Origin of the sequence: Streptomyces sp. NPDC059787 (assembly GCF_042732315.1) — a bacterium.
Classification (GTDB): domain Bacteria; phylum Actinomycetota; class Actinomycetes; order Streptomycetales; family Streptomycetaceae; genus Streptomyces; species Streptomyces atrovirens.
On sequence record NZ_JBHWHX010000015.1, the window covers coordinates 38,350 to 153,692 of the forward strand.

Annotated in this window: 97 protein-coding genes, 1 pseudogene and 1 riboswitch (1 of these 99 running past the window's edge); of the genes and pseudogenes, 66 read left to right on the forward strand and 32 right to left on the reverse strand. The window is 72.7% G+C overall.

The features are described from left to right. Positions 1–404 precede the first annotated feature (404 nt). The gene (locus ACFV5H_RS16740; RefSeq protein ID WP_385195434.1) at positions 405–2,141 is read left to right on the forward strand and encodes an ATP-binding cassette domain-containing protein; all 1,737 of its coding nucleotides are present in this window, start codon (positions 405–407) and stop codon (positions 2,139–2,141) included. 42 nt (positions 2,142–2,183) lie between these two features. Here ACFV5H_RS16740 and ACFV5H_RS16745 read toward each other — a convergent pair whose 3' ends face one another. After that, positions 2,184–2,780 (reverse strand): LuxR C-terminal-related transcriptional regulator, encoded by a 597-nt coding sequence (locus ACFV5H_RS16745; protein WP_385055705.1) that lies wholly within the window; start codon positions 2,778–2,780, stop codon positions 2,184–2,186. Between the two features lie 586 nt (positions 2,781–3,366). Between ACFV5H_RS16745 and ACFV5H_RS16750 the strand changes: the two genes are divergently transcribed. The 5 genes from ACFV5H_RS16750 (at position 3,367) to ACFV5H_RS16770 (ending at position 17,360) form a co-directional block, all read left to right on the forward strand. Further along, positions 3,367–4,236 carry a DUF4132 domain-containing protein gene (locus ACFV5H_RS16750; RefSeq protein ID WP_385195437.1) on the forward strand — a complete coding sequence of 290 codons (870 nt, stop codon included), beginning with the start codon at positions 3,367–3,369 and terminating at the stop codon, positions 4,234–4,236. A 41-nt stretch (positions 4,237–4,277) separates the two neighbouring features. Continuing rightward, positions 4,278–9,290 carry a DNA-binding protein gene (locus ACFV5H_RS16755; protein WP_385195439.1) on the forward strand — a complete coding sequence of 1,671 codons (5,013 nt, stop codon included), beginning with the start codon at positions 4,278–4,280 and terminating at the stop codon, positions 9,288–9,290. Between the two features lie 65 nt (positions 9,291–9,355). Next, positions 9,356–13,000, forward strand: a complete 3,645-nt coding sequence (locus ACFV5H_RS16760; protein ID WP_385195441.1) for a DUF5682 family protein — start codon at positions 9,356–9,358, stop codon at positions 12,998–13,000. After that, on the forward strand, positions 12,997–15,153 hold the full coding sequence (locus ACFV5H_RS16765; RefSeq protein ID WP_385195444.1) for a hypothetical protein: 2,157 nt from the start codon (positions 12,997–12,999) through the stop codon (positions 15,151–15,153). Before ACFV5H_RS16760 ends, ACFV5H_RS16765 begins: the two co-directional genes overlap by 4 nt. A 152-nt stretch (positions 15,154–15,305) precedes the next feature. Next, on the forward strand, positions 15,306–17,360 hold the full coding sequence (locus ACFV5H_RS16770; protein WP_385195446.1) for a phosphocholine-specific phospholipase C: 2,055 nt from the start codon (positions 15,306–15,308) through the stop codon (positions 17,358–17,360). 25 nt (positions 17,361–17,385) lie between these two features. On the opposite strand, the gene ACFV5H_RS16775 is transcribed toward ACFV5H_RS16770, so the two are convergent. Both ACFV5H_RS16775 and ACFV5H_RS16780 read right to left on the reverse strand, forming a co-directional pair. Then, the gene (locus ACFV5H_RS16775; RefSeq protein ID WP_385055687.1) at positions 17,386–18,372 is read right to left on the reverse strand and encodes a hypothetical protein; all 987 of its coding nucleotides are present in this window, start codon (positions 18,370–18,372) and stop codon (positions 17,386–17,388) included. After that, complete coding sequence (locus ACFV5H_RS16780; protein WP_385195449.1) at positions 18,369–19,166, reverse strand: phosphatase PAP2 family protein; 798 nt, start codon at positions 19,164–19,166, stop codon at positions 18,369–18,371. The genes ACFV5H_RS16775 and ACFV5H_RS16780 overlap by 4 nt, the downstream gene beginning before the upstream one ends. Before the next feature lie 159 nt (positions 19,167–19,325). On the opposite strand from ACFV5H_RS16780, the gene ACFV5H_RS16785 reads away from it, so the two are divergent. Beyond that, a complete protein-coding gene (locus ACFV5H_RS16785) occupies positions 19,326–19,940 on the forward strand; it encodes a TetR/AcrR family transcriptional regulator C-terminal ligand-binding domain-containing protein (RefSeq protein WP_385055681.1) in 615 nt (204 codons plus the stop codon). A gap of 140 nt (positions 19,941–20,080) precedes the next feature. On the opposite strand, the gene ACFV5H_RS16790 is transcribed toward ACFV5H_RS16785, so the two are convergent. Then, entirely contained in the window at positions 20,081–21,091 is a 1,011-nt protein-coding gene (locus ACFV5H_RS16790; protein ID WP_385195452.1) for a DUF2510 domain-containing protein, read from the reverse strand. Positions 21,092–21,354: 263 nt separating this feature from the next. On the opposite strand from ACFV5H_RS16790, the gene ACFV5H_RS16795 reads away from it, so the two are divergent. Then, entirely contained in the window at positions 21,355–24,075 is a 2,721-nt protein-coding gene (locus ACFV5H_RS16795; RefSeq protein WP_385195455.1) for an ATP-binding protein, read from the forward strand. Positions 24,076–24,137: 62 nt separating this feature from the next. Here ACFV5H_RS16795 and pcaD read toward each other — a convergent pair whose 3' ends face one another. The 6 genes from pcaD to ACFV5H_RS16825 are packed head-to-tail and all read right to left on the reverse strand — an operon-like array spanning position 24,138 to position 29,365. Beyond that, positions 24,138–25,253, reverse strand: coding sequence for a 3-oxoadipate enol-lactonase (pcaD, locus tag ACFV5H_RS16800; RefSeq protein ID WP_385195457.1), 1,116 nt, complete (start codon positions 25,251–25,253; stop codon positions 24,138–24,140). Beyond that, complete coding sequence (gene pcaB, locus ACFV5H_RS16805) at positions 25,250–26,581, reverse strand: 3-carboxy-cis,cis-muconate cycloisomerase (protein ID WP_385195459.1); 1,332 nt, start codon at positions 26,579–26,581, stop codon at positions 25,250–25,252. Before pcaB ends, pcaD begins: the two co-directional genes overlap by 4 nt. Then, a complete protein-coding gene (gene pcaG, locus ACFV5H_RS16810) occupies positions 26,578–27,183 on the reverse strand; it encodes a protocatechuate 3,4-dioxygenase subunit alpha (protein ID WP_385055669.1) in 606 nt (201 codons plus the stop codon). The genes pcaB and pcaG overlap by 4 nt, the downstream gene beginning before the upstream one ends. Before the next feature lie 6 nt (positions 27,184–27,189). Continuing rightward, positions 27,190–27,969: a protocatechuate 3,4-dioxygenase subunit beta gene (pcaH, locus tag ACFV5H_RS16815; RefSeq protein ID WP_385195462.1), complete on the reverse strand. Its 780-nt coding sequence runs from the start codon at positions 27,967–27,969 to the stop codon at positions 27,190–27,192. Beyond that, positions 27,966–28,610: a CoA transferase subunit B gene (locus ACFV5H_RS16820; protein ID WP_385195464.1), complete on the reverse strand. Its 645-nt coding sequence runs from the start codon at positions 28,608–28,610 to the stop codon at positions 27,966–27,968. The genes pcaH and ACFV5H_RS16820 overlap by 4 nt, the downstream gene beginning before the upstream one ends. Beyond that, positions 28,610–29,365 carry a CoA transferase subunit A gene (locus tag ACFV5H_RS16825; RefSeq protein ID WP_385055660.1) on the reverse strand — a complete coding sequence of 252 codons (756 nt, stop codon included), beginning with the start codon at positions 29,363–29,365 and terminating at the stop codon, positions 28,610–28,612. Before ACFV5H_RS16825 ends, ACFV5H_RS16820 begins: the two co-directional genes overlap by 1 nt. 142 nt (positions 29,366–29,507) lie before the next feature. Here ACFV5H_RS16825 and ACFV5H_RS16830 point away from each other — a divergent pair, with 142 nt between their 5' ends. Continuing rightward, positions 29,508–29,972 (forward strand): MarR family winged helix-turn-helix transcriptional regulator, encoded by a 465-nt coding sequence (locus ACFV5H_RS16830; protein ID WP_385055657.1) that lies wholly within the window; start codon positions 29,508–29,510, stop codon positions 29,970–29,972. Positions 29,973–29,975: 3 nt separating this feature from the next. Here the strand turns inward: ACFV5H_RS16830 and ACFV5H_RS16835 are convergent. Next, positions 29,976–30,185: pseudogene (locus ACFV5H_RS16835) on the reverse strand (DUF3048 C-terminal domain-containing protein); the annotation flags it as partial. 370 nt (positions 30,186–30,555) lie between these two features. Between ACFV5H_RS16835 and ACFV5H_RS16840 the strand changes: the two are divergent. Next, positions 30,556–31,746 carry a zinc-dependent alcohol dehydrogenase gene (locus ACFV5H_RS16840; protein WP_385055654.1) on the forward strand — a complete coding sequence of 397 codons (1,191 nt, stop codon included), beginning with the start codon at positions 30,556–30,558 and terminating at the stop codon, positions 31,744–31,746. A gap of 64 nt (positions 31,747–31,810) precedes the next feature. Here ACFV5H_RS16840 and ACFV5H_RS16845 read toward each other — a convergent pair whose 3' ends face one another. Together ACFV5H_RS16845 and ACFV5H_RS16850 are read right to left on the reverse strand one after the other, a co-directional pair. Continuing rightward, a complete protein-coding gene (locus tag ACFV5H_RS16845) occupies positions 31,811–34,003 on the reverse strand; it encodes an OmpL47-type beta-barrel domain-containing protein (protein WP_385195561.1) in 2,193 nt (730 codons plus the stop codon). Between the two features lie 23 nt (positions 34,004–34,026). Beyond that, positions 34,027–36,372 (reverse strand): ThuA domain-containing protein, encoded by a 2,346-nt coding sequence (locus ACFV5H_RS16850; protein ID WP_385195467.1) that lies wholly within the window; start codon positions 36,370–36,372, stop codon positions 34,027–34,029. Here ACFV5H_RS16850 and ACFV5H_RS16855 point away from each other — a divergent pair. From ACFV5H_RS16855 to ACFV5H_RS16875, 5 genes are all read left to right on the forward strand, one after another. After that, entirely contained in the window at positions 36,365–36,547 is a 183-nt protein-coding gene (locus tag ACFV5H_RS16855) for a hypothetical protein (RefSeq protein WP_385055647.1), read from the forward strand. The genes ACFV5H_RS16850 and ACFV5H_RS16855 overlap by 8 nt on opposite strands. 191 nt (positions 36,548–36,738) lie before the next feature. Then, a complete protein-coding gene (locus ACFV5H_RS16860; protein ID WP_385055644.1) occupies positions 36,739–37,731 on the forward strand; it encodes a multicopper oxidase domain-containing protein in 993 nt (330 codons plus the stop codon). Positions 37,732–37,817: 86 nt separating this feature from the next. Beyond that, positions 37,818–38,831 carry a LacI family DNA-binding transcriptional regulator gene (locus tag ACFV5H_RS16865; protein WP_385055641.1) on the forward strand — a complete coding sequence of 338 codons (1,014 nt, stop codon included), beginning with the start codon at positions 37,818–37,820 and terminating at the stop codon, positions 38,829–38,831. Positions 38,832–39,138: 307 nt separating this feature from the next. Beyond that, positions 39,139–39,933 (forward strand): VOC family protein, encoded by a 795-nt coding sequence (locus ACFV5H_RS16870; protein WP_385195470.1) that lies wholly within the window; start codon positions 39,139–39,141, stop codon positions 39,931–39,933. A gap of 131 nt (positions 39,934–40,064) precedes the next feature. Beyond that, on the forward strand, positions 40,065–40,310 hold the full coding sequence (locus tag ACFV5H_RS16875) for a WhiB family transcriptional regulator (RefSeq protein WP_385055715.1): 246 nt from the start codon (positions 40,065–40,067) through the stop codon (positions 40,308–40,310). 22 nt (positions 40,311–40,332) lie between these two features. Here ACFV5H_RS16875 and ACFV5H_RS16880 read toward each other — a convergent pair whose 3' ends face one another. The 3 genes from ACFV5H_RS16880 to ACFV5H_RS16890 form a co-directional block, all read right to left on the reverse strand. After that, positions 40,333–41,310, reverse strand: coding sequence for an acyl-ACP desaturase (locus tag ACFV5H_RS16880; protein WP_385055718.1), 978 nt, complete (start codon positions 41,308–41,310; stop codon positions 40,333–40,335). Positions 41,311–41,512: 202 nt separating this feature from the next. Next, positions 41,513–42,289 (reverse strand): dimethylargininase, encoded by a 777-nt coding sequence (ddaH, locus tag ACFV5H_RS16885; RefSeq protein ID WP_385055721.1) that lies wholly within the window; start codon positions 42,287–42,289, stop codon positions 41,513–41,515. Between the two features lie 178 nt (positions 42,290–42,467). Continuing rightward, positions 42,468–44,147, reverse strand: a complete 1,680-nt coding sequence (locus tag ACFV5H_RS16890) for an ABC-F family ATP-binding cassette domain-containing protein (RefSeq protein WP_385195473.1) — start codon at positions 44,145–44,147, stop codon at positions 42,468–42,470. A gap of 305 nt (positions 44,148–44,452) precedes the next feature. On the opposite strand from ACFV5H_RS16890, the gene ACFV5H_RS16895 reads away from it, so the two are divergent. Next, entirely contained in the window at positions 44,453–45,100 is a 648-nt protein-coding gene (locus tag ACFV5H_RS16895; RefSeq protein WP_385055726.1) for a GPP34 family phosphoprotein, read from the forward strand. 143 nt (positions 45,101–45,243) lie between these two features. After that, complete coding sequence (locus tag ACFV5H_RS16900; protein ID WP_385195476.1) at positions 45,244–45,474, forward strand: isocitrate lyase/phosphoenolpyruvate mutase family protein; 231 nt, start codon at positions 45,244–45,246, stop codon at positions 45,472–45,474. 141 nt (positions 45,475–45,615) lie between these two features. Here ACFV5H_RS16900 and ACFV5H_RS16905 read toward each other — a convergent pair whose 3' ends face one another. Further along, on the reverse strand, positions 45,616–46,029 hold the full coding sequence (locus ACFV5H_RS16905; protein WP_385195479.1) for an SsgA family sporulation/cell division regulator: 414 nt from the start codon (positions 46,027–46,029) through the stop codon (positions 45,616–45,618). A gap of 132 nt (positions 46,030–46,161) precedes the next feature. Between ACFV5H_RS16905 and ACFV5H_RS16910 the strand changes: the two genes are divergently transcribed. From ACFV5H_RS16910 to mmpA, 4 genes are all read left to right on the forward strand, one after another. Beyond that, positions 46,162–46,566: a hypothetical protein gene (locus ACFV5H_RS16910; protein WP_385195482.1), complete on the forward strand. Its 405-nt coding sequence runs from the start codon at positions 46,162–46,164 to the stop codon at positions 46,564–46,566. Positions 46,567–46,572: 6 nt separating this feature from the next. Further along, positions 46,573–46,896 (forward strand): plasmid stabilization protein, encoded by a 324-nt coding sequence (locus tag ACFV5H_RS16915; RefSeq protein WP_385055736.1) that lies wholly within the window; start codon positions 46,573–46,575, stop codon positions 46,894–46,896. A gap of 68 nt (positions 46,897–46,964) precedes the next feature. Next, the gene (locus tag ACFV5H_RS16920; RefSeq protein WP_385055739.1) at positions 46,965–47,654 is read left to right on the forward strand and encodes an endonuclease V; all 690 of its coding nucleotides are present in this window, start codon (positions 46,965–46,967) and stop codon (positions 47,652–47,654) included. A gap of 89 nt (positions 47,655–47,743) precedes the next feature. After that, entirely contained in the window at positions 47,744–47,890 is a 147-nt protein-coding gene (gene mmpA / locus ACFV5H_RS16925; protein WP_385055740.1) for a morphogenic membrane protein MmpA, read from the forward strand. A gap of 172 nt (positions 47,891–48,062) precedes the next feature. Here mmpA and ACFV5H_RS16930 read toward each other — a convergent pair whose 3' ends face one another. Continuing rightward, on the reverse strand, positions 48,063–49,241 hold the full coding sequence (locus ACFV5H_RS16930; RefSeq protein ID WP_385195483.1) for a saccharopine dehydrogenase family protein: 1,179 nt from the start codon (positions 49,239–49,241) through the stop codon (positions 48,063–48,065). Between the two features lie 273 nt (positions 49,242–49,514). Between ACFV5H_RS16930 and ACFV5H_RS16935 the strand changes: the two genes are divergently transcribed. Genes ACFV5H_RS16935 through ACFV5H_RS16945 form a run of 3 tightly spaced genes read left to right on the forward strand, consistent with a single transcriptional unit; the run spans position 49,515 to position 54,112 of the window. Next, on the forward strand, positions 49,515–50,669 hold the full coding sequence (locus ACFV5H_RS16935) for a CaiB/BaiF CoA transferase family protein (RefSeq protein ID WP_385195486.1): 1,155 nt from the start codon (positions 49,515–49,517) through the stop codon (positions 50,667–50,669). An 11-nt stretch (positions 50,670–50,680) separates the two neighbouring features. Beyond that, positions 50,681–51,895 (forward strand): acetyl-CoA C-acetyltransferase, encoded by a 1,215-nt coding sequence (locus ACFV5H_RS16940; protein ID WP_385055748.1) that lies wholly within the window; start codon positions 50,681–50,683, stop codon positions 51,893–51,895. A gap of 39 nt (positions 51,896–51,934) precedes the next feature. After that, positions 51,935–54,112 (forward strand): 3-hydroxyacyl-CoA dehydrogenase NAD-binding domain-containing protein, encoded by a 2,178-nt coding sequence (locus tag ACFV5H_RS16945; RefSeq protein WP_385195489.1) that lies wholly within the window; start codon positions 51,935–51,937, stop codon positions 54,110–54,112. A gap of 30 nt (positions 54,113–54,142) precedes the next feature. Here the strand turns inward: ACFV5H_RS16945 and ACFV5H_RS16950 are convergent, their stop codons facing one another. After that, entirely contained in the window at positions 54,143–54,838 is a 696-nt protein-coding gene (locus ACFV5H_RS16950) for a MerR family transcriptional regulator (RefSeq protein ID WP_385055754.1), read from the reverse strand. Between the two features lie 220 nt (positions 54,839–55,058). Between ACFV5H_RS16950 and ACFV5H_RS16955 the strand changes: the two genes are divergently transcribed. From ACFV5H_RS16955 to ACFV5H_RS16970, 4 genes are all read left to right on the forward strand, one after another. Continuing rightward, entirely contained in the window at positions 55,059–56,513 is a 1,455-nt protein-coding gene (locus ACFV5H_RS16955; protein WP_385055757.1) for an amino acid permease, read from the forward strand. A gap of 42 nt (positions 56,514–56,555) precedes the next feature. After that, positions 56,556–57,035 carry a macro domain-containing protein gene (locus tag ACFV5H_RS16960; RefSeq protein ID WP_385055760.1) on the forward strand — a complete coding sequence of 160 codons (480 nt, stop codon included), beginning with the start codon at positions 56,556–56,558 and terminating at the stop codon, positions 57,033–57,035. A gap of 128 nt (positions 57,036–57,163) precedes the next feature. Then, complete coding sequence (locus ACFV5H_RS16965) at positions 57,164–59,116, forward strand: Xaa-Pro dipeptidyl-peptidase (RefSeq protein WP_385195492.1); 1,953 nt, start codon at positions 57,164–57,166, stop codon at positions 59,114–59,116. A gap of 140 nt (positions 59,117–59,256) precedes the next feature. Next, the gene (locus ACFV5H_RS16970) at positions 59,257–60,978 is read left to right on the forward strand and encodes a BCCT family transporter (protein WP_385195495.1); all 1,722 of its coding nucleotides are present in this window, start codon (positions 59,257–59,259) and stop codon (positions 60,976–60,978) included. A gap of 209 nt (positions 60,979–61,187) precedes the next feature. On the opposite strand, the gene ACFV5H_RS16975 is transcribed toward ACFV5H_RS16970, so the two are convergent. Next, positions 61,188–62,141, reverse strand: a complete 954-nt coding sequence (locus ACFV5H_RS16975) for an FAD-dependent oxidoreductase (protein ID WP_385195497.1) — start codon at positions 62,139–62,141, stop codon at positions 61,188–61,190. 66 nt (positions 62,142–62,207) lie between these two features. Between ACFV5H_RS16975 and ACFV5H_RS16980 the strand changes: the two genes are divergently transcribed. Beyond that, entirely contained in the window at positions 62,208–63,230 is a 1,023-nt protein-coding gene (locus ACFV5H_RS16980; RefSeq protein WP_385195499.1) for an oxidoreductase, read from the forward strand. 48 nt (positions 63,231–63,278) lie between these two features. Beyond that, a complete protein-coding gene (locus tag ACFV5H_RS16985) occupies positions 63,279–64,925 on the forward strand; it encodes an ABC-F family ATP-binding cassette domain-containing protein (protein ID WP_385195501.1) in 1,647 nt (548 codons plus the stop codon). Positions 64,926–65,093: 168 nt separating this feature from the next. Here ACFV5H_RS16985 and ACFV5H_RS16990 read toward each other — a convergent pair whose 3' ends face one another. The 3 genes from ACFV5H_RS16990 to ACFV5H_RS17000 all read right to left on the reverse strand — a co-directional run bounded on the left by ACFV5H_RS16990 (position 65,094) and on the right by ACFV5H_RS17000 (position 68,640). After that, positions 65,094–67,436, reverse strand: a complete 2,343-nt coding sequence (locus ACFV5H_RS16990; protein WP_385195504.1) for a Tex family protein — start codon at positions 67,434–67,436, stop codon at positions 65,094–65,096. A 105-nt stretch (positions 67,437–67,541) separates the two neighbouring features. Next, on the reverse strand, positions 67,542–67,673 hold the full coding sequence (locus ACFV5H_RS16995; protein ID WP_256923486.1) for an LPFR motif small protein: 132 nt from the start codon (positions 67,671–67,673) through the stop codon (positions 67,542–67,544). Positions 67,674–67,866: 193 nt separating this feature from the next. Further along, a complete protein-coding gene (locus ACFV5H_RS17000; RefSeq protein ID WP_385195507.1) occupies positions 67,867–68,640 on the reverse strand; it encodes an enoyl-CoA hydratase/isomerase family protein in 774 nt (257 codons plus the stop codon). Between the two features lie 113 nt (positions 68,641–68,753). Here ACFV5H_RS17000 and ACFV5H_RS17005 point away from each other — a divergent pair, with 113 nt between their 5' ends. Continuing rightward, positions 68,754–69,416, forward strand: coding sequence for an HdeD family acid-resistance protein (locus tag ACFV5H_RS17005; RefSeq protein WP_385195509.1), 663 nt, complete (start codon positions 68,754–68,756; stop codon positions 69,414–69,416). 137 nt (positions 69,417–69,553) lie between these two features. Then, positions 69,554–70,015, forward strand: a complete 462-nt coding sequence (locus ACFV5H_RS17010; protein ID WP_385055783.1) for an ATP-binding protein — start codon at positions 69,554–69,556, stop codon at positions 70,013–70,015. Position 70,016: 1 nt separating this feature from the next. Here the strand turns inward: ACFV5H_RS17010 and idi are convergent, their stop codons facing one another. From idi to galE, 3 genes are all read right to left on the reverse strand, one after another. Then, the gene (gene idi / locus ACFV5H_RS17015) at positions 70,017–70,610 is read right to left on the reverse strand and encodes an isopentenyl-diphosphate Delta-isomerase (protein ID WP_385055786.1); all 594 of its coding nucleotides are present in this window, start codon (positions 70,608–70,610) and stop codon (positions 70,017–70,019) included. A 158-nt stretch (positions 70,611–70,768) separates the two neighbouring features. Further along, positions 70,769–71,707: a cation diffusion facilitator family transporter gene (locus ACFV5H_RS17020; protein WP_385195511.1), complete on the reverse strand. Its 939-nt coding sequence runs from the start codon at positions 71,705–71,707 to the stop codon at positions 70,769–70,771. A 147-nt stretch (positions 71,708–71,854) separates the two neighbouring features. Beyond that, positions 71,855–72,826 (reverse strand): UDP-glucose 4-epimerase GalE, encoded by a 972-nt coding sequence (gene galE / locus ACFV5H_RS17025; RefSeq protein WP_385055791.1) that lies wholly within the window; start codon positions 72,824–72,826, stop codon positions 71,855–71,857. A gap of 285 nt (positions 72,827–73,111) precedes the next feature. Between galE and ACFV5H_RS17030 the strand changes: the two genes are divergently transcribed. The 20 genes from ACFV5H_RS17030 (at position 73,112) to ACFV5H_RS17125 (ending at position 94,484) form a co-directional block, all read left to right on the forward strand. After that, positions 73,112–74,932, forward strand: a complete 1,821-nt coding sequence (locus ACFV5H_RS17030) for a DUF5941 domain-containing protein (protein WP_385195514.1) — start codon at positions 73,112–73,114, stop codon at positions 74,930–74,932. Further along, positions 74,929–75,681 carry a sugar phosphate nucleotidyltransferase gene (locus ACFV5H_RS17035; protein ID WP_385055797.1) on the forward strand — a complete coding sequence of 251 codons (753 nt, stop codon included), beginning with the start codon at positions 74,929–74,931 and terminating at the stop codon, positions 75,679–75,681. Before ACFV5H_RS17030 ends, ACFV5H_RS17035 begins: the two co-directional genes overlap by 4 nt. Further along, complete coding sequence (locus tag ACFV5H_RS17040; protein ID WP_385055800.1) at positions 75,669–76,730, forward strand: iron-containing alcohol dehydrogenase family protein; 1,062 nt, start codon at positions 75,669–75,671, stop codon at positions 76,728–76,730. The genes ACFV5H_RS17035 and ACFV5H_RS17040 overlap by 13 nt, the downstream gene beginning before the upstream one ends. Further along, positions 76,708–77,487, forward strand: coding sequence for a CDP-alcohol phosphatidyltransferase family protein (locus tag ACFV5H_RS17045; RefSeq protein WP_385195516.1), 780 nt, complete (start codon positions 76,708–76,710; stop codon positions 77,485–77,487). The genes ACFV5H_RS17040 and ACFV5H_RS17045 overlap by 23 nt, the downstream gene beginning before the upstream one ends. Positions 77,488–77,495: 8 nt before the next feature. Beyond that, positions 77,496–78,368: a glycosyltransferase family 2 protein gene (locus ACFV5H_RS17050; RefSeq protein WP_385055806.1), complete on the forward strand. Its 873-nt coding sequence runs from the start codon at positions 77,496–77,498 to the stop codon at positions 78,366–78,368. A gap of 100 nt (positions 78,369–78,468) precedes the next feature. After that, a complete protein-coding gene (locus tag ACFV5H_RS17055) occupies positions 78,469–79,404 on the forward strand; it encodes an ABC transporter permease (protein WP_385195519.1) in 936 nt (311 codons plus the stop codon). Beyond that, positions 79,397–80,173 carry an ABC transporter ATP-binding protein gene (locus ACFV5H_RS17060; RefSeq protein WP_385058822.1) on the forward strand — a complete coding sequence of 259 codons (777 nt, stop codon included), beginning with the start codon at positions 79,397–79,399 and terminating at the stop codon, positions 80,171–80,173. Before ACFV5H_RS17055 ends, ACFV5H_RS17060 begins: the two co-directional genes overlap by 8 nt. A gap of 359 nt (positions 80,174–80,532) precedes the next feature. Then, positions 80,533–81,444, forward strand: coding sequence for a squalene synthase HpnC (gene hpnC / locus ACFV5H_RS17065; RefSeq protein ID WP_385058824.1), 912 nt, complete (start codon positions 80,533–80,535; stop codon positions 81,442–81,444). Then, positions 81,441–82,391: a presqualene diphosphate synthase HpnD gene (gene hpnD, locus ACFV5H_RS17070; RefSeq protein ID WP_385058826.1), complete on the forward strand. Its 951-nt coding sequence runs from the start codon at positions 81,441–81,443 to the stop codon at positions 82,389–82,391. The genes hpnC and hpnD overlap by 4 nt, the downstream gene beginning before the upstream one ends. Next, a complete protein-coding gene (locus tag ACFV5H_RS17075; RefSeq protein WP_385058828.1) occupies positions 82,391–82,516 on the forward strand; it encodes a DUF6380 family protein in 126 nt (41 codons plus the stop codon). The genes hpnD and ACFV5H_RS17075 overlap by 1 nt, the downstream gene beginning before the upstream one ends. Next, the gene (gene hpnE, locus ACFV5H_RS17080; protein WP_385058830.1) at positions 82,513–84,030 is read left to right on the forward strand and encodes a hydroxysqualene dehydroxylase HpnE; all 1,518 of its coding nucleotides are present in this window, start codon (positions 82,513–82,515) and stop codon (positions 84,028–84,030) included. The genes ACFV5H_RS17075 and hpnE overlap by 4 nt, the downstream gene beginning before the upstream one ends. A gap of 64 nt (positions 84,031–84,094) precedes the next feature. After that, positions 84,095–85,159 (forward strand): polyprenyl synthetase family protein, encoded by a 1,065-nt coding sequence (locus ACFV5H_RS17085; protein WP_385058840.1) that lies wholly within the window; start codon positions 84,095–84,097, stop codon positions 85,157–85,159. 117 nt (positions 85,160–85,276) lie between these two features. Continuing rightward, positions 85,277–87,322 (forward strand): squalene--hopene cyclase, encoded by a 2,046-nt coding sequence (gene shc, locus ACFV5H_RS17090; protein WP_385058832.1) that lies wholly within the window; start codon positions 85,277–85,279, stop codon positions 87,320–87,322. Then, the gene (locus ACFV5H_RS17095; RefSeq protein WP_385058834.1) at positions 87,322–88,128 is read left to right on the forward strand and encodes a 1-hydroxy-2-methyl-2-butenyl 4-diphosphate reductase; all 807 of its coding nucleotides are present in this window, start codon (positions 87,322–87,324) and stop codon (positions 88,126–88,128) included. Before shc ends, ACFV5H_RS17095 begins: the two co-directional genes overlap by 1 nt. Positions 88,129–88,133: 5 nt before the next feature. Continuing rightward, on the forward strand, positions 88,134–89,156 hold the full coding sequence (gene hpnH, locus ACFV5H_RS17100; protein WP_385058836.1) for an adenosyl-hopene transferase HpnH: 1,023 nt from the start codon (positions 88,134–88,136) through the stop codon (positions 89,154–89,156). Positions 89,157–89,160: 4 nt separating this feature from the next. Beyond that, entirely contained in the window at positions 89,161–90,318 is a 1,158-nt protein-coding gene (gene ispG, locus ACFV5H_RS17105; RefSeq protein ID WP_385195522.1) for a flavodoxin-dependent (E)-4-hydroxy-3-methylbut-2-enyl-diphosphate synthase, read from the forward strand. A 28-nt stretch (positions 90,319–90,346) separates the two neighbouring features. Continuing rightward, the gene (gene dxs / locus ACFV5H_RS17110; RefSeq protein ID WP_385195524.1) at positions 90,347–92,260 is read left to right on the forward strand and encodes a 1-deoxy-D-xylulose-5-phosphate synthase; all 1,914 of its coding nucleotides are present in this window, start codon (positions 90,347–90,349) and stop codon (positions 92,258–92,260) included. Further along, positions 92,257–93,660, forward strand: a complete 1,404-nt coding sequence (locus ACFV5H_RS17115; protein ID WP_385053343.1) for an aspartate aminotransferase family protein — start codon at positions 92,257–92,259, stop codon at positions 93,658–93,660. Before dxs ends, ACFV5H_RS17115 begins: the two co-directional genes overlap by 4 nt. A gap of 75 nt (positions 93,661–93,735) precedes the next feature. Continuing rightward, on the forward strand, positions 93,736–94,359 hold the full coding sequence (locus ACFV5H_RS17120; protein ID WP_385053340.1) for a helix-turn-helix domain-containing protein: 624 nt from the start codon (positions 93,736–93,738) through the stop codon (positions 94,357–94,359). Further along, positions 94,356–94,484 carry a DUF6126 family protein gene (locus ACFV5H_RS17125; protein WP_385053338.1) on the forward strand — a complete coding sequence of 43 codons (129 nt, stop codon included), beginning with the start codon at positions 94,356–94,358 and terminating at the stop codon, positions 94,482–94,484. Before ACFV5H_RS17120 ends, ACFV5H_RS17125 begins: the two co-directional genes overlap by 4 nt. 9 nt (positions 94,485–94,493) lie before the next feature. Here the strand turns inward: ACFV5H_RS17125 and ACFV5H_RS17130 are convergent, their stop codons facing one another. After that, entirely contained in the window at positions 94,494–95,291 is a 798-nt protein-coding gene (locus ACFV5H_RS17130; protein WP_385053336.1) for a tyrosine-protein phosphatase, read from the reverse strand. Positions 95,292–95,462: 171 nt separating this feature from the next. Here ACFV5H_RS17130 and ACFV5H_RS17135 point away from each other — a divergent pair, with 171 nt between their 5' ends. The 4 genes from ACFV5H_RS17135 (at position 95,463) to ACFV5H_RS17150 (ending at position 101,253) form a co-directional block, all read left to right on the forward strand. Continuing rightward, positions 95,463–97,550: an alpha-galactosidase gene (locus tag ACFV5H_RS17135; protein WP_385195526.1), complete on the forward strand. Its 2,088-nt coding sequence runs from the start codon at positions 95,463–95,465 to the stop codon at positions 97,548–97,550. Positions 97,551–97,866: 316 nt separating this feature from the next. Further along, a riboswitch (cyclic di-AMP (ydaO/yuaA leader) is annotated at positions 97,867–98,028 on the forward strand. A 4-nt stretch (positions 98,029–98,032) separates the two neighbouring features. Continuing rightward, positions 98,033–98,974 (forward strand): peptidoglycan DD-metalloendopeptidase family protein, encoded by a 942-nt coding sequence (locus tag ACFV5H_RS17140; protein WP_385195528.1) that lies wholly within the window; start codon positions 98,033–98,035, stop codon positions 98,972–98,974. Positions 98,975–99,179: 205 nt separating this feature from the next. Then, positions 99,180–99,965 (forward strand): SGNH/GDSL hydrolase family protein, encoded by a 786-nt coding sequence (locus ACFV5H_RS17145; RefSeq protein ID WP_385195564.1) that lies wholly within the window; start codon positions 99,180–99,182, stop codon positions 99,963–99,965. A 94-nt stretch (positions 99,966–100,059) separates the two neighbouring features. Next, positions 100,060–101,253: an MBL fold metallo-hydrolase gene (locus ACFV5H_RS17150; RefSeq protein WP_385195531.1), complete on the forward strand. Its 1,194-nt coding sequence runs from the start codon at positions 100,060–100,062 to the stop codon at positions 101,251–101,253. Positions 101,254–101,373: 120 nt separating this feature from the next. Here the strand turns inward: ACFV5H_RS17150 and ACFV5H_RS17155 are convergent, their stop codons facing one another. The 5 genes from ACFV5H_RS17155 to ACFV5H_RS17175 form a co-directional block, all read right to left on the reverse strand. Continuing rightward, positions 101,374–101,787, reverse strand: coding sequence for a class I SAM-dependent methyltransferase (locus ACFV5H_RS17155; protein ID WP_385195533.1), 414 nt, complete (start codon positions 101,785–101,787; stop codon positions 101,374–101,376). Between the two features lie 242 nt (positions 101,788–102,029). After that, positions 102,030–102,605, reverse strand: coding sequence for an ATP/GTP-binding protein (locus tag ACFV5H_RS17160; protein ID WP_385053304.1), 576 nt, complete (start codon positions 102,603–102,605; stop codon positions 102,030–102,032). 26 nt (positions 102,606–102,631) lie between these two features. Further along, on the reverse strand, positions 102,632–103,000 hold the full coding sequence (locus tag ACFV5H_RS17165; protein ID WP_385053302.1) for a DUF742 domain-containing protein: 369 nt from the start codon (positions 102,998–103,000) through the stop codon (positions 102,632–102,634). Next, the gene (locus ACFV5H_RS17170; RefSeq protein WP_385053299.1) at positions 102,997–103,398 is read right to left on the reverse strand and encodes a roadblock/LC7 domain-containing protein; all 402 of its coding nucleotides are present in this window, start codon (positions 103,396–103,398) and stop codon (positions 102,997–102,999) included. The genes ACFV5H_RS17165 and ACFV5H_RS17170 overlap by 4 nt, the downstream gene beginning before the upstream one ends. 1 nt (position 103,399) lies before the next feature. Continuing rightward, the gene (locus tag ACFV5H_RS17175) at positions 103,400–105,895 is read right to left on the reverse strand and encodes a nitrate- and nitrite sensing domain-containing protein (RefSeq protein ID WP_385195535.1); all 2,496 of its coding nucleotides are present in this window, start codon (positions 105,893–105,895) and stop codon (positions 103,400–103,402) included. A 474-nt stretch (positions 105,896–106,369) separates the two neighbouring features. Between ACFV5H_RS17175 and ACFV5H_RS17180 the strand changes: the two genes are divergently transcribed. From ACFV5H_RS17180 to ACFV5H_RS17225, 10 genes are all read left to right on the forward strand, one after another. Then, complete coding sequence (locus ACFV5H_RS17180; protein WP_385195538.1) at positions 106,370–106,651, forward strand: hypothetical protein; 282 nt, start codon at positions 106,370–106,372, stop codon at positions 106,649–106,651. A gap of 103 nt (positions 106,652–106,754) precedes the next feature. Then, a complete protein-coding gene (locus tag ACFV5H_RS17185) occupies positions 106,755–107,213 on the forward strand; it encodes an RrF2 family transcriptional regulator (RefSeq protein WP_385053295.1) in 459 nt (152 codons plus the stop codon). Between the two features lie 110 nt (positions 107,214–107,323). After that, the gene (locus ACFV5H_RS17190; RefSeq protein ID WP_385195541.1) at positions 107,324–108,535 is read left to right on the forward strand and encodes an acyl-CoA dehydrogenase family protein; all 1,212 of its coding nucleotides are present in this window, start codon (positions 107,324–107,326) and stop codon (positions 108,533–108,535) included. 498 nt (positions 108,536–109,033) lie between these two features. Continuing rightward, the gene (locus ACFV5H_RS17195) at positions 109,034–110,905 is read left to right on the forward strand and encodes a sensor histidine kinase (RefSeq protein WP_385195544.1); all 1,872 of its coding nucleotides are present in this window, start codon (positions 109,034–109,036) and stop codon (positions 110,903–110,905) included. 56 nt (positions 110,906–110,961) lie between these two features. Then, on the forward strand, positions 110,962–111,396 hold the full coding sequence (locus ACFV5H_RS17200; RefSeq protein WP_073934977.1) for a roadblock/LC7 domain-containing protein: 435 nt from the start codon (positions 110,962–110,964) through the stop codon (positions 111,394–111,396). Positions 111,397–111,398: 2 nt separating this feature from the next. Continuing rightward, positions 111,399–111,770, forward strand: coding sequence for a DUF742 domain-containing protein (locus ACFV5H_RS17205; protein ID WP_030862933.1), 372 nt, complete (start codon positions 111,399–111,401; stop codon positions 111,768–111,770). Then, positions 111,748–112,377 (forward strand): ATP/GTP-binding protein, encoded by a 630-nt coding sequence (locus ACFV5H_RS17210; RefSeq protein WP_385195547.1) that lies wholly within the window; start codon positions 111,748–111,750, stop codon positions 112,375–112,377. Before ACFV5H_RS17205 ends, ACFV5H_RS17210 begins: the two co-directional genes overlap by 23 nt. A 58-nt stretch (positions 112,378–112,435) precedes the next feature. Continuing rightward, positions 112,436–113,011, forward strand: coding sequence for a GAF domain-containing protein (locus ACFV5H_RS17215; RefSeq protein ID WP_385053281.1), 576 nt, complete (start codon positions 112,436–112,438; stop codon positions 113,009–113,011). A 185-nt stretch (positions 113,012–113,196) separates the two neighbouring features. Continuing rightward, positions 113,197–114,225: an L-threonine 3-dehydrogenase gene (gene tdh, locus ACFV5H_RS17220; protein WP_385053278.1), complete on the forward strand. Its 1,029-nt coding sequence runs from the start codon at positions 113,197–113,199 to the stop codon at positions 114,223–114,225. A gap of 28 nt (positions 114,226–114,253) precedes the next feature. Continuing rightward, positions 114,254–115,343: the 5' portion of a glycine C-acetyltransferase gene (locus tag ACFV5H_RS17225; protein WP_385195550.1), read on the forward strand. Its footprint extends 110 nt past the window's final position; 1,090 of the gene's 1,200 nt are visible here — the first part of the coding sequence; it begins with the start codon at positions 114,254–114,256; its stop codon lies off the right edge, out of view.

Genomic DNA, 115,343 nt, shown 5'->3' on the forward strand with positions numbered 1-115,343 from the left:
CGCCGGAGCGGGTGCGCGGGGTACGGGCGGTGGGTTTGGGGCGTTGCGCCGTATTGCGCCGTCCGCCCGCCGTTTCCCCGCTTTGGGCACTGAGGCCGCGGTACCGCGTGCGGGCACCGCACACCGGTCCGAGCCCGAGGAGGCGCGGCGGTGACGCGCGGCGCCGGAGCGGGTGCGCGGGGTACGGGCGGTGGGTTTGGGGCGTTGCGCCGTATTGCGCCGTCCGCCCGCCGTTTCCCCGCTTTGGGCACTGAGGCTGTGGCACCGGGTGCGAGCACCGTGTGTCGGTCCCGGCCCGAGGGGGCGCGGCGGTGACGCGCGGCACGGGGGCGCGGGGTACGGGTGACGGGTCCGGGGCGTTGCGTCGTACCGCGCCGCCCGCCCGTCGTTTCCTCGCACGTCGCATGGGCGTGTCGGCGCGGCTCGCGCTCTGGTCGTTCGTCGAGACCGGGCAGGCGTTCCTCGTGGGCTACGGCGTCGCCCACGCCGTCGACCAAGGGTTCCTCGCCGGTGATGTGCGCCGGGGGCTGTCGTGGCTCGCGGTCGCGCTGGTCGCCGTACTGTTCGGTGCCCCGGTGATCCGGGGCGTGTTCACCCAGCTCGCCGGGCTGACGGAGCCGCTGCGCGACGGCCTGGTGCGGCGCGCGGTCGACCGGTCCCTGGCCCGGGCCGTCCTGGGCGGGGCCGGTGGGACGGACCGGGCGGCCGTCTCCCGGCTGACGAACCAGGTCGAGATCGCCCGGGACAGCTTCGCCGGTCTCGTCCTGACCCTGCGGTCCTTCGTCTTCACCGCCGCCGGGGCGCTGCTGGGACTGTTGTTGCTGCACCCCGCCCTCCTCGTGGTGGTGCTGCCACCGCTGACGGGCGGCCTGGTGCTGTTCCTGGTGACGCTGCGGCCCATGGCGGCGGCTCAGCGACGCGCCCTGGCGGCCGACGAGGCGCTGGGTGACCACGCGGCCCGGTCACGGGCGGCGTTGCGGGACCTGACGGCCTGCGGAACCGGGCCCGAGGCGGCGCGGCGCGGCGCGGAGCTGGTCGACGGGGCCGCTGCGGCGGCCCGTGTCCTGGCAGGCTGGGCGGCGGTGCGCACGGCGGCGCTCGGCGTCTCGGGCCAGCTGCCCGTCCTCGCGCTGCTGCTGGCGGTGCCGTGGCTGCGCGGGCGAGGAGTGACGGCGGGCGCGCTGCTGGGTGCCTTCACCTATCTCGTCCAGTCGCTGCTGCCCGCCCTGCACACGCTGATGACCGCGCTCGGTGCGGCGGGGGCCCGGCTGCTGGTCGTCCTCGACCGGATCATCGGCCCGGAGCCGGAGCCGGAGCCGGAGCCGGAGCCGGAGCCGGCAGGAGTGAAGGCGTCGGCGGCCGGGCGCCACGCGCGGCCGGAGCCCGCGCACCCGGCCGCGCACGGCGGACCGGCCGCGGCGGTGGAGCTGCGGTCCGTGACCCTGTCCTACGGCGCCCGCGCCGAACCGGTCCTCGACTCGCTCGACCTGTGCGTCGCCCCGGGAGAGCACCTCGCCGTCGTCGGACCGAGCGGCATCGGCAAGTCGACGCTCACCCGCCTGGTCGCGGGGACGCTCGCGCCGAGCGGCGGCGAGGTACGGGTGGCCGGCCGGGAGGTGACCGGGCGCGCCCCCGCCGAACTCGCCGCGCTGCGCGTGCTGGTGCCCCAGGAGGCGTACGTCTTCTCCGGGACCGTGGGTGACAACCTCGCGTACCTGCGTCCGGACGCGGACCGCGCGGACCTCGACGCCGCCGTCGGGGCCCTCGGTCTGCGGCCGCTGGTCGAGCGCCTGGGCGGGCTCGACGCACCGGTGCGGCCCGCCGGACTGTCCCCGGGCGAACGGCAGCTCGTCGCGCTCGCACGCGCCTACCTGGCCCCCGCGCCCCTGCTGCTGCTCGACGAGGCCACCTGCCACCTCGATCCGGCGTCCGAGGCGCGCGCGGAGGAGGCCCTCGCACGGCGCCCGGGAACGCTGCTGGTGGTGGCGCACCGCTTGTCGTCGGCCGTCCGCGCCGACCGGGTACTGGTGCTGGACGGGACGGAGGCGGTGTGCGGCACGCACGAGGAGGTGCTGGAACGCTCGCCGCTCTACCGTGACCTGACGGGCCACTGGAACGCCGACCCGGCCCGGGAGCCCTGACCGGGGCCGGCCCAGGTCAGGGCGGGGTCACCGCACGGCCCGTCACGTCCATCCGGCGTTCTGGACGATGCGTATCGCGTCGACCCGGTTGCGGGCGCCCACCTTCCGGATCGCCGTGGCCATGTAGTTGCGGACGGTGCCCCGGGACAGGTGCAGACGGGCCGCGATCTCGGCCATCGGCGCCCCCTGGGAGGCGAGGGACAGCACGCTCAGCTCGCGGGTGGTCAGCGGCATCTCCGCGCCCTCCAGCAGGGCGACCGTGAGCGTCTGGTCGAGGAAACGTTCCCCCTTGGCGACCGTGTGCACCGCCGTGATCAGCCGGTGCGCCGGGGCGTTCTTGTCGACCAGCCCGAGAGCACCGCCGTCGAACGCCCGGCGGAGGATCCCCGGCCGCTTGGCGGTCGTCAGCACGACGAGCCGGTCCCCGCGCCGGGCGGGGAAAGGCGCGTCGTGCGCCTGCCCCGCCCCCCACAGGCAGTCGCCGTCCACGACCCACACGTCCGTCGGCGACACGTCGCGATCCGGCGGTCCGGCGCCGGGTGACATGGACGAGACCTCCAGCGCGGCATCGGACCTGAGCAGTTGCACCAACGCCGACCGCAGTAATTCCTCGTCGTGCACCACGACAGTACGAACCATCTCCCCCACCTCTTGTCAGCGGCTGCGCCCGCGGCAGCCGACCACGCCCCTCCCGCGCCACGTGCCGTGTGCCCTGATCCACCCCGGAACAACACGACACGTACGCACGTGCGAACCACACCGGACGTAATCCGCCGTTCCCAGTGCCCCTCGGGGAGTCGGACGGTCGTGCCCGCCCGGCCGAAAACGACGGAGCCACACGCCCTCCGGCGGGCGGTGTCCGCCCCCGCGGAACCCGGCGATCGGCCGTCACGCCCACGCCGGCGGTCCCGTTGCCCTGGTTACGACGGCACACCACCGGCCGGAGCGGCCGTACCACGCCGGGCGGGAGGGACCGGGCAGCGGGTTAGCCCCGTCCGGGGTTCGGCTGGAAACAGTCATCGTCCAATCTGGCGCGAATCCCACCGCCCGTCCGGACGGACCGCGCTGCCCGAGGCCTCCCCGCCGACTCGGCCCGGAGCGGGCGCCGGTGGACTGTCGGTGGGTGCCTCTAGTCTTTCGACCGTCGTCACAGCGAGGCACGCCGATCAGGCCGTCGCCGGGCGAGCTGTGCCGAATTCCGAGTGGTGGGAGGGGCGAGTAACCCATGGGCTGGCTGGCAGCGGGTGACACGTACGAAGTCGCTCTGGTGGAGGGCAGGGTGGTGGCGCGGTCCATATCGGGACCGTCCCCGGCGAAGCAGGTGAGAACTCTGCCGGAAGAGATACGGGACCGCCCCGAAGTACAGGAACTCCAGCGGTTCGCCGAGTGGCTGGAGCGGCACGCGGCCGAGTGCGCCGCACAGGTCGACACCTGGATGGTCTCCTCGCTGCCGGTGCCGGCCGCTCTGCTGGCCCGGCTCTGGCCCGACGAGGCATGGCGGTCAGCGCTGCGCGACATCGTCGTCGTCGGTGACGGCCCCGACGAGACCGGCTTCCTGCGCGACGCGGACGACTCGGGTGAGCTGCGGGTGGTCGACCTCGACGGAGAGACCGTCCGCATGGCCCCCCGCACGGTGACCATGCCCCACCCCGTCCTCCTCCCGGACCTGGAGGAACTCCGCACGTTCGCCGCCGAATTGGGTGTGACACAGGGCGTCGAGCAGATCCACCGCGCCACCTGGCACAAGCCCGCCGGCATCGACGGGTCCGCCGACTCGGTCCGCGAGTTCGCCGGCGCCGAGTACCGCTCGTGGTTCCACCTCTCCTCCCGTATCACGTCCCTCGGCTACAAGGTCTCCGGCAGCAGCGCCGTCGACCGGATCCTGGACGGCGGGCGCGTCGTCACCGCCTCGGTCGGCATGAGCGATCCCTACACCGAGGAGAAGGCCTGGACCGGCGGCCTCAGCTGGAGCGACGAGGACGGCTACCGCAGCCTGCCGCTGACCGAAGTCGGCCCCGTCGCCTGGTCCGAGGGCATGCGCATGGCCGCGGCCCTGCACGCCGGCCGCACCGTGACCGAGGACGGCGCCGCGTGAACGGCACCACGGCAGCGCACACCCAGGAAAGGCACGCACTCATGAACGACCCGACGACACGCGACGGCGCGCCGGCGGACCCGGAGGAACTGCTGCGCGCCGGTGCGGTGCTGCCGCCGGGCACCAGCGGGGCGGGCGACCGGGCCGTGCCCATGTACACCCAGGCCTACCGCCATCCGGGCCTGGAGGGCAGGATCGTCGTACGCCTCACCACCGAGGAGCGGACCGAGGGCCCGCGCACCGGTTTCCTCGGCCTCGAGCCAGAGGGCGAGCCGGTGGAGGTCGGTCTCGGCCGGCCCCGGGCCCTGGGCTTCCCCGACTGGGTGCTGGTCCACCACCCCTCGGACGGTCACCTCGCCATGTCCCTGGTCGAGGAGATGAACAAGGTGGCGCGGAAGGCGAGATCGAGCCCGAAGCGGGCCCGCGCCACCTACGAGTCGATCGGCGAACGGCTCGCGGGGTCCGTACCGCACTTCCTGCCGACCTTCTACGAGCAGGCCGGCCGGGTCTTCCTGGCCGCCGACGAGAAGGCGTACGCGTCCCAGATGTTCGTCAACGCGCGCAAGGCCGAGACGGCCCACGCGCTGCCGTTCGACGAGGCGCGCATGGACGCCGTGTTCCTGGAGTTCGCCCTCGCCGACGCCATGCCGACGAAGGTCCTCTCCAGCTACGCCAAGGGACTGATCTCCCGGGTCCCGGCCGCGACGGCGTTCCGGCACCTGCGCGGACTGTTCGTCCGGCTGGCGGCGCACGGGCTGCCTCCGTCGAGTCCGGGTGCGGCCGAACTGCGCAAACTGGCGAAGGCGGTCGCGGGCAGGAACGCGCAGGCGGAGGAGATGGCCCATCTGCGCGAGATGCTGACGCTGCCCGGCACCCTCAAGGCGCCGCCCGCCTGGTGGAAGGCGCACCGGCAGGCCCTGCTGGAACTGACCCGGCGGGAGCCCGCCGTCCGCGGCACCCTGTTGGGCCTCATGCCCGCGGAGTGGGAGGGCGAGGACCTGTCCCAGTGGCTGGACCTGCTGGAGAAGTCCGGCGCCACCGCCGGGCTCTGCGATGCCGCGCTGCCCGCCGAGGTACGGTCCCCCGACGGCACGGCCGGGTGGACCCGCAGGTTCTTCTCCCTGTGCCGGGTCGACCACCGGCGTCTCGCCCCGCCGGAGCTCGCTCCGCTCGTCGACCGCATGGCCGACGCGCTGCGTGCCGAACTGCACGCCACCGGGGGCACGTTGCCGCCCCCGGTCAGCGACGTGAACCTCCTCGACCAGCTCCTGTCGTTGCGCGTACCGGTGGCGGAACCACAGGACGGGCAGCAGCTCGGCCTGACCGACTGGGCCGCCTGCGACAACCGGCGCGACCTCGTCGCGCTGGAGGCCGACACCCGCTTCCGCCCCGCGTTCCGGGGCGGCTGCCCCGAGGACGACCGGGGGAACCACAAGGAGACCGTCCTCACCCTGGCCGAGTCCCCCGGCGGTCGGCCCATGCTCGCCGAATGGGTGGGCGAGGTCAGCCGGAGGTACCTCACCGCCGAACTGCCCGCGTTCTCCGGCTACTCCGGTGTGCTGCGCACACTGGACTGGCTGCCGGGAGAGGTGCTGGCGGTCGCCGAGGAGGCGGTACGGGACGCGCTGAGCACCGGGACCGCCCCCGCGCTCGCCCGCACGCTGCGCACCGGCGTCCTCGACGAACTGGGCTGGCCCGCCTGGGAGGAGGCGCTCCCGCCCTGTGAACCGGAGCAGCGAGCCCCGAAGGTCCGGGTCGTCGACGCCTGGCCGTACCTCGTCGTCATGGTCGGCACCCGGATCCGGGTGATCGGCCCGGAGGGCACGGTGCTCACCCACGAGATGCGGCTCCCGCCGGACATGACGGACCGGTTGTGGCGCGTCAGCTGTGAGTACGTGGACGGCGAACTGCTCGTCTGGTGGGACTCGTACGCCACCGGCACCGAGGGCTACTGGAGCCACAGCCCGGACCCGTCGCCGATACCCGTCGGAGGGTACCTCCACAGCGACAGTGAGGCGGGCGGACGCGACGCGGACCGGCTCCTCGTCTCCCTCCCGCTGCCCGGGGGCGGACGGACCACCGGCCACGGCGTGCTGCGCCGCGGGGGCACGGTGGTCTGGGCGAGGCGGCAGGTGATCGGCGACGGGACGTCGTACTGGGTATGGGCCTCCCAGGGGGCCGAGGACAGGCAGTGCACCTGGCGCGCGTACGACCCGGCCGACGACACCGTGGGCGAGCCCGGGACACCGGAGTGGTTCGGCGGGGGGCCGGGCACCGGCTCCGAGGACCACCTCCTGCAGAACTCCTGGCTGCGGCCGGCCCCCACCGCCGTACCGGGCCCGGTGTGCGCCCCCGTGGACGGGCTCCTCGGCTGGCGTCTGACGAAGCTGCCGGACGGCCGGCTGCGGGGCGAGGACCTCGCCGGACGCTCGGTCGTCGTACCGGACGACGGCAAGGACACGTTCCCCCGGCACGCGCTGCGATTCCCCGGCACCGAACGGACGTTGGCCGTGATCGGGCACTGGAACGGTGTCCGGCTGCTCGACCCGGACGGCACGGTGCTCGCCGAGGTCCCGGAGAACCGGACGCACGGGCACTTCAGCGCGGGCACCGCGCTGCTGCCGCCCCTGCCCCACTGGCACCAGCTCCGGCCCCGCGACCCGCAGGGCTCCGCGGCGCTCCGCCGGCTCGACGAGGACACCGCGCGGGCACTGCTGACCGGGGCCGTGGCGGAGCGGCCGCGGAACGCCGGGAAGCCGGACGAGCCGATCGGGGACGACCAGGACCTGGTGCCCGGGCTGGTCCGGAAGCTGCTGCCGGAGGTCGGCCACGAGGCGCTGCGGGCGGGCATCACCGGCATCGTGCGGTACGCCGCCGAGCAGCAGCGCGTCCTGGAGGCGGCGCTCACCCGGCTCGACTCCGCGATCGCCGGGGAGGTCCCGCGGGAGCCACGGCCCAAGGTGGGCGACGAAGTGCTCGGGACGGCGCTGAACGGCGTCGGACTCACCATCGGCTGGCGCCGCCGGTTCTACGACTTCCACCACCACCTCTACGACCTGCCGGACCTGCTGGGCCGCTCCCTGCGGGGCCAGGCCGAACCGGCTCCCACGGGCCGGACCCACCTCGACATGGACAGCCGGAGATCCCTGGAGTGCCTGCACATCCCGGCGCTGCCCGTACTGCCCGCGGTCCTGGCCCTGAGGGCCGGTTCGGAGGCCGTCGTGGAGGAGCACCGGAAGGCGCTGGACGCGTACCTGGAGGAGCTCGACGCACAGGGGCTCACGGACCTGGATCCCGGGCACTGGCGGGGGGTCCGGCTGCGGCTGGACCAGAGCCTGTTCGAGGGACCCGACGCCATCCAGGGGTACGGGGACGCGACCGTGCTCGACCTCGGCGACGGCGCGTTCCTGGTCTTCCCCGAGCACGCGTTCCGCTTCCTCCAGGACCGGGACCCCGGCGGCGAGTCCACCGGCCGGCACTACGGAGCGCTCTTCCACGACCCGTCCGGCCGGTTCGAGACACCCGCGCCGTACACCCTGATCGACGCAGGACCGCTCGTGCCGGAGCCGACGCGGCCGCCCGGCTGGGCCGCGGCGTTCCGCGCCGAGCTCGCCGGGCGCGGACCGGCGCCCTGGTTCCCGGCGGCGGCCGAGGAGTTCGCGCGGCTCACCGGCGTCACCCCGACCATGGCCCGGCTGGTGGTCGCCGGCCTGCCCATGATCGACGACGAGCGTGTGGCGGTGCCCTCGGCGACGCTGAGGACGATCGGTGTGAAGTCGGCCGACGCGCGCGTGGCCAAGGACGAGCTGAGGTCCCTCGACGCGGACGCCCGGCAGGCCGTCGTCGCGGCGCTGCTGCCCGCCGACCCGTCCCGGCTGTGGACGGACGGCCCCGACGCCGTCCGCGCGGCCGAGGTGTGGAACGAGCGGCTCGGCCGGCGCACACCCCTCCCCGAGGAACTGCTCCACGACGCGGTCCGCGACGTGGTCTCCCCGGGCTGGGCGCCGGCCGCGGCACTGCGCGGCTTCCTCGACGTGACCGCCGAGCCCCGGCTGTCCCAGGACCTCACCTGGAGGATCGGCCCCTACCGCCCGGAGAGCACCGAGCGGATGCCCGGTTTCGACGGCGCGGTCCTGAAGGGCTCGGTGGCCCTGGCCGCATGGCTCGCCCACCGTCTCCCGGCCGGCGACCCGATCCGCGCCACCCTGCCCGGCGTACTCACCGCGCTGCGCGACCGGCTGGCCCATCCCGGCCTGCTGATCGAGGTCGACCGGCGGATCGACTGGGAGGCGTTCCGGCGGGCCGCCGGAGAACCCACCGAGACCGGCGACGACTTCGTACGCCACGGCGCGGTCGTGCTGGGCACCGGGAGGTCCGAACCCGTCCCCGCCATCCGTCCCGCGCTGCTGGACGCGACCGGCAACGACCCCCATCTGACCGCCCTGTTCACCGGCGAGCGGCCCAACGCCCAGGAAACGGCGCTGCGTCTGGTCCACGACCGGCGGTTCGCCGAGCTGCTCGCCGATCCCGGCAACCCGGTGGCGGGCGAACGCGACGCGGACGGGACGTGGTGGCCGCAGGACCCCGCCCGGTCCGTACCCGACCTCGTCACGGAGGTCGCCGAACGGTACGGCATCGGCGAGGACGCCGCCGTCCTCCACCTGATGCTGCTCGCCCTGCCGGACCCCACCGACCGCAACACCGCGCGCTGGACCGGCTGGGGCAAGCAGCGCGGCGGAACGGCCAGACTCCGGGCCGCCCGGGCCGAACTCGCCGCCACCGACCTCGTCATCGAGGGCAACCGCTCCAAGGCCGGACGCTCCCTGTTCCTGCCCGGCGGCTGGACCCAGCTCACCAACCCGCACCTCCCGCTGGAGCGGTGGAAGCTGCCGATGTACGACCTGCTCGACGGTGAGAGCCCCGTCCTGGGCGTCGCCGTGCCCACCCTGCCCGTCGCCGCGCTCTACCGCGAGGCCTGGCGGCGGGTCCAGGACGGGGACGAGCCCCAGCTGGAGGAACTGGAGGTGCCGCGACCGCGGAAGAGCCGTCGCTGAGTTCCGTCCCGAAGGGGGACGGCCGTCCCGTACGGCCGTCCCCGCCGAACCGCCCACCTGGACCCATGACCGCGAGAGCAGAGGTGGCCGCCCTGGCGGCCCGTACGGAGCCGTACCTGATCGGCGTACGGCACCACAGTCCCGCACTGGCCGTCGCCGTGCCCCGGCTGCTGGACGCCGCGGGCGCCGAGGCCGTCTGCGTCGAACTGCCGGCCGACTTCCGGCCCTGGCTGCCGTACCTCTCCGATCCGCGCACCACGGCGCCGGTGGCCCTGGCCGGCGCGTACGAGGACGGACGGCTGAGCCTGTACCCCCTCGCCGACTTCTCCCCGGAACTGGCGGCGATCCGCTGGGCGCGGGACCGGGGCGCGGAGGTGATCTGCTGCGACCTGCCCCTCACGGCACCGGAGTGGACGGCCGCCCCGGCGGCGGCCGCCCCGGCGGCGGCCGGGCCGGAAGCGGCCGGGCCGGAAGCGGCCGGGCCGGAAGCGGCCGGAGTGGACGCGGACGACCTGTGGGACCGCACCGTGGAAGTGCTCGCACCCGGCAGCGCTCCCGACGCCGTGCGCCGCGCCGCCCTCGGCTTCGGCCTGGCCGTGCGCCGGGACCGGGCGGCCCACGGCGGCATCGCGGCCGTCGACCTCGCCCGGGAGGCACACATGCGCCGGGCCGTCGCCGCGGCCGGGGCCGGCGAACGCCGGGTCGCGGCGGTGACCGGTGCCTTCCACGCGCCCGCACTGACCGACGAGGGCGGGGACACGGCCGTGGGGGAGGCGGCCGGCGCGGGCTCCCCGGTCGTCACCTCCCTCGTGCCGTACGCCTTCGCCCTGCTGGACCCCCGCTCCGGATACCCGGCCGGCATCCGCGACCCGCGCTGGCAGCAGGCGGTGCTCGACGCCGGTGGCGACCCCGGCCGGATACGCGACGCGGCCGCCCGCGTCGTCACCGAACTGTGCCGGGAGATCCGTGCGGCCGGCCACACCGCGGGCACCGGCGAGGCGATCGAGACCCTACGACTGGCCTGCGACCTCGGCAGCCTGCGCGGCCTGGCGGCACCCGGCCGGGGCGAACTGCTGGAGGCGGTGACGTCCGTACTGGGCCAGGGGGGACCACCACCCGGCCGGGTCCTGGAGACGGTGCTGGTCGGCACGGGCCGCGGCCGGCTCGCCCCCGGCACACCCCGGTCCGGTCTCGGCCCCTGGGTGGAGGCGGAACTCGCCTCGCTCCGGCTGCCGGGGCCGGGCGGTACCGGCCACCGGGAGGTCCGGCTCTCGCCGTCGCGCTCCGCCCTCGACGCCCGCCGCGAGATCCTGCTCCAGCGGCTCAAGGAGTGCGGGGTGGGCTACGCGGAGCCGGTCGAGGTGTCCGCCGTGGGGGAGGGGAGCGCCCTCACCACACGGTGGCGGGCGGCCTGGACCCCGTCGGTCGCGGCCCGGCTCGACCTGGTGGGCGTCAGAGGGGTCACCGCCGCCCAGGCGGCCGAGGGCACCCTGCGCGAGAACCACCGCAGGGCGACGGAGTCCGGCGGAGTCACCCCGGCGCGGGTCGTCGACCTGCTGGGGGCAGCGGCCCGGTGCGCCCTGCCGGACCTGGTCGGCGACTGTCTCACGCAGGCCGCGCGGGTCCTGCCCGCGGCGGCCACGCTTCCCGAACTGCTGCGGTGCATGGACCTGTTGGAGTCGATACGCCGGGAACACCTGCCCGGCACCACCGGGCGGACACGCCTCCGGGCGGCGGCGCTCCGCGACCTCCTGCTGGAAGCCGCCGTCCGTGCCCTGCCCGGGCTGGCCGGCAGCGACGGGACGGAGGACGCCGTCGCCCTCGTGACCCTGGCCGTCCGCGGCGGTGAGGAACGGCTCGGGCTGCGCCTGGACGGCGAGTTGTACGCGCTCGCGCGCACCGGTTCCCCACTTGTCCAGGGAGCGGCCCTGGCCGCCCGGGTACTGCTCGACCTCGACGGCTCGGAGCTGCTGGGCAGGAGACTCGCCGACTGGATCGACTCGGCGACGGCACCGGAGACCCGGCACCGGCTGGAGCGTCGGCTCGCCGGTCTGCTCGTCGCCGCCGGACCGCTGATCGCGTCCCTGCCCACCTCCCTCGATCCGCTGCTGGAGCGCGTCGAGTCCCTGGACGACCGGGGTTTCCTCGACCGGCTTCCCGCGCTGCGCGGCGGTTTCCGGGCGCTCACCCCGGACGGACGCGGGCGACTGCTGACGGCCGTGACCGACCGGCTCTGCGCCCGGCCCGACCTCCGGCTCACCACGCCCGCCGAGACGGCCGGCCGGTGGGCCGAGGCCGACCACGAAGGGCTGGCCCTGCTGAGGGAACTGGGCCTGGCGGACCTGGTGACCCCTTTGCCCACGGACGGCCCGGCCTTGGAAGGTCCGGTCCTGGACGGTTCGACCCTGGACGGTCCGGCCCTGGAAGGTTCCGCCCCGGACGCTCCGGCCCCGGATGGCCCCGCCCCGGACGCCCCCGTCCCGGACGGGCAGACGTCCGCGGCGAGAGGTCGGTGGCCCGCCCGGGGCGCGGAGCCCGGTACCTCACGCCTCGGCCCCGCCGACCGCTGGCGGCTGCTGCTCGGCCGCGACACGGCGAAACTCCCCCCGGAGCTGGTGCCGTACGCCCGTGCTCTGGACGAACTGTTCGGAGCGGAGGGGCCGACCGGGGACGAGGGCACGGACGGCGGCGCGGAGGAGGCGGGGCAGGCGGTCCCGGACCACGGCGGTGACACGGACGAGCTCACCGCGGGCCAGGGCCCGGGTTACCCCAGTGTCCGGCACTGGGCCGAGGACCTCGAAGCGCTCTTCGGCGCGGACATCCGGGAGGAAGTCCTGGGACGCGCCGCGGCCAAGGGCCGTACGGATGTGATCGACCACCTCGACCCGGACTCGGTACGCCCTTCCGTGGAACTGCTGTCCGCCGTACTGTCGCTCGCCAGGGGAATGCCCGAACAGCGGATCGCCCGCCTCCGGCCGCTGGTCAAACGGCTGGTCGAGGAACTCGCCCGGGAACTCGCCACCAGGCTGCGCCCCACGCTGACCGGCCTCACCACCCCGCGCCCCTCCCGGCGCCCCGGCGGCCGGCTCGACCTGCCCCGTACCCTGCGGGCCAACCTCGTCCACAGCCGCCGCCTGGAGGACGGCACCGTCCGGATCGTCCCCGAGCGGCCGGTCTTCAGGACCCGCGCCGCCAAGCGGAGCGACTGGCGGCTGATCCTCGTCGTCGACGTGTCCGCGTCCATGGAGTCCTCGGTCGTCTGGTCGGCGCTGACCGCCGCCGTACTCGGCGGTGCGCCCATGCTCTGCGCCCACTTCCTCACCTTCAGCACGCGGGTCGTCGACCTCACCGACCGGATCGACGACCCGCTCTCCCTGCTGCTCGAGGTGAAGGTCGGCGGCGGTACCCGCATCGCGGCCGGTCTCGCGCACGCCCGCACACTGGTGACGGTGCCGAACCGCACCCTGATGGTGGTCGTCAGCGACTTCGAGGAGGGCGGCGCGGTCGACGGTCTGCTGACCGAGGTCAGGTCCCTGGTCTCCTCCGGTGTCCACCTGCTGGGCTGCGCCGCCCTGAACGGCGACGGAACCCCCCGCTACTCGGTACCGGTCGCGCGGCAACTCGTCGCGGCCGGAATGCCGGTGGCCGCCCTCAGTCCCCTCTCGCTCGCCCGCTGGGTGGGCGAGCGCCTCCGCGGAGCGACCCGATGAGCCGTTCCTCACTTCCGCCCGTCGCGCCGGAGGTGTTCGCCTCCGCGGTGGAGAGCCTCACCACGAGGCTCCGCGGCAGACTGGACGCGGCCCTCGAGGCCCTGGCCGTCGCACCGGTCACCACCGAGGACGGCACCGTCCGCGTCCGCTGCGGCGAGGACGCCCGGGTGACCCTGACCCCCGGCCCGTCCGGCACCGTCACCGCCCCCGGCCAGGCCCACTGCACCTGCTTCCTGGCCCCACGCTGCCTGCACCTGGCGGCGGTACTGGGCGCCTGCCCGGTCGCCGACGCGACACCCACGGCCGACGCGGACGGCCCGGCGGACCGGGCCCGGCCCGCGGATGCGGGCCGGACACCGGCTTCGGACCCGGCCGCCGATACGACGCCCGCGGCCGACGCGGACGGCCCGGCGCGGTCCACCGGGCGGGCCCGGCTCGCAGGTTCGGCACAGGGCCCCGCTGAGACCGACGGCTCGCACGGAGCGCCGGGGCAGGGCCGGGGCGCCGATGCCGGCCCTCGTACCGGCGCGGATCACCGGCCCGCCTCCGGTCGTCCCGCTGACGACGGTCGCCGGCCCGCCCCCGGTCGTCCCGGCGACGTGGACTCTCCGCCGGTTCCGGTCCGGTCCACCGGGAGGGGCCGGGGCGCGGGCCCGGGGCAGGACCGGGCCGCCGACGCCGGCCGTCGTACCGGCGCGGACAGCACGGCCGCCCCCGGCCGTCCCGGTGCCGGGACGGAGCCGCTCGCCGGTTCGGGGCGTGTCCCCTCCGCCGACCGGATACGGGCGGCCTCCGGGCTCTGGACGGCGGCGGCGGCCGTGCTGTCCGCCGGGACCGCCGGGGCCGGAGCGGTCCTTCAGGCGGAGTTGCTGCGTGCCGCCCACACCGCCCGTCTCGCGGGTCTCCACCGTGCGGAGGCCGCCGCCCTGGACGTCGTACGCCACCTGCGTGACGAGCGTGACCCGCACGGTCCCCGCGCTCTCGCCGCGCTGGTCGACGCCCTGCGCGAACTCCTCCTCGTCACCCACCGGTTGAGGTCCGCCGACCCCGACCCGGCGCTCATCGGCGCCGTCCGCCGCCACCACCGCCCCGACGGACCGCTGCGGCTGTACGGCGTCTGCCGCGAACCGGTGATCGGGCCGGGCGGCCTCGGCGGGGTGGTCACCCACCTCGTCGACGACGACGGTCACGCGTACACGCTCCCCGACGTCAAGCCCGGCGGCCCCGCCCGCGCCCGCCGGGCCGGTACCGCCCACGTCGCCCTCCGGTCCTTCCTGAGCGACCACTTCCGGGTGTCCCGCGGCGGCCTGATCGTCACCGGAGCGGTCGTCGCCCCGGACGGCCGCCTGCTGCCGGAACCGGGCGTCCGCGCCACCTTCGCCGCCGGACGGCCCTGGCCCCCGTCGGACCCGGACCCCGACGGAGCCGGGCCCACCGGGTCACTGATCCTCCGCGACGTGGAGATCGCCGCCACCGACGGCGAGGACCTGCTGGTCCGCGTACTGCCGGGGCGGGCGGACGGACCGGTCCGGCTGGCCCCCGCACTCCGTCATCCCTCTCTCGCCCACACCGCGAACCTGCGGCGCCTGGGCGAGTACCCCGGGCTGCGGATCCGGGTCGTCGGACGCCCCGACCCCGACCGGGTGACCACCCTCCGCCCGCTCGCCGTCGCCCCGGTACCCGGCACGGAGGCGACCCTGCGCCTGCCGGACGGCTGGCAGGGCCGTGCCGATCTCGGCTACGACCGCCTCCGGGACGACCACTTCCCGGCGGACCCTCCCGCTCCGCCCGAACCGGTCCCCGCCGGTCCCGTGGACGACTCGCCGCTCCGGCGCGTCCGCCGGCTGGTCGAACTGGCCGTCGCCGGGGGACGCCGGGCCGTCGCCGAACCCGCGCGCGGCGACGACCTGCGCGGCCACGCCGCCGCGCTGCGCCGCGACGGATTCGTCACCGGTGCGGCCCTGGCCGCCGCGCTCGGCGCGGTGGCCGCCGACCGTGCCCGTGACGCGTTCGGCCGCCTCGACGGGGGCGGTCCCGACCGGTACACGGCCCAGTGGCTCGCCACGGCCGTGTACCTCACCGGCACCGAGGCGGCGCTGCGCCGGGACAACCGGCTCGGCCACTCACCGGGGCCATCCGGGTCCGTACGGTGATCCGGGGCGGTTCACGACGCGTCGCCGCACCTCACGTACCGACGACCTTCACGTCCGCGCCACGGCGTCCTTCCCCGACGTCCGCTGCTCCTGGAACACTCCTTTCGCGCGCACCCCCTCAGCATCCGGCACCGTACGAGAGGCCCTCATCCATGCCCGAAGTCAACCGGCGCCGATTCCTCCAACTCACGGGCGCCACCACGGCGTTCAGCGCGCTGTCCGCCAGCATCGAGCGGGCCGCCGCGCTCCCGGCCCACCACCGCTCGGGGTCGATCGAGGACGTCGAGCACATCGTCGTCCTCATGCAGGAGAACCGCTCCTTCGATCACTACTTCGGCAGTCTGCGCGGCGTCCGCGGCTTCGGCGACCCGCACCCGGTGAGCCTGGACGACGGCAGGCCGGTGTGGCACCAGACCAAGAGCGACGGCACGGAGGTCCTGCCCTTCCGCCCGGAGGCCGACGACCTCGGCATGCGGTTCCTGGAAGGGCTGCCGCACGGCTGGTCCGACGGCCAGGACGCCTACCACAACGGCAAGTACGACCGCTGGCTGCCCGCCAAGGGCACCACCACCATGGCGTACCTGACCCGCGAGGACATCCCCTTCCACTACGCGCTCGCCGACACCTTCACCGTCTGCGACGCCTACCACTGCTCCTTCATCGGCTCCACCGACCCCAACCGCTACTACCTGTGGTCGGGCCACACCGGCAACGACGGCCGGGGCGGCGGCCCGGTCCTCGGCAACGACGAACTCGGCTACGACTGGACGACGTACCCCGAGCGGCTGGAGGAGGCCGGGATCTCCTGGAAGATCTACCAGGACATCGGCGACGGCCTGGACGCGGCCGGTCACTGGGGCTGGATCCCCGACGCCTACCGCGGCAACTACGGCGACAACTCCCTGCTGTACTTCAACAAGTACCGTAACGCCGAGCCGGGCGACCCCTTGTACGACAAGGCCCGCACCGGCACCGACGCGAAGAACGGCGAGGGTTACTTCGACCGGCTCCGCGCCGACGTCAGGGCCGGACGGCTGCCGCAGATCTCCTGGATCGCCGCCCCCGAGGCCTTCTCCGAGCACTCCAACTGGCCGTCGAACTACGGCGCCTGGTACATCTCCCAGGTCCTGGACGCGCTCACCTCCAACCCGGCCGTCTGGGCGAGGACCGCCCTGTTCATCACGTACGACGAGAACGACGGCTTCTTCGACCACGTGGTGCCGCCGCTGCCGCCGAAGTCGGCCGCGCAGGGCCGGTCCACCGTCGACGTCTCCCTGGACGTCTTCGAGGGCAGCGGCACCCACCGCGAGGGCTTCTACGGGCTCGGCCCGCGCGTGCCGATGCTGGTGGTCTCACCGTGGAGCAAGGGCGGGTACGTCTGCTCGGAGACGTTCGACCACACCTCGGTCATCCGGTTCATGGAGCGCCGCTTCGGTGTGCGCGAGCCGGGTATCTCGCCGTGGCGGCGCGCGATCTGCGGCGACCTGACCAGTGCCTTCGACTTCTCCCGCAGGGACAGCCGGCCGGCCCGGCTGCCGGACACCGACGCCTACGAACCGCCGGACCGCGACCGTCATCCCGACTACCGGCCCACGCCGCCGGCCGATGCCGGCATGCCCCGTCAGGAGCGTGGGTCGCGCCCGGCCCGTCCGCTGAAGTACGCCCCGGTGGTGGACGGTTCCGTCGACCCGGCGGCCGGAAGGTTCACGCTGACCTTCGCCTCCGGTGCCCGGGCGGGTGCCGCCTTCCTGGTCACGTCCGGCAACCGGGCCGACGGTCCCTGGACCTACACGACCGAGGCCGGCAAGGAGATGTCGGACAGCTGGAACTCGGCGTACTCCGGGGGGTCGTACGACCTGACCGTGCACGGTCCGAACGGGTTCCTCCGCGTCTTCCGGGGGTCGAACGGGGGTGTGGGGTGTGAGGTCACCGCTCGCCACACCGGCGATGACGTTCGGCTGACGTTCGTCAACGGGGGTCCGGGTGCCGTCCGGCTGCGGCTGGCCGACGGCTACGGCGGCCGCCCCACGACCGTCACCGTCCGGCCCGGTGCCACCGTGCACCGTACCGTCGACCTGCGTGCGAGCCACCGCTGGTACGACCTGACGGTCACGTCCGCGGCCGAGCCGGCGTTCCTGCGCCGCTTCGCGGGACACGTCGAGAACGGCCGGCCGGGCGTCAGCGACCCGGCGATCGCCACGGACTGACCGGTGTTCGGAGAGGCGGGGGGTGTTACGCAGCCCGGCGTTCGCGGGGTGCCGCCGCGCCCACCCGTGCCGCCCCAGCGGCACGACTGCCCGCAGTGACGACCGGGGGGTCCTCCACGGAGCTCCGCTGCCGCACCGCGGGAGCGTTCACATGGGCCGGGGCGGCCGGCGCCGGTGGGGCCACGGGCGCTCCCGCCGGGTGGGGCGTCGCCCGGCTCAGCAGCAGCACGCCCCGGGCGGCGAGCGCCGCGCCGGTCAGGGCGAGCAGGATGCCCGCCGGGCCGGCGCGGAGGCGTTCGCCGAGGAGGGAGAGGCCGATCACCGCGGCCGCCAGCGGGTTCGTCAGGGTGACCACCGCGAGCGGGGCGCCCAGACCGCCCCGGTAGGCGGTCTGCGACAGCAGCAGTCCGCCGGCCGCGAAGGCGGCCACCAGCAGCGCCACCACGACCACCTGCGCGCTCAGCAGAGGGCCGGACCGGTCCGTCACCGCGACCGTCACGGTCTGGGTGAGCGCCGAGGCCACCCCGGAGGCGATGCCCGACGCGGTCGCGTGCCGCAGACCGGGCCGGGACCCCGGCCGTGACAGCAGGCCGATCAGCGACGCCGTACCGCCCGCGACGACCAGCGCCTCGGGCACGCTCAGCGCGTCGTCGGGAGCCGGCCCGGACGCCGTCACCAGCACCGCCGCCAGACCGGCGAGAGTGAACGCCGTACCCCGCCACTCGGCCGCGCTCACCGGCCGCCCCGCGATCCGGGCCCCCATGGGCACCGCCGCGACCAGGGTGAGGGCGCCGAGCGGCTGGACCACGGTGAGCGGGCCGTACTTGAGCGCGGCCACATGGAGCAGCGCGGCCGAGGCGTTCAGCGAAACCGCCCACCACCAGGCGCCGTCGGCCAGCAGCCGCAGCGTGCCGGAGGACCGGGAGGCCAGCCGTTCCTGGGCCACCGCGGCGGCGGCGTAGGCGACGGCGGAGACGAGGGACAGCAGGACGGCCACGACGACGGCGCTCATCGGCCCGCCCCCGCGAGCGCCCGGTCCCGCGCCGGCACGTGGCGGGCCCGTATCCGTCCCGTCCCCGTCGCCGTGTGCCGCGGCGGGCGCAGCACCGCGAGCGCGAGGCCCAGCAGCGCCGCCGCCACGAGCGCGTCCAGCCAGAAGTGGTTCGCCGTCCCCACGACGACCAGCAGCGTCACCAGCGGGTGCAGCAGCCACAGCCACCGCCACCACGCGCGCGTGGCGACGACCAGGCCGACCGCCACCATCAGCGCCCACCCGAAGTGCAGCGAGGGCATCGCCGCGAACTGGTTCGACAGCCGGTCGGTCCCCGGCGGGCCGTACACCGACGGCCCGTACACCCGCGCGGTGTCCACCAGCCCTGTGGCGGTGAGCATCCGCGGCGGGGCGAGCGGGAACGTCAGATGCAGCACCAGCGCGGCGGCGGTGACCGCCGCCAGGATCCGGCGCGCCCAGACGTAGTGGGCCGGGCGGCGCAGATAGAGCCAGACCAGGAAGGCCGCGGTGGCCGGGAAGTGGACGGCCGCGTAGTAGGTGTTCGCGAGGTGCGCCGGCCCGTCGCCGTGCAGCAGCAGGGACTGCACCGCGCCCTCGCCGGGCAGGTGGAGCGCGCGCTCCAGGTCCCACACCTCGTGGCCGTTGCGGTACGCCTCGCCGGTGTGGCCGGTCGCCAGTCGCCGCCCGAGCTTGTAGACGAGGAAGAGTCCCGCCACCAGCAGGAGTTCACGGACGAGCGGCGGACGCGCCGGCGCGTCGGACCCCGCGGGTCCAGGCTCCTTGCGGCCATTCATCCCCCGGCCCTTTCTGTCGTGGTGCAGACGGTGCGCGCGGGTACCGACTCTCATCGATACGGGTTCGTACCGATACGCCAGTGTACCGATACGGTCGCGTACCGGTACACTGGCGTATCGATGATGTACGCCTCACTCGAAGGACAAGGAGCCGAGCCGATGACGCCGCAGGACGCGGACCGACCCGGGCCGGCCGGAACCTCGCGCCGCTCCAAGATCACCCCGGAGCGTGAGCGGGAGTTCTTCGACGCCGTGCTGGACCGGATCCGGGAGTGCGGCTACGACGCCGTGAGCATGGAGGGCATCGCCGCCAGCACGCGGTGCAGCAAGTCCACGCTGTACCGGCAGTGGCGGACCAAGCCGCAGTTCGTCGCCGCCGCCCTGCGCTCCAACCGGCAGACGCGGTTCGCCCGCATCGACACCGGCACCCTCGCCGGGGACCTGCGCGAGGCGGCGCGGTGCGCGGGGGAGTGGTCGCCGAAGGACACCACGCTGCTCCAGGCGCTCGGGCACGCGGTCATCCAGGACCGGGAACTGGCGCAGGCGCTGCGCGAGGCACTGGTCGACCCGGAGATCGGCGCGCTGGAGGAGATCCTGCGGCGCGGCGTCGAGCGCGGGGAGGTCGCCGCCGGGAACCCGGCGCTGGAGTACGTCCCGGCGCAGCTCTTCGGTGTGCTGCGGGTCCGGCCCATCCTGGAGGGCCGCAACGCGGACGCGGAGTATCTGCTCCGGTTCGTCGAGGCCGCCGTACTGCCGGCCCTCGGCCTCGAATGAGACGCAGGCCGCCGTCGACGGGATGACCGTACGGCGGCCTGACCGCGCCGCACCGTGGGGACGGGGGCGGCGCTCACCCCGGCCGGGTGGGACACCTCTTGAGCGGAGGGGTGCCCCACCCGGCCGTCAGGTGCGGGGGGTCAGACGTCCTGCCCGTCGCCGCCGCCCGAGGACACCTCGATGCCCTCGGTGATCTCGTCGAGGACGGACTGCTTCTGGTCGGTGTCCACCCCGAAACGGACCACGACGAGCTGCTGCGGCTGCGCGGGGGACGGGAAGGCCAGCGACTGGACGTACCCGTCGGAGCCCTCGCTGGTGACCGCCTTCCAGCGCACCAGATAGCCCTTCTGCCCGGCCACGGTCACGGCCTTGGACGCGAGGACGTCGTGCGAGGTGATCTTCCCGTAGGCCTCACCGCCGTAGCTCTCCTCGGCGTTGGCGGAGATGTCGGCCTTGGCGACCTCCTCGGCGGTGGAGCCCTTGGTGCCGAACGCCAGGGCCGGCGCCGAGTACACCCCGCCCTTGGTGCAGGTCTTGGAGGTGTCGCCGGGACAGTCGTACGAGTTCTCCGACGTCACCGCGGCACCCACCTCCGACTCCTGGCCGTACCAGCCGTCCGGGATGGGCAGACTGATGCCGCTCAGCGCGTCGGTCACCGACCCGCTCTCGATCCTCGGCGCCTCGGACCCGTCCGGCGCCGGCTCCTCACCACCGGAGCCACCGGAGCCACCGGAACCGCCCGAACCCCCGGAACCACCGGAGTCCCCGTCCTGCCCGCCGGAGTCACCGAACGGCCCGCCGTCCCGTCCGCCCGGTCCCTGCGAGGTCGTGGTGGAGCCGCCCCCGCCGTCGTCCGTGAGCGCGTACACGCCCACACCGATGCTCGCCAGGACGGCGACGGCCGCCGCCACGGCTATCCCGTTCCGCACCCGCCGCCCCCGCCCGGGCGGCGCCGGAGCGGGATACGCCGGGTAGGCCGGATACGCCGGCCCGCCCGCGCCGCCCGGCGCCGGGGGACCCCAGGCGGCGGCCGGCCCCACCGGACGGACCTGCTCCGTCCAGGCCCTGCCGTCCCACCAGCGCTCGGTGGCCGGCCCCTCATTCGTCTGCCCGGGGTCGGGGTACCACCCGGGAGGAGTCACCTGCGTCATGCCCATACCGTATGAGGCCTCGGTGAAAGCCGGATGAGAGAGCCCCGTCACACCCCCGCCGCGCCCGCCCCGGAGATTGTCATCTCCCCGCCCCTTGACAGGAGTTGACCATCAGGACGCCTGGTGAGGGGCGGAACGCGTCGACCCGGCGGGGCCGTGTCACCCGTCACGGCAACACGTGGCGCGAGCGGGCACCGCTGCGGCGGCGGGGGGACTACGCTCAAGGTCTGTACGTCATTCGGGCGACTCGGGGAGGTAGCGGGATGACGGAGGTACGGCCCCCGGCCGCCGCCTCGGCCGGCCTGTGGGAGCGCGACGAGGAGGTCGCCGCCATCACACGGGCCGTCGACACCCTGTGCGCGGACCGCTCCTCACCGGGCGGCCTGCTGGTGCTCCGGGGCGAGGCCGGACTCGGCAAGACCGCGCTGCTCGCCGAGACCCGCCGCATCGCCGAACGGCGCGGCTGCACCGTGTGGTCGGCCCGCGGCGGCGAGACCCTGCGCACCGTCCCCTTCAACGTCGTACGCCAGCTCCTCCAGCCCGCGCTGGTGTCGATGCTGCCGGAGGAGGCCCGCGAGTACCTCGGCGACTGGTACGACATCGCCGGCCCCGCCCTCGGCATAGCCGACCCCGGCGAGGGACACGCCGACCCGCAGGGCGTGTGCGAGGGACTGGTCGCCGCCGTGAGCCGGCTGGCCCGCCGGGACTGGCCGCTGGTCCTGCTGATCGACGACGCGCACTGGGCCGACCAGGAGACCCTGCGCTGGCTCGCCTCCTTCGCCGAACGCCTGGCGGACCTGTCCGTCCTCGTCGTGGTCGCCCGCCGGTCCGGCGAGATCTCCGGAGCCGGCGCCCGGTACCTGGACGCCGTCGCCGCCGCGGCCGACCATCCCGTCACCACCCTCAGCCTCCTCACCCCGGAGGCCGCGGCCGGACTCACCCGCGCCACCCTGGGGGATCACGCCGACGCCGCGTTCTGCCGCGAGGTCTGGGCCGTCACCGGCGGCAACCCCTACGAGACCGTCGAACTCCTCGCCAAGGTCCAGGACAGCGAACTCGAACCCGTCGAGGCCCACGCCGGCGAACTGCGCGACCTGAACCGCTCCGCCCGCGGCGGCGGACTCGTCGCCCGCCTGGAACAACTCGGCATAGACGCCACCCGGTTCGCCTGGGCCGCCGCCATCCTCGGCAACGACATCACCGTCGGCCTGGTGGCCCGGCTCGCCACCCTGGACGTCGACGACGCCGCCCGCTGCGCCGAACTCCTGCGCAGCGCCCGCATCCTCACCGCCCCCGACCCGTCCGCCACGGGCCGCACCACCCCCGCCGACCTCGAGTTCGTCCACCCCCTGATCGCCACCGCCGTCTACAACTCCATCCCCGACGCGCTGCGCCGCGCCATGCACGGCATCGCCGCCCGGATCGTCACCGACTCCGGACGCGGTGCCGCCGCGGCCGCCCGCCACCTCCTCGAAGTGCACCCGGACGACGACGGGGAACTCGTCTGGCAACTGCGCGAGGCCGCCCGCGAACACCTCGCCGTCGGCGCCCCGGACGCCGCCCGCCGCTGCCTGGAACGCGCCCTGGAGGAACCGCCCCGCCCCGAGGTCCACGCACAGGTCCTCTACGAACTGGGCTGCGCCACCTTCCTCACCGCACCCGCCCGCACCATCGGCCATCTGCGTGCCGCCCTCGGCATGTCCGGCCTGGACGGCGACCGCCGGGTGGACGCCGTGGTCCGCCTCTCCCAGGCGCTGCTCCACAACGACCAGTTGGAGGAGGCCGTCCGCACGGTCGAGGCGGAAACAGCCCGGCTCGAACCCGGCCCCGCACAACTGCGGCTGCGGACCGTGCAGTTCATGTGGGAGGGCATCCACGCCGGCGAGGCCGCCTCCCCCGGCCGCTCCGAGCGGCTGGCCGAACTCGCCGCCACCTGCACAGGCCGGGACAACTCCGAACGCGCGCTGCTCATCGTGCGCGGCTTCGACGCCATGATGCGCGGCGAGAACGCCGAGGAGATCGTGGAGATCTGCGACCGCGCCCTCGTCAACGGCCGCCTCGCCCCCGGCCTCGGCTGGACCGACCCCGAGTGGGGCATCGAGCTGCTGCTGATGCTGGCCGACGCCTATGCCTACACCGACCGCCTGGACCGTGCCGAGAGCCTCTACCACGAGGGTCTGAACGCCTACGAGACGGCGGGCTGGAGCGGGGGTCACCTGGTCCTGGCGCACGCCTACGTGGGCCTCGGGCACCGCAGGCGGGGCCGGCTGCCGGAGGCCGAGGCGTCCCTGCGCGAGTCCCTGCGCCTCGCCGAACGCGTCGGCCGCGGACTGCCCCTGTACTGGACGGCCACCTGCAACCTCGTCGAGACCCTGCTCGCCCGCGGCCGGGCCGACGAGGCCTGGGAGGTGGCCGAACGGCACGGCTTCGCACCGCCCTACCCGTCCACCATCGTGCTGCCCGACCCGCGTTCCGTACGCGGCCGGCTGCTGCTGGCCGTCGGCCGCACCAAGGACGGCATCAACGAGCTCGAGGCGGCCGAGAAGGCGGCCGTCGCCCGCGGTCACCACAACCCCGTGCACGTCTTCGCGACCGCCGACCTCGCCCGCGCCCTCGCCGGCGAGGACCCGGCCCGCGCCGCCCGGCTGGCCGTCGACGTCCGCCGGCGGGCCGAACGCCTCGGCACGGACACCGCCATAGGGGAGGCCCTGCGCGTCGCCGCCGCCCTGGAGACCGGCCAGCGCGCGGTCCGCCTCGCCGCCCGGGCGGTCACCTACCTGGAGTCCTCCCCCTGCCAGTACGAACACGCCGCGGCCCGCGTCGAGTACGGCATCCTCGCCCGTTCCGTCCCCGACCTCGAACGCGGCCTCGCCCTGGCCCGCTCCTGCGGCGCGGACGGCCTGGTGGAGCGGGCCGGACAGGAACTCGGGACGGGCGTGGGACCGCGCCAGGGGGTGTCGTTCGGGTCAGGCCCACTCCAGTGAGCGGTGCCGGGGCCCGCGACCCCGGCAGGATCCGGACGACACCCCCCGAGGGATGTCCCCGGTCACTCCTCCTCCGCCAGCACCCGCTGGGCCGTCGCGAACGCCGAGTTCGCCGCCGGGACCCCGCAGTACACGGCCGTCTGGAGCAGCACCGCCCCGATCTCCTCGGGGGTGAGCCCGTTGCGGCGCGCCGCGCGGACATGCATGGCGAGCTCGTCGTAGTGGCCGTGCGCGACCAGCGCCGTGAGCGTGATCATGCTGCGTTCGCGGCGGGTGAGGGTCGGGTCGGTCCAGATCTCGCCCCAGGCGTAGCGCGAGATGAAGTCCTGGAAGCGTGCCGTGAACGGCGTCTGCCGGGCCTGCGCCCGGTCCACGTGCGCGTCGCCCAGCACCTCCCGGCGCACCTCCATACCGCGCCGGGCGACCCCGCCGAAGTGCGCCCGCAACGCGGTCAGCACCGTCTCCGGGCGCTGTGCCGGCGCCAGGTGCGAGGCACCGGGAAGCTCCACCAGCGTGGCGTCCGGCACCGCGTCCGCGATCTCCCGCAGATGCTCGGGCGGCGTCGCCGGGTCTTCCCGGCCGGCCACCAGCAGCGTCGGCACGGACACCTCCGCCAGCCGGTCCCGCAGATCGAACGCGGCCAGCGCGTCACAGCAGGCGGCGTACGCCTCCGGGTCGGCCTCCCGGTGGTCCCGGACCAGCCGCGGCACGGTGAACCCGGACGTGAACCAGCGGGCGTCCGCGCCCTCCGCGAGTTCGGCGAGCCCCCCGCTCCGCACCCGCGCCGCCCGCTCCTCCCACGGCTTGGCGCCGTTGAAGTGCGCCGAGGAACAGATCACGGCCAGCGACGACAGCCGGTCCGGACGGTGCACGGCCAGGTGCAGCCCCACCGCGCCGCCCAGCGAGACGCCCGCGTACGCGAACCGCTCGATGCCGAGCGCGTCGGCGAGCGCGAGCACCAGATCGGCGAGATCGCCGACCGTCGCTCCGGGACCGATCAGCTCCGCCGCCGAGCCGCCGTGCCCCGGCAGGTCCCAGCGGACCACCCGGTGCGCGGCCGACAGTTCGGGCGCCACCTTGTCCCACAGGGCGTACGACGTGCCGAGTGAGGGGCCGAGCAGCAGTGGGGGAGCGGAAGCGGGGCCCTCTTCCGAGTGGTTGAGAAGTCGGTCGGTCAACGTCGCTCCAGGGCACGGTCGGTGAGGGCTCCGGCGGAGCCGGTGTAACGGGCGGGGTCGGTCGCCGCGGTGAGGTCGATCCCCTTCAATTCGGGCTCTGAGGCAAGCAGTTCGCCGAGGTCACGGCCCTCCTCGTACGCCCGCCGGGCCAGTTCCGTCAGCAGCTCCTTCGCGCGGGCGCGGCCGAGGACCGGCGCCAGCTCGGCGGAGAGCCGCTCGGAGACGATCAACCCGTGGGTGAGGCCGAGGTGTTCGCGCATCGTGTCCGGGCGCACCCGCAGGCCTTCGGTCAGTTCGGCCGCGTCGCGGGCGGCACCGCCCACCAGGCGGAGCAGGTCCCTGAGCGGTTCCCACTCGGCGTGCCAGGCCCCGGCCGGCCGTTCGTCCTCGGCGACCAGTGAGCCGTACAGCGTGGCCGCGAGCTGCGGCGCCCGCCGGGCCGCCGCCGCGATCAGCGTCGAGCGGACCGGGTTCGCCTTGTGCGGCATGGCGGACGAGCCGCCACCGCTGTCCTCGCCGACCTCCGCGATCTCGGTACGGGAGAGGGCGAGGACGTCCGCCGCGAGCTTGCCCAGGGCACCGGCGGCGAAGGCGAGAGCGCCGGCGAGGTCGGCGACCGGTGTGCGGAGTGTGTGCCAGGGCAACGGCGGTTCCGCGAGGCCCAGTTCACGGGCGTACGCACCCGGCAGCGCGGTCGGGTCCTCGGCGCCGTACGCGGAGAAGGCCGCCAGTGTCCCGGCCGCACCGCCGAGCTGCGCGGGCAGCGAGCCGCGTACCGCCGTCGCCCGGTCCCGGGCGTCCAGCACCAGCGACCGCCATCCGGCCGCCTTCAGCCCGAACGTCGTCGGTACGGCGTGCTGGGTGAGGGTGCGGCCCGGCATCGGCGTGTCGCGGTGCTCGGCGGCCAGGCGGGCCAGGGCCCGTCCGGTGCGGTCGAGGTCGGCGAGGACCGGGCCCAGGGCGCGGTGGGCGACCAGCATCATGGCCGTGTCCATGATGTCCTGGCTGGTCGCCCCCCGGTGCACGTACGGGCCGTACTCCCCGCCCACCGTCCGGGTCAGCTCCGCGACCAGCGGGATCACCGGGTTCCCGCCGCTCCGCGCCCGCCCGGCGAGGGAGGCGGCGTCGAACCGGCCGGGCTCGGCCGCCTCCGTCACCGCCGTCGCCGCCTGGGCCGGGGCGAGCCCCAGCGTGGCCTGGGCGCGGGTCAGCGCGGCCTCCGCGTCGAGCAGCGCCCGCAGGAACGCCGCGTCCGCCGTCTCGGCGGCGGCCGGGGCACCGGCCCACCCGGGGGCGAGCAGACCGGTGTCGGAATCGGCTGATGTCACTGGAACTCCAGGAAGACCGTCTCGCCCTCGCCCTGAAGGCGGATGTCGAAACGGTACGTGCCGGCGCCCTCCTCGCCCGCGACCAGCGTGTCGCGGCGCGCGGTGTCGAGCCGGGACAGCAGCGGGTCCGCGGACAGTGCCGCCTCGTCGCCCGGCAGGTAGATCCGGGTGAACAGGTGCACAAGCAGCCCGCGCGCGAAGACACACACGCTGAGGTAAGGGGCGCTGTGCCCGCGCGCGCCGGGCCGCAGGGTGCGCGCGGACCAGTGGCCGTTGGCGTCCGTCTGGATCCGGCCCCAGCCGGTGAACTCCACGCCGTTGCGGCCGAGGAAGCCGCCGCTCGCGGGGTCGCGCCGCATCGAGCCGTCGACCTGTGGCAGGCGGCCGTCGGGGTCCGGTCCCCACAGCTCCAGGAAGGCGTCCGGCAGCGGGTTGCCCTCGCCGTCGTACACGTACCCCTGGAGGGTGATGGTGTCCGGGTGGCCGACGGGCGCGATGTCGCCGCCGCCGGGGAAGGGCAGGGCGTGGCCGTAGAAGGGGCCGACCGTGTGGGACGGGGTGGGCAGCACGGTCTCCGGACGCGTGGTGTCGATCTTCGTCATGGTGGGTCAGCGCCCCTCTTCCATCCAGGTGGCGTTCGGGCCGTCGAGCACGATGTCCCAGTGGTAGCCCATCGAGAACTCCGGCACCGACAGGTCGTGGTCGTACGTCGCGATCAGCCGCTGCCGGGCGGCGTCGTCGGTCACCGACTGGATGATCGGGTCGTACGGGAAGAGCGGATCGCTGGGGAAGTACATCTGCGTCACCAGCCGCTGGGTGAACGCCGAGCCGAAGAGCGAGAAGTGGATGTGGGCGGGCCGCCAGGCGTTGAGGTGCTGGCGCCAGGGGTAGGGGCCCGGCTGGATGGTGGTGAAGTGGTAGCGGCCCTCGTCGTCGCTGAGGGTGCGGCCCACGCCGGTGAAGTTCGGGTCCAGCGGGGCGTCGTGCTGCTCGCGCTGATGGGCGTACCGGCCGGCCGAGTTGGCCTGCCAGATCTCCACGAGCTGGCCGCGGATCGGGCGCCCGTCGCGGTCCAGCAGCCGGCCGGAGACGGTGATGCGCTCGCCGACGGGCTCGCCGGTGTGCTGCCGGGTGAGGTCGTTGTCGATCTCGGTGATGTCCCGCTCCCCGAACGCGGGGGAGGACAGCTCCACCAGCTCGGGGTCCTTGGTGACGTCGATGGCGACCGGGGGCTGCTTGGGGTGGCGCAGCACCGAGGAGCGGTACGGCGCGTAGTCGCGGCGCGGCTGGTGCTCGACGGGCGCGCCGTCGGCGACCCGCTTCTCGTACGCGGCGTGCTCGGCCGCGATCTCCCGGTCGATGTCGGCTTGAGTGAGTACGTCGGTCACGACAGGCCCTCCCCGAGGGTGAGTTCGGCTCCGGTCTTGGCGGTGATCTCCTCGACGGATACGCCGGGAGCGGTTTCGACGAGGACGAGTCCGTCGTCGGTGACGTCGAGGACGCCGAGGTCGGTGATGATCCGGTCCACGCACTCCTTGCCGGTCAGCGGCAGCGCGCACTCCGTCACGATCTTCGGCGAGCCGTCCTTCGCGGTGTGGGTCATCACCACGATCACCGTGCGGGCGCCGTGGACCAGGTCCATCGCGCCGCCGATACCGGTGACGAGCTTGCCGGGCACCGCCCAGTTGGCCAGGTCACCGCGCCCGGACACCTGCATCGCGCCGAGGACGGCGACGTCGATGTGCCCGCCGCGGATCATCGAGAACGACAGCGCCGAGTCGAAGAAGGAGGCGCCCGGAAGGACCGTGACGGTCTCCTTCCCGGCGTTGATCAGGTCGGGATCGACGGCGTCCTCGGCGGGGTAGGGGCCGGTGCCCAGGATGCCGTTCTCGCTCTCCAGCACCACCTCGACACCCGGCGGGAGGTGATTGGGGATGAGCGTGGGCAGGCCGATGCCGAGATTGACGTACTGGCCGTCGCTCAGCTCCCGGGCCGCCCGCGCGGCCATCTCTTCCCGTGTCCAGGCCATCAGCCGCTCACCGTCCGCCGCTCGATCTTCTTGTCCGCCGCCTGCTCGGGCGTGAGGGCGACCACCCGCTGCACGAAGACGCCCGGCAGGTGCACCGCGTCCGGGTCGAGGACGCCGGGCTCGACCAGCTCCTCCACCTCCGCGACCGTCACCCGGCCGGCCATCGCGGCCAGGGGGTTGAAGTTGCGGGCCGACTTGTTGAACACGAGGTTCCCGTGCCGGTCGCCCTTCGCCGCCCGCACCAGTGCGAAGTCGGTGCGTATGCCGCGCTCCAGCACGTACTGGGTGCCGTCGAACTCCCGGACCTCCTTCGCGGGCGAGGCGAGAGCCACCCCGCCGGAGCCGTCGTAGCGCCAGGGCAGCCCGCCCTCGGCGACCTGCGTGCCCACCCCGGCCGGGGTGTAGAACGCCGGGATGCCGGCGCCTCCGGCGCGCAGCCGCTCCGCGAGCGTGCCCTGCGGGATCAGCTCCACCTCCAGCTCACCGGCCAGGTACTGCCGGGCGAACTCCTTGTTCGCGCCGATGTAGGAACCGGTCACCCGGGCGATCCGGCCCGCCGCCAGCAGCACCGCGAGCCCGGACTCCATCGCCCCGCAGTTGTTCGAGACGACCGACAGGCCGTCGACGCCCCGCTCGTACAGCGCCTGGACCAGCACGTTCGGCACACCGCTGAGGCCGAAGCCGCCCACCGCCAGTGACGCGCCGTCCGGCACGTCAGCCACCGCCTCCGCAGCCGAGGCGACCACCTTGTCCATCCGAGGAACCTCATCCCTTCCAGGCGACCTGAGACCATTTAGTCAGCGCACTGAGTATTTACGCGAGGTGGCTTCTCTGTCCAGTACTCTTCTGATGCCCACTGAAAATCAGTGCACCGATGAAACGACCGGGGGAGCGCACATGGCCGCCGTGGACCTCACCACCCATCCCGGGCACCTCGCCCGGCGGCTCCAGCAGGCGCACCACCTGCTGTGGAACGCGATGGTCTCCGAGGAGGTCACCTCGCCGCAGTTCGCGGTCCTCAACGCGCTCGTCGCCGAGCCGGGCCTGGACCAGCGCACCGTGGGGGAGCGGGTCGGTCTCGACCGGTCCACCATCGCCGAGGTGATCGGCCGGCTCATCCGGCGCGGGCTGCTGGACAAGGTCCGCGATCCGCAGGACGGCCGCCGCTTCCTGCTGCGCCTCACCGACGACGGCGTGCGCACCCACCGCAGGCTGACGGTGCGCACCGCGCGGATGAACCAGGTCTTCCTGGCCCCGCTCGACGCCGACGAGCAGGCGCTCTTCATCGACCTGATCCGGCGGGTGGCCGACGCGGCCGAGGGGCTGCGCGACCCGGCCCCCACCCTGACCGCACCGCGCTGAGGCTCAGGGCGTCTTCGCGTACGCCACCCACACCTGGCCGCGCGCGAAGTTCATCGCTTCGCCGGAGCCGGTGCCGAACGAGGTGCCGTCCTCGGCGGCGGGCCGCTCCCGGTTCGCCTCGTAGGCGCGTCCGCCGCGCAGCACGGTGGCCTCCCCGGAGCCCACCGTCTCGGTGTACGGGGTGTTGTTGCCGAGGAAGTCCCGGAACCCGGAGCGGCTCGGGCCGTGCCGGTGACTCGCTCGGCGAACCCCGCCCGTCGTCGCGCGGTCCGTCCGACGTCGTACAGCCCGCCGCCAGCCCGGCCGTCAGCAACGCGGCGACCAGCACCCTCACTCCCGTGCCGCGCCGTCGGCCCGCCCCTCGCTCCGTGCCCACCGTCGCCACCGCGCCCGCCCCATGTCATCCGCTGTCTCGATTGTGCGCTTTTCCTGTCGTTGCTGGCCACAGCCGGTCAGAGGTGGTCCCGCGCGGTGGCCTCCACCGATCGGCTCGGCGACCGGCGGTTCGGCACACGGCCGCTCGGGTACCCGGACGCCCACCGCACGAGCGACACACCGGCCACCACGGAGGGAGCGGGCGGCGATGAAGGCACTGACCTGGCAGGGAAAGCGGGACGTGAGGGTGGAGAACGTGCCCGATCCCCGGATCGAGGAGCCGACGGACGCGGTCATCCGCATCACTTCCACCGGACTGTGCGGATCGGATCTGCATCTGTACGAGGTCCTCACCCCGTTCATGACCCCGGGCGACATCCTCGGCCACGAGCCGATGGGCATCGTCGAGGAGGTCGGCGCGGCGGTGCCCGACCTCCAGGTCGGCGACCGGGTCGTGGTGCCGTTCCAGATCGCCTGCGGCAACTGCTGGATGTGCCTCACCGGACTGCCCACCCAGTGCGAGACCACCCAGGTCAGTGCCGAGGGGATGGGCGCGGCCCTCTTCGGCTACACCCGGCTGTACGGCGCGGTACCGGGCGCCCAGGCCGAGTACCTGCGGGTCCCGCAGGCCCAGTACGGCCCGATCAAGGTCCCCGAGGGGCCGTCCGACGACCGGTTCGTCTACCTCTCCGACGTCCTGCCCACCGCCTGGCAGGCGGTCGAGTACGCCGGTGTCCCGCAGGGCGGCAGCGTCGCCGTGCTCGGACTCGGCCCCATCGGCGACATGGCCTGCCGGGTCGCCCAGGTCAAGGGCGCCGGGCGGGTGTTCGGCGTGGACCTGGTCCCGGAGCGGCTGAACCGGGCGAAGGAGCGGGGCGTGGAGACCTTCGACCTGCGCTCCTTCGACGACGAGAAGGAACTCGTCACCGCGATCCGCGACCGGACCGACGGCCGTGGCCCCGACGCCGTGATCGACGCCGTCGGCACCGAGGCGCACGGCAGCGCGGCGGCCCGCATGGTGCAGAACGCCTCGGCGCTGCTGCCCCGCAAACTCAGCGGCCCGATGGCGGAACGCTTCAGCGTCGACCGGCTCGCCGCCCTGCACACCGCGATCGAACTGGTGCGGCGCGGCGGCACCATCTCGGTCGTCGGCGTCTACGGCGGCATGGCCGACCCGATGCCCATGCTCACCCTGTTCGACAAGCAGATCCAGATGCGCATGGGCCAGGCGAACGTACGCCGCTGGAGCGACGAGATCATCCCCTACCTCACCGACGAGGACCCGCTCGGCGTCGACGACTTCGCCACCCACCGCGTGCCGCTCGCCGAGGGCCCGGACGCCTACGCGATGTTCCAGGACAAGCGCGACGGCGCGGTCAAGGTACTGATGCAGCCCTGACCCACGGCATGCCGTGACGGGACAGGAGGCCCGGAACCCCGGCCTCCTGTCCCGCCCGCCGTGACTACAGCTCCTTGATCCGGACGTCCCGGTAGGAGACGACGTCCGTCGTGCCGTGCACCTGCAGTCCGATGTAACCGGAGGCGAACCGCCGCCCGTCCGTGCCCGGGTCGTCCGAGCGCGGCGGGGCGAACTCCTGGCCGCCGGTGTTGTCGAACTCGTTGATCAGCACACCGTTGCGGTAGACCGAGTAGTGCTGGTCCACCACCCGGATCTCGTAGTCGTTCCAGGCGCCCTTCTGCGTCACGCCCGCGCCGGCCAGGCCGACCCGGTCGAAGCCGTAGACCGAGCCCGTCTTGTACATGTCGCCGGTGGGCGAGTCGAACACCTGCACCTCGTGCCCGTACTTGATGGCGACCCACTCCGGCCGCGTCTCCTCCGGGTGGTCGTGGACCTGCGGGAACCGCACGAACACACCGGAGTTGGCGTTGCCGGTGCCCGGAGCATCGTCACGCCACTGGAGCTTCAGCGAGAAGTCGCCGTACTTGCGCTCGGGGAACCACAGCATGCCGAGGCCGCCCCGGGTGGTGCCCGAGGTGATCGAGCCGTCCGGGTTCGGCGCGAACGAACCGCCGCCCACCTGCTCCCACCGGTCGAACGACTCCTCGCTGCCGTCCAGGATCTTGCGGTAGCCCTCGGTCTGGCCGGGCTTGCCGATGCCGGACTGCCGGGCCGCCTTGTTGATCGCCCGGTACTCCCGCTGGTCGATGACCCCTTCCTTCTCGAGCTTGTCCAGCACGCTCTTCACGTGCTTCAGGAACAGAGCCTGCGAGGTCCACTCCTTCTCGTCCTCGACCAGCTCGCCGATCCGGCACCGGTTGTTGGTGACCCGGTTCGGCACACCCGAGTCGACCGTGCCGACGATCACCGTCAACCGCTCGTCGTACTCGGGGCAGTTGGGCGCGGGCACCCCGCCGTCCGCCACGACCGTGAAGCTCACCGTGAGCGGCTCGGAGGTGTTGCCGGCGTTGTCGCTCGCCCGGTACGCGACCGTGTGCCGGCCCGCCCGGTCGACGACCACGGGCTCGGTGTACGCCAGGTAGGGCCCGCCGTCGAGCGAGTACTCGATGCCGGCGACGCCGGAACCGCCGTGCCCGTCGTCGGCGCTGACGGTCACGGTGGCGTCGCCGACGTAGGCGCCGTCGGAGTTCTTGGTGCCCGCCACGGTCACACCGGTCGCCGGCGGGGTGGTGTCCTGCGGGGGAGCGGCGACGACCGTGAACTCCACGCTCTTGACCGCCGCCGCGTTGCCCGCCCTGTCGGTGGCGCGGTAGCGCACGGTGTGGGTGCCCACCTCGTGCACCATCACCGGACCGGTGTACGCCTGCCAGGCGCCGTCGGCGCCGATCGCGTACTCGATGGTGTTGACGCCGGTTCCGGTGTCCGACGCGGTGACGGTGACCGTCGCCATGTCGATGTAGTCACCGCCGTCGTTCTTCTCACCGGCCACCGTCGCCGAGGTCTCCGGCGGGGTGGTGTCGTCCGACTGCGGGGCGACGACGGTGAACTCGACGCTCTGCTCCGCCGACACGTTGCCCGCCTTGTCCAGGGCCCGGTAGCGCACGGTGTGCGTACCGACCTGGTCGACCACGACCGGGGCGGTGTACGGCTGCCAGGCGCCGTCGGCCCCGACCGCGTACTCGATCCGCTCCACGCCGGAGTCCGCGTCGGTGGCCTCGACCGTCACGCTCGCCGAACCGACGTACTCGCCGTCGGCGTTCTGCGAGCCGGTCACCTTCGCCGTGGCCTCGGGCGCCGTGGTGTCCTCACCGCCGCCGCCCTCGGTCACCGTCAGGATGCCCTGCATCTCGCCGTGGCCGGGGATGGTGCAGTGGTAGAAGTAGCGGCCCGGGGTGAGCGTGACCTCCGCGGTGTACTTGCCGCCCTGGGCGTCGTTCGGATTGGCCATGATGTTCAGCTGGACGTCGCTGTTGAACTCCGGGTCGGAGGTCACGAACGTCAGCGTGTGCGGCATCCCGGTGGTGTTGCCGGTCGCCGCGCTGTTCTCGAACACGATGGTCGCCGGACCGGCCACCGCGGTCGTCGGCGCGGACGTGTACGCGGTGATGCTGTCACCGGCGGTCCAGGTGAGCACCTGCTCCGCCGCTTCGGCGTCGGTGGACCCGGTCCCGCCGGCCGCGGACGTCGTCTGCAGGCCGAGCACCATGAGCAGGGCGGCCAGCAGGCCGGCCCACATTCTCCGTTGCCGTATCACTGGTTTCACTCGGTTCCCCTCGCCAGCTGACCGGCGGCCGGGGTCGGCCCGCCGCCCGTGTAGGTGACCCGCCACAGCGCGGACTTGGAGTCGGAGGTGAAGAAGCCGCGCCCGTAGTCGAGGACGTACAGCGAGCCGTCCGGGCCGAACTTCCAGCCCATCAGGTTCTTGATGCCGTCGTTGCCGACCGGCACGATCTTCTTCAGGGACTCCGAATGCACCGGAAGGCCGCCGTCTCCTTGCGTCTTCGGGTCCATCAGCACCGCGTTGCGCGGCTGGTCGGCGTCGTAGAAGTCACCGACGAACCACTTGCCGTCCCAGTACGCCGGCCACTTGACCTCACTGGCGCTGTCGGCGTCGTAGCGGTAGACCGGGCCGTTCATCGCGGCCTGCCCGCCGCCCTTCAGCCAGGGCAGCCTGTACGTGGCCTCGTCCTGCTCGTACGACGGGATGCCGTTCTCGTCGCGCGGATAGTCCGGGCCGCCGCCCTGCGGCGAGTACCAGATGTTGTTGCCGGTCACCGGCGGCAGGTTGACCAGGCCGTCGTTGTTCGGCGACTCGTTCTTCGGGGCGTCGCAGTCGTACCAGCCCAGCGGCTTCGACGGATCGGGCAGGTTGCGGTCCCGGTAGGGCTGCTTGTTGCCCATGCAGTACGGCCAGCCCCGGTTGGACGCCTCGGTGATCACGGCGAACGTGTCGTACTTCGCCGGACCCCAGGTCGGCGACGGGGAACCGGCGTCCGGGCCGACCCAGCCCGCGTACAGGGTGTCGGTCTTCTTGTCCACGGAGATGCGCGCCGGGTTGCGCACGCCCATCACGTAGATCTCGCCGCGCGTCTTGCCACCGCCCTCGGCGGTCTCCTTCCCGGTGAACAGGTTGCCCTCGGGCAGCGTGTACGTGCCGTCCGGCTCCGGGTGGATGCGCAGGATCTTGCCGTTGAGGTTGTTGGTGTTGCCGGCGGTGCGGCGCGCGTCCGCGAAGGACACGCCCTTGAAGTTGGGCTGCGGGTTGTTGCCCGAGTAACCGTCGCTGAAGCCGCTGGAGTTGTTGTCACCGGTGGCGATGTACAGGTTCCCCTTGGAGTCCCAGGCCATCCCGCCGCCCGCGTGGCAGCAGCTGTGGATCTGCACCGGCCACTCCAGCAGCACCTTCTCGCTCGCCAGGTCCAGCTTGTCGGTCGCCGGGTCGAGCGTGAAGCGGGAGACCCGCCGCTCGGCCATGTGCGTGTCCCGGTTGATCCCGGAGTGCGGGGTGTAGTGCAGATACACCCACCCGTTCTGCTCGAACCGCGGGTCCAGCTCGATGCCGAGCAGTCCCTCCTCGACCTTCCGGAGCTCGTCGCCGCCGCCCTTGTTGCCGAAGACGGTGAGCGCCCCCGCGAGGGTGACCTTCTTGGTCTCCGGGTCGTAGACGTGGATCTCGCCCCTGCCCTTGCCGATGTCGGGGTCGTTCCAGTCGGTGACGACGGGCTGGGAGGAGTCGGCACCTCCGCGCCCGATGTAGAGGACACGGCCGTCGGGGGCGGCGACCAGGCCGTGCGGCTCACCGATCTGGTCGTTCTGACCCGGCTGGTTGGGCCGGGTCAGCCGCTCCGCCTTGTAGTTGCCGGTGATCGTCGCCTTGCAGTCGGCCTGTACCAGGCGGGTGGTCCACAGCAGGGCGCCGCGCAGATGGTCACGGAAGTCGGTCTCGTCGTACGACGACACCGTGCCGCCCATACCGGTGTAGAAGGACCGGCCGCCGTCGTAGTCACGGCACCAACTGACCGGGTGGTCCCAGCCGTTGGCGCTCGCACCGGGCGCGTACGTCGACTCGCGCACCCTGGCGACCGTGTGCACGTCGCCGGACGGGTTCTCCACCCAGTTCAGCCACTTGTCGGGCCGTTTCCACTGCGTCGGCAGGCTCTTGGCCGCCGGATGCGTCCGGTCGCCGACCTCGACGGTCGCCCGCTGCACCTTGTCCGGGCTGGAGGCGGCCGGGCGGGCGCCGATCAGACCGGTGAACCAGTCCGAGTAAGGCTCCGCGCGGGCCGCGTCGTGCAGGCCGACGAAACCGCCGCCGGCCTCCATGTACGCCTCCAGGCCCGCCTCCTGGTCCGGGTCGAGGACGTCCCCGCCGCCGGTCAGGAACACGACGGTGTTGAACCGCCCCAGCTTCGTGGCGTTGGTGAAGACCGAGGCGTCGTCCGTGGCCGTCACCTTGAACCGCTGGTCCGCCGGGCCGGAGAGCCCGATCTTCTCGATCGCCGCGATCCCGGCGTTCACGAGCGGCGACTCGTCACCGGCGGCCGCGGAGCCGTGGAACAGCAGCACGCGTACGTTCGCGCCGCCCGGGGGCGACTTGATGGACATCGTTGTCAGGGACGGATCCGGGGCCGGGCGCGCGCTGGCGGCGGGACCCGACAGCAGCCCGGCGGTGACGACCCCGGCGGTCACGGTGGCCGCCCAGATTCGTCGTCCGGTTCTCGTCCTTCGTGTGCTCGTGGCGCTCGACGTGCTCAACCCTCTTGAGCGCATGGGTTCTTGATGCGATGTGGACCGCACGTGGCCACCCACCCCTCCTCGGTCGCAGCAACAGCGTCAAGGAAGCTAGACCTCTTTGCGTCAGACGCCAATACCTATCGCAGAGATGGAACGAACTTTGTCCTGAGTGTGGATAAACCCCGGGGTGGCCGCTACGGTTTCACAGGTTCATGACAGCCACGTGGGGAGTTCGGCATGGACAGACGCGGATTCAACCGACGGGTACTGCTGGGCGGCGCCGCCGTCGCGACATCGTTGTCCGTCGCACCCGAGGCCGTGAGCGCGACCACACCGGCGAAGACCGCGCCCGCCGGGGGCGAGGTGCGGCGCGTCAAGCTGTACGCCGAGCGGCTGGACGGCGGACGGATGGGCTACGGCTTCGAGAAGGGCAAGGCGTCCGTCCCCGGCCCGCTGATCGAGCTCAACGAGGGCGACACGCTGCACGTCGAGTTCGAGAACACCATGGACGTGCCCGTGAGCCTGCACGTCCACGGCCTGGACTACGAGATCTCCAGCGACGGCACCAAGCAGAACAAGAGCGACGTCGAACCCGGCGGCACCCGCACCTACACCTGGCGCACCCACAAGCCCGGCCGGCGCTCCGACGGCACCTGGCGGGCGGGCAGCGCGGGCTACTGGCACTACCACGACCACGTCGTCGGCACCGTGCACGGCACCGGCGGCATCCGCAACGGGCTGTACGGGCCGGTGATCGTGCGCCGCAAGGGCGACGTGCTGCCGGACGCGACCCACACCATCGTCTTCAACGACATGTCGATCAACAACAAGCCGGCGCACAGCGGGCCCAACTTCGAGGCCACGGTGGGCGACCGTGTCGAGATCGTCATGATCACGCACGGCGAGTACTACCACACCTTCCACATGCACGGTCACCGCTGGGCCGACAACCGCACCGGCATGCTCACCGGCCCCGACGACCCGAGCCAGGTCATCGACAACAAGATCTGCGGTCCGGCCGACTCCTTCGGTTTCCAGATCATCGCGGGGGAGGGCGTCGGAGCGGGCGCCTGGATGTACCACTGCCACGTCCAGAGCCACTCCGACATGGGCATGGTCGGCCTGTTCCTGGTGAAGAAACCGGACGGCACCATCCCGGGATACGACCCGGACGCGCACGAGCACGTTCACGCGCCCGCCGCAGAGGAGGAGCAGACGCACGAGCACTGACGGCGCCGGACGTGATCCGAGAGCGCTCTCGCCCGTGACCGGGCCGGGGCTATCCTTTCCCGCAGCCGCAGGTGAGGAGCCCCGAAGTGACCGACACAGCGCCACGCCCCACGCTGGAGGCCGTGGCCGCGCGGGCCGGGGTCTCCCGGGCCACGGTCTCCCGCGTGGTCAACGGCTCCCACGGGGTGCGGGAGCGCCTGGCCGAGCGGGTGAGACGGGCGGTGGAGGAACTCGGGTACGTGCCGAACCAGGCCGCCCGCAGCCTGGTGACGAAGCGGCACGACGCCATCGCCGTCATCGTGGCCGAACCGGAGACCCGGGTCTTCGCCGACCCCTTCTTCGCCCGGCAGCTGCGCGGCATCAGCAAGGAGCTGACGGCCCACGACAACCAGCTCGTCCTGCTGCTCACCGAGGACCGCGACGACCATGTCCGCGTCGGCCGCTATGTGGCCGGCGGCCATGTGGACGGCGCCCTCGTCTTCTCCCTCCATATCGACGACCCACTGCCCGAACTGATCCGGCAGGCCGGTCTGCCGACCGTGTACGGCGGCCGGCCCGACTTCAGCGGCGGTCAGGGCGGTGTCGTCTACGTCGACAGCGACAACCGGGGCGGCGCCCGCGACGCCGTACGGCATCTGCTCGGCCTCGGCCGCGGCCGTATCGCCCACATCACCGGCGCCCTGGACCAGACCGCGGCGGTGGACCGGCTCGACGGCTTCCGGGACGTCATGGCCGACGCCGATCCCCGGCTGGTCGTGGAGGGCGACTTCACCCCCGCGAGCGGCGAGCGGGCGATGCGGGAACTCCTCGACCGCTGCCCGGGTCTGGACGCGGTGTTCGCCGGCAACGACCTCATGGCGGCGGGCGCCCTGCGCGTGCTGCGCGAGCACGGGCGGCGGGTGCCGGACGACGTGGCGGTCGTCGGCTTCGACGACATGCTGCCGATCGCGGAACAGACGGACCCCCCTTTGACGACGGTCCGCCAGGACATAGAGGAAATGGGCCGCATGATGGCCCGCCTCCTCCTGCGCGGCCTGGCCGGCGCCGGCTCCGACGGCCTGATCCTCCCGACGACGTTGATCCAACGCGACTCCGCGTGACCCGCCGGGAAATCGCCCCCGCCGCCCCTTCCCGTCCCGACCCCGGGGGCTGTGCCCCCAGACCCCCTTTCGGCCCTTCGGGCCTCGTCCTCAAACGCCGGACGGGCTGTTCTCAGCCCCGTCCGGCAAAAGTCAGCCCCTCCGGCGTCTGAGGAGCGGGGTCTGGGGCGGAGCCCCGGGTTCGGGACGGGAAGGGGCGGCGGGGGGCGAGCAGAACCCACGTCCGTCCGGGTGCTCCGGCGGTGATGGCGGGTGGGCGGTGGAAGACTCGCCAGAGCAGGCGACGGGACCTCTCGGAGGAGGCACCATGCTCACCACCCGCTTCGTCGACGGAGCCCCCACCTGGATCGACGTCGGCACGTCCGACATAAAGGGCGCCGCCCGCTTCTACGGCGGCCTCTTCGGCTGGGAGTTCGCCTCCGCCGGCCCCGACGCCGGAGGCTACGGGTTCTTCCGGCTCGCCGGCCGCATCGTCGCCGGCGGCATGCGGACCACACCCGAGCAGGGCCCGCCCGCCTGGACCGTCTACTTCCAGAGCCCCGACGCGGACGCCACGGCGAAGACCGGCCGGCAGGCCAGGGGCAGCGTGCCCGTACCGCCGACGGACGTGATGCGACAGGGCCGCACGGCGATCCTCGCCGACCAGGCCGGCGTCCCCTTCGGCATCCGGGAACCGGCGCTGCGCAAGGGCATCGAGGCGGCCGGCGAGGTCGGCACCCTGTGCTGGGTCGAGCTGTACACCCCGGACATCGCCCGCGCCGCCGCGTTCTACCATTCCGTCCTCGGCTGGGAGACCTCGGCGGTGACCTTCCCCGACGGCGTCTACACCTCCGTCAGTCCCGCGGGGGCGGGCGAGGACGGCATGTTCGGCGGACTGGTCCCGCCGGCCGACGACCTCGCCGGGGCGGAGCCCGGCCGGCCCCACTGGCTGCCCTACTTCGGGGTGGACGACCCGGACGCCGTCGTCGCCATGGCCGTCGAGCTGGGCGGCAGGGTACGGCTGCCCGCCACCTCCCTCGCCGGCGTCGGCCGGCTGGCCCGCCTGGAGGACCCGTACGGCGCACGGTTCGCCGTCCTCAAGGGTGATCCGCGCGAGACCTGACACACCCGGCGCGCCGCCGTGTGCGCCGGGTGCCCCGGCGTCATCATCATGCGGTCGGCGGAGGACCCGAAAGGCCCTCCGTTGATCCCGCGTTGATCGAACGTTTTTCGCCGCACGGCACGCTTCCGGTCATGCACACCGAAACGATCCCGTCGCCCGACATCACCTGGCAGGAGGAGGCGCTGTGCGCGCAGACCGGGGGAGACTTCTTCTTCCCCGAGCCGGGCAGTTCGGTCCGCGAGGCCAAGCGGATCTGCGGCCTCTGCCCGATCCGCGCGACGTGCCTCGAGTACGCCCTGTCCCACGACATGCGCTTCGGCGTCTGGGGCGGCATGTCCGAGAAGGAACGCCTGGAACTGCGCCGTACGGGCCGGTAGGCCTCCGCCTCCGCCCCCGTCGTCAGGCGCGTTCCGCGCGGGCCGCCATACGGGCCTTGCGGGCCGCCAGCTTCTCGTCGAACTTCGCGGCCTCCCCGTCCAGGCCGCCCATGAACAGGCCCAGTTCCTCCTGCGCCTTGAGGCCCTCGGGGCCCAGCCCGTCGACCTCCATGATCTTCAGGAAGCGCAGCACCGGCTGGAGCACGTCGTCGTGGTGGATGCGCAGGTTGTAGACCTCGCCGATCGCCATCTGCGCCGCGGCCCGCTCGAAGCCGGGGATGCCGTGGCCGGGCATCCGGAAGTTCACGACGACGTCGCGGACCGCCTGCATGGTCAGGTCGGGCGCGAGCTCGAAGGCCGCCTTGAGCAGGTTGCGGTAGAACACCATGTGCAGGTTCTCGTCGGTCGCGATGCGCGCCAGCATGCGGTCGCAGACCGGGTCACCGGACTGGTGGCCGGTGTTGCGGTGCGAGACGCGGGTGGCCAGTTCCTGGAACGCGACATAGGCGACCGAGTGGAGCATCGAGTGCCGGTTGTCCGACTCGAAGCCCTCGCTCATGTGGGCCATGCGGAACTGCTCCAGCTTGTCCGGGTCCACCGCCCGCGAGGCGAGCAGGTAGTCCCGCATCACGATGCCGTGCCGGCCCTCCTCGGCGGTCCAGCGGTGCACCCAGGTGCCCCAGGCGCCGTCCCGGCCGAACAACGTGGCGATCTCGTGGTGGTAGCTGGGAAGGTTGTCCTCGGTCAGCAGGTTCACCACCAGCGCGATCCGGCCGACCTCGGTGACCTTCGACTGCTCCTTGTCCCAGGCCTCGCCGTCCTCGAAGAAGCCGGGGAAGTTGCGGCCGTCGCTCCACGGAACGTACTCGTGCGGCATCCAGTCCTTGGTGACCTTCAGGTGCCGGTTGAGCTCCTTCTCGACCACTTCCTCCAGTGCGTGCAACAGCCGGGCGTCGGTCCAGACCGAAGGGCTGCCGAGGTGGGGAGAAGTGAGCGACACGGGTGACTCCAGGGGACGGTGACATACGGTGGTGCCGGCGAGCGGTGCCGGGAACCTACGGAATCGTAGGCTACGAAGCCGTAGGTTACGTAGCCGTAGGTTAAGGGCACCGTAAAGAGCCCTGATCAGCGGGGTTCCCATGGAGTGCCGTCCCGGCGTGGAGCCGCAGGTCGCTGCGCCGTACGGGTGACGGCGCAGCGGGTCAGGAGTACAGCTCCCGCAGCCGTACCGAGAGGCAGGTCACACAGCCCTCGAGCTTCTCGAACTCGCCGATGTCCACCGGGACCGGCTCGTAGCCGAGGTCCGCGAACAGCTCGGCGGTCTTCGGCGCGCTCGCCGCCATCAGCAGCCTGTCCCCGCCGAGCAGCACCACATGTGCCCCGGCCGCCTCCGGCACCGGCAGGAAGCGCGGGAACAGCGACGGCGCGTCCATGTTCGGGACGTGCCCGACGACCGTCCCGTCCGGCAGCGCCGTGACCGCCGACTTCAGGTGCAGCACCTTGGCGACCGGTACGGTGACCACCCGTGCCCCCAGCGGCTCGAACGCGGCCCGCACCTGCCGCACCCCGGCCGCGTTGGTACGCCCGCCACGGCCCACGTACACCGTGTCGCCGACCTTCAGCACATCGCCGCCGTCCAGCGTGCCCGGCTCCCAGACCCAGTTCACCGAGCAGCCGAGCGACGCCACGGCCTCCTCGACGCCGAGGGTCTCCGCGCGGCGGGACTCGGCACCGGAGCGGGCGATCAGCGCCACGTTCCGGTACATCACCACCGTGTCCTCCACGAACACGGAGTCCGGGCAGTCGTCGGCCGGGTCGACCTCGACCGTCTCCCAGCCGTGGGTACGCAGCGTCTCCGTATACGCCTCCCACTGCTCCACCGCGCGGCCGACGTCGACGCCTTCCCGCTCGATGTGCGTCACCAGCCCCTCGGCCAGACGGGGAGCGGGACGGCGGACGAGGGCCTTCTTGCTGGGCACGAGGGGACTCCGAATCGGACGGGGCAGGGCTCGGCCGTGCCGGGGGAGTCCGTCGAGCGGGCCGGTTCCCCGGGCGTCGGCCCAGCCATCATGCAGGGCCGGTCCGGCCCGGGCCACCCCCCGGCGGCGATGAGGTGAACCACCGGTAACCGGCCGCGGGCCCGGACCGCCGCGGACGCTACGCGGAACGCTCGACGGTTTCCGGCGACACCTCCTTCAGCTCCCCTTCCTCCATCAGCAGCCACCGGGTGATGCCGATCGACTCCAGGAACGGCAGATCGTGACTGGCCACGATCAGGGCTCCCTCGTACGACTCCAGCGCCGTGGTGAGCTGCCGGACGCTCGCCATGTCGAGATTGTTGGTCGGCTCGTCCAGCATCAGCAGCTGCGGCGCGGGCTCCGCCAGCATCAGCGCCGCCAGCGCCGCCCGGAAGCGCTCGCCGCCGGAGAGCGTCGCCGCCTTCTGGTCGGCGCGGGCGCCCCGGAACAGGAAGCGGGCGAGCCGGGCCCGCACCCGGTTGTTGGTGGCGCCCGGCGCGAACCGGGCCACGTTCTCGGCGACGGTCAGCTCCGCGTCGAGGACGTCGAGCCGCTGCGGCAGGAACCGCAGGGGCACATGGGCCCGCGCCTCCCCGGAGACCGGCTCCAGCTCCCCGGCGACCGTGCGCAGCAGCGTCGTCTTGCCCGCGCCGTTGCGCCCGATCAGCGCGACCCGCTCCGGGCCCCGCAGATCGAAGCCGCCGTTCACCCGGGCGCCGTACGCCAGTTCCAGGTCCATGAGGGTGAGGACGTCACGGCCCGGCGGTACGGCCGTGTACGGCAGGTCGACGCGGATCTCGTCGTCGTCCCGTACGGCCTCCACCGCGTCGTCGAGGCGTTCCCTGGCCTCGGAGAGCTTCTCCTCGTGCATGATGCGGTGCTTGCCCGCGGACACCTGCGCCGCGCGCTTGCGCGCTCCCATGACGATCTTCGGCTCGCGCTTCTGCTCGAACATCTTCTGCCCGTACCGCTTGCGGCGGGCCAGCTTGACCTGAGCGTCGACCAGTTCGCGCTTCTGCTTGCGGAAGTCCGCCTCGGCGACGCGCACCATCCGTTCGGCGGCCTCCTGTTCGACGGCCAGGGCCTCCTCGTACGCCGAGAAGTTGCCGCCGTACCAGGTGACTTCGCCCACCCGTCGCCCACCACCACCCTCAGCCGAGGCGCTGCGCGCCGCTGTACCGACTCGGCGCAGGTCCGCGATCTGGTCGACCAGTTCCAGCAGTTCACGGTCGTGGCTGACCACGACCATGACGCCCGGCCAGTCCGCGACGGCCGCGTACAGCCGCCTGCGGGCGTACAGGTCGAGGTTGTTGGTGGGTTCGTCGAGCAGCAGCACGTCCGGGCGGCCCAGCAGCAGCGCGGCCAGCCGCAGCAGCACCGACTCGCCGCCGGACACCTCGCCGACGGTGCGGTCGAGGCCGATGTGCCCGAGGCCGAGCTCGCCGAGCGTGGCCAGGGCGCGCTCCTCGACGTCCCAGTCGTCGCCGACGGTCTCGAAGTGCTTCTCGGCCACGTCGCCCGCCTCGATGGCGTGCAGCGCGGTCCGCAGCCCGGCGATGCCGAGGACCTCGTCGACCCGCAGCGCGGTGTCGAGCGTCACGTTCTGCGGCAGGTACCCCACCTCGCCGGCGGCCCGGACGGTGCCGTCGGCCGGTGCGAGCTCACCGGCGATCAGCTTCAACAGGGTCGACTTCCCCGACCCGTTGACACCGACGAGGCCGGTGCGGCCGGGGCCGAAGACGACGTCGAGGCCCTCGAAGACGGTGGTGCCGTCGGGCCAGGTGAAGGCGAGGGACGTACAGGTGATGGATGGTGTCATGCGGGCCTCCGCGGTTGCTCGGGGCGATCAGGGGCAAACGCGTATCGAGACACCGCGGGACGAGGACCGGCAGCCGGGAGGGAAGGCCTGGGCATGAGAAAAGCCCTGTTCCGCAAGGACGGCTCGAACGCCGAGGTCGCACGCGACGTACACACACGTGTGGTGTGACGCGGTGTCTCAGAACCTCAGACGAGCAACGTCCTTCTCCATTCGACGGCAACAGAACCGCTGTACACCGTAGGAGTGCCCGAAACGGCTGTCAACGGCTTTTCGGAGCACGACGTCACCGCCCCCGAGGAGGCCCCGTGACCGACGGCCCGCTCTCACTGCCGGCCCGCCTCTGCCTGCTGGCCTGGGACACCGACCCGGCCCGGCTGCCCCCTCTGGTGCGGGCGGGAGCCCTCGCCGAGCTGGCCCGGCGCGGTCTGCTGGTCGACGACGACGGCATCGCCACACCGCTCGACCTGGACTCCCGGACCGGGGACGCGGTCCTCGACGGTCTGCTGGAGCTGGTCAGCGAGTCCTGCCCGCACCGCTGGCGCACCTGGGTGACGCTGCGCGCCCGGTACACCCTGGACGCGGTCCGGGAGCAACTGGTGGCCGAGGGGGTGCTGCGCGCCGAGAAGCACCGGGTCCTCGGGGTGTTCCCGTCGGTGGAGCACGTCCTGGCCGACGCGGGCCGGGTACGGGCCCTGCGGCGGCGGGCGCGGCAGATCCTGGACGGACCGACACCGCCCGAGGACGTCCCCGAGCCGGACGCGACGGCCGTCGCCCTGGGCGCTGCGGCGGGCCTGACCACCCTCCTCCCGGCCGGCGGTCACGCCGACCGGGAACACCGCGTCGAGCAGCTCTCCGCCCGCGCGGCGACCCCCGCGCAGGCCATGGTCGTCCGGGAACTCCGGAACACCCTGAGCGCCACCGCGAAGGCATCGCCCCTCCCCGCCGGCGGCTAAAGCCCCCGGCCGTACGTTCACCTGGGATTCCCGCAGGCCGGGACGGCCGGGCCGCTGGTCGAGCGGCCGGTACGACGGACTCCACCACCCTTCCGCACGACCGTGCCCTCGCCCCGGCCCGTGGGGCGGCCGCCGCGGCAGGCGTGCCGTCGTTCGTCGAGGCACGCGCCGACACCTTCCCGCGCGGCGCCGGGGGAGTGGACGACACCCTGGAGCGGGCCGCCGCCCACCTCGCCGCGGGCGCCGACGGGATCTTCGTCCCCGGGGCCGTCGACCCGGGGACCGTGAAGGAGCTCGCCGACGGGATCGACGCGCCGCTGAACGTGGTGGCCGGTCCCGGTGCCCCGCCGGCGAGCCGGCCGCCGCCCGCGTGAGCGCCGGCGTCGCCCGGGCCGCGCACGCCCCGGTCCGCCGCGCGGGAGCTGCTCGTCACGGGGACATACGGCACACAGGCCGACGGGCCGGCGTACGGCACGCTCGACGCCCTGATGAGCGGCGGGTGCCGGCCGAGCACGTCACGCGTCGCGCATCAGCTCCGCGAGATCGTGGTCCAGGTCGAGCCGGAGGTGCTCCAGACCCGTCGGCACCAGCTCGTCGGTGGCCTCCAGGAACCGGCGCAGTTCGCCCGAGCGGACGTGCACGACGGCGGTGCCCTCGGGGGCGTGGAACTCCAGCACGGTGCGGTCGTAGCCGTACGGCCGGACCCGGACGTCGCCGTCGCCCTCGGGCTCCTCCATCCCCGCGGCGAGCAGGTCGCGGGCGAAGGTCCAGCAGACCTCGACGCCCTCCAGGGTGGCGGGCGCGGGGAAGGTCATGCGGACGGCGAACGGGTCGTCGCGGTTGTAGTGCAGGGTGGCGGGAATGCTCGGCATCCGCGGCGCGGCGGCGACGAGACGGGCCTCGACGGTCTGCTCGATGACGGTGGACAACGCCTTGCTCCCTCGTGACGGCTGGACAGGCTTCCGGGGCGGATCGGGTCGGCTACTGGATGAGACGACGGAATCGGCCAATCCGTGCACACGAGAAGCGAGTGACCTCTGTCACCGCCTTCATGCACACGAGTGACACGGCTCTCCCCGGGCGCCCCCTGGGACACCCGTGCCGCCCGCCGTGAGGCGCTCGGGGAGCACACGACCGACGGCCCGGACGAGACGAACGCGCCGCCGGGCGGCCGGGACAGCGGTGCGCGCGGCGGTCCCGGCCGCCCCGACGGCGGTACCGGTCCGGAGCACGGACCGGCCCGTGGGACGTCGCCGCACCGGGCGCTCGAGGACACCGACACCCCGGACGCGCGGTTCCGCGGACTGTCCGCCGTCGGCACCGGCTCGTACGACACGGTCGGCCTCACGCCCGGTCACGGCTGCCGGGCGGCGGGGGAGAAGGGACGGGACGGCCGCCCGAAGCACGTGGTGTGCCCTGATCGCCGTCGACGTGGGTACCCGTTCGCTGTACGCGAGAGGAAGTGAGCGGACATGCCAAGCGGTTCCAGCCCCAAACGGGAGCGCCAGTACGAGCACATCAAGGAGAGCGCCGAGGACCGGGGCGAGAGCACCGGACGCGCCAAGGAGATCGCCTCCCGGACGGTGAACAAGGAGCGCGCCCGGTCCGGTGAGTCGAAGACGGCCAGCCGCACCTCGACGCAGGACATGTCGTCCGGGAAGCGCGGCGGCCAGCGGTCCGGCAAGGGCTCCCAGGGCCCCACGCGCGACCAGCTGTACGAGGAGGCCAAGAAGCGCGGCGTCGAGGGCCGTTCGAACATGAACAAGGGTCAGCTCCAGCGGGCGCTCGGCAAGTGAGCCGCCTCCGCGCGGAGGGGGGAGCGCCCTCCGCGCGGAGTACGCGCGCCACGTAGGCTCGGGGCACCATGACGACCGTACGCACACCGGCCGGCTGGCCCGTGACCGAGGAAGAGGCCCGCGCGGTCCAGGACGCACTCCGCGCGCGGGTGGTGCTCGACGAACCGGGCCCGCCGCCCGGAACGGGCCGTGTCACCGGAGTCGACGTGGCGTACGACGACGAGCGGGACGTCGTCGCCGCCGCGGCCGTCGTCCTCGACGCGGCGACCCTCGACGTGGTCGCCGAGTCCACGGCCGTCGGCCGGATCTCCTTCCCGTACGTCCCCGGACTGCTCGCCTTCCGCGAGATCCCCACCGTGCTGGCCGCCCTCGACGCCCTGCCGTGCCCGCCCGGACTGGTGGTCTGCGACGGCTACGGCCTCGCCCACCCCCGCCGCTTCGGCCTCGCCAGCCACCTCGGCGTCCTCACCGGCCTGCCGACGATCGGCGTCGCCAAGAACCCCTTCACCTTCACCCACGACGAACCGGACACCCCGCGCGGGAGCACGTCCCCGCTGCTGGCCGGCAGCGAGGAGGTGGGCCGCGCCCTGCGCACGAGGGACGCCGTCAAGCCGGTCTTCGTCTCGGTGGGCCACCGGGTGAGCCTGGACAACGCCTGCGCCCACACCCTCGCCCTGGCCCCCGCCTACCGCCTCCCGGAGACCACCCGCAGGGCGGACGCCCTGTGCCGCCGGGCACTCGGCGAGGCCGCCCCGTAGAGGGCTCCCGGGTGACCACGCGGTCTGAGTACCGGTCCTGAGTACCCGTACGGATGCCGGCCCCCGCCCGCCCCGCCAGGCTGGCGTGCATGACAACACACCGCGCACCCGAGCCTGTTGCCGCCGACGGACGGCCCGCCGAGCGGGCCGTGACCGTGGGGCTCGCCCTTGCCGTACTGGCCGGGCTGGGCTGGATCGTCGGGATGGTCTACACGTTGGCCGAGTGGCCGCTCTGACGCCCTCACCCGCCCGAGGGCGGGCGACCGGTCCGTACCGCTCCGCGGTACCACCACGGGTTCCTGTGTCACGGGCCTCCGCCGACCGGTGAGGGCCGGTCCGACGTGACCCCCGCCGGCCTGACGTCCCGCCCGTCCGGCGGCGGACCGGACGGCTCCGTCGCCCGGCTCCTCAGCGTGTGGCGGCGACGCGGAAGCGGATGCCCGCCGCGCGGAGGCGGTCGATCAGCGCGTCGCCCATCGCCGCCGCCGTCGTGACCTGGCCGGCCGTCGGCGGGAGGTCGTCGAAGGCCAGGCAGAGCGCCCCCTCGGCCAGCATCTTCGCCGTCTCGCCGTAACCGGGGTCGCCGCCCGCGACCTCCGTGTACACCCGGCGCCCGCCGCCCTCACCGACGAAGCGGACGGTGAACCAGCTCCGGGCACGCTTCTCCGGGCCCGGCCCGTCGCCGGGTCCGAGCCGGTCGGAGAGCCGGCGCCGCAGCGGCGGGAACTGGGCCGCCGTCACCAGTGCGCCCACGGCCGCCACCCCGCCCACCGCCACCGGAAGCCGCCGCACGGCCGCGTAGTGCCGGTAGCGGAAGTCGGGACCGTACCGGTCGAGCGCCCTGGCCGAACGGCGCACGATCTGCGCGTCGATGGTCGGCAGGGGCAGGGCCCAGGCGCCGACCTCCGGCGCGTAGCGCGGCGCGCCCGTCGGGGCCGACGCCCGGCGGCCCACCAGCCTCGGTTCATGGCGCCGGCGGTCCAGGGCCGCCGCGCGGAGCCCGCGGTGCCGGGCGAACTGGTTCAGCGCCGAGGCGAAGGTCCCGCCCGAGAAGGCCGCGTCGACGGTCACGAAGCCGTCCACGGTCAGCGGCACCCCCTCCGGGAGCCGCCGCACGGTGAAGTACGCGCCCAGGTCGTGCGGCACCGAGTCGAAGCCGCAGGCGTGCACCAGCCGCGCCCCGGTCTCCCGCGCGCGTGCGTCGTGCCGGACGTACATCAGGTCCACGAACTCCGGCTCACCCGTGAGGTCGACGTAGTCCGCCCCGGTGTCCGCGCAGGCGGCGACGAGTTCCTCGCCGTACTCCACATAGGGGCCGACGGTCGTGGCGACCACCCGCGCGTGCTCGGCGAGGGCGCGCAGCGAGGCAGGGTCGGACACGTCCGCCCGCAGCAGCCCGACCTCCGCGCCGCCGGGCAGCCGGTCCCGCAGTCGCTCCAGCTTCTCCGGGCTGCGCCCGGCGATCGCCCAGCGCAGCCCGGCGGGGGCACGACCGGCGAGATACTCCGCGGTCAGGGTTCCGACGAAGCCGGTCGCTCCGAAGAGCACGATGTCGTACGGACGGTCCGTCCTTTTCAGCCTGCTCATGACACCCCTTGGTCGTGCAGCCGCGCCGCTGTCGGTGGCCGAGGCTAGCGTGAGGGGTGCGGAGCCCGACGACGAGCCCGGAGGAAACCGATGACCGCGCCCCGAACGCCCTGAAGAAGAGGGAAAAGGCGCGACAGCGCGTGGACCGGCGCGGGAGACGGGCGCCGCGCCGTACAGTGGCCAAGCGCTTGCTCGCCCGGTCTTGTGCCGGGTGGAACACGTTCCTAACATCATGGGTGTTACACCAGTAGTGTCACAGCCGATGGGGGCTCGATGACGGAGGCGAAGACGCCGGGACACGGTCCGCTCGGCGGCGTGCGCGTGGTCGAGCTGGCCGGGATCGGGCCCGGCCCGTTCGCCGCCATGCTCCTCGCCGACCTGGGCGCCGACGTCGTACGCGTGGACCGCCCCGGCGGCCCCGGACTGGGGATCGACCCCGCCCTCGACGTGACCAACCGCAACAAGCGCTCAGTGATCGTCGACCTGAAGGCCCCCGACGGCCCCGCCCGCGTCCTCGACCTCGTCGAACGCGCCGACGTGCTCATCGAGGGCTACCGCCCCGGAGTCGCCGAGCGGCTCGGCGTCGGCCCCGGGGACTGCCGCACCCGCAACCCGCGCCTGGTCTACGGCCGGATGACCGGCTGGGGCCAGCAGGGCCCCCTCGCCGACCGCGCGGGCCACGACATCGCCTACATCGCCCTCACCGGCACCCTCGGCATGATCGGCGACCCGGACAGGCCCCCGGCCGTCCCGGCCAACCTGCTCGGCGACTACGCGGGCGGTTCCCTCTACCTCGTCGTCGGCGTCCTCGCCGCGCTGCACCACGCACGCGCGACCGGCACCGGACAGGTCGTCGACGCCGCCGTCGTGGACGGCACCGCCCACCTCTCCGCGATGATCCACGGCATGCTCGCCGCCGGCGCCTGGCAGGACCGGCGCGGCGCCAACCTCCTCGACGGCGGCTGCCCCTACTACGGCACCTACGGGACCGCCGACGGCAAGCACATGGCGGTGGGCGCGCTGGAGCCGCGGTTCTACGCCGAGTTCCTGCGCCTGCTCGGCATCGACGACCGGAGCGAGGCGCACACCGACGTCACCCGCTGGCCGGAGCTGCGCGCGCAGGTCGCCGCCCGCTTCAGGACCCGCACCCGCGACGAGTGGACGGCCCGCTTCGACGGATCCGACGCGTGCGTGGCACCCGTGCTGTCCCTGCGCGAGGCCCCGCACCACCCGCACCTCGCCGCCCGGGGCACCTTCACCGACCACGCCGGCATCACCCAGCCCGCACCGGCCCCGCGGTTCTCCGCGACCCCCGCCGGCGTCCGCACCGGGCCCGCCCGGCCGGGCGCCGACACCGACGACGTGGCCCGCGACTGGGACGTACCACGCCTGCTGTCCCCGGCCCCGAAGCCCCCGAACCCCCAGTGAAAGGCCCTCCCGTGAGCACCGAAGCGTACGTGTACGACGCGATCCGCACCCCGCGCGGGCGCGGCAAGGCCAACGGAGCCCTGCACGGCACCAAGCCCGTCGACCTGGTCGTCGGCCTCATCCACGAGGTCCGCGACCGCTTCCCCGGCCTCGACCCGGCAGCCGTCGACGACATCGTGCTCGGCGTCGTCGGCCCGGTCGGCGACCAGGGCTCCGACATCGCCCGCATCGCCGCCATCGCCGCCGGACTGCCCGACACGGTGGCGGGCGTGCAGGAGAACCGCTTCTGTGCCTCGGGCCTGGAGGCCGTCAACCTGGCCGCCGCCAAGGTCCGCTCCGGCTGGGAGGACCTGGTCCTCGCGGGCGGCGTCGAGTCGATGTCCCGGGTGCCGATGGCCTCGGACGGGGGCGCCTGGTTCAACGATCCGATGACCAACCTCGCCACCGACTTCGTCCCGCAGGGCATCGGCGCCGACCTGATCGCCACCGTCGAGGGCTTCTCCCGGCGGGACGTCGACGAGTACGCCGCCCTGTCGCAGGAGCGCGCGGCCACCGCCTGGAAGGAGAACCGCTTCGAGCGGTCCGTCGTCCCGGTGCGGGACCGCAGCGGCCTCACCGTCCTCGACCACGACGAGCACCTGCGCCCCGGCACCACCGCCGACTCGCTGGCCGGGCTGAAGCCGTCCTTCGCGGACATCGGCGAACTGGGCGGCTTCGACGCCGTGGCCCTGCAGAAGTACCACTGGGTCGAGAAGATCGACCACGTCCACCACGCGGGCAACTCCTCCGGCATCGTCGACGGCGCCGCGCTCGTCGCCATCGGCTCCAAGGAGGTCGGCGACCGCTACGGACTCACCCCGCGCGCCAGGATCGTCTCCGCCGCCGTGTCCGGGTCCGAGCCCACCATCATGCTCACCGGCCCCGCCCCCGCCACCCGCAAGGCCCTCGCCAAGGCCGGCCTGACCATCGACGACATCGACCTCGTCGAGATCAACGAGGCGTTCGCCGCGGTCGTCCTGCGCTTCGCGCGGGACATGGGCCTGTCCCTGGACAAGGTCAACGTCAACGGCGGCGCCATCGCGCTGGGCCACCCGCTCGGCGCCACCGGCGCGATGATCCTCGGCACCCTCGTCGACGAACTCGAGCGCCAGGACAAGCGCTACGGCCTCGCCACGCTGTGCGTGGGCGGCGGCATGGGCATCGCCACCGTCGTCGAACGCCTCTGAATCCCGGCGACCCGCCACCTCACTCACGGAGACCCCCTCATGACCGAGAGCACCACCATCCGCTGGGAACAGGACCGCACCGGCGTCGTCACCCTCGTCCTCGACGACCCCCACCAGTCCGCGAACACCATGAACCAGGCGTTCCGCGACTCCCTCGCCGTGATCACCGACCGCCTGGAGGCGGAGAAGGACTCCATCCGCGGCGTCATCGTCACCTCCGCCAAGAAGACCTTCTTCGCCGGCGGCGACCTGCGCGACCTCATCCGGGTCACCCCCGAGACGGCACAGGACCTCTTCGACGGCGGCATGGCCATCAAACGGCACCTGCGCCGCATCGAGACCCTCGGCAAGCCCGTCGTCGCCGCGATCAACGGCGCGGCCCTCGGCGGCGGCTACGAACTCGCCCTCGCCTGCCACCACCGGATCGCCCTCGACGCCCCCGGCTCCAAGATCGGCTGCCCCGAGGTCACCCTCGGCCTGCTCCCCGGAGGCGGCGGCGTCGTCCGCACCGTCCGCATGCTCGGCATCACCGACGCGCTGCTGAAGGTGCTCCTCCAGGGCACCCAGTACAACCCGCGCCGCGCCCAGCAGAACGGCCTGGTCGACGAGATCGCCGACACGCGCGAGGACATGCTCGCCAGGGCCCGCGCCTTCATCGACGCCAACCCCGAGTCCGCCCAGCCCTGGGACAAGCCCGGCTACCGCATCCCCGGCGGCACCCCCGCCCACCCGAAGTTCGCCGCCAACCTCCCCGCCTTCCCGGCCAACCTGCGCAAGCAGACGGGCGGCGCGCCCTACCCGGCCCCACGCAACATCATGGCCGCCGCCGTCGAGGGCTCCCAGGTCGACTTCGAGACCGCCCAGGTCATCGAGGCCCGCTACTTCGTCGAGCTGGCCGCCGGACAGACCTCGAAGAACATGATCCAGGCGTTCTTCTTCGACCTCCAGGCCGTCAACTCCGGCGCCAACCGCCCGAAGGGCATCGAGCCCCGCAAGGTGACCAGGGTGGCCGTCCTCGGCGCCGGGATGATGGGCGCGGGCATCGCCTACTCGTGCGCCCGCGCGGGCATCGACGTCGTCCTGAAGGACGTCTCCCTGGAAGCCGCCGTCAAGGGCAAGGGCTACTCCGAGAAGCTGTGCGCCAAGGCCGTCGCCAAGGGCCGCACCAGCCAGGAGAAGGCCGACGCGCTGCTCGCCCGGATCACGCCCACCGCCGAGGCCGCCGACCTCGCCGGCTGTGACGCGGTCATCGAGGCCGTGTTCGAGGACACCTCCCTCAAGCACAAGGTGTTCCAGGAGATCCAGGACGTCGTCGCCCCCGACGCGCTGCTGTGCTCCAACACCTCCACCCTGCCCATCACCGCCCTCGCCGAGGGCGTCGAGCGCCAGGCCGACTTCATCGGGCTGCACTTCTTCTCACCCGTCGACCGGATGCCGCTGGTCGAGATCATCAAGGGCGGGCGCACCGGGGACGAGGCGCTGGCCCGCGCCTTCGACCTGGTCCGGCAGATCAACAAGACCCCGATCGTCGTCAACGACTCGCGCGGCTTCTTCACCTCGCGCGTCATCGGGCACTTCATCAACGAGGGCGTCGCCATGGTCGGCGAGGGCATCGAGCCCGCCTCGGTCGAGCAGGCCGCCGCGCAGGCGGGCTACCCGGCCAAGGTGCTCTCCCTGATGGACGAGCTGACGCTCACCCTCCCGCGCAAGATCCGTAACGAGACGAGGCGGGCCGTCGAGGAGGCCGGCGGCACCTGGACCGCACACCCCGCCGAGGCGGTCATCGACCGCATGGTCGACGAGTTTGAGCGCCCCGGCCGCAGCGGAGGCGCCGGCTTCTACGAGTACGGCGAGGACGGCAGGCGCGGCAGTCTGTGGCCCGGACTGCGCGAGCACTTCGCCAAGGCCGGACACCGGATCCCGTTCCGCGACATGCAGGAGCGCATGCTGTTCGCCGAGGCGCTGGACACCGTCCGGCTCCTGGAGGAGGGCGTGCTCACCTCCGTCGCCGACGCCAACATCGGCTCCGTCCTCGGCATCGGCTTCCCCGGCTGGACCGGCGGAGTCCTCCAGTACATCAACGGCTACGAGGGCGGCCTGCCCGGATTCACGGCCCGCGCGCGTGAACTCGCCGAGCGCTACGGCGAGCGCTTCACCCCGCCGGCGCTGCTGGTGGCGAAGGCGGAGAAGGGGGAGGTCTTCACGGACGCCCGCTGACCCGCCGCAGGGGGTGACGGGCCCGTCCCGTCACCCCTCTTCGTCGAGCCACTCCCGCAGCTCCTCCCGCAGCGACCGCTGGAAGGTGGTCAGCAGCGCCTGCACCACCAGCGGATGCATCCGGGCGGACAGGGACCGCACGTCCCGCGCGTCCCGCTCCGCGACCGCGTCGCGCAGCAGCCGCGACAGCTCGCGGGCGGCCGCGCGGGAGTGCTCGGTGAGCGCGGTGCGCGCGGCGAGGACCGTCTCGTGGGACAGCGGTACGTCCAGCAGCTCCACCCCGAGGCTCAGCAGCCCGGGGTCGACCCGCAGCACCTCGCCGTCCCGCTCGACGACGCCCATCGCCGCCAGCTGCTCCACGTCCTCCTCGCCCAGCGCCCGCCCCGCGCGGCGCTCCAGCTCCCCGCGCGGCACCGTCTCCACCGCCTCGGGCGCCCAGGAGGCCACCACCGCCCGCTGGACCGCCAGGTCCCGGGCGCTCAGACCCGGCGGGAGCTGCCCCAGATACCGCTCGATCGCCGCCAGCGTCATGCCCAGGTGCTGCAACTCCTCGATGAGCTCCAGCCGGGCCAGATGCTCCCGCCCGTAGTGACCGACCCGCCGGGGACCGATCACCGGCGGCGGCAGCAGCCCCTTGGTGCCGTAGAAACGGACCGTGCGCACGGTGACACCGGCTCGGGCCGCCAGTTCGTCGATCGTGAGCGGCTGCTCGGTCTCGGTCGTCATGTGCAGCAGTATCGCTGTCCCACCACCGCTGTGACACCTCGGCTGTCACCCCGCGCGGGCGTGTGAGATGTTCCCCGGTGTGACGTGCGCCATCGCATGAGGCGCCGCACTTCCGGAAAGGTGCCCCCTCGGTCCGTGCCGTGATCCGAGCGCGCCGGCCGAGGCAATCCGGACACCCGGGCGCGACCCGCCCGAGCGCACCAGAGAGTGGAACCACTTCGTGAGCAAGGACGCCGTCACCACGGCACCCACCGCGGCGGCCCCGACGTCCGCGGACGCGGGCGACGCCGGCTACAGCAAGGACCTCAAGGCCCGCCACGTCAACATGATCGCCATCGGCGGCGCGATCGGCACCGGGCTCTTCCTGGGCGCCGGAGGACGCCTGCACGACGCGGGCCCGGCGCTCGCCCTGGCCTACCTGGTCTGCGGCGTCTTCGCCTTCTTCGTCGTCCGAGCCCTGGGCGAGCTGGTCCTGTACCGGCCGTCGTCCGGCTCCTTCGTGTCGTACGCGCGCGAGTTCCTCGGCGAGAAGGGCGCGTACGTCGCCGGCTGGATGTACTTCCTCAACTGGTCGACCACCGGCATCGCCGACATCACCGCGATCGCCCTCTACACGCACTACTGGAGCGCGTTCACCGACATCCCGCAGTGGGTGCTCGCGCTGATCGCCCTCGCCGTGGTCCTCGCGGTGAACCTGATCTCGGTGAAGATCTTCGGCGAGATGGAGTTCTGGTTCGCGATCGTCAAGGTCGCCACCCTCGTCGCCTTCATGCTCATCGGCGTCTTCCTGCTCGCCACCCGGCACGAGGTGGGCGGCGGCACTCCCGGCCCGAGCATGATCACCGACAACGGCGGCATCCTCCCGCACGGTGTGCTGCCGGTCGTCCTCGTCATGCAGGGCGTGGTCTTCGCGTACGCGGCGCTGGAACTGGTAGGTGTCGCCGCGGGCGAGACCGCCGAACCGGAGAAGGTCGTCCCCCGCGCGGTGAACTCCATCATGTGGCGCGTCGGCCTCTTCTACGTCGGCTCCGTCGTCCTGCTCGCCCTCCTGCTCCCCGGCTCGATGTACTCGGCCGGCGAGAGCCCCTTCGTGACGGTCCTGTCGAAGATCGGCGTCCCGGCCGCCGGCGACGTGATGAACCTCGTCGTCCTCACGGCCGCGATGTCCTCCCTGAACTCCGGCCTGTACTCCACCGGCCGCATCCTGCGCTCCATGGCCATGGCGGGTTCCGCCCCGAGGTTCACCGCCCGCATGAACCGCAGCCAGGTGCCCTACGGCGGCATCCTGCTGACCTGCGGCGTGTGCGTCCTCGGCGTCGGACTGAACTTCCTCATGCCGGCCCAGGCCTTCGAGATCGTGCTGAACGTCGCCTCCCTCGGCATCATCAGCACCTGGGTGATCATCATGATCTGCCACCTGGTCTTCGTCCGCCGCGCCCGCGCCGGACTTCTCGCCCGCCCGTCCTTCCGGCTCCCCGGCAGCCCGGTCACCGAGATCGCGACCATCGCCTTCCTGGTCTCCGTCCTCGGCCTGATGTGGAACGACCCGGAGGTCGGCCGCAAGACGCTGCTGCTCGTCCCGGTGATCGCCGCGATGCTGGTCGGCGGCTGGTACGGCGTCCGCCGCCGGGTGGCGCGGAACACCGACCAGGAGCTCTCGCGGCTGACGAGGTAGCAGGCCGCAGCCACTGTCAGTGGCAACGCCTACGGTGGCGTCATGTCGGGGATCACATATGTCCGGGGTGACGCCACCGTTCCGTCGGTGAAGGGCGTCAAGGTCATCGCCCATGTCTGCAACGACATCGGCGGGTGGGGGAAGGGCTTCGTCCTGGCGGTATCGCGCCGCTGGCCCGGACCGGAGGCCGCCTACCGCGCCTGGCACCGTGACCGCGCCGCGAACGACTTCGGTCTGGGCGCGGTCCAGCTGGTCCAGGTGGACCGGTACGTCTGGGTGGCCAACATGATCGGCCAGCGGGGCACACGGACGGGCAGCAAGGGCGTCCCCGTCCGCTACGAGGCGATCGACACCGCCCTCGGCCGCCTCGCCGGCAGGGCGACGGAGCTGAACGCCTCCGTGCACATGCCCCGCATCGGCTGCGGCCTGGCCGGCGGCAAGTGGTCCCGCGTCGAACCGCTGATCACCGAGCGGCTGGTGGAACGCGGCATACCGGTGACGGTGTACGACCACGGCGACTGAGCCGACCCGTCACCGCTCCCGCTCGGGAGCCGGTGCGTCCCACCAGACGCGGTTTCAGCCATCGGTGTCCCCATGGGGCGTCAACCGCCCTCTTCTGCACCCGAGTTCACCCATGTACCGTCCCGCGCATGCCGAAACGCACGCGCTTCACGATCTGGAGATCACTTGCGACGGCGGCCACCGCCGCCCTGACGGCCGCACTCCTCACCCCCACGGCCGCACACGCCGCGCCACCGCGCGAGAGCCTGCCCGTCCACTCCTACGACGACGCCGTCCGCGAGGCCGTCTGGGTGGACACCGGACTCGACGAGGACCGGGACGGCCGCACCGACCGGGTCGCCGTCGACATCGTCCGCCCCCGCGAACCCGCGCAGCGGGGCCGGAAGGTCCCCGTCATCATGGACGCCAGCCCGTACTACTCCTGCTGCGGGCGCGGCAACGAGAGCCAGAAGAAGACCTACGACGCGAACGGCGACGTCGTGCGGATGCCGCTGTTCTACGACAACTACTTCGTGCCGCGCGGCTACGCCGTCGTCGGCGTCGACCTGGCCGGAACCAACCGGTCCGACGGCTGTGTGGACGTCGGGGGCCGCTCCGACATCCGGTCCGCGAAGGCCGTCGTCGACTGGCTGAACGGCCGCGGCAAGGCGTACACCACCCGCACCGGCACCGAACGGGCCAGGGCCGACTGGACGAACGGCCGCACCGCAATGATCGGCAAGAGCTGGGACGGCACCATCGCCAACGGCGTCGCCGCCACCGGCGTCGAGGGCCTGGAGACCATCGTCCCGATCGCCGCGATCTCCTCCTGGTACGACTACTACTTCACCCAGGGCGCCCCGCTCTACGACTCCGGCCCGGACTGGCTGTCCCAGTACGTCGAGAGCCCCGAGGCCCGCGCACAGTGCGCCGAGGTCCAGCGCGAACTCGTCGAGGGCGCCCCGCGCACCGGCGACCTGACGCCCATGTGGACCGAACGCGACTACACGCGCGCCGCGAAGAAGGTGAAGGCCAGCGTCTTCCTGGTGCACGGCATGCAGGACCTCAACGTACGGATGCAGCACGTCGGCCCGTGGTGGGACGCCCTCGCGAAGAACGGCGTCGAGCGCAAGATCTGGCTCTCCCAGACCGGCCACGTCGACCCCTTCGACTTCCGCCGCGCCGAATGGGTCGACACCCTGCACCGCTGGTTCGACCATGAACTCCTCGGCTACGACAACGGCATCGACCGCGAGCCCATGGCCGACATCGAACGCCGGCCCGACCAGTGGGTGACCTCGACGAGCTGGCCCCCGCGCGGCACGCACACCACGACCCTGCGCCCCGCCCGGGGCACCGAGGCCGGCGTCGGCACCCTCGGCCTGCGCAAGGGCAGGGGGACCGAGGCCTTCACCGACGACCCGCGGCTGAGCGAGACCGACTGGGCCGCCCGCGTCGACACCCCGACTCCGGACAAGGCCGGCTTCGTCACCGGCCCGCTCACCCGTGACCTGCGCCTGTCCGGCGCCTCCCGGGTCACCGTCACCGCCACCCCCAGCACACCCACGGCCCACCTCTCCGCCGTACTCGTGGACCTCGGCCCCGACACCGTCCGCGACTACGCCGCCGACGGGGAAGGCATCACCACCCTCCCCGAGCGCACCTGCTGGGGCGCGAGCACCGCGGGCGACAGCTCCTGCTTCCAGGAGACCCGCGCCACGACCACCGACGTCGAGCACACGATCGTCAGCCGTGGCTGGGCCGACCTCGGCAACCACGCCGACGACGGCAGGGGCGAGCCGCTCACCCCCGGCAAGCGGTACACCGTCACCCTCGACCTGGCGGCCACCGACCACGTCGTCCCCGAGGGCCACCGCCTGGCACTGATCGTCGCCGGCACCGACCGGGGCCTGATCGATCCCCCGGCCGACACCCCGACGCTCACCCTCGACCTGGCCCGTACCTCCGCGCGGGTGCCGTTCGTCGGCGGAACGGCCGCCTTCGCCCGCGCCACGGCGGGCTCGCGCACCACGGCCCCGGACACCGTCCTGGACGGGGTGGACCGACCGGATGCCACCGCCCACCGCGTCCCCGGGGCCTGATGAGAAGCGTCCTCGTCGCATACCGCCTGGTGGAGGAGGTGGATACTTTCTGCCACTGAGGTGAGTTTTGCGCCAAAGGTGGTAGGGGCGTAGCGGGAGGAGGGTTCTCCGCCCAACGGCTCTGAGGAAAGGTGCCGCCTGTGACGCAGAACCAGCACAGCGACAAAGACGACACGGCGGGCCCGCTGCCGGGTTCGGAAGCGGGCCTGCCGGGCCGGGAGCGTCCGCGGACCGACCGGGTGGTGTTCGGCGTCACGGCCGTACTCACCCTCGCGTTCGTGCTGTGGGGCGCCGTCGGGACGGACTCGCTCGAGGACGCCTCCACCACCATGCTCGGCGGGCTGATGCACAACGGAGGCTGGGCGTTCATGCTGGCCGCCTCCGGCTTCGTCGTCTTCGCCCTCTGGCTGGCGGCCAGCCGCTACGGCCGGATCCACCTCGGTGCCGAGGGCGAGGAACCGGAGTTCCGCACGGTGTCGTGGATCGCCATGATGTTCAGCGCCGGCATGGGCATCGGCCTGATGTTCTGGGGCGTGAGCGAACCGCTGGCGCACTACACGACACCCCCGCCGGGCACCAGCCCGGCCGACTCGGGCGATCGCATGGAGACGGCCATGGCGACCACCCTCTTCCACTGGACGCTCCACCCGTGGGCGATCTACGCGGTCGTCGGCCTCGCCATCGCCTACAGCACCTTCCGCAGACGCCGCCGTCAGACCATCAGCGCCGTGTTCACCCCGCTCATCGGTGAGAAGAACGCCAACGGCGTCGGCGGCCGGGTCATCGACGTGCTCGCCATCATCGCGACGGTCTTCGGCTCCGCGGCCTCGCTCGGCCTCGGCGCGCTGCAGATCGGCTCCGGTGTGGAGAAGCTCGACTGGATGGGCAAGGTCAGCACGGGGCTGCTGGTCGGCATCATCGCGGTGCTGACCGTGGCGTTCGTGGCCTCCGCGATCTCCGGTGTGGAGAAGGGCATCCAGTGGCTGTCGAACATCAACATGGTGCTGGCCCTGATCCTCGCCGTGTTCGTGTTCGTCGCGGGCCCCACCATCCTCGTCCTCGACCTGCTGCCGACCTCGGTCTTCGGCTACCTCGGTGACCTGCCCCAGCTGGCCGGCCGCACCGAGATCAGCGGCGGTGAGGACGTCCCCGCGTGGCTGGGCAGCTGGACCGTCTTCTACTGGGCCTGGTGGATCTCCTGGACGCCCTTCGTCGGCATGTTCATCGCCCGCATCAGCCGGGGCCGGACCATCCGCCAGTTCATCGGCGGGGTCATCCTGGTCCCCAGCACGGTCAGCCTGGTCTGGTTCGCGATCTTCGGCGGCTCGGCGATGAAGCTGCAGGAGCAGAACCGGCTCGGCGACGAGACGACCCCCGAGGGCCGGCTCTTCGCCGTGCTCCAGGAGTACCCCGTCGCCACCGGCACCAGCCTGCTGGTGATGATCCTCGTCGGTATCTTCTTCGTCTCGGGAGCCGACGCGGCCTCCATCGTGATGGGCACCCTCTCGCAGAAGGGCGCGCTCGAACCCAGCCGCTGGGTGGTGGTCTTCTGGGGCGTGGTCACCGGCGCGGTGGCGGCGATCATGCTGCTGGTCGGCAGCGGGCAGGGCGACGCGCTGACCGGTCTGCAGAACCTCACGATCCTCGCGGCGGCCCCGTTCGTCATCGTGATGATCTTCATGTGCGTGGCACTCATGCGCGACCTGCGCCGCGACCCGCTCATCGTGCGGGGCGAGATGGGCTCGGAAGCGGTGGAGCTCGCGGTCATCGAGGGCCACAGGAAATACGACGGCGAATTCGAGATCCGAGTGGGCCCGGGCCGAGGCCCGGACGTGGAGGGCGACCCCATCGGCAAACACTGACACCCTCGCACACCGGCCGCACGGCTGTGGTGGGCCCGTGCCGATCCGCGGGCATCCGCACGGTTGGGGTGGGTACATGTCGATCTGCTGGCGTCCGCACGGCTGGGGCAGGCGCGTGCCGATCCGCGGGCAGTCGTGCCGCTGGGGCGGCACGGGTGGGCGCGACGGCACCTTGCAGTCAGGAGCCGGCCGAGCACGCCCCGGCCGGTTCAGACGGCGGCGAGTACTGCCGCCTCCTCCGCACAGCCCCACGCCACCGTGACCCCCGCACCCCCGTGACCGTAGTTGTGCACCAGGGCCCGTCCATCCGGCAGGGACACGCGCTCCAGCCGCACCGCGTCCCGAGCCGGCCGCAACCCCACCCGATGCTCCAGAACACGCGCCCCCGCGACAGCCGGACACAGCACCGCACACCGCCGCACGATCGCCTCGGCCACCCCCGGATCCGGCTCCAGGGACCACGCGTCCTCCTCCGCCGTACCCCCCAGCACCAACCGCCCCGGCTGCGGGAAGAGGTACGCCATCGAACCGTCCGCCCCCGTGGACACCGTCCACGTACGGACCCCCGGATTCTCCACGACCACCAACTGCCCCCGCACCGGCCGCACCGAGCGATCCGGCACCAGCTCCCGTGCCCCCAGCCCCGTGCAGTTGACCACCACCGCCGCACCGGCCTCCGCCAGGTCCGCCACCGTACGCGTCTCCACCGCACCCCCCGCCGCCAGGAACCGCTCCCGCAACCACGGCAGATGAACCGGCATGTCGACGAGCGGCAGCCGCGCCCACACCCCCGACCCGACGGGATACTCCTCCGCCGTCGCCACGCGCAGCCCCGGCAGCCGTGCCGCGGCCCACGCGCCGACCTCGTCGAGCCCCGTCTCGCCCAGTACCCCTTCGACCATCCGTACGCCCGTGGCCTCCGGCCGCGCCGCCAGCTCCTCGTACACCTCCAGCGAGCGCAGCGCCCACGCGCGCACCGACGTCACCGGCTCGATCCGGTACGGCCACCACAGCGCGCCCGCGACCGCCGAGGTGGTCCGCCCGACCGGGTCGCGCGTCCACAGCCGTACCCGTACGCCGCGCTCGGCGAGCACCACCGCCGTCGTCAGCCCGACGACCCCGCCGCCGATCACCAGGACATCGCGGTCCAGTCCGGTTCCCATCGGGGGACCGTAGCGGAATATGTCATGCCGTGCTCAGGTCCGTCCCGCGGTGGGAATACTCACAGCATGTCTGCCGAGTACGCGACCTTCGGCCTGGCACCGGCGACGAGAGCCGGTGGACTCCTCGCCGACGGTGCCTACCAAGTCCACCGGGACTTCGTCGACTTCGTCGTCGACGGATGCCCGCTGCTCTTCCGCCTCTCCGACCTGGACGCCGTCTCCCCGCTCGCCTCCGACGTCCCGCCCTCCCTCTTCACCGCCCAGGTCCAGGGCCTGCTGCTGGAGAGCGAGGCACCGCTGCCCGCCGGCCGGTACATCGTCTACGGCTGCCCCGAGTGCGAGGACCTCGCCTGCGGCGCGGTGACCGCGGTCATCGAACGGGACGGCGAGGACTTCATCTGGCGCGACTTCGCCTGGCAGACCGACGAGCACGCCGACCTGGAGCTCAACGGCTACCACGGCCTGGGCCCGTTCCGCTTCCAGGGCACCGAATACCGTACGGCCCTCGCCTCCCTCCTCGACGGCGACGTCCCCGGCGCCCGCCGCCGGGTCCTGCTGATCGGCGCCCGGGTCGCCCTGCTCGCCAGGCTCGCCGCGGCCCTGCGCACCATCGGCATCGGCGCCGACATCGCCCACGACGCGGACGGCGTCCCCGCCGACGAACTGCGCGGCTACGGCGCCGTGGTCTTCGGCCGGTCGGTGAGCGACGGCGAACGCGACGCCGTCCGCCGCGCCTTCGCCGGCGCCGGCGTCGACGTGCCCTGCGTCGACGGCTTCGCCCCCGTCGTCCCGCTCCTCGTCGCCCAGACCGAACAGGCCCTGGAGCGCGGCCCGCGGGACCGGCGCCGCCTGACGGAACTCACCGCCGCCGGCGACGCGGCGGAGCTGGAGGTCGCCTCGTCCTGCCGGGTCAGGCTCACCGCGTACCGGATCGACCGCCTCTCCCGCACCCGCACCCGGGACCTCTTCGACGGCGTGCTCGAACCCGGCCGCCACCGTGTCCCGCTGGACGGCAAGGCGGTGAGGGGCGAGGCGTACCTGGTCGCGCGCACCGGCGGGACGGTACTGGTGACGGAGGTGGCGCGGTGAGAACCGGGGCGCGGCCGGCCGCACGCGGCCATTAGGATCGGCGGTCTGATGACTGCCACCCTCGTCGCCAAGAACCTCGCCGCCGGGCACGGCGACCGCTCCCTGTTCACCGGCCTCGACCTCGTCGTCGCGCCCGGCGACGTGATCGGTCTGGTCGGTGCCAACGGCGCGGGCAAGTCCACGCTGCTGCGCCTGTTCGCCGGCCTCACCGCACCGGAACAGGGCGAGCTGCGCCTCTCCCCGCCCACCGCGACCGTCGGGCACCTCCCGCAGGAGCCGGAGCGCCGGCCCGGCGAGAGCGTACGGGCGTTCCTGGCCCGTCGTACCGGTGTCGCCGAGGCTCAGCGGACCATGGACGAGGCGACCCAGGCCCTGGTCGACGGCGCGCCGGGCGCGGACGACGCGTACGCCACCAGCCTGGAGCGCTGGCTGTCCCTGGGCGGCGCCGACCTCGACGAGCGCGCCGAGGAGGTCGCCGGCTCCCTCGGCCTGGCCGTCGGCCTGGACCAGCCGATGACCTCACTCTCCGGAGGCCAGGCGGCCCGCGCCGGACTCGCCTCCCTCCTCCTCTCCCGCTACGACGTCTTCCTCCTCGACGAGCCGACCAACGACCTCGACCTGGACGGCCTGGAACGCCTCGAACGCTTCGTGACCGGCCTGCGCGCCGGCACGGTCGTCGTCAGCCACGACCGCGAGTTCCTCACCCGCACGGTCACCAAGGTCCTCGAACTCGACCTCGCCCAGCGGCAGATCAACCTCTACGGCGGTGGCTACGAGGCCTATCTGGAGGAGCGGGACGTGGCCCGCCGGCACGCCCGCGACGAGTACGAGGAGTACGCCGACAAGAAGGCCGCGCTCCAGGACCGGGCGCAGACGCAGCGCGCCTGGATGGACAAGGGCGTGAAGAACGCGCGCCGCAAGGCGGGCAACGACAACGACAAGATCGGCCGCAAGTTCCGCAGCGAGGCCAGCGAGAAGCAGGCCGCGAAGGCGCGTCAGACCCAGCGCATGATCGAACGCCTGGAGGTGGTCGAGGAGCCGCGCAAGGAGTGGGAGCTGCGCATGGAGATCGCGTCGGCCCCTCGCTCGGGCGCGGTCGTCGCCACCCTCCGGGACGCCGAGGTCCGACGCGGAGGCTTCACGCTCGGCCCGGTCTCCCTGCAGATCGACTGGGCGGACCGGGTGGCGGTGACGGGCGCGAACGGCGCCGGCAAGTCCACCCTGCTCGGCGCCCTCCTGGGCCGCGTCCCGCTCGACGCCGGGCACGCGGCGCTCGGCTCCGGCGTCCTGCTCGGCGAGGTCGACCAGGCCCGCGCGCTGTTCCACGGCCCGGAGACCCTGCTCGACGCGTTCCGCCCGGCGGTCCCCGACCTGGACCCGGCCGACATCCGCACGCTCCTGGCCAAGTTCGGCCTCAAGGCGGACCACGTCGTGCGCCCCGCGGCCACCCTCTCCCCGGGCGAACGCACGAGGGCAGCCCTGGCCCTCCTCCAGGGCAGGGGCGTCAACCTCCTGATCCTCGACGAGCCGACCAACCACCTGGACCTACCGGCGATCGAACAACTCGAATCAGCCCTGAACACCTACCAGGGCACCCTCCTCCTGATCACCCACGACCGCCGCATGCTGAACGCGGTGAGGGTCAACAGGCGCCTGGAGGTCACGGACGGCAAGGTGACGGAGGCCCCCGCGTAACCGCGGGCAGTCACCCCACCCGCCCCTCCGCGGGCAGTCACCCCGCCCCTCCGCGGGTAGTCACCCCCGCCCCCTCCGCGGGCAATCGTGCCGCCGGGGCGGCACGGGTGGGCGCGGGCGGCACCCGGCAAGCGCCGGGCCCGCGCACCCACCCCCGCCCAGCCCCGACTACGCCAACCCGGCCCGCCGCAACGCGTCGGCCATCGCCCCGCTGGCCGGAGCGGGTGCAGCAGACTGTCCCTTCCCTCCGGAACGCCCCTGCTGCCGCTGCTTCGGCGGCCGACCCCCCTGCCGCCCCGCGCGCTGCCCCTGCTGCTCCGCCTGAGGCGCAGCCTCGTCGTCCAGCCGCAGCGTCAGCGAAATCCGCTTCCGCGGGATGTCCACGTCGAGCACCTTCACCTTGACGATGTCCCCCGGCTTCACCACATCCCGCGGATCCTTCACGAACGTCTTCGACATGGCCGACACATGCACCAGCCCGTCCTGGTGCACACCGACATCCACGAACGCCCCGAACGCGGCCACGTTCGTCACGACGCCCTCCAGCACCATCCCGGAGGCCAGATCGGAGATCTTCTCCACCCCCTCCTTGAAGACAGCCGTCCTGAACGCCGGCCGCGGGTCCCGCCCCGGCTTCTCCAGCTCCTTCAGGATGTCGCCCACGGTCGGCAGACCGAACTTCTCGTCCACGAAGTCCCCCGCCCGCAGCGACCGCAGCACCGCCGTGTTCCCGATCAGCGCGGCGACCTCCGCCCCGGAGGACTTCACCATCCGCCGCACCACCGGGTACGCCTCCGGGTGCACACTGGACGCGTCCAGCGGATCGTCACCGCCGCGGATCCGCAGGAAGCCCGCACACTGCTCGTACGCCTTCGGGCCGAGCCGCGCCACCTTCTTCAGCTCACCACGCGACCGGAACGGACCGTTGGAGTCCCGGTGCGCCACGATGTTCTCGGCGAGCCCGGAGCTGACACCGGAGACCCGCGCGAGCAGCGGCGCCGACGCGGTGTTGACGTCCACACCCACGCCGTTCACACAGTCCTCCACCACCGCGTCCAGCGAACGCGACAGCTTCACCTCGGACAGGTCGTGCTGGTACTGGCCGACCCCGATCGACTTCGGGTCGATCTTCACCAGCTCGGCCAGCGGGTCCTGGAGCCGGCGTGCGATCGACACCGCGCCGCGCAGCGACACGTCCATGTCGGGCAGCTCCTGGGAGGCGAAGGCGGAGGCCGAGTACACGGAGGCGCCCGCCTCGGACACCATCACCTTGGTCAGCTTCAACTCGGGGTGCTTGGTGATGAGTTCACCGGCGAGCTTGTCGGTCTCGCGGGACGCCGTGCCGTTGCCGATCGCGATCAGCTCGACCGCGTGCTCCTTCGCCAGCCGCGCCAGCCCGGCGATCGCCTCGTCCCACCGGTTGGCCGGGACATGCGGATGGATGACGTCCGTGGCGACGACCTTGCCGGTCGCGTCCACCACGGCGACCTTCACCCCCGTACGGAAACCGGGGTCGAGGCCGAGCGTCGCGCGCGTACCGGCCGGGGCGGCGAGCAGCAGGTCGCGCAGATTGGCCGCGAAGACCCGCACCGCCTCGTCCTCGGCCGCCGTCCGCAGCCGCAGCCGCAGATCGATGCCGAGGTGCACCAGGATGCGCGTACGCCAGGCCCAGCGGACCGTGTCGCCCAGCCACTTGTCGGCCGGACGTCCCTGCTGGGAGATCCCGAACCGGCCGGCGACGATCCCCTCGTACGACGACGGGCCGTCCACCGGCTCCTCCGGCTCCAGGACGAGGTCGAGGACCTCCTCCTTCTCGCCGCGCAGCATCGCCAGGATCCGGTGCGAGGGCAGATCGGTGAACGGCTCGGCGAAGTCGAAGTAGTCGGAGAACTTCGCGCCCGCCTCCTCCTTGCCGTCACGCACCTTCGCGGTCAGCCGCCCGCGCACCCACATGCGCTCGCGCAGCTCGCCGATCAGGTCGGCGTCTTCCGAGAACCGCTCGGTGAGGATCGCCCGCGCGCCGTCCAGGGCGGCCTGAGGATCGGCGACGCCCTTGCCGGCGTCCACGAACGCGGCGGCCGCGGAGAGGGGCTCGACACCCGGGTCACCGAGCAGCCCCTCCGCCAGCGGCTCGAGCCCCGCCTCACGCGCGATCTGCGCCTTGGTGCGTCGCTTGGGCTTGTACGGCAGGTAGATGTCCTCCAGGCGCGCCTTGGTCTCCGCGCCCCGGATCCGCGCCTCGAGTTCGCCGGTGAGCCTGCCCTGCTCGCGCACCGACTCCAGGATCGCCGTCCGACGCTCCTCCAGCTCCCGCAGATAGCGCAGCCGCTCCTCGAGCGTGCGCAGCTGCGCGTCGTCGAGCATCTCGGTCGCTTCCTTGCGGTAGCGGGCGATGAAGGGCACGGTCGAACCGCCGTCGAGCAGCTCCACCGCGGCCCTGACCTGCCGCTCCCGTACGCCGAGCTCCTCGGCGATCCTGCTTTCGATGGACCCTGTCAGGGGTGTCGTCACGTTCCCGTACCGCCTTCTCCACTGAGGTTGCGCGGCAATTGTGGCAGGTGGCGCCGACAATCGGGGATCAGGGCGGCGACTCGCCCGGGGACCGCACGAGTGGCGTCAGGCGCGACGGCCCCGGGCGGTGGACGAGGCCCCGCCGAACAGCCTGGCGAGCGCCCGGAACGGCAGGGTCACCACGGTGGCGACGGCCCCGCCGATCTGGCGCAGGACATCCGCGATGGCACGCAGCATGTGTCTCTCCTTCCGTCTCCCGGCCCCGTCGGCCGGGTCTGACTGCGTGTACCTCGTCAACGCTTCGACATGCATGCCGTCCCGGTCCGGGCACGGCAGGAAAGGTGGGGAACCCGTTCGTTGCGGCCGTGCCGGGTGCCGCCAGGAATCGACGGCACGGCGCAGCGAACCGTTCTCGTCGTCCTCGAGGAGTTCAGGTCGAAGAGCCGCTTCGTCCTGACGTGGGCACGGTCCAGGTGAAGCGCGGCGGCCGGCGCTCCAGGAACGCGGCGACGCCCTCCGCGGTGTCACCGCTCTCCCCGGCCCGCTCGCTCCAGTACGTGTCCCGGTCGGTGCGACCGCTCACGAACTCCTTCGCCGCGGCCTGCGTCAGCTGCGACCGGGACGCCAGGATCCGGGTGAACTCCGCGACCCGCTCGTCCAGTTCGCCCTCGGGCAGCACCTCGTCCACCAGACCGGTGCGCAGTGCCCGTCCGGTCTCGATCAACTCACCGGAGAACAAAAGGTACTTGGCGATGGCCGGACCGACCAGGGAGACCAGCCGCCGGGTCGCGGAGGCCGGGTAGACGATGCCGAGCTTCGCCGGGGTCACCCCGAACCGCGCCCCCTCCTCGGCGAACCGCAGATCGCAGGCCGCCGCGAGCTGTGCCCCGCCGCCCACGCAGTGCCCCCGGACCGCCGCCAGGGTCGGCTTGGGGAAGGCGGCGAGTGCCTCCTCCGCCGCCACGGCCAGTCGCTGCGCCTCGAGCGGCGACCCCCGGAGCGTGGAGATGTCGGCGCCGGCGCAGAACGTCCCGCCCTCACCGGTGAGCACCAGTACCCGTACGTCCGGGTCGGCCGCCAGCGTTTCCAGCAGTGGCGGCAGGGAACCCCACATCGCGGCCGTCATGGCGTTGCGCTTCTCCGGATGGCGGATGACGACCGTGGCGACGTGCCCGGTGACGCCGTGCAGCAGCTGGGGCTCCATGCGCCGGATGCTATCCGCCCCGGTCGGCGCCCCGGCCGACAGGGCTCCGCCCGGCGGGGGACGGGCGGGCGGCGGAGACTGGGAAGAGGGGAAACGGGAGCGAGGAGGCAGTCATGGCCAAGTCCACCAAGCCCCAGGGCGAGGCCGCGAAACTGAGCCGCGGCTTCAGCTGGCTCGCCGTACTCGGCGTGATCCTGGTCGTCGCGGGCCTGGTCGGCCTGATCTACACCGGCCTCGCCACCCTGACCTCGATGGTGCTGTTCGGCTGGCTGCTGCTGATCGGCGGCCTGGTCGGACTGCTGCACGCCGTCCAGGCGCGGCACACCAACTTCTTCTGGCTCGGCGTGGTCGTCGCGGCCCTGAACATCGCGGCCGGCGTGGTCGTCCTGAAGACACCGGAGGCCGCGGCCGAGGCGCTCACCATGTTCGCCGCGCTGCTGTTCCTCACCGGCGGGGTGTTCCGCCTCGTCGGCAGCCTGGTGGTGCGCGGGCCGCAGTTCGGCTGGACGCTGGTGCAGGGCGCCTTCGGGCTGCTCCTGGGAGTCCTGGTGCTGGCCACCTGGCCCAGCAGCAGCCAGTACGTCATCGGTACGTTCTTCTCCCTCTCCCTGCTCTTCGACGGGCTCGGTCTGATCGCCACCGGCTACGGCGGACGCCGGATCGTCGGCATGGTCTCCGACCGCCTGGCCGACGAGAAGGAGGCCACGACGCGGGCGCCGGGTGAGGCGCCGCACGGCGGTGATCACCCGGCCGTCAAACCCGTACAACCCGAATAGTTCGCCGACCCGGCACGGGGCGGACCGGAACGGTCCCGCAAGCGACCGTGTCGTACACAGACGGTCGGAAACGCTCGATATCCGCTGACTTCTGTTCAGGGGCGGGGGGCGGGGCCGACGGGCCCAACACTCGACGTGTGGTGACAATCGAGCGTGAGAGCGGCGATCCGCTGCCGTACGAAGGTGTCTGGCGATTCACCGCCCCGGCCGTCGACGCCTCGGTCCCGCAGGCCCGCCACGCCGTGCGGGACCTGCTGCTGCGCCAGGGGGTTCCGGTCGCGGACGACATCGTGCAGGGGCTGCTGCTGATCGTCTCCGAGCTGGTCACCAACGCCGTACGGCACGCGGCGCTGCTGTCCCCGACGCTCGCCGTCGAGGTCGCCGTCGGCGCCGAGTGGGTCCGGGTGTCCGTGGAGGACAACCACCCCTACCGGCCCACCGCCCTGGAGACCGACCACGGCCGTACCGGAGGCCGCGGACTGCTCCTGGTGCGGGAGATCACCCGCGAGGCGGGCGGGGTGTGCGACGTCGAGCACACCACCACCGGCGGCAAGGTGATCTGGGCCGCCCTGCCGCTCAAGCCCACGCGGATCTCCTAGGTCACCAGCCCGCGGACGGGCCCGTCAGTTCGCGGACCGCCGGGCGGGCCGCGTCCAGGACGGTCGGGAACCAGGCCGAGAAGGTGTCCCGCGCGTGCCGCTCCGCCAGCTCCGCCGGGGTCACGAACGCCGTGGCCGCCACCTCCCGCGGGTCCGGTTGCGGCGGTGACTGCACCATGCCGACGAAGAGGTGGTTGTACTCCTGCTCCACCAGGCCCGAGGCCGGGTCCGGGTGGTTGTAGCGGACGGTGCCGGCCTCGGCGAGCAGCGACGGGGAGACGCCCAGCTCCTCGAAGGTCCGCCGGGCCGCCGCCGCGAACGGCGCCTCACCGGGGTAGGGGTGACCGCAGCAGGTGTTGGACCACACACCGGGGGAGTGGTACTTGCCCAGCGCCCGCTGCTGCAGCAGCAGCCGTCCGCGCTCGTCGAACAGGAACACCGAGAACGCCCGGTGGAGCTGCCCCGGCGGCTGGTGGGCGGCGAGCTTCTCCGCCGTGCCGGTCGTCACGCCGTCCTCGTCGACCAGTTCCAGCAGGATCGGCTCGGCGGCGCCGTTCGACGGGCTGTTCGTCGCGGTGGCAGGTGTGATCGGCATACCCATCCTTCACTCGGTCTTCGCGCCCCAAGTCTGCCGCACGAATCCGGCACTCCCGGCACTCCCGGACGCGCCCGCATGTCCCCGGGGCGCCCGCACGGGGGCGGAAGACCGCGTACTCCGGCGCATCGGCGCGCGGCGGCGCGCGTGGACCGGTCCTAATGGCACAGGCGTGCCTCGTGCTCCGCGTGCCCGCCGGGCTCCAGCTGGAAGGTGCAGTGCTCCACGTCGAAGTGGGCGCCCAGACAGTTCTGCAGCTCGTGCAGCATCTTCTCGTGCCCGATGGTGTTCAGGACGTCGGAGCTGACGACGACGTGCGCGGAGAGCACCGGCATCCCCGAGGTGATCGTCCAGGCGTGCAGGTCGTGCACGTCCTCCACGCCGTCGGTGGCGAGGATGTGCTCCCGCACCTGAGCCATGTCCACGCCCTTGGGCGCCGCCTCCAGCAGGACGTCGAGCGTCTCGCGCAGCAGCTTCACGGTGCGGGGCACGATCATCAGCGCGATCAGCAGCGAGGCGATCGGGTCGGCGACCGTCCAGCCGGTGGTCAGGATCACCAGCGCGGCGAGGATCACCGCGACCGAGCCGAGCGCGTCCGCCGCCACCTCCAGGAAGGCGCCGCGCACGTTCAGGCTCTCCTTCTGCCCGCGCATCAGCAGGGTCAGCGACACCAGGTTCGCGACCAGGCCGATCGCGCCGAACACCATCGCCAGGCCGCCCTTGGTGTCGGCCGGGGTGACGAACCGCTCGATCGCCTCGTACAGCACGTAGCCGCCGACGCCGAGCAGCAGCACGCAGTTGGCCAGGGCGGCGAGGATCTCCGCGCGGGCGAGGCCGAAGGTGCGGTGCTCGCTCGGCGGGTGGCTCGCGAAGTGGATCGCGAGCAACGCCATGCCCAGGCCCAGGGCGTCCGTCGCCATGTGGGCCGCGTCCGTGACCAGCGCGAGCGAGTCGGCCAGCACACCGCCGACGATCTGGACCACCATGACACCGAGCGTGATCGCCAGCGCCACCCGCAGCCTGCCGCGGTACGCCGCACTCGCGGTACCGCCGGCGGGCGCGCCGTGCGCATGCCCGTGATCGTGCCCAGCCCCCATGAAACGGCCCCTTCCCGTGACCCCGTCCGGGTCACAGTGAACTACGGGGAGGGGGTATCCGCAACGCGGCACTGAACACCGTTGTCGTCTGCTCTGACCTGCGCAAACGATCCGCAGGTCAGACGGTGGACAACAGTCGCGCGGCGCTCAGCGGCCCTGGTGCAGCCGCCACCCCTGCCACGCCGACTCGATCATCTCCCGCACCGAGCGCCGGGCGGTCCAGCCGAGCCGCTCGGCCGCGCGGGCGGCCGACGCCACCGCGCGGGGCGCGTCGCCGGGGCGGCGGCCCTCGACGAGCGGGGCCCGGGTGTCGCCGGTGACCTCGCCGATGGCCGTGATCAGCTCGCGCACCGAGACGCCCTCGCCGCGGCCGATGTTCACCGTCAGGTCCCCCGAGAGGTCCCCCTCGGACAGCCTCCGGGCCGCCGCCAGGTGCGCCTGGGCCAGATCGGCCACGTGGATGTAGTCACGGACGCACGTGCCGTCCGGCGTCGGGTAGTCGTCGCCGAAGATGCGCGGGGCCTCGTCACGCGTGAGCCGGTCGAAGACCATCGGCACGATGTTGAAGACACCGGTGTCGGCCAGCTCCGGCACCGCCGCCCCCGCCACGTTGAAGTAGCGCAGGCACACCGTGTCGATGCCGTGCGCCCGTCCCGCCGCCCGGACCAGCCACTCACCGGCGAGCTTGGTCTCGCCGTAGGGGTTGGCCGGGGCGCAGGGGGCGTCCTCCGTGATGAGGTCCACACCGGGGTCGCCGTACACGGCCGCCGACGAGGAGAAGACGAAGCGCCCGATCCCGGCGTCGGCGACGGCGTCCAGAAGCGTCCCGAGGCCCCCCAGGTTCTCCCGGTAGTACATGGTCGGGTGCGCCACGGACTCGGCGGGCTGCTTGCGTGCGGCGAGATGCACCACTCCCGTCACCCCGTGCTCCGCGCACACCCGCTTCAGCAGCTCGCCGTCCAGCGACGATCCCCTGACCAGCGGGACGTCGGCGGGCAGCCGCGCCGGCACCCCGGCGGAGAGGTCGTCCAGCGCCACGACCCGCTCCCCGGCACCGGTCATGGCCCGCGCCACATGTGCCCCGATGTAACCGGCCCCGCCGGTGATCAGCCATGTCATGGTCGCCCACCCTATGCCGAGCGGACCGGGCGGTCCCCCATGCATAGAGTCGTACCAAATGCCTGTTCTGATACGGCGGTTTGTGGGCCGGGCCCCGCATCACCGATGATGATCGCGGCGGAGGCGCGGGCGAACCGTGCCGATCCGGCCGTCGAACAGGCGGTGAACACGGGTTTCCGGGCATCCGATAACCTCTGCCGACATGCCGCCCGGAGGTACCGCACGGGCGCCTCATCGTGTACATGACCGGCGTCGACGCGTCGGCACCCAGGGAGTGAGATTCGGTTGTCGACCGCCATCCTCACCGGCCAGCCGGTCCCCGGTTCGTCACTCGAGGGCGATCTGCGCTCCCTCGGCTTCGACGTACGGACCGCGTCCGGCATCGCCGAGGCCAAGGCCCTGCTCGCCGGGGTGCCCGCGGGACAGCGGGTCGCCGTGGTCGACGCCCGCTTCGTGGGCCACACGCACGCGCTGCGCCTCGGCCTCACCGACCCCCGCTTCCCGCTCTCCGCGATCCCCGGCGCCGTCACCGCCCAGCCGGCCGGCCGCCAGGCCCTGATCCGCGCGATGGCCCGCGAGGACTCCGCGGCCGCCGCCGGGCCGGCCGGCGCCGCCGTCCTGGCCGACAGCCCCGCCGACCACGTCGTCACCGCCCTCGACGCCGAGGGTGCCGACGTGCACCGCCCCGAGCTCGGCAGCCTGGTCGCCACCGTCCCCGGCGACCCCCAGACCCGCAACGAGGCCCGGCAGGCCGTCGCCGCCGTCGACGACGAGGCCGTACGCCTGAAGTCGGCCGTCAAGGCCCGCGACGGCTTCTTCACCACCCACTTCATCAGCCCGTACTCGCGCTACATCGCCCGCTGGTGCGCCCGCCGCGGACTGACCCCCAACCAGGTCACCACCGCGTCCCTGATCACCGCGCTCATAGCCGCCGGCTGCGCCGCGACCGGCACCCGCGCCGGCTTCGTCGCCGCCGGCGTGCTGCTCCTCGCCTCCTTCGTGCTGGACTGCACCGACGGCCAGCTCGCCCGCTACTCCCTGCAGTACTCCACCCTCGGCGCCTGGCTCGACGCCACCTTCGACCGCGCCAAGGAGTACGCCTACTACGCGGGCCTCGCCCTCGGAGCCGCCCGCGGCGGCGACGACGTATGGGCCCTCGCCCTCGGCGCGATGGTCCTGCAGACCTGCCGGCACGTCGTGGACTTCTCCTTCAACGAGGCCAACCACGACGCCACCGCCAACACGAGCCCCACCGCCGCCCTCTCCGACAGGCTCGACAGCGTCGGCTGGACGGTCTGGCTGCGCCGCATGATCGTCCTGCCGATCGGTGAACGCTGGGCGATGATCGCCGTCCTCACGGCCGTCACCACCCCCCGGATCACCTTCTACGCCCTGCTCGTCGGCTGCGCCTTCGCCGCGACGTACACCACGGCGGGCCGGGTCCTGCGCTCGCTGACCCGCAAGGCGAAGCGGACCGACCGGGCGGCACAGGCGCTCGCGGACCTCGCCGACTCCGGCCCGCTCGCCCAGGCCCTCACCGGCCCGCTGAGGAACCCCGCGCGGCGCCTGCCCGGCTTCACCGCCCCCGCCGTCGCCCTGCTCGGCGGCCTCGCCGTCGTCGCCACGGCCCTGCTCACCGGCTTCGGCGGCCCCTGGACGATCGTCGCCGCCTGCGGCTACGCCCTGACCTCCGCCCTCGCCGTGGCCCGCCCCCTCAAGGGTGCCCTCGACTGGCTGGTCCCGCCGTTCTTCCGCGCCGCCGAGTACGGCACCGTCCTCGCACTGGCGGCCGACGCGGACGTGAACGGAGCCCTTCCCGCGGCCTACGGCCTGGTGGCCGCGGTCGCCTACCATCACTACGACACGGTCTACCGCATCCGCGGCGACGCGGGCGCGTCCCCGCGCTGGCTGGTGCGGGCGATCGGGGGGCACGAGGGCCGCACCCTGGTGGTCGCCGTCCTGGCGGCACTGCTCACCGCCTCCCAGTTCACGGTCGCGCTCACGGTCCTCGCCGTGGCCGTGGCCCTGGTGGTGCTCGTCGAGAGCATCCGCTTCTGGGCGTCCTCCGGGGCGCCCGCCGTACACGATGAAGGAGAACCCGCATGATCGGCCTCGTGCTGGCGGCCGGCGCCGGACGGCGTCTGCGCCCCTACACCGACAGCCTTCCCAAGGCGCTGGTGCCGGTGGGGCCCGCGGGCATAGAGGGCGAACCGACGGTCCTGGACCTCACCCTCGGCAACTTCGCCGAGATCGGCCTGACCGAGGTCGGGATCATCGTCGGCTACCGCAAGGAGGCCGTCTACGAGCGCAAGGCCGCCCTGGAGGCGAAGTACGGCCTCGAGCTCACCCTCATCGACAACGACAAGGCCGAGGAGTGGAACAACGCCTACTCCCTGTGGTGCGGCCGTGACGCCCTCAAGGACGGCGTGATCCTCGCCAACGGCGACACCGTGCACCCGGTCTCCGTCGAGAAGACCCTGCTCGCCGCCCGCGGCGAGGGCAAGCGGATCATCCTCGCCCTCGACACGGTCAAGCAGCTCGCCGACGAGGAGATGAAGGTCGTCGTCGACCCCGCCAAGGGCATGACGAAGATCACCAAGCTGATGGACCCCGCCGAGGCCACCGGCGAGTACATCGGCGTCACCCTCATCGAGGGCGACGCCGCCGACGAGCTGGCCGACGCGCTGAAGACCGTGTGGGAGACAGACCCGCAGCAGTTCTACGAGCACGGCTACCAGGAACTGGTGAACCGCGGCTTCCGGATCGACGTGGCGCCGATCGGCGACGTCGAGTGGGTGGAGATCGACAACCACGACGACCTCGCCCGCGGACGGGAGATCGCGTGCCAGTACTGACCCGGCTGATCCCCTCGCCGGTCGTCGTGGACATCCGCCCGGGCGCCCTCGACGACCTGGGCTGTGTCCTCGCCGACGAGCGCATCTCGCAGTCCGGCCGGCTCGCCATCGCCGTCAGCGGCGGCTCGGGCACCCGGCTGCGCGAGCGGATCGCGCCCTCGCTGCCCGGCGCCGACTGGTACGAGGTCGGCGGCGGCACCATCGACGACGCGGTCCGGCTGGCGGGCGACATAAAGGGCGGCCACTACGACGCGGTCGTCGGCCTCGGCGGCGGGAAGATCATCGACTGCGCCAAGTTCGCGGCGGCGCGCGTCGGCCTGCCCCTGGTCGCCGTCGCCACCAACCTCGCGCACGACGGCCTCTGCTCGCCGGTCGCGACCCTCGACAACGACGCGGGCCGCGGCTCCTACGGCGTACCGAACCCGATCGCGGTCGTCATCGACCTCAACGTCATCCGCGAGGCCCCGGTCCGTTTCGTACGGTCCGGCATCGGCGACGCCATCTCCAACATCTCCGCCGTCGCGGACTGGGAACTGGCCCACCGCGTCAACGGGGAGAAGATCGACGGCCTGGCCGCCGCCATGGCCCGGCAGGCCGGCGAGGCGGTGCTGCGGCACCCGGGCGGGGTCGGCGACGACGGCTTCCTGCAGGTGCTGGCCGAGGCGCTGGTCCTCACCGGCATCGCCATGTCCGTCTCCGGCGACTCCCGTCCCTCCTCCGGCGCCTGCCACGAGATCAACCACGCCTTCGACCTGCTCCACCCCAAGCGGGCCGCCGCCCACGGCGAGCAGTGCGGACTGGGCGCCGCCTTCGCGATGTACCTGCGCGGGGCCCACGAGGAATCGGCCGCCATGGCCGAGGTGCTCCGCCGCCACGGACTCCCGGTGCTGCCGGAGGAGATCGGATTCACGCCGGACGAATTCGTCCGGGTCGTCGAGTTCGCTCCGGAGACCCGCCCCGGACGCTTCACCATCCTCGAACATCTCGACCTGAAGACCGAACAGATCAAGGACGTCTACGCCGACTATGTCAAGGCCATCGGTAGCTGAACTCCGTCCGGTCGTGCACCCCCCGGGGGTCAAGGACCGGCGCAGCGGTGAGCACTGGATGGGGCGCCTCTACATGCGCGAGGTGTCCCTGCGGGTGGACCGCTACCTGGTGAACACCAGGGTCACGCCCAACCAGCTCACGTACCTGATGACCGTCTGCGGTGTCCTCGCGGCCCCGGCGCTGCTGGTGCCGGGGATCACGGGGGCCGTCCTCGGCGTGGTCGCCGTCCAGCTCTACCTGCTGCTGGACTGCGTCGACGGCGAGATAGCGCGCTGGCGGAAGCAGTACTCGCTCGGCGGGGTCTACCTCGACCGGGTCGGCGCCTACCTCACCGACGCGGCCGTCCTGGTCGGCCTCGGCCTGCGCGCCGCCGACCCGTGGGGCAGCGGACGGATCGACTGGCTCTGGGCCTTCCTGGGCACCCTGGCCGCGCTCGGCGCGATCCTGATCAAGGCCGAGACCGACCTCGTCGGCGTCGCCCGCCACCAGAACGGGCTGCCGCCGGTGAAGGAGGCCGCCGCCGAGATGCGCTCCTCCGGCATGGCGCTGGCCCGCCGGGCCGCCGCCGCGTTCAAGTTCCACCGCCTCATCCTCGGCATCGAGGCGTCCCTGCTGATCCTGGTCCTCGCGATCGCGGACGCCGCCCGGGACGACCTGTTCTTCACCCGCCTGGGCACCGCCGTCCTGGCCGGCATCGCCCTGCTGCAGACCCTGCTGCACCTGGTGTCCGTCCTCGCCTCCAGCAGGCTGAAGTGAGCGCCGGCATGAAGGTCGGCGCGGTGATCATCACCATGGGCAACCGCCCCGACGAGCTGCGCGCCCTGCTGGACTCGGTCGCCAAGCAGGACGGCGATCCGGTCCAGGTGGTCGTGGTCGGCAACGGCTCGCCCGTCCCCGAGGTACCCGAGGGCGTCCGCACCGTGGAACTGCCGGAGAACCTCGGCATCCCCGGCGGCCGCAACGTCGGCATCGAGGCCTTCGGCCCCGGCGGCACCGACGTCGACATCCTGCTCTTCCTCGACGACGACGGCCTGCTCGCCGGCCACGACACCGCCGAGCTGTGCCGCCAGGCCTTCACGGCCGACCCGGCGCTCGGCATCATCAGCTTCCGCATCGCCGACCCGGAGAGCGGCGTCACCCAGCGCCGCCACGTGCCCCGGCTGCGCGCCTCCGACCCGATGCGCTCCTCGCGCGTGACCACCTTCCTCGGCGGCGCCAACGCCGTGCGCACCAAGGTCCTCGCCGAGGTCGGCGGGCTGCCGGACGAGTTCTTCTACGCCCATGAGGAGACCGACCTGGCCTGGCGGGCCCTGGACGCCGGCTGGATGATCGACTACCGGTCCGACATGGTGCTGTACCACCCGACCACCGCCCCCTCGCGGCACGCGGTCTACCACCGCATGGTCGCCCGCAACCGGGTCTGGCTGGCCCGCCGCAACCTCCCCGCGCCCCTGGTCCCGGTCTACCTGGGCGTCTGGATGCTCCTCACCCTGCTGCGCCGGCCCTCGCGCCCCGCGCTGAAGGCGTGGTTCGGTGGTTTCCGGGAGGGCTGGGCCACCCCCTGCGGACCCCGTCGGCCCATGAAGTGGCGTACGGTGTGGCGGCTGACCCGACTGGGCCGGCCCCCCGTCATCTGACAAGCTCGTATCCGGGAACATCGGGGCCGTACCCAGGCTCTCCGGCTCATGCCAGGCCCGCCCGCGGGCCGCGCATCTCGAGGACGAAAGTTTTCCACCAGTGAGTGAGACCACGCACGACGGCACGGTCGCGGTCACCGCGCCCGTGCCGCCCGACGAGGGCCTGACGGCGGACCGGCTCGCCGCCAAGTACGGGCTGTCCGTCAGCGGCGCCCGGCCGTCCCTGACGGAGTACGTCCGTCAGCTCTGGGACCGGCGGCACTTCATCCTCGCCTTCTCCCGGGCGAAGCTGACCGCCCAGTACAGCCAGGCCAAGCTCGGCCAGCTGTGGCAGGTGGCGACCCCGCTGCTGAACGCGGCGGTGTACTTCTTCATCTTCGGCCTGCTGCTGGGCGCCAACCGGGGCATCCCGAAGGACGTCTACGTGCCGTTCCTGGTGACGGGCGTGTTCGTGTTCACCTTCACCCAGAGCTCGGTCCTCGCCGGGGTGCGGGCCATCTCCGGGAACCTGGGGCTGGTGCGGGCCCTGCACTTCCCCAGAGCCTCACTGCCCGTCTCCTTCGCGCTCCAGCAGCTCCAGCAGCTGCTGGCCTCGCTGATCGTGCTCGTCGTCGTGATGCTGGGGTTCGGCAGTTTCCCCGATCTGTCGTGGCTGCTGGTGATCCCGGCGCTGCTGCTGCAGTTCGTGTTCAACACCGGGCTCGCGCTGGTCTTCGCGCGGATGGGCAGCAAGACGCCCGACCTGGCCCAGCTGATGCCGTTCGTGCTGCGCACCTGGATGTACGCGTCCGGCGTGATGTTCAGCATCCCGGCGATGCTGCACGACAAGGACGTTCCCACCTGGCTCGCCGACGTCCTGCAGTGGAACCCGGCGGCGGTCTACATGGACCTGGTCCGCTTCGCGATGATCGACGAGTACGGCTCCTCCTACCTGCCCCCGCACGTGTGGGCGTTCGCGGTGGGCTGGGCGCTGCTGGCCGGCGTGATCGGGTTCGTGTACTTCTGGAAGGCAGAGGAGAGGTACGGCCGTGGCTGACACCACCGACGAGAAGATCCCCACGGTCATCGCGGACGACCTGCACATCGTCTACCGCGTCAACGGCGCGAAGACCGGCAAGGGCAGCGCCACGGCGGCGCTCAGCCGCATCGTCAAGCGGGGCGAGGAGCGGGGCGTGCGCAAGGTGCACGCCGTGCGCGGGGTGTCCTTCGTGGCGTACCGGGGCGAGGCGATCGGGCTCATCGGCTCCAACGGCTCCGGCAAGTCGACCCTGCTGCGGGCCATCGCCGGACTGCTGCCCGCCGAACAGGGCAAGGTCTACACCGACGGCCAGCCCTCCCTGCTCGGCGTCAACGCCGCCCTGATGAACGACCTGACCGGCGAACGGAACGTCATATTGGGCGGGCTCGCCATGGGCATGTCCCGCGAGCAGATCAAGGCCCGCTACCAGGAGATCGTCGACTTCTCCGGGATCAACGAGAAGGGCGACTTCATCACCCTGCCGATGCGCACCTACTCCTCCGGCATGGCGGCCCGGCTGCGCTTCTCCATCGCCGCCGCCAAGGACCACGACGTCCTGATGATCGACGAGGCGCTGGCCACCGGCGACCGCAAGTTCCAGAAGCGCTCCGAGGCCCGCATCCGGGAGCTGCGCAAGCAGGCCGGCACGGTGTTCCTGGTCAGCCACAACAACAAGTCGATCCGCGACACCTGCGACCGCGTGCTCTGGCTGGAACGCGGTGAGCTGCGCATGGACGGCCCCACCGACGAGGTGCTCAGGGAGTACGAGAAGTTCACGGGGAAATAGCCCGGTGCCAGGAGGGCCCCGCCGGAACTGTCCGGTGGGGCCCGGCGTCTGCAAAGAGGACGTCAACTCCGGCCGCCCGGTGGAATCTTGACGCCGATCGGTGTGTTGTCGTGGTGCGCGGAGACCCCCGTCGTTACGCGCCACGTGGCACAACGTAAGCTGTACCGGTCCCGAAAGGCGGCAATCAGGGCCATAATGCCCGACACCATTCAACGGTGCCGCATGGCGGAAGCCTCGGCGGCGTGTCCGAAATAGTATGCATTGGGTCAGCAGTGTAGAACGGGAGATGTGACGGCAATGGCTACGGAGACTCCCCGGCTGAACGCAGCGTGTGCCGTCCCCGCCCACGGCAGTCCGCGATGACGCCCGAGGCCGCGGCGCGTGCCGTCGACCCCGAGCGCGCCACCCTCGACAAGGCCGCCGCCGAGAACTTCCCCGTGGCCCCCTTCTTCCTCCCCCGGCCCTGGCGCGACGCCCTCATGGCGGTGTACGGGTTCGCCCGTCTGGTCGACGACATCGGCGACGGTGACCTGGCCCCCGGCGGCACCGACGCCCGCCTCCTCGGGGTGTCCGGGAAGGACGCCGGTGACCGGCTGGTACTGCTGGACGCCTTCGAGGCGGACCTGCGCCGGGTGTTCGAACCGGCGGGCCCCGAGCCGCGCCATCCGCTGCTGCGCCGCCTCCGGCCGACGGTCCGCCGCCACGCGCTGACCCCCGAGCCCTTCCTCGGCCTGATCGCCGCGAACCGCCAGGACCAGCTCGTCAAGCGGTACGAGACCTACGACGACCTGCTCGCCTACTGCGAACTGTCGGCCAACCCCGTCGGCCGCCTCGTCCTCGCCGTCACCGGCACCTCGACGCCCGAGCGCGTCCGCCGCTCCGACGACATCTGCACCGCCCTCCAGATCGTCGAGCACCTCCAGGACGTCGCCGAGGACCTCGGCCGCGACCGCGTCTACCTGCCCGCCACGGACATGAAACGTTTCCACGTCCAGGAGGCGGACCTCGCCGCACCCACCGCCGGCGCATCGGTGCGCGCACTGGTCGCGTACCAGGCGGAACGCGCCCTCGGGCTGCTGAATGAAGGCTCCCCCCTCGTGGGTAGCGTCCACGGCAGACTCAGACTGCTGCTCGCGGGGTTCGTGGCGGGAGGAAGGGCGGCCCTCCACGCGATCGCCGCCGCCGAATACGACGTACTTCCCGGCCCGCCCAAGCCCGGCAAGGTCCAGTTGCTGCGCGAGGCGGGCGTGACTCTGCGAGGAAAGGGGTGATCCGGACCGTGGAGTCGCAACCACCCGCGTCCGCACCGGTACTCGCCGCCTACAGCTACTGCGAGGCCGTCACCGGACAGCAGGCACGCAACTTCGCCTACGGCATCCGGCTGCTGCCGACGCCCAAGCGGCGCGCGATGTCGGCGCTGTACGCGTTCTCCCGGCGCGTCGACGACATCGGCGACGGCCCGCTGGCGAACGACGTCAAGGTGGCCCGGCTGGAGGACACAAGGGCGCTGCTCACCCGGGTCCGCGACGGCGCGGTCGACGAGGACGACACCGACCCGGTCGCGGTCGCCCTCGCCCACGCCGCCGAGCACTTCCCGATCCCGCTCGGCGGCCTGGACGAACTCATCGACGGCGTCCAGATGGACACGCGCGGCGAGACCTACGAGACCTGGGACGACCTCAAGGTCTACTGCCGCTGTGTCGCCGGCGCCATCGGGCGGCTCTCGCTCGGCGTGTTCGGCACCGAACCGGGCGCGCGCGGCGCCGAACGCGCACCCGAGTACGCCGACACCCTCGGCCTCGCCCTCCAGCTCACCAACATCCTCCGCGACGTCCGCGAGGACGCCGAGGGCGGGCGCACCTACCTGCCCGCCGACGACCTCGCCAAGTTCGGCTGCTCGGCCGGGTTCGACGGACCCACGCCACCGGAGGGCTCCGACTTCGCGGGCCTGGTCCACTTCGAAGTGCGCAGGGCCCGCGCCCTGTTCGCCGAGGGCTACCGGCTGCTCCCCCTGCTCGACCGGCGCAGCGGCGCCTGCGTCGCCGCCATGGCCGGCATCTACCGCCGGCTCCTGGACCGCATCGAGCGCGACCCCGGGGCCGTCCTGCGCGGCCGGGTCTCCCTGCCCGGACGCGAGAAGGCGTACGTCGCGGTGCGCGGCCTGTCCGGCCTGGACACCCGGCACGTGACCCGGCGCACCGTCAGGAGGCGCGCCTGATGGACACCCCGCACCCCGGCGGGAAACGGCGGGCAACCCTCCGCCGCGACGCCGCGTCCCAGACTGAGACGGCCGGTTCCGCACCGTTCGAGCAGCGCACCGGCCGGACAGGGGAGGGCGCATGAGCCACGGCACACGCTCCGCGGGGCCGCTCACGGACGACCCCGTTCCGGCGGGACGGCACGCCGTCGTCGTCGGCGGCGGGCTCGCCGGCGTCACCGCCGCGCTGGCGCTCGCCGACGCCGGGGTGGGCGTCACCCTGCTCGAAGGCCGGCCGCGCCTGGGCGGACTCGCCTTCTCCTTCCAGCGCGGCGACCTGACCGTCGACAACGGCCAGCACGTGTACCTGCGCTGCTGCACCGCCTACCGCTGGTTCCTCGACCGGATCGACGGAACGGCGCTGGCACCGCTGCAGGACCGCCTCGACGTGCCCGTCCTCGACGTCGACCGCCCCGAGGGGCGGCGGCTCGGCAGACTGCGGCGCGACGCGCTGCCCGTCCCCCTGCACCTGGGGCGCAGCCTCGCCACGTATCCGCACCTCTCGCTCGCCGACCGGGCCAAGGCGGTCCGGGCCGCGCTCGCGCTCAAGGGACTCGACCTCGCAGATCCGGCCCTGGACACCCAGGACTTCGGCAGCTGGCTGACGGCGCACGGTCAGTCGGCGCGCGCCGTCGAGGCCCTGTGGGACCTGGTCGGGGTCGCCACCCTCAACGCGGTCGCGGGCGACACGTCCCTGTCGCTCGCCGCGATGGTGTTCAAGACCGGTCTGCTGTCCGGCCCTTCGGCGGCCGACATCGGCTGGGCCCGGGTGCCGTTGGGCGAACTGCACGACCGGCTCGCCCGCAAGGCGCTCGACTCCGCGGGCGTGCGTACCGAGGTCCGTACACGGGTCACCTCCGTCTCCGTGAACGGGAACGGGGGATGGAGCGTCCGGGTTCCCGGCGAGACGATCCACGCCGACGCGGTCGTCCTCGCCGTACCGCAGCGCGAGGCGTACGACCTGCTGCCCGCGGGCGCGCTCGACGCTCCCGAACGGCTGCTCGCCATCGGTACCGCCCCGATCCTCAACGTGCACGTCGTCTACGACCGCAAGGTGCTCGCCCGGCCTTTCTTCGCCGCCCTCGGCACCCCCGTGCAGTGGGTCTTCGACCGCACCGACGCGTCCGGACTGAAGCGCGGCCAGTACCTCGCGCTGTCCCAGTCGGTCGCCCAGGACGACATCGACGAGCCGGTCGCCGCGCTGCGCGAGCGGTACCTGCCCGAACTGGAGCGGCTGCTGCCGCACACCCGCGACGCCCGGGTCGAGGACTTCTTCGTCACCCGGGAGCGCACCGCCACGTTCGCTCCCGCCCCCGGCGTCGGACGCCTCAGGCCCGGCGCCCGCACCAAGGCACCCGGCCTGTACCTGGCCGGAGCGTGGACCGCCACCGGGTGGCCCGCGACCATGGAGAGTGCGGTCCGCAGCGGCGTCGGCGCGGCGGACGCCGCGCTGAGCGCCCTCGGCCGGCCCCGCCCCCGCCACCTCTTCGCCCTGGAGGAGGCGGCGTACTCCACCTTCCCGGGGGACACCCCCCGGGCCCCCGGCCACCGTCCGGAGGGCACCGGTGTCGCACTGCGAGGTGGACCCGGTGAAGGTTGACGAACGCGGCGCGGCAGGTCCCCGCACCCCCGGTACCGCAACAAGAGGAGAGACTGTGCCCACTGTGCCCCCGGCCTCGCAGGCCGCTCGAAGGACCGCGGTGGACGTGTCCGCGCTCCTGGAGCGCGGGCGGACCCTGGCCACGCCGGTACTGCGGGCGGCCGTCGACCGCCTGGCACCTCCCATGGACACGGTCGCCGCCTACCACTTCGGCTGGATCGACGCCCACGGCCGGCCCGCGGACGGCGACGGAGGCAAGGCCGTGCGCCCCGCCCTCGCCGTGCTGTCCGCCGAGGTCACCGGAGCCGCTCCGGAGACCGGTGTCCCCGGCGCGGTCGCCGTCGAACTGGTCCACAACTTCTCGCTCCTGCACGACGACCTGATGGACGGCGACGAACAGCGCCGGCACCGCGACACCGTCTGGAAGGTGCACGGCCCCGCCCAGGCCATCCTGGTCGGCGACGCCCTGTTCGCCCTGGCCAACGAGGTGCTGCTGGAGCTCGGCACCGTCGAGGCGGGCCGCGCCACCCGCCGGCTGACCACCGCCAGCCGCTCGCTCATCGACGGCCAGGCCCAGGACATCTCCTACGAGCACCGCGACCGCGTCAGCGTCGAGGAGTGCCTGGAGATGGAGGGCAACAAGACCGGCGCCCTGCTCGCCTGCGCCAGCTCCATCGGCGCGGTGCTCGGCGGCGCGGACGACCGCACCGCCGACGCGCTGGAGAGGTACGGCTACCACCTCGGCCTCGCCTTCCAGGCCGTCGACGACCTCCTCGGCATCTGGGGCGACCCGGAGGCCACCGGCAAGCAGACCTGGAGCGACCTGCGCCAGCGCAAGAAGTCCCTCCCGGTCGTGGCCGCGCTCGCGGCGGGCGGCCCCGCCTCCGAGCGGCTCGGTGAGATCCTCGCCGCCGACGCCAAGAGCAGCGACTTCGCGAACTTCTCCGAGGAGGAGTTCGCGGCCCGTGCCGCCCTCATCGAGGAGGCCGGCGGCCGCGACTGGACCGCCGAAGAGGCACGCCGTCAGCACACCGTCGCCATCGAGGCCCTGCACGCCGTGGACATGCCCGACCGGGTGCGGGAGCAGTTCACGGCGCTCGCGGACTTCGTCGTCGTACGAAAGAGATGATCACTATCGGTCGAATAGCCCTCGCGTAGTCGCCGGCCGGCGCCCAGGGGAGAACGGCACCGGCCGACGGCGGACCCACAGCAGACACCACTCGCAGGACTGCACGAAGGGGAAGCCATGACAGCGACGACCGACGGAAGCACCGGGGCGGCCCTGCCGCCCGCGGTGACCGCGGCCAGCGAAAACGACACCGACATCCCCGAGGCGGCCGGGGTTCCCGACATCGCCGCCCGCGCCATGCGGCGCGCCACCGACTTCCTGCTGTCCCGCCAGGACGACCAGGGCTGGTGGAAGGGCGACCTCGAGACCAACGTCACGATGGACGCCGAGGACCTGCTGCTGCGTCAGTTCCTCGGCATCCGTGACGAGGACACCATCCGCGCCGCCGCCCTGTTCGTCCGCGGCGAGCAGCGCGAGGACGGCACCTGGGCCACCTTCCACGGCGGACCCGGCGACCTCTCCGCCACCATCGAGGCGTACGTCGCGCTGCGGCTGGCCGGCGATCCGCCCGACGCCCCGCACATGGCCAGAGCCTCCGCCTGGATCCGCGAGCGGGGCGGCATCGCCGCCTCCCGCGTCTTCACCCGGATCTGGCTGGCCCTGTTCGGCTGGTGGAAGTGGGAGGACCTGCCCGAACTCCCGCCCGAGCTGATCTGGTTCCCGTCCTGGGTGCCGCTCAACATCTACGACTTCGGCTGCTGGGCCCGGCAGACCATCGTGCCGCTGACGATCGTCTCCGCCAAACGGCCGGTGCGCCCCGCCCCGTTCCCGCTGGACGAGCTGCACACCGACCCGCACCGCCCCAACCCTCCCCGGCCGTTCGCCCCGGCGAGAAGCTGGGACGGCGCCTTCCAGCGGCTGGACAAGGCCCTGCACACGCTGCGCAGGGCCGTCCCGCGCCGGCTGCGCGGGGCGGCCGTGAACACCGCCGCCCGCTGGATCATCGAACGGCAGGAGAACGACGGCTGCTGGGGCGGCATCCAGCCCCCGGCGGTGTACTCGATCATCGCGCTGCACCTGCTCGGATACGACCTGAACCACCCGGTGATGCGCGCGGGCCTGGAGTCGCTGGACCGGTTCGCCGTGTGGCGCGAGGACGGGGCCCGGATGATCGAGGCCTGCCAGTCCCCGGTGTGGGACACCTGCCTCGCCACCATCGCGCTGGCCGACGCGGGCCTGCCCGCCGACCATCCGCAACTGGTCAAGGCCGCCGACTGGATGCTCGGCGAGCAGATCGTGCGGCCCGGCGACTGGTCCGTGCGCCGGCCCCATCTGCCGCCCGGCGGCTGGGCGTTCGAGTTCCACAACGACAACTACCCCGACATCGACGACACCGCCGAGGTGGTCCTCGCGCTGCGCCGGGTCAAGCACCACGACCCCGAGCGGATGGACAACGCGATCGGGCGCGGGGTGCGCTGGAACCTCGGCATGCAGTCGCGGAACGGCGCCTGGGGCGCGTTCGACGTCGACAACACCAGCCCGTTCCCCAACCGGCTGCCGTTCTGCGACTTCGGCGAGGTCATCGACCCGCCGTCGGCCGACGTCACCGCGCACGTCGTGGAGATGCTCGCCGTCGAGGGCCTCGCCCACGACCCGCGCACCCGGCGCGGCATCCAGTGGCTGCTCGCCGAACAGGAGCCCGACGGCTCCTGGTTCGGCCGCTGGGGCGTCAACTACCTCTACGGCACCGGCTCCGTGGTCCCCGCGCTGACCGCGGCCGGGTTCCCCGGCTCGCACCCGGCGATCCGGCGGGCCGTGGCCTGGCTGGAGAAGGTGCAGAACGACGACGGCGGCTGGGGCGAGGACCTGCGCTCCTACCGCCACGTCCGCGAGTGGAGCGGCCGCGGCGCCTCCACCGCCTCACAGACCGCCTGGGCGCTGATGGCGCTGCTCGCGGCGGGGGAGAGGGAGTCCAAGGCCGTCGAACGCGGCATCCAGTGGCTGGCGGACACCCAGCGCGAGGACGGCTCCTGGGACGAGCCGTACTTCACCGGCACCGGCTTCCCCTGGGACTTCTCCATCAACTACCACCTCTACCGGCAGGTCTTCCCGCTCACCGCGCTCGGCCGGTACGTGCACGGGGAGCCGTTCACCGGGAAACCGGTCGCGGCGAAGACCCAGGCCGGACCCGGACAGCCGCTCGCCGAGGCGAAGGGAAGCTGATGAGCCCCCAGCCCGCCCCGGCCCCGCTGCTGATCGCCTGCGCGCTCGGCATCGAGCAGTTCGCCCTGCGCAGGCGGGAGCGGGGCGTGTGGCGGAGGGGCGCGCCGGTGGCGAGGGCCCATGGGGGTCCTCCCGCGCGAGCGAAGCCGGGCGTGGGGGAGCGCGAAGGCCCCGACGAAGGAGGGGCTGAGCACGGGCGGGCCCTCGCCACCGGCTTTCAGCGCCCCGGAGCCGCACGGGACACGTGGAGCACCACGGGCGGGCCGGTCATCGTCCTGCGTACGGGCATGGGGCCGGCGGCGGCCGAGCGCTCCGTCACCCGGATGCTCACCGGCCCGGACCTGAACCGGGCGGCCGTCCTCGCCACGGGCTTCTGCGCCGGGCTCGCCCCCGGGATGCACCCCGGCGACCTGGTCGTCGCCGAGGAGACCCGGGACCCGCGCGGCAGCGTCCCGTGCGTGGGGACCGAACTGCTGGTGAAGGAGCTGGGGCGCGCGGTGCCCGGACGCACCGTCCACACCGGTCCGCTCACCGGCTCCGACCACGTCGTCCGCGGTCACGAACGGTCCGGTCTGCTCGCGACCGGGGCGATCGCGGTCGACATGGAATCCGCCGCCACGCTTCTGAGCGCCGTCCGGGTGGGCGAGCGCCCGGTTGCGGCCGTCCGGGTGGTCGTGGACGCTCCTGAACACGAACTCGTCCGGATCGGCACGGTGCGCGGTGGAATATCGGCTTTCCGCGTTCTTCGGTCCGTACTCCCGGCTTTCCAAGAATGGCACCGTTCCTTGCCGCTCCCCAGGAGGTGAGCCAGATGGCCATGCCGCTGCGTCAGTCCATCAAGGTCGCTACATACTTGGCCGAACAGAAGCTCCGCAGGCGGGACAAGTTCCCGCTGATCGTCGAACTGGAACCGCTCTTCGCCTGCAACCTCAAGTGCGAGGGGTGCGGCAAGATCCAGCACCCGGCCGGGGTGCTCAAGCAGCGGATGCCCGTCGCCCAGGCCGTGGGCGCGGTACTGGAGTCCGGGGCACCCATGGTGTCGATCGCCGGCGGCGAACCCCTGATGCACCCGCAGATCGACGAGATCGTGCGCCAGCTGGTGGCCAGGCGCAAGTACGTCTTCCTGTGCACCAACGCCATGCTGCTGCGCAAGAAGATGGACAGGTTCACCCCTTCGCCCTACTTCGCGTTCGCCGTGCACATCGACGGGCTGCGCGAGCGCCACGACGAGTCGGTGGCGAAGGAGGGTGTGTTCGACGAGGCCGTGGCGGCCATCAAGGAGGCCAAGCGGCGCGGCTTCCGGGTCACCACCAACTCGACCTTCTTCAACACCGACACCCCGCAGACCATCGTCGAGGTCCTCAACTACCTCAACGACGACCTGGGGGTCGACGAGATGATGATCTCGCCCGCCTACGCCTACGAGAAGGCCCCCGACCAGGAGCACTTCCTGGGCGTGGAGCAGACCCGGGAGCTGTTCAAGAAGGCCTTCGCGGGCGGCAACCGGCGCCGCTGGCGGCTGAACCACTCCCCGCTGTTCCTGGACTTCCTCGAGGGCAAGGTCGACTTCCCGTGCACCGCGTGGGCGATCCCCAACTACTCCCTCTTCGGCTGGCAGCGCCCCTGCTACCTGATGAGCGACGGCTATGTGCCGACGTACCGGGAGCTGATCGAGGACACCGACTGGGACCGGTACGGCCGAGGCAAGGACCCGCGCTGCGCCAACTGCATGGCGCACTGCGGCTACGAGCCAACCGCCGTCCTCGCCACCATGGGGTCCCTGAAGGAGTCGCTGCGCGCCATGCGCGAGACGGTCTCCGGGAACAGGGAGTGAGGCCATGACCGCTGTCTCCCTCGGGATGCCAGGGGTACCGCTGCCGACGCTCGCCGAGCGGCGCGCCGCTCGGCGGATCCAGGTGGGACCGGTGGCGGTCGGCGGCGGCGCCCCGGTGTCCGTGCAGTCGATGACGACCACGCGCACGTCCGACATCGGCGCCACGTTGCAGCAGATCGCCGAGCTCACCGCCTCCGGCTGCCAGATCGTCCGGGTCGCCTGCCCCACGCAGGACGACGCGGACGCGCTCGCCACCATCGCCCGCAAGTCGCAGATCCCGGTGATCGCCGACATCCACTTCCAGCCCAAGTACGTCTTCGCGGCCATCGAGGCCGGCTGTGCCGCCGTACGCGTGAACCCGGGCAACATCAAGCAGTTCGACGACAAGGTCAAGGAGATCGCCAAGGCGGCGAAGGACCACGGCACCCCGATCCGGATCGGCGTCAACGCCGGCTCGCTGGACCGGCGGCTGCTGCAGAAGTACGGCAGGGCGACCCCGGAGGCGCTCGTCGAGTCCGCCCTGTGGGAGGCGTCCCTCTTCGAGGAGCACGGTTTCCGGGACATCAAGATCTCCGTCAAGCACAACGACCCGGTGGTGATGATCAACGCCTACCGGCTGCTCGCCGAGCGGTGCGACTACCCGCTGCACCTCGGCGTGACCGAGGCGGGCCCCGCGTTCCAGGGCACCATCAAGTCGGCCGTCGCCTTCGGCGCGCTGCTCTCCCAGGGCATCGGCGACACCATCCGGGTGTCGCTGTCCGCGCCGCCGGTCGAGGAGGTCAAGGTCGGCATCCAGATCCTGGAGTCGCTGAACCTGCGCCGGCGCGGACTGGAGATCGTCTCCTGCCCCTCCTGCGGACGCGCCCAGGTCGACGTCTACAAGCTCGCCGAGGAGGTCACCGCGGGCCTGGAGGGCATGGAGGTACCGCTGCGCGTCGCCGTCATGGGCTGCGTCGTCAACGGCCCCGGCGAGGCCCGCGAGGCCGACCTCGGCGTCGCCTCCGGCAACGGCAAGGGGCAGATCTTCGTGAAGGGCGAGGTCGTCAAGACCGTCCCCGAGTCGAAGATCGTGGAGACGCTGATCGAGGAGGCGATGAAGATCGCCGAGCAGATGGAGAAGGACGGCATCGCGACGGGGGAGCCGGCCGTCACCGTGAGCTGAACAGCACGGAACCGAAGGGGGACCGAGCGTGACGATCCTGGAGAGCATCCGGCAACCACGCGACCTGAAGGCGCTGTCCGAGGCGGAACTCGGCGAACTGTCCCACGAGATCCGGGAGTTCCTGGTGCACGCGGTCGCCAGGACCGGCGGCCACCTCGGCCCCAACCTCGGGGTGGTGGAACTCACCGTCGCCCTGCACCGGGTCTTCGAGTCGCCCGTCGACCGCATCCTGTGGGACACCGGCCACCAGAGCTACGTCCACAAACTCCTGACCGGCCGCCAGGACTTCTCCAAGCTGCGCGGCAAGGGCGGCCTGTCCGGCTACCCCTCCCGCGAGGAGTCCGAGCACGACGTCATCGAGAACAGCCACGCCTCCACGGTCCTCGGCTGGGCCGACGGACTCGCCAAGGCCCGCCAGGTGCGGGGCGAGAAGGGCCACGTCGTCGCGGTGATCGGCGACGGCGCTCTCACCGGCGGCATGGCCTGGGAGGCGCTCAACAACATCGCCGCCGCCAAGGACCGCCCGCTGATCGTCGTCGTCAACGACAACGAACGCTCCTACGCCCCCACCATCGGCGGCCTCGCCAACCACCTCGCCACCCTGCGCACCACCGACAGCTACGAACGCGTGCTGGCCTGGGGCAAGGACGTACTCCAGCGCACCCCCGTGATCGGCCGCACCGTCTACGAGGCGCTGCACGGCGCGAAGAAGGGCTTCAAGGACGCCTTCGCCCCGCAGGGCCTCTTCGAGGACCTCGGCCTGAAGTACCTCGGCCCCATCGACGGCCACGACATCAAGGCCGTTCAGTCCGCGCTGCGCCGCGCCAAACGCTTCCACGGACCCGTCCTGGTCCACTGCCTCACCGAGAAGGGCCGCGGCTACGAACCCGCCCTCGCCCACGAGGAGGACCACTTCCACACCGTCGGCGTGATGGACCCGCTCACCTGCGCGCCGCTGGCCCCGTCCGGCGGACCGTCCTGGACCGACGTCTTCGGCGAGGAGATCGTCCGGATCGGCGAGGAACGCGAGGACGTGGTCGCGATCACCGCCGCCATGCTGCGCCCGGTCGGCCTCGGCGCCTTCGCCGAGCGTTTCCCGGACCGGGTGTGGGACGTCGGCATCGCCGAGCAGCACGCGGCCGTGTCCGCGGCGGGCCTGGCCACCGGCGGCCTGCACCCGGTCGTCGCCGTCTACGCCACCTTCCTCAACCGCGCCTTCGACCAGCTGCTGATGGACGTGGCGCTGCACCGCTGCGGGGTGACCTTCGTCCTGGACCGGGCGGGCGTCACCGGCGTCGACGGGCCCTCGCACAACGGCATGTGGGACATGTCCGTCCTCCAGGTCGTCCCCGGGCTGCGCATCGCCGCGCCCCGCGACGCCGACCAGCTCCGCGCCCAGCTGCGCGAGGCGGTCGCCGTCGACGACGCGCCCACCCTGCTCAGGTTCCCCAAGGAGTCCGTGGGCCCGTCGGTCCCCGCGCTGGACCGCGTCGGCGGCATGGACGTCCTCCACCGGGCGCCCGGCCCCGAGGTGCTGCTGGTGGCCGTGGGCGTGATGGCGCCCGTCTGCCTGAAGGCCGCCGAACTGCTCGAAGCGCGCGGCATCGGATGCACCGTGGTCGATCCCCGCTGGGTCAAACCCGTCGACCCGGCCCTCCCGCGGCTGGCCGCCGGCCACCGCATGGTGGCCGTCGTGGAGGACAACAGCCGTGCGGCCGGGGTCGGTTCGGCGGTGGCGCTGGCGCTGGGCGACGCCGGGACCGATGTGCCCGTACGGCGGTTCGGCATCCCGGAGCAGTTCCTCGCGCACGCCAAACGCGGCGAGGTGCTCGCCGACATCGGCCTCACCCCGGTCGAGATCGCCGGACGGATCAGCGCGGGCCTCACCGCCGGCGAAGAGCCGGCGCACCAGTCACCGGACCCACAGGAGCCCCAGGCATGACCACCGCGGAGTCGTCGCCCACCGGGGAGTTCGACCTCGGCGCGCTGCTGGCCGAGCGCGGAGCCGAGCGCTACGAGCTGCACACCCGGTACCTCAACCACCAGCTCCCGCGCATGCTGCACACCATCGGCTTCGACAAGGTCTACGAGCGTGCCGAGGGCGCCCACTTCTGGGACGCCGACGGCAACGACCACCTGGACATGCTCGCCGGGTTCGGGGTGATGGGCCTGGGCCGCCACCACCCCGTGGTCCGCAAGGCGCTGCACGACGTCCTGGACGCCTCACTCGCCGACCTCACCCGCTTCGACTGCCAGCCGCTGCCCGGCCTGCTGGCCGAGAAGCTCCTCGCGCACAGTCCCCACCTGGACCGGGTGTTCTTCGGCAACAGCGGCACGGAGGCGGTCGAGACCGCCCTGAAGTTCGCCCGGTACGCGACCGGCAGACCGCGCGTCCTGTACTGCGAGCACGCCTTCCACGGCCTGACCACCGGCTCCCTCTCCGTCAACGGAGAGTCCGGCTTCCGGGACGGCTTCGCCCCGCTGCTGCCCGACACGGCCGTACCGCTCGGCGACCTCGACGCGCTGGAGCGGGAGCTGCGCAGGGGGGACGTGGCCGCCCTGATCGTGGAGCCGATCCAGGGAAAGGGCGTGCACGAGGCCCCGCCCGGCTATCTGCGGGCCGCGCAGGAGCTGCTGCACCGGCACAAGGCGCTGCTGATCGCCGACGAGGTGCAGACCGGACTGGGCAGGACCGGCGACTTCTACGCCCACCAGCACGAGGAAGGCGTCGAACCGGACCTGGTGTGCGTGGCCAAGGCGCTCTCCGGCGGCTACGTACCGGTGGGCGCCACGATCGGCAAGGACTGGATCTTCAGGAAGGTCTACTCGTCGATGGACCGGGTGCTGGTCCACTCGGCCAGCTTCGGGGCCAACGCCCAGGCCATGGCGGCGGGCCTCGCGGTGCTGTCGGTCATGGAGAACGAGCGGATCGTCGCCCGCGCCCGCAGCACCGGCGAACTGCTGCGGACCCGGCTGGCCGCACTCACCGGGAAGTACGAGCTGCTCGCCGACGTCCGCGGCCGGGGCCTGATGATCGGCATCGAGTTCGGCCGGCCCCGGTCACTGAGACTGCGCTCACGCTGGACCGTGCTCCAGGCCGCCCGCAAGGGACTCTTCGCGCAGATGGTGGTCGTGCCGCTGCTGCAACGGCACCGCATCCTCACCCAGGTCTCCGGCGACCACCTGGAGGTGATCAAACTGATCCCGCCGCTGATCATCGACGAGGAGGACGTCAACCGGTTCGTGGACGCCTTCACCGCGGTGATGGACGACGCGCACGACGGCGGCCTGGTGTGGGAGTTCGGCAGGACCCTGGTGAAACAGGCGGTGACCGACCGCTGACCCCCGTGCCCGTACCGGGTTTGCCTCCGAGGCAAGGAAATTGCCCGTGGGGCAAATTCGGGGCTCAATGGAGGCATGAACTCCTCCGAGGCCGGGCCGCCGGCCGGACCGGCCGGCGCGCTCCCCGCGGTCGCACCGCAGCTGCGCGCCCTGCGGCGACGGGCCTCCCTCACGCTGGAGGCCGCCGCCCGTGACGCGGGTCTGTCGGCCGCCCACCTCTCCCGGCTGGAGACCGGACAGCGCCAGCCCTCGCTGCCGATGCTGCTCTCCCTCGCCCGTATCTACGGTACGACCGTCTCCGAGCTGCTCGGCGAGTCGGCCGCCGACCGGGACGCCGTGGTGCGCGCCGCCGACATGGAGTCCACGGCGGCGGGCGGCTGGACGTACTGGCAGGCCGGTGCCGCCGGGCGCGGCATGCAGGCCCTGCGGGTCCATGTGCCGCACGGCTCCCAGGGCGACATCGTGCGCGTCCACCCCGGCGAGGAATGGCTGTACGTCCTCAAGGGGCGGCTGCGGCTGCGCCTCGGGGACACCCTGCACCGGCTCGCCCCTGGCGACAGCGCGCACTTCGACTCGCTGACCCCGCACCGCATCGCCGCCGCCGACCCCGACGGGGTCGAGCTGCTGTTCGTCCACACCCTGCTGCAGAGTCCCACGGCCGCGCTGTGCCTGGGCCCGATCCACGGAGAAGCGACATGACCGGCAAAGACATGGAAGAGAAGTTCCCCCGGGCCCTGTGGGTGCGGCTGTTCGTCTACATCGTGGTGGGACACCTCTTCGCGGCCTTCATCTACTTCCTCTTCGAGATCGCGCCGAAGAAGTAGGCGCCCGCCTCAGTCGAGCAGGCGCTCACGCAGCCGCTCCCGGTCCTCGGGCGTGAGCCCGAGCGCCTGCTCCAGGTACGGCTCCACACCGCCCCAGGTCTCCTCGACGGTCTCGAAGGCCGCCGAAAGGTACTCCGCGCGCGCGTCGAACAGCGGGCTGAGCAGCTCCATGACCTCGGGGGAGTAGGCCGAGGCGGAGCTGCCGCTGCGCTGCACCTTGTAGCGGCGGTGCTTGGCGTTGGACTTCAGGTAGTCGTCGACGATCGCGTCGCGCTCGACGCCCACCGCGAGCAGCGTCACCGCCACCGACAGCCCCGCGCGGTCCTTGCCCGCCGCGCAGTGCATCAGCGCGGGGACGCTGTCCTCGGCGAGCGAGCGCAGCACCCGGGAGTGCTCGGCGGTACGCTCCTTGATGATCATGCGATAGGAGCTGATCATCCGGTCCGCGCCCTTGCCGTCGTCGAGGATCGAGCGCAGCTGCTCCAGATCGCCGTCGCGGACCATCTTCCAGAACTCGGCGCCGTCGGCCGGGTCGCTGAGCGGCAGGTTCACATTGCGCACACCCGGCAGCGCGACGTCCGGCCCCTCCAGCTTCTGGTCGGCCGCGTTGCGGAAGTCGAAGACCGTGTGCAGTCCGAGCGAGGACAGGAAGACGGTGTCCTCCGCGGTCGCGTGGGCGAGATGGCCGCTGCGGAACAGCACCCCGTGCCGCACCCGCCTGCCGTCGACGGTCGGCAGCCCGCCCACGTCGCGGAAGTTGCGCACTCCGGCCAGCTCGGGTTCGGTCGACGGCACCTGCTGCGTCACGAAGGACTCCTCCCACTCGGCGCCGCCGGCGGGGCTCGTCGACGGGCACGCCTCGACGATACGACATGCCTGCCTGGGGCAATGAGTTGTCCACAGGCATTGCCCGGCCGCCCCCACACCCCCGATGATGTTGGTGTCTGATCGCATCTGTTCGGGTCTGTTGGAGGTTCGGTGACGCAGGTCTCCCAAGACGGTCGTACATGGCTCCTGTCGGGGCCGGCCAGCAGCTACGCGCTCCATGTCACGGACCGCGACGAGCTGGTGCATCTGCACTGGGGCCCGAGGATCACGCCGGCCGACGCGGAGGCCCTCGCCGCGCGCCCGCTGCCGGACGACTGGCCGTTCGAGTCCCGTCTGGACGGGCGCGAGGAGTACCCGGTCGAGGGCGGCCCCCGTTTCGTCCGGCCCGCCCTGTCCGTACGCACCGCCGACGGGCGGCGCGGCACCGAATGGGCCTTCGACGGCCACGAGACGGACGACGGCGAAACCGACGACGGTGAACTCCGTCTCCGCTTCCGCGACGGCGAGCTGACCGTGACCCTGCACTACCGGATGCGCGACGACGTGCTCGAACGCTGGGTGACCCTGCACAACCGGGGACCCGCGGTCGAGCTCCTGCGCGCCGACTCCGCCACCTGGACCCTGCCCGAGCGCGAGCACTGGCGGCTGTCCCAGCTCCACGGCCGCTGGGCCGCCGAGTCCCGGCTGACCCGCTCCCCGCTCACCTACGGCGAGAAGGTCATCGGCAGCCGCCGCGGCCACACCGGACACCAGCACCTGCCCTGGGTCGCGCTCGACACCGACGCGACCGAGGAACGCGGCGAGGTCTACGGCTGTGCCCTCGGCTGGTCCGGCTCCTGGCGCATCTCGGTCGCCCAACTCCCCGACGCGCGCGTGCAGATCACCGGCGGCGCGGGACACGACGACTCCGGCCTGCTGACGCTGGGCACGGAGGAGACGTACGTCACACCGCTCTTCGCCGGTCTGTGGAGCGACGGCGGCTTCGGCGGCGCCAGCCGCGCCTGGCACGCCTACCAGCGGACGCACGTCGTCCCGGACGCGGACCGGGACCGGCCCGTGCTGTTCAACTCCTGGGAGGCCACCGGGTTCGACATCTCCGAGGAGCAGCAGCGGGGGCTCGCGGCGCGGGCCGCCGCGATGGGCGTCGAACTGTTCGTGGTCGACGACGGCTGGTTCGGGGCGCGTACGAGCGACCGGGCCGGGCTCGGCGACTGGACGCCCAACCCCGACCGCTTCCCCGGCGGCCTGAAACCCCTCGCCGACCATGTGCACGGGCTCGGGATGAAGTTCGGCATCTGGGTCGAGCCGGAGATGGTCAACCCCGACAGCGACCTGTACCGCGCGCACCCCGACTGGGTGCAGTTCCAGCCGGGCCGCCGGCGCACGGAGTTCCGCAACCAGCTGGTGCTCAACCTCGCGCGGGACGATGTGCGGGAGTACCTCTGGGAGCAGCTCGACGGACTGCTCTCCGGCGTCCCCGTCGACTATGTGAAGTGGGACTTCAACCGCTGCTCCACCGACGCCGGGTGGCCGGACGACCCGTACCCGCAGCGGCTGTGGACCGATCATGTGCGCGGCCTGTACGCGCTGCTGGACCGGTTGCGGGCGGCCCATCCGGACGTGGCCTTCGAGTCCTGCTCGGGCGGCGGCGGACGGATCGACCTGGGGGTCCTCTCCCGTACCGACCAGGTGTGGACCTCGGACAACACCGACCCGCTCGACCGGCTCGCCGTCCAGCACGGCTTCAGCCAGCTCCACCCGGCCCGGGTGATGGCCGCCTGGGTCACCGACAGCCCGAACGCGATGCTCAACGGACGGGTCAGTTCGCTGCGCTTCCGGTTCGTCAGCGCCATGGCCGGGGTGCTCGGCGTCGGCGGCGACCTCGCGCGGTGGACCGGGGAGGAGCTCGCCGAGGCGCGGGAGTGGGTCGCGCTCTACAAGGAGATCCGGCCCGTCGTCCAGCGCGGCGACCTGTACCGGCTGCGGCCCCCGGAGGGCGGACTGAGCGCGGTGCAGTACGTCCTCGGCGACGAGACCGTCGTCCTCGCCTGCCTCCAGGCGCAGCACTACGGAGAGCCCGTCCCGGCCCTCCGGCTGCGCGGCCTCGACCCGGAGGCGTCGTACGAATGCCGCGAAACCGGTGAAACGTACCGAGGCGCCCTCTTGCTGCACCACGGGCTGCGCACCGGTCTGCGGGGAGATCTGGACGCCGCGGTGGTGCGGCTGCGGCGCCTGTGATCGGGCGATTAGGGCGTTCTGTCCGATTAGGTGGATTCGCCATAACGTGCCCCGAAAGAAAGGGAGATGGGAAAGGGGTGCGTGAGCAGCGTCATATCCGTGACGATGTGTTGTCGCCATGTTCACGTAATTCCGTGGAACGACAAGGGAATTCGCGGGGGAAAGGGAATCCCGGCTGACGCTCGGTGACGTCAATTCCTCCTTTGGATCACGGAAAAACGCGTTCGCGGTGAACCTCGCGCTTGTCCCCTCGCGTCCGGGTCGCTTACGTTCGCCACCGATCCGGACGGACGCCCAATCCTGCCGCCGCCCGGAGCCCGTACACACACTGACCCGTGCACGGCAGGAGCGGGGGACCCACAGGTACCACTGCCTGTTCCGGTTCCCGGAACGGCTTGGGGTTAAGTCGCGTGACAACGCGGCCGGGCATCTCCAGCCCGAACCCGACAGCTCACCTCGCAGGCGCCGGAGAGGAATTCGACATGCCCGCGAAGGGTAAGCACCGCCGTACCAAGGCCCAGCGTTTCACCCGCTCCATCGCCGTCGCCGGAACCGGTGGCGCCGCACTCGCCCTGCCGCTTCTCGGCGCCACCGGCGCGCACGCCGCCACGCCGCAGACCGCCCCCGAAAAGGCCGTCCAGTCCCTTTCCGCCGCCGGCCAGAAGACCGTCGCCGAAAAGGGCGACGAGGCCCGCACGTACACCGTGAAGGCCGGCGACTACCTCGCGAAGATCGCCGAGACGGAGCACGTCGACGGTGGCTGGAAGCAGCTCTACACGGACAACCGCGAGGCCATCGGCGACGACCCGTCGCTCATCCACCCCGGCCTGAAGCTCTCCGTCGACGGCGGGGCCGCCACGAGCGCACCGGAGAAGTCGTCCGCCACGGAGGCCCCGGCGACCCCGCAGGCCTCGGAGCAGGAGGCCGAGAAGCCGGCGGAGCAGCCCGCCGAGCAGCCCTCCTCGGACGCCTCCGCCCAGACCGCGAGCACCGACCAGGCCGCGAGCGCCTCCGGTTACAGCTCCCCGGTGCCCGGCGCCGGCGGTCTCGGCACCGCCTACAAGGTGGCCGGCAGCATGTGGTCCAGCGGCTACCACACCGGCGTCGACTTCAGCGTCCCGACCGGCACCTCCCTGAAGGCCGTCGGCGCGGGCACCGTCGTCTCCGCCGGCTGGGGCGGCGCGTACGGCAACCAGGTCGTCATCAAGCTCGAAGACGGCTACTACGCCCAGTACGCCCACCTGTCCTCGCTGTCCGTCTCGGCCGGCCAGACCGTCACCGCCGGCCAGCAGGTCGGCCTCTCCGGTGCGACCGGCAACGTGACCGGCCCGCACCTGCACTTCGAGATCCGCACCACCCCGGACTACGGCTCGGACGTGGACCCGGTCTCCTACCTCCGCTCCAAGGGCGTCTCCATCGGCTGATCCCCGCGGCGACCTTCCTGACACGCGCGCCGAAGGCCGGACCCCGATCCCCGGGGCCGGCCTTCGGCGTATTCCGGAATTGGCCAACATTTTGAGAGTGTCTTATCTCACCGCCCGTCAACCCTTCCTTACGGTCGCGTAGGTCACATTCGAAGGTGAATCATGAGCGGTTGTGGCAGACGATTCGAAGAGTGACAGCAGAGCAGTGATCGGGTCGTACGTGGCGGTGGGGGACAGCTTCACCGAGGGCGTCGGCGACCCCGGCCCCGACGGGGCGCTCGTCGGCTGGGCCGACCGGTTCGCCGTGCTTCTCGCGGACCTCCGGCCCGAGGGCGACTTCGCGTACACCAATCTCGCCGTACGCGGAAAGCTCCTGGACCAGATCGTGGCGGACCAGCTTCCGAAGGCGGTCGAACTCGCCCCCGACCTGGTCTCGTTCTGCGCGGGCGGCAACGACATCCTCCGCCCCGGCAGCGACCCGGACGAGGTGGCCGAGCGGTTCGAGCGGGCGATCGCCGCGCTCACGGCCGTGTCCGGCACGGTGATGGTGACGACCGGGTTCGACACCCGCGGCGTGCCCCTGCTGAAGCACCTGCGCGGCAAGATCGCGACGTACAACGGGCATGTGCGGGCCGTAGCCGACCGTTACGGCTGCCCCGTCCTCGACCTGTGGTCCCTCAGGAGCGTCCAGGACCGCAGGGCCTGGGACGCCGACCGGCTGCACCTGTCGCCGGAGGGGCACACCCGCGTCGCGCTCCGCGCCGGGCAGGCCCTCGGCCTGGACACCCCCGCCGACCCGGAACAGGCCTGGCCGCCCCTGCCGCCCCGCGGCACCCTCGACATCCGGCGGGACGACGTCCACTGGGCCCGCGAGTACCTGGTGCCGTGGATCGGCCGCCGGCTGCGCGGGGAGTCGTCGGGCGACCACGTGATCGCCAAGGGGACGCTGTCGCCGGACGACATCAAGGTGCGGATCGCCGCGGTGGCGTGAGGGCCGTTCTTCCGGCCGCGGCCGTATCCGGCACCGCGGTGCCGGACACGGCCGCTCATAATGGAATGTCTGACCGACTCCACTTGGAGGTACCGTGGCCGGTTCCCGTTCCCAGAGCTCCGGGCTGCGCGCCCTGCGGCCCGTGGCCTTCGGCGCGGACCCGAGTGGCGAGCGCATGGCACGCATCCGCAGATCCCCGCACTTCAAGGACGGCGTGTTCCAGAATCCCGGGGGCGCCGCCCGGACCCGCCCGTCGGGGTCGGTGCGGGACCTGGCGAAGACCTATGTCGACAAGGAATCCCGGATCCGCCGCGCCCCCGAGGGCACCGTCCCGGTGCACCCGACCACCCTGGCCGACATCTCCCGTCCGCCGGCCACCGGGCTGCGCCTGACCTGGATGGGCCACTCCAGCGTGCTCGCGGAGATCGACGGACACCGGGTCCTGTTCGACCCCGTGTGGGGTGAGCGCTGCTCACCGTTCCCCTTCGCCGGACCCAGGCGGCTGCACCCCGCCCCGCTGCCGCTGACCGCACTCGGCCCGGTCGACGTCGTCGTGATCTCCCACGACCACTACGACCACCTGGACCTGCCCACGATCAAGGCGCTGGCCGGCACGGACACCCTGTTCGCCGTGCCCCTCGGCGTCGGCGCGCACCTGGAACGCTGGGGCGTGTCCGCCGGACGGCTGCGCGAGCTGGACTGGCACGAGACGACGAAGATCGGCGGGCTCGCCCTCACCGCCACCCCGGCCCGCCACTTCTGCGGCCGGGGCCTGCGCAACACCCAGCACACCCTGTGGGCCTCCTGGGTCGCCGCGGGCGAGGAGCACCGGATCTACCACAGCGGTGACACCGGCTACTTCGAGGGCTTCAAGGACATCGGCACCGACCACGGCCCGTTCGACGCCACGATGGTCCAGGTCGGCGCGTACTCGGACTTCTGGCCCGACATCCACATGACGCCCGAGGAAGGCGTCCGGGCCCATCTCGACCTGCAGGGCGGCGAGGCGGCCGGCGTGCTGCTGCCCATCCACTGGGGCACCTTCAACCTGGCGCCGCACGCGTGGGCGGAGCCGGGGGAGTGGATGAAGGACGCGGCCGAGGAGGTGGGCCAGGCGGTGGCGTTCCCGCGGCCGGGCGAGCCGTTCGAGCCGGCGGGCGAGTTGCCCGGGGAACCGTGGTGGCGGGCGGTGTCCGGTCCGATCGCGCACCCGTGGCGGCGTCCGCGGGGTGCCGGTGCCGCGGCCGAGATGAGCAGCGGTGATCTCGACCTCGCCGGCGAGCGGTGACGCCGGTCGGGGGCGGGACGGCCCGGATGCCGGAGCGTCTGCCGGCTGAGGAACCGGATCGTTTGCCGCGGGCCTCGGACGGGGCGCCCCGCGCTGAGCGCGAAGCCACTGCTCGGCGATTCAGGCCCTTGCCGTCCTTGGACGGCCCTGGCGGCAGGGCATGTGGCTTGCCGCGGCGGGGGAGGGCAGGAAGTTCAGGACCAGGCCGTTGACGGCCGCGTCGCACGCCTCGTCGCGTACGGGCAGCGCCATCGCGTCGGCCACGACGAAGTGCGCGGGCGAGGAGACGGACGCCCGTGCGTGGGCGCCGAACCCCTCCGACCGGTCGACTCCCACCACCGTGCGGGGTCGGCAGCGGGCTGCCACCGTGGCCGTCAGACCGCCCGCCCCGCAGCCCACGTCCAGCCACCGCAGACCGTCGGCGGCGTCGAGCCAGGCGCCGAACCGCTCGGCGACGGGGTGGCTCCAGCGGCCCATGTACCGCTCGTAGGCGGCCCCGGCCGACCACCCGTCGTACCGCTGCTGCTCTCGCACCCGTCCAGGATCCCGGCCCCGCAGCCCCGCAGCCCCGCCGGCCGCGGCCACGCCGACGTCGTTCGACGACTCCTGGTTCCCCGACGCCTGCCCAGGGGCGCAGGCCCGTCTTGACCTGCGGGGAAGCGGCCCGGGGAGGGGGAACACCGAAGCGCTGCCGGAGTGCCGGCGGTGCGGGCATCCCCGGGCCCCGGCCACGGGACAGGTCGCGAGGTCCTGAGCGTTCTTCGACGGGGCCGGACCTACAGCGCTGCCCCGCGCCGGGTCTCCACCGCCAGAACGTGTTCGACCGCCTGGATCAACGTCTCCTTCACCGAGGCGCGCAGGCGGGCGTCGCAGAGCAGGACCGGTACGTGCGGGCCCAGCGCCAGCGCCTGGCGTACCGTCTCCGCCGGGTACTGGCGGGCGCCCTCGAAACAGTTGACGGCGACCACGAACGGCAGCCCGCTGCGCTCGAAGTAGTCGACGGCCGGGAAGCAGTCGGGCAGCCGTCGGGTGTCGGCCAGGACGACCGCGCAGAGCGCCCCGGCGGCCAGTTCCTCCCACATGAACCAGAAGCGGTCCTGGCCAGGGGTGCCGAACAGGAAGAGCGCGAGACGGTTGTGGATGGTGATCCGGCCGAAGTCCAGGGCCACCGTGGTCGTGCCCTTCCGTTCGACACCCGACAGATCGTCCACGTCGATACCGGACCGTGTCAGCGTCTCCTCCGTGTGGAAGGGGAGGATCTCGCTGACCGTGGAGACCAACGTGCTCTTCCCCACCCCGAAGCCCCCTGCCACCAGGATCTTCGCGGCGTCCGGCAGCTCTGTCCGTGACATGGCGGGCTTGCCTTTCCGTCTCGTACTCACAGTGCGCGCAGTCCTTCGAGTACTTCTCTGATCATCCGGACGCTGGGCCGCGCCGCCGGGTCGGCGGGCTGCCGCACCCGGATGGCCCGGGCGTTGAAGAGGTCTCCGAGCAGCACGCGTACGACTCCCACCGGCAGGTTCATGCGCGCCGCCACCTCACCCACCGGGCGCGGGCTGCGGCAGAGGGCGAGGATCGCCCGGTGCTCGGGCTGCGTCTCCACCTCGTGCTGGAGGGTGTCGACCGTCGCGACCACGAAGGCCACCAGGTCGAAGAAATAGCCCTCGTTGCGGGTCCGTCCCCGCACCATGGCGTACGGGCGGACGACCGGGCCGGCCGCCTCGTCCACCCATTGAGCGTTGGTCATCGTGACTCGACCGACATGTGGAAGCCGAGGCGTTTGACCAGCATGGCCATCTCGTAGGCGACGACGCCGATGTCCGCGCCCTGGCGGGTCAGCGCCGTCAGACAGGAGTTGTCGCCCGCCGCGCACACGAACAGGAAGCCGCCCTCCATCTCCACCATGGTCTGGAGCACCGCGCCGCCGCCGAAGTGGCGCCCGGCGCCCTTGGCGAGGCTGTGGAAGCCGGAGGCGACCGCGGAGAGCCGCTCGGCCTGGTCGCGGTCGAGTGCCTCGGAGGCGCCGAGCAGCAGCCCGTCCGTGGACAGCAGGACGGCGTGGCCGATCTCCGGCACCGTGCGCACCATGTCGCTCAGCAGCCAGTCGAGCTGGGAGCCCGTCTCGGACGGGACGACCTGGGTCATGTCAGTCACGCTTTCTGGGAGTGGGGGTGGGGATGTGGGCCGGGAAGGCGGCGTGCGCGTCGTGGCCGAGCGCGTCGCCACGCGGCCGGCCGGCCGGGTCGCCGGGGGCCGCGTACTGCTCGACCCGGGCGCGGGCCGCGCCCGCCTGGAGGGCGGACATCATCGAACGGACCTGGTCGGGGCGTTCGGCCGGGCGGGGGTGGGGGACGGCGGGACCGCGCGTCGCAGTTCCGGCCGGTGCCGGTGCCGGTGCCGGTGGGCCGACGCGTCGCTCGTAGTCGGTACGGCCCCAGTCCATGAGCTGTCCGCGACCGCCGGTACCGCCGCTCGAGGTGGCCTCGTCCGAGAGGTTCGCCTGGGGTACGCGGACCGGGAGGCCGTCGATCATGCCGCCCTGCGCGGGGGCCGGGGTGGGGTGGGGGCGTGCCGGGGCCGGTGCGGGTCGGGACGGGGATGCCACCGGGGCGGGGGCGGAGGCCGGGGCCGTCACCCGGGCCGGAGCCGCGTGAGCCCGCGCGGGTGCCGGTGGGCCCGTGGGAGTCGGGGCCAGGGCCTCGCGGGTCGGCGGAGCAGGCGGGGCCGGGGGCTCCGCCGGGGGCTGGGTCCACTCCAGCAGGTCGTCCGGGATGAGGACCACCGCGTTGACACCGCCGTAGGGCGAGCGGCGCAGGGTCACCTCGATGCCGTGGCGGTGGGCCAGGCGGCCCACGGTGACCAGGCCGAGGCGGGTGCTGTCCAGGGTGGTCACGTCCAGCGGTGCGCCGAGGCGCCGGTTGGCCGCCTCCAGTTCCTCCGGCGGCATGCCGAGGCCGCGGTCGTCGATCTCGATGACCAGGCCGCTGGCCGCCTTGCCCGCGCTGACCCGGACCTCGCTGTCGGAGGGCGAGAACACCTCCGCGTTCTCGATGAGTTCGGCGAGCAGGTGGATGACGTCGGCGGCGGCACGGCCCTGGATGCCCACCGTCGGCACGGGCAGTACGACGACCCGCGCGTACTGTTCGGTCTCCGCGATGCCGCCGCGGACGACGTCCACCGCGGGGACCGCCCGGCGCCAGAACCGGCCCGGCGCGGAACCGGAGACGATCAGCAGGCCTTCGGCGTAGCGCCGCATGCGGGTGGCGAGCTGGTCGAGTTCGAAGAGCCGGTCCAGGGTGTTGGCGTCCTCCTCGTGGCGTTCCATCACGTCGAGCAGACTGAGCTGCCGGTGGATGAGGACCTGGCTGCGGCGGGCGAGGTTGGTGAAGAGCTGGTTGATGCCCTGGTGCAGGCGGACGTCCTCCCGGGCGAGGTCCACGGCGGTGCGCTGCAGCGCGTCGAAGGCGGCCCCGAGCTCCGCCATCTCCCGGTTGACGAAGACGGGGCTCTTCGTTCCGGTGCGGACGTCCACCGTCTCGCCGCGGCGCAGTCGGCCCACGACGTCGCGGAGTTTGTCGTCGGTGAGGTTGCGCGAGGAGGTGTTGAGGCGGTTGATGTCGCCGACGAGGGAGCGTGCCATGCGGATCGACATCACGACGGAGACGATGAGCGAGGCGAGGCTGAGCGTTCCCGCGACGGCGAGTTCGACGAAGGCGCGGTGAGCCGGGGGGCCGGTGAGGGTGAAGACCAGGTGGATGTAGTCGAGGGCGGTCGTGCCGTTCACCTTGGCCGCCGCGTCGTAGGCGGCACGCCACTGCGCGATGGTGAAGGGGAGTGTGCGGGCGGTCGGGCCCGCGTCGATGAGACTGTCCTCCAGGGCGGTGACCTCGGCCATGGCCCCGCCGGGCGCGGCGAGTTCCAGGAACGGCTTGCGCTGGGCGGCGGGCAGCCGGGCGAGCACCTCGGCGCTCAGCAGCCGTCGGGCGCCGATGGTCTGGACGAGGGTGCGGTAGGCGGTGGCGCTCAGCCGGCGGTCGGGGGTGGCGGCGGTGGCCGAGATCAGCGCGTCCTCCTGGGAGAGGAGGTCGCCTGCGGGCACCTGGGTGTAGAGGGCCTGGCCGAACTCCTGGGCGTCCTGGTCGGGGAGGATCGTCATGGCGCGCAGCGCCTCGGCGATGTCGTCGTTGACGCTGGTGTAGGCGGCCATGATCTGGTCCGGCGAGCTGGTGCCCGTGTCGGTCCCGCGCCGGATGTCGCTCAGGGTGGCGAGGGACTTCTCGGCGCGTTCGACGCCCTCGCGCACCGAGTCGCTCTCCGCGTCGCGGACCTCGTCGTCGTGCGCCTCCTTCAGGAACGCCGCTATCGCCGCGTCGCTGGCCGCGCGCCCTGCGGCCGGCGACGCGGGGTCGCCGTCCGGCGCGGTGGCCGCCACGACCGCGTCGCGCCGTTCGCTCTGGAGGGCTATCACGGTTCGGCCGAGGGGTGCGGCGAGGTGGTTGCCGATGGTGTCGACGCGCGAGAGGGTCAGCGCGTTGCCGAGGGCCAGGTGGGCGGCGTAGCCGCAGAGCGCGGCCAGTGACACCAGCGGGAGCAGGAGGAGCGCGGTGAACTTGCGGCGGATGGACCAGCCCTGACGTTTCATTGAGGCCCTGTCGAGTAGCGCGGTGGCGCGCGGCTGTCGGCGAACGGATGAAGTACTTCCGCGACGCGGAGAGCGCCTTCTCCACGGCATGAAGGAGATGTGCGGCTCGTGTGCGGGCCGAGTGAAAAGGAGCTCATGACCATGGCGGGATCCCCACGTCCTGATCATGCTAGAGCGGACCTGACGGGCTGTTATTTAATATTGTCCGACATTTTCGTTAACACGGAAGGGCCCGCTGTCGCGCCGCTCATGCGGAATGCGGCCCGGGTTCCGGCCGACGCCGTGACGACGCCGCCGCCCCACGTCCTTCGGGCACGCGAACGGTTCCGTGCCGCGTCGGCCCCCGGCGGTTCGGACCGCCGCCAACCTTCGGGGAAGCGCTGGGAGCTGCCGTCCGTACGCGTATCGCGGCGCTGGGGACGTACGGTTCCGCCAAGCTCGGAAGAGCACTGTCCCCGGACCGTGGTGGGGGCCATGGCCGTCACGTACTTGATGCCCGCCCGGCTGCCCGAGGGAGGCCTGGGTGCCTTCGACGCTTGTGAAAGCGCCGTTCTGCCCCTCCTCGCCGCGTACGGAGGACGTCCCGGGCGACGGCTGCGCACTCCGGACGATCAGGTCGAGGCCCGTCTCATGACCTTTCCCGCCAGTGGGGATCTCGCCGCCTACCGGGCGGCCCCCCGGCGTTCCGCCGCCGCACCACTGCTGGAACCGTCCGGGGCGGCGGTCGAACTGCCCGCGGTCCGCGACGTGCCGTGACGGTGTGCGGCGTCAGGGGGACCCGTACCCGCGCAAGAGGCGGGAAAGGAGCCGTCCGCGCCGGCCGGCCGGGCACCGTGCGGCCTTGCTGGATAATGCGGGTATGCGGATCTCGGCCAGGGCGGACTATGCGGTGCGTGCCGCGCTGCAACTCGCTGCGGCCCCGGAGGGCTGTCCGCTCACCGCGGAGGCGATCGCCGACGCCCAGGGGATCCCGCACAAGTTCCTGGAGGGCATCCTCAACGACATGCGCCGGGACGGTCTGGTGCTGAGCCGGCGCGGTGCCAACGGCGGTTACCGGCTGGCCGCGCCGGCGGACGGCATCAGCATCGCGGACGTCATCCGGGCCGTCGACGGCCCGCTGGTGTCGGTGCAGGGGGTGCGCCCGCCCGACCTGTCGTACACCGGCCCGGCCACCGCCCTGCTCCCGCTGTGGATCGCCCTGCGCGCCAACGTACGGCAGATCCTGGAGGGCGTGTCCCTCGCGGACGTCGTCTCGGGCCGGCTGCCCGAAGAAGTCGTGCGGCTGGCAGACGCCCCGGCGGCCTGGACGAACCCGTAGTCGTCCCGTTCCGTGGGACGGTCATGTCCGTTTGGCGGATGCGCCCTTGCCCGGTACCCGCCACTCCCACAGGATGATTCCCTATCAATCCAATAGGGAAATGGGGAATCGTGGGTGAGCCGGAGGTGACCACCGAGGCCGGGGACTTCTGGCACCGCGTCGCCGATGAGGTCGCCGACGATCTCGCCATGGACGCGATCGACCGCGAGCGGGCCGGTAAACCACCCTTCGACGAGGTCGAGCGGCTGCGGGAATCCGGGCTGCCGGCCGTGCTCGCCCCTCCCGCGCCGGACGGACGGGGGATGGGCTGGCGCGACGCCTCCGCCGTCGTCCGCCGTATCGCCGCCGCCGACGGCTCGGTCGGTGAACTGCTCGGCCGTCACTACGTGTTGTCCTGGAGCGCCCGCTTCTTCGCCACCCCGGAGCACGCCGCCGAGCTGGAGGCGCGCGCGGCACGGGAGCAGTGGCTCTGGGCGGGCGAGACCGCCGCACCCGAACCGCTTCCCCGGGGTGAGCTGCCGGGCCCCACGCTCACCCCCACCGCCGACGGCGGCCACCTCGTCCTCGACGGGCACCGCGCCCTGCCCGCCGCGGTCGACGAGGCCGACCGGCTGGTCCTGGACGCCGTCTGCTCCGTCACGCACGAGCCGGTCGTCGTGGTCGTGGACGCGCGGCATCCGCGAGTCGGCCGCGAACTGTCGCACGACCGGTTCGGCCAACGGCTCACCGGTGCGGGCACCGTCCACTTCGACGGCGTACCGGTCGCCGCCGCCGACGTGCTGGGCCCCGCCGGCCGTGACGAGGACATGGCCCCGCCCCACACCACGCTCGCCCCGCTCGCCCTCGGTCTCATGCTGACCCAGGTCGCGCTGGGCGTGGCCGAGGGAGCCCTGGCGGAGGCCAGGGACCTCAGCCGTTCCGCGCGCCACGCCCGGCCGCCGCACGACGAGGCCGATCTCCTGCTGGCCTACGGAGAACTCGCCCTCGCCCTCCACACCGCCTCGGCGGTGACCGACCGCGCGACCGCGGCCATGGCGGACGCCCTCGTGGCGGGGCGAGGGCTCGACCACGAGCGGCGCGCCGACACGGCCGCCCAGGTGGCGATGGCCGGCACGGTCACCGCCAGGGCCGCCCTCCTCACCGGCGAGCGCGTGCCGGCCCTCACCGACGCGGACGGCGCCGACCGGTTCTGGCGCAACGTCCTGGCGCTGGTGGACCGCGGCCCCACCGGTCCCACCATGCGGGCCATCGGCGACCACTACCTGAACACCGTACGGCGTGACGCACCCTTCCCGTCCCGACCGAACGGTGACGGTGAGTGATGTTCTGGCCGGAGGGGTGGGGTGTGGTGACGGCGGTCGAAAGTGTCCGCCCCGCCGGCCCCGGACGGCCGACGGGCGCACGGACAGGGCTCGGGCGGCCGGGAGTCCTTCTCCCTTCGCGGATTCGCGGCGACCGCTTGTGACCAGCCTCGATCGCTCCTTGTCCACTCCTGATCCCTCGCTCGAGAGGGTTATCGGTCTGTCGTACGAAGCCTCATACCAGAGCGCGATGCTGTCCGCATGAGTTTGTCAACTGCCCACCGCACATGATGCGGTGGCGACTACGGTGAGTGTCGGTCGGGCGGCACCGCGGCACCTCATGCCGTAGGGCGCTTCTGCGTCGAGGGGCCGCGTCCAACAGTCGGATCAGGGAGCGGGGACCGGTACGTGCAGCCACAAGGCGGACGAGGGAGCGGACGGGGCGAGGGGCCCCGACGCCCGGGCCCGGCCGGTTCCCCGGGCCCGGCCGGAGCGCGGGGCGCCGTCGGCACCACGGTCGTGGTCCGCGAGTCGGACCGCACCGACGCGAATCCCGCGGGCGTCCGGGCCCGCCGGACAGGCCCGGCCGCCCGCGCGGACCGCCGTGAGGGCGGACGGCACGGCCGGCCGCCCGCACGGACCGCTCCCGTGCCGCCCGAGGCGCCGATACGGTCCCAACTGCTGCGTCTCGCCGTGCTCCCGCCCGTGGCGGTGGCCCTCAGCGCCTGCGCGGCCGTGCTCTTCACCGTCCGCTCCACCGGGGTCCGGCCGAGCCTCACCCTGTGGGCCGTCCTCGGCGGCGCCACCTCGGTGACGTTCGCCGGCATCGTCATCGCCGCCGTGGCCGCCGACCGCGCCGCCCGGTCCGTGCGCGACCGCATCGGCACGCTGCGCCGGAGCACCGCCCGGCGCGAGGCCGACCTGGGCACCCTCGTCGAGACACTGCGCCGCGGCGACGCCCCGCGCGGGCAGCGGGGCGAACAGGCCGGTGCCCTCGACGGCGACGCCGACTTCGACCTGCTCGCCACCGACCTCGCCCGCACGCACGACGGGGCCGTCCACGCCGTCGTGCAGGCGTACCGGCTCTCCAGCCAGACCGGCAGCGAACAGAAGCTCGAGGTGTTCGTCAACCTCGCCCGGCGCCTGCAGTCCCTGGTGCACCGCGAGATCTCCATCCTCGACGAGCTGGAGAACGAGATGGAGGACCCCGACCTGCTCAAGGGGCTCTTCCACGTCGACCACCTCGCCACCCGCATCCGCCGCCACGCCGAGAACCTCGCCGTGCTCGGCGGGGCCGTCTCCCGGCGGCAGTGGAGCAACCCGGTCTCCATGACCGAGGTGCTGCGCTCGGCGATCGCCGAGGTCGAACAGTACTCACGGGTCAAGCTCGTGCCGCCGATCGACGGCACCCTGCGCGGGCACGCCGTCGCCGACGTCATCCACCTGCTCGCCGAACTCGTCGAGAACGCCACGGTGTTCTCCGCCCCGCACACCCAGGTGCTGCTGCGGGCCGAGCTCGTCACCTCCGGGCTCGCCGTCGAGGTCGAGGACCGCGGACTCGGCATGCCCGTCGGCGAGCAGGACCGGATGAACGCGCTGCTCACCGACCCCGACCAGGTGCATGTCGCCAGCCTGCTGGCCGACGGCCGGATCGGCCTGTTCGTGGTCTCCCAGCTCGCCAGGCGGCACGGCATCCACGTACGGCTCCGGAGCAACATCTACGGCGGGGTCCAGGCCGTGCTCGTGGTGCCGCAGGCACTGCTCGGCACGGAGCCGGGGACCGCCGGCGGCGGACAGGGCGCGGCACCGCAGCCGCACGACCGCGGCACCGGCGCCGCCCCGACGGTCCGCCACATGTCCGTCGTACCGGCTCCCACGGACGTTCCGACGCCGGGCGGAGGGCAGGCGCAGGCACCCGCGGCACCCCTCACGCCCGCCGTTCCACCGCCCTGGCCCCCCGCCCGGCCCCCGTCGCCCGCCGGCGACGCACCCGCCCCGCCGTTGCCCCTGCGCGGCGCCCGTGAGGTGCGCCCCGACCACGCCGAGGCCGTACCCGGTGTCCACCACGCCGACCGGGACGACGCCCTCACGGACCACGGGACCCCGCCCCTCACCCCGCGCGGCGGCACGGTGCGCGGCACCATGGGCAGACCCCGGCTGCCCCGCCGCCGCGCCCAGGAGCACATCGTCCCGCAGCTCCGCGACGGCCCCGCACCCCGCCAGGACACCGAGTACGCCGCCGGACACGACCCCGACCTGATGGCCGCCTTCCAACGCGGCGTCAGCCTCGCGGAGTCCCAGCAGGAGTCCCCCGCCGCACCGCGGCCCGCCGTACCCGCACCCCCCACCGACCACCCCGCCCGACACGGCGGGAGCACGCCCGCCGGATGACCGGCACCACCCCCAGCGCTCCCGCAGACCTTCGTACCCCAAGGAGTCGATCCACCATGGCGAGCGATGCGCCGACCGCCCAGGTATCCGACCTCGACTGGCTGATGAGCGGCCTCGTGCAACGCGTACCGCACACCAGCAGCGCCGTCCTGCTGTCCTGCGACGGACTGGTGAAGTCCGTGCACGGTCTCGACCCGGACGCCGCCGACCACATGGCCGCCCTGGCCTCCGGCCTGTACTCCCTCGGCCGCAGCGCCGGCATCCGCTTCGGTGACGGCGGAGACGTCCGCCAGGTCGTCGTCGAGCTCGACTCGACCCTGCTGTTCGTCACCACCGCCGGCTCCGGCACCTGCCTCGCCGTCATGGCCGGCCGCGAGGCCGACGCGGCGGTGCTCGGCTACGAGATGGCGATGCTGGTCAAGTCCGTACGGCCGTATCTGATGACCGCTCCCCGCCAGCAGGGCGTCGAACCGCCGGCGATGAGGCCTTGAGCGTGACGGCGGCCGGTGACGGGCCCTGGCTCGACGACGCGGCCGGACGGCTGGTACGCCCCTTCACGGTCAGCAACGGCCGCACCCGTCCCACCGTCGCCCTCGACCTCATGTCGCAGGTCAGAGCCACCGGCGCCACCCCCTTCGGCTATCTCGGCCCCGAGCACGCGCAGGCCCTCGACCTGTGCCGCGCTCCCGTCCCGGTCGCCGAGGTCGCCGCCCATCTCAGGCTGCCGGTGGCCGTCACCAAGGTGCTGCTGGCGGACCTCGTCGACTGCGGGGCGCTCACCGACAAGCCCCCCGCGTTCCACCACAACCCGACGGACCGGGCCCTTCTGGAGGCAGTGCTCGATGGACTACGACGACAGCTCTGACCACGTCGACGGCGCGGACCACGACGACGACCCGTTCCCCACCGCGCTCAAGATCCTGGTGGCGGGCGGGTTCGGCGTGGGCAAGACGACCTTCGTCGGCGCGGTCAGCGAGATCGCGCCACTCAGCACGGAGGAACTCCTCACCACGGTCAGCGCCGCCACCGACAACCTCGACGGCGTCGAGAACAAGGTCGAGACGACCGTGGCCATGGACTTCGGCCGCATCACCCTCGACGAGGAACACGTGCTGTACCTGTTCGGGACCCCCGGCCAGGAACGGTTCTGGTTCATGTGGGACGAGCTCTGCGAGGGCGCGCTCGGCGCGGTCGTCCTCGCCGACACCCGGCGCCTGGCGGAGTGCTTCGCGGCGGTCGACTTCTTCGAACAGCGCGGTCTCGGATTCGTCGTCGCCGTCAACGAGTTCGACGGCGCCTTCCGCTACGACCCCGGGGAGGTGCGTGCCGCCCTCGACCTCCCCGCGGAGATCCCCGTCGTCTGCTGCGACGCCCGGATCTCCAGCTCCGGCGTCCAGACCCTGCTGACCCTGGTCCGCCACCTCATCGCCCACACCCCGGCCGCCACGACGGGGTATGGCGCCCACATGTGATCCCCGCACACCCTCGGAGCCCCTGTATGACCTTCCCCCATGACCTGGGAGCCCGCCCATGAGCTACGACCCGCCCCGCCCGGCAGGTCGTCTGCTGCTCACCCCCGAGGACGGCCAGGCGCCCGAGCGTGCCCGCAGACTGCGCCGGCTGGGACTGGGGGAGCGCCCCGAGCCCGCGCTCGACGCCTTCGCGTACGGCCTCGCCGAGCTCACCGGCGCGCCGTACGCCATGGTCAACCTGCCCGGTGAGAACGGGCAGTTCTTCGCGGGCCTGCACACCCCGCCCGTCGCACCGGTCGTGCGCGGCGACGGCACCGGCGCCCTGCCGGGCCGGGTGCTCCCCCGCGACCACGGTTTCTGCCCCCATGTGGTGGCCCGGCGCAAGGCGCTGGTCCTGGAGGACGTGAACGACTACCCGCGGTTCGCGGGCAACCCGGTGGTGGACGAGTTCGGCATCCGCTCCTACCTGGGCGCGCCGCTCATCGACGGCACCGGCATGGTGCTCGGCACCGTGTCGGTCACCGACATCCAGCCCCGCGCCTGGGGACAGCCGGGGCTCGCCGCCATCAAGGCACAGGCCGCGGACCTCGTCGTACGGCTGGAGCGCCGGGAGGACGACGGGCTGCCGCTGTGACTCCTCGCGGCACGGGGGCCGGACGGGTGACGGTGTGAAGGAAAGCTGTGGCCGCGCTTAAGAAATCCTCGATGGACCGGTGAGGGTGTCGTACGGCAGATTGCAGTGCGATTCCACCCCTCTTCCCGGACCGGGGCCGCTTCGGCGTGCCCGCGGGCCGGGACTCACCCTCAGGAGCCGTAGCGTTGAAGGCGCTGGTCAAGGAGAAGGCGGAGCCCGGCCTGTGGCTCACGGACGTCCCGGAGCCCGCCGTCGGACCCGGCGACGTGCTGATCAAGGTGCTGCGCACCGGTATCTGCGGCACCGACCTGCACATCCGGTCCTGGGACGGCTGGGCCCGGCAGACGATCAGCACCCCGCTGGTCCTCGGGCACGAGTTCGCCGGCGAGGTCGTGGAGACCGGCGGGGACGTCACCGACATCAAGACCGGTGACCGGGTCAGCGGCGAGGGCCACCTGGTGTGCGGAAAGTGCCGCAACTGCCTGGCCGGACGCCGCCACCTGTGCCGGGCCACGGTCGGCCTCGGCGTCGGACGCGACGGCGCCTTCGCCGAGTACGTCGTGCTCCCCGCCACCAACGTCTGGGTGCACCGGGTGCCCGTCGACCTCGACGTCGCCGCGATCTTCGACCCGTTCGGCAACGCCGTGCACACCGCGCTGTCCTTCCCGCTCGTCGGCGAGGACGTCCTGATCACCGGCGCCGGCCCGATCGGTCTGATGGCCGCCGCCGTCGCCCGGCACGCGGGCGCGCGCAACGTCGTGATCACCGACGTCAGCGAGGAGCGCCTGGAGCTCGCCCGCAAGATCGGCGCGACCCTGGCGCTCAACGTCGCCGAGTCCACCATCGCCGACGGGCAGCACACCCTCGGCCTGCGCGAGGGCTTCGACATCGGCCTGGAGATGTCCGGCCGCCCCGAGGCCGTGCGCGACATGATCGCCAACATGACACACGGCGGCCGGATCGCCATGCTCGGCCTGCCGGCCGAGGAGTTCCCCGTCGACTGGGCCCGGATCGTCACCTCGATGATCACCATCAAGGGCATCTACGGCCGTGAGATGTTCGAGACCTGGTACGCCATGTCGGTGCTGCTGGAGGGCGGCCTGGACCTCGCCCCCGTGATCACCGGCCGCTACTCCTACCGCGACTTCGAGGCCGCCTTCGAGGACGCGGCCGGCGGCAAGGGCGGCAAGGTCATCCTCGACTGGACCGCGTAAGTCATCCACCTCTCCAGGAGCTTCCAAGATGTTCGACTCCGTGCGCGACGACCTGCGCGCCACCCTCGACGAGATCCGCGCCGCCGGACTGCACAAGCCCGAGCGCGTCATCGGCACCCCGCAGTCCGCCACCGTGAACGTCACCGCCGGCGGCCGCCCCGGTGAGGTGCTCAACTTCTGCGCCAACAACTACCTGGGCCTCGCCGACCACCCCGAGGTGGTCGCCGCCGCCCACGAGGCCCTGGACCGCTGGGGCTACGGCATGGCGTCCGTGCGCTTCATCTGCGGCACCCAGGAGGTGCACAAGGAGCTGGAGGCGCGGCTGTCGGTGTTCCTCGGCCAGGAGGACACGATCCTCTACTCGTCCTGCTTCGACGCCAACGGCGGCGTCTTCGAGACGCTGCTCGGCCCCGAGGACGCGGTGATCTCCGACGCGCTGAACCACGCGTCGATCATCGACGGCATCCGCCTGTCCAAGGCCCGCCGCTTCCGCTACGCCAACCGTGACATGGCCGACCTGGAGTGCCGGCTGAAGGAGGCCGCCGAGGGCGGCGCCCGCCGCACGCTGATCGTCACCGACGGCGTCTTCTCCATGGACGGCTACGTGGCCCCGCTGGACGAGATCTGCGACCTCGCCGACCGGCACGGCGCCATGGTCATGGTCGACGACTCGCACGCCGTCGGCTTCGTCGGCCCCGGCGGGCGCGGCACGCCCGAACTGCACGGCGTCATGGACCGGGTCGACATCATCACCGGCACCCTCGGCAAGGCGCTCGGCGGCGCGTCCGGCGGTTATGTCGCCGCCCGCGCGGAGATCGTCGCCCTGCTGCGCCAGCGCTCCCGCCCGTACCTGTTCTCCAACACCCTCGCCCCGGTGATCGCCGCCGCCTCCCTGAAGGTCCTCGACCTGCTGGAGTCGGCCGACGACCTGCGCGTCCGGCTGGCCGAGAACACCGCCCTGTTCCGCCGCCGGATGACCGAGGAGGGCTTCGACGTCCTCCCCGGCGACCACGCCATCGCCCCGGTGATGATCGGCGACGCGTCGAAGGCGGGCCGCATGGCGGAGCTGTTGCTGGAGCGCGGGGTGTACGTGATCGGCTTCTCCTACCCCGTGGTGC

Bases quoted from the DNA above. Each gene is read 5' to 3' on its own strand.
- ACFV5H_RS16740 (WP_385195434.1), top strand. From the start codon at position 405: ATGGGCGTGTCGGCGCGGCTCGCGCTCTGGTCGTTCGTCGAGACCGGG.
- ACFV5H_RS16745 (WP_385055705.1), bottom strand. From the start codon at position 2,780: ATGGTTCGTACTGTCGTGGTGCACGACGAGGAATTACTGCGGTCGGCG.
- ACFV5H_RS16750 (WP_385195437.1), top strand. From the start codon at position 3,367: ATGGGCTGGCTGGCAGCGGGTGACACGTACGAAGTCGCTCTGGTGGAG.
- ACFV5H_RS16755 (WP_385195439.1), top strand. From the start codon at position 4,278: ATGAACGACCCGACGACACGCGACGGCGCGCCGGCGGACCCGGAGGAA.
- ACFV5H_RS16760 (WP_385195441.1), top strand. From the start codon at position 9,356: ATGACCGCGAGAGCAGAGGTGGCCGCCCTGGCGGCCCGTACGGAGCCG.
- ACFV5H_RS16765 (WP_385195444.1), top strand. From the start codon at position 12,997: ATGAGCCGTTCCTCACTTCCGCCCGTCGCGCCGGAGGTGTTCGCCTCC.
- ACFV5H_RS16770 (WP_385195446.1), top strand. From the start codon at position 15,306: ATGCCCGAAGTCAACCGGCGCCGATTCCTCCAACTCACGGGCGCCACC.
- ACFV5H_RS16775 (WP_385055687.1), bottom strand. From the start codon at position 18,372: ATGAGCGCCGTCGTCGTGGCCGTCCTGCTGTCCCTCGTCTCCGCCGTC.
- ACFV5H_RS16780 (WP_385195449.1), bottom strand. From the start codon at position 19,166: ATGAATGGCCGCAAGGAGCCTGGACCCGCGGGGTCCGACGCGCCGGCG.
- ACFV5H_RS16785 (WP_385055681.1), top strand. From the start codon at position 19,326: ATGACGCCGCAGGACGCGGACCGACCCGGGCCGGCCGGAACCTCGCGC.
- ACFV5H_RS16790 (WP_385195452.1), bottom strand. From the start codon at position 21,091: ATGACGCAGGTGACTCCTCCCGGGTGGTACCCCGACCCCGGGCAGACG.
- ACFV5H_RS16795 (WP_385195455.1), top strand. From the start codon at position 21,355: ATGACGGAGGTACGGCCCCCGGCCGCCGCCTCGGCCGGCCTGTGGGAG.
- pcaG (WP_385055669.1), bottom strand. From the start codon at position 27,183: ATGACGAAGATCGACACCACGCGTCCGGAGACCGTGCTGCCCACCCCG.
- ACFV5H_RS16820 (WP_385195464.1), bottom strand. From the start codon at position 28,610: ATGGCCTGGACACGGGAAGAGATGGCCGCGCGGGCGGCCCGGGAGCTG.
- ACFV5H_RS16825 (WP_385055660.1), bottom strand. From the start codon at position 29,365: ATGGACAAGGTGGTCGCCTCGGCTGCGGAGGCGGTGGCTGACGTGCCG.
- ACFV5H_RS16830 (WP_385055657.1), top strand. From the start codon at position 29,508: ATGGCCGCCGTGGACCTCACCACCCATCCCGGGCACCTCGCCCGGCGG.
- ACFV5H_RS16840 (WP_385055654.1), top strand. From the start codon at position 30,556: ATGAAGGCACTGACCTGGCAGGGAAAGCGGGACGTGAGGGTGGAGAAC.
- ACFV5H_RS16845 (WP_385195561.1), bottom strand. From the start codon at position 34,003: ATGTGGGCCGGCCTGCTGGCCGCCCTGCTCATGGTGCTCGGCCTGCAG.
- ACFV5H_RS16855 (WP_385055647.1), top strand. From the start codon at position 36,365: ATGGACATCGTTGTCAGGGACGGATCCGGGGCCGGGCGCGCGCTGGCG.
- ACFV5H_RS16850 (WP_385195467.1), bottom strand. From the start codon at position 36,372: ATGTCCATCAAGTCGCCCCCGGGCGGCGCGAACGTACGCGTGCTGCTG.
- ACFV5H_RS16860 (WP_385055644.1), top strand. From the start codon at position 36,739: ATGGACAGACGCGGATTCAACCGACGGGTACTGCTGGGCGGCGCCGCC.
- ACFV5H_RS16870 (WP_385195470.1), top strand. From the start codon at position 39,139: ATGCTCACCACCCGCTTCGTCGACGGAGCCCCCACCTGGATCGACGTC.
- ACFV5H_RS16875 (WP_385055715.1), top strand. From the start codon at position 40,065: ATGCACACCGAAACGATCCCGTCGCCCGACATCACCTGGCAGGAGGAG.
- ACFV5H_RS16890 (WP_385195473.1), bottom strand. From the start codon at position 44,147: ATGACACCATCCATCACCTGTACGTCCCTCGCCTTCACCTGGCCCGAC.
- ACFV5H_RS16915 (WP_385055736.1), top strand. From the start codon at position 46,573: ATGCCAAGCGGTTCCAGCCCCAAACGGGAGCGCCAGTACGAGCACATC.
- ACFV5H_RS16920 (WP_385055739.1), top strand. From the start codon at position 46,965: ATGACGACCGTACGCACACCGGCCGGCTGGCCCGTGACCGAGGAAGAG.
- mmpA (WP_385055740.1), top strand. From the start codon at position 47,744: ATGACAACACACCGCGCACCCGAGCCTGTTGCCGCCGACGGACGGCCC.
- ACFV5H_RS16930 (WP_385195483.1), bottom strand. From the start codon at position 49,241: ATGAGCAGGCTGAAAAGGACGGACCGTCCGTACGACATCGTGCTCTTC.
- ACFV5H_RS16935 (WP_385195486.1), top strand. From the start codon at position 49,515: ATGACGGAGGCGAAGACGCCGGGACACGGTCCGCTCGGCGGCGTGCGC.
- ACFV5H_RS16945 (WP_385195489.1), top strand. From the start codon at position 51,935: ATGACCGAGAGCACCACCATCCGCTGGGAACAGGACCGCACCGGCGTC.
- ACFV5H_RS16950 (WP_385055754.1), bottom strand. From the start codon at position 54,838: ATGACGACCGAGACCGAGCAGCCGCTCACGATCGACGAACTGGCGGCC.
- ACFV5H_RS16960 (WP_385055760.1), top strand. From the start codon at position 56,556: ATGTCGGGGATCACATATGTCCGGGGTGACGCCACCGTTCCGTCGGTG.
- ACFV5H_RS16965 (WP_385195492.1), top strand. From the start codon at position 57,164: ATGCCGAAACGCACGCGCTTCACGATCTGGAGATCACTTGCGACGGCG.
- ACFV5H_RS16975 (WP_385195497.1), bottom strand. From the start codon at position 62,141: ATGGGAACCGGACTGGACCGCGATGTCCTGGTGATCGGCGGCGGGGTC.
- ACFV5H_RS16980 (WP_385195499.1), top strand. From the start codon at position 62,208: ATGTCTGCCGAGTACGCGACCTTCGGCCTGGCACCGGCGACGAGAGCC.
- ACFV5H_RS16985 (WP_385195501.1), top strand. From the start codon at position 63,279: ATGACTGCCACCCTCGTCGCCAAGAACCTCGCCGCCGGGCACGGCGAC.
- ACFV5H_RS16995 (WP_256923486.1), bottom strand. From the start codon at position 67,673: ATGCTGCGTGCCATCGCGGATGTCCTGCGCCAGATCGGCGGGGCCGTC.
- ACFV5H_RS17000 (WP_385195507.1), bottom strand. From the start codon at position 68,640: ATGGAGCCCCAGCTGCTGCACGGCGTCACCGGGCACGTCGCCACGGTC.
- ACFV5H_RS17005 (WP_385195509.1), top strand. From the start codon at position 68,754: ATGGCCAAGTCCACCAAGCCCCAGGGCGAGGCCGCGAAACTGAGCCGC.
- idi (WP_385055786.1), bottom strand. From the start codon at position 70,610: ATGCCGATCACACCTGCCACCGCGACGAACAGCCCGTCGAACGGCGCC.
- ACFV5H_RS17020 (WP_385195511.1), bottom strand. From the start codon at position 71,707: ATGGGGGCTGGGCACGATCACGGGCATGCGCACGGCGCGCCCGCCGGC.
- galE (WP_385055791.1), bottom strand. From the start codon at position 72,826: ATGACATGGCTGATCACCGGCGGGGCCGGTTACATCGGGGCACATGTG.
- ACFV5H_RS17035 (WP_385055797.1), top strand. From the start codon at position 74,929: ATGATCGGCCTCGTGCTGGCGGCCGGCGCCGGACGGCGTCTGCGCCCC.
- ACFV5H_RS17045 (WP_385195516.1), top strand. From the start codon at position 76,708: ATGTCAAGGCCATCGGTAGCTGAACTCCGTCCGGTCGTGCACCCCCCG.
- ACFV5H_RS17050 (WP_385055806.1), top strand. From the start codon at position 77,496: ATGAAGGTCGGCGCGGTGATCATCACCATGGGCAACCGCCCCGACGAG.
- hpnC (WP_385058824.1), top strand. From the start codon at position 80,533: ATGACGCCCGAGGCCGCGGCGCGTGCCGTCGACCCCGAGCGCGCCACC.
- ACFV5H_RS17075 (WP_385058828.1), top strand. From the start codon at position 82,391: ATGGACACCCCGCACCCCGGCGGGAAACGGCGGGCAACCCTCCGCCGC.
- hpnE (WP_385058830.1), top strand. From the start codon at position 82,513: ATGAGCCACGGCACACGCTCCGCGGGGCCGCTCACGGACGACCCCGTT.
- shc (WP_385058832.1), top strand. From the start codon at position 85,277: ATGACAGCGACGACCGACGGAAGCACCGGGGCGGCCCTGCCGCCCGCG.
- ACFV5H_RS17095 (WP_385058834.1), top strand. From the start codon at position 87,322: ATGAGCCCCCAGCCCGCCCCGGCCCCGCTGCTGATCGCCTGCGCGCTC.
- hpnH (WP_385058836.1), top strand. From the start codon at position 88,134: ATGGCCATGCCGCTGCGTCAGTCCATCAAGGTCGCTACATACTTGGCC.
- ispG (WP_385195522.1), top strand. From the start codon at position 89,161: ATGACCGCTGTCTCCCTCGGGATGCCAGGGGTACCGCTGCCGACGCTC.
- ACFV5H_RS17115 (WP_385053343.1), top strand. From the start codon at position 92,257: ATGACCACCGCGGAGTCGTCGCCCACCGGGGAGTTCGACCTCGGCGCG.
- ACFV5H_RS17120 (WP_385053340.1), top strand. From the start codon at position 93,736: ATGAACTCCTCCGAGGCCGGGCCGCCGGCCGGACCGGCCGGCGCGCTC.
- ACFV5H_RS17125 (WP_385053338.1), top strand. From the start codon at position 94,356: ATGACCGGCAAAGACATGGAAGAGAAGTTCCCCCGGGCCCTGTGGGTG.
- ACFV5H_RS17140 (WP_385195528.1), top strand. From the start codon at position 98,033: ATGCCCGCGAAGGGTAAGCACCGCCGTACCAAGGCCCAGCGTTTCACC.
- ACFV5H_RS17160 (WP_385053304.1), bottom strand. From the start codon at position 102,605: ATGTCACGGACAGAGCTGCCGGACGCCGCGAAGATCCTGGTGGCAGGG.
- ACFV5H_RS17165 (WP_385053302.1), bottom strand. From the start codon at position 103,000: ATGACCAACGCTCAATGGGTGGACGAGGCGGCCGGCCCGGTCGTCCGC.
- ACFV5H_RS17170 (WP_385053299.1), bottom strand. From the start codon at position 103,398: ATGACCCAGGTCGTCCCGTCCGAGACGGGCTCCCAGCTCGACTGGCTG.
- ACFV5H_RS17175 (WP_385195535.1), bottom strand. From the start codon at position 105,895: ATGAAACGTCAGGGCTGGTCCATCCGCCGCAAGTTCACCGCGCTCCTC.
- ACFV5H_RS17180 (WP_385195538.1), top strand. From the start codon at position 106,370: ATGGCCGTCACGTACTTGATGCCCGCCCGGCTGCCCGAGGGAGGCCTG.
- ACFV5H_RS17185 (WP_385053295.1), top strand. From the start codon at position 106,755: ATGCGGATCTCGGCCAGGGCGGACTATGCGGTGCGTGCCGCGCTGCAA.
- ACFV5H_RS17200 (WP_073934977.1), top strand. From the start codon at position 110,962: ATGGCGAGCGATGCGCCGACCGCCCAGGTATCCGACCTCGACTGGCTG.
- ACFV5H_RS17210 (WP_385195547.1), top strand. From the start codon at position 111,748: ATGGACTACGACGACAGCTCTGACCACGTCGACGGCGCGGACCACGAC.
- ACFV5H_RS17215 (WP_385053281.1), top strand. From the start codon at position 112,436: ATGAGCTACGACCCGCCCCGCCCGGCAGGTCGTCTGCTGCTCACCCCC.